Annotated in this window: 107 protein-coding genes and 2 tRNA genes (1 of these 109 running past the window's edge); 79 read left to right on the forward strand and 30 right to left on the reverse strand. The window is 61.3% G+C overall.

What is annotated here, in order from left to right; translation table 11 throughout:
- Window positions 1-213 precede the first annotated feature (213 nt).
- The 24 genes from ACEN84_RS12140 (at window position 214) to folD (ending at window position 23,274) form a co-directional block, all read left to right on the forward strand.
- A complete protein-coding gene (locus tag ACEN84_RS12140) occupies window positions 214-1,119 on the forward strand; it encodes a flagellin (RefSeq protein ID WP_112713280.1) in 906 nt (301 codons plus the stop codon).
- 299 nt (window positions 1,120-1,418) lie between these two features.
- Window positions 1,419-2,366, forward strand: a complete 948-nt coding sequence (locus tag ACEN84_RS12145) for a flagellin (RefSeq protein WP_112713278.1) — start codon at window positions 1,419-1,421, stop codon at window positions 2,364-2,366.
- Between the two features lie 167 nt (window positions 2,367-2,533).
- The gene (locus tag ACEN84_RS12150; RefSeq protein ID WP_130279053.1) at window positions 2,534-3,172 is read left to right on the forward strand and encodes a hypothetical protein; all 639 of its coding nucleotides are present in this window, start codon (window positions 2,534-2,536) and stop codon (window positions 3,170-3,172) included.
- A complete protein-coding gene (locus ACEN84_RS12155) occupies window positions 3,169-4,467 on the forward strand; it encodes a MotB family protein (protein ID WP_413710987.1) in 1,299 nt (432 codons plus the stop codon). Before ACEN84_RS12150 ends, ACEN84_RS12155 begins: the two co-directional genes overlap by 4 nt.
- A gap of 3 nt (window positions 4,468-4,470) precedes the next feature.
- A complete protein-coding gene (gene motC, locus ACEN84_RS12160) occupies window positions 4,471-5,784 on the forward strand; it encodes a chemotaxis protein MotC (RefSeq protein ID WP_413710988.1) in 1,314 nt (437 codons plus the stop codon).
- Window position 5,785: 1 nt separating this feature from the next.
- Entirely contained in the window at window positions 5,786-7,195 is a 1,410-nt protein-coding gene (locus tag ACEN84_RS12165; protein WP_413711297.1) for a flagellar hook-length control protein FliK, read from the forward strand.
- Entirely contained in the window at window positions 7,116-7,700 is a 585-nt protein-coding gene (locus ACEN84_RS12170) for a transglycosylase SLT domain-containing protein (protein WP_203429578.1), read from the forward strand. Before ACEN84_RS12165 ends, ACEN84_RS12170 begins: the two co-directional genes overlap by 80 nt.
- A 281-nt stretch (window positions 7,701-7,981) precedes the next feature.
- Entirely contained in the window at window positions 7,982-8,653 is a 672-nt protein-coding gene (gene rem / locus ACEN84_RS12175) for a transcriptional activator Rem (RefSeq protein ID WP_112713268.1), read from the forward strand.
- A gap of 126 nt (window positions 8,654-8,779) precedes the next feature.
- Complete coding sequence (locus ACEN84_RS12180; protein ID WP_413710989.1) at window positions 8,780-10,105, forward strand: flagellar hook protein FlgE; 1,326 nt, start codon at window positions 8,780-8,782, stop codon at window positions 10,103-10,105.
- A gap of 20 nt (window positions 10,106-10,125) precedes the next feature.
- Window positions 10,126-11,670 carry a flagellar hook-associated protein FlgK gene (gene flgK, locus ACEN84_RS12185; RefSeq protein ID WP_199626189.1) on the forward strand — a complete coding sequence of 515 codons (1,545 nt, stop codon included), beginning with the start codon at window positions 10,126-10,128 and terminating at the stop codon, window positions 11,668-11,670.
- 2 nt (window positions 11,671-11,672) lie between these two features.
- Window positions 11,673-12,797 carry a flagellar hook-associated family protein gene (locus tag ACEN84_RS12190; protein ID WP_199626190.1) on the forward strand — a complete coding sequence of 375 codons (1,125 nt, stop codon included), beginning with the start codon at window positions 11,673-11,675 and terminating at the stop codon, window positions 12,795-12,797.
- Between the two features lie 29 nt (window positions 12,798-12,826).
- Window positions 12,827-13,174: a flagellar biosynthesis regulator FlaF gene (gene flaF, locus ACEN84_RS12195; RefSeq protein WP_112713260.1), complete on the forward strand. Its 348-nt coding sequence runs from the start codon at window positions 12,827-12,829 to the stop codon at window positions 13,172-13,174.
- Window positions 13,171-13,620 (forward strand): flagellar biosynthesis repressor FlbT, encoded by a 450-nt coding sequence (gene flbT / locus ACEN84_RS12200; RefSeq protein WP_112713258.1) that lies wholly within the window; start codon window positions 13,171-13,173, stop codon window positions 13,618-13,620. The genes flaF and flbT overlap by 4 nt, the downstream gene beginning before the upstream one ends.
- Complete coding sequence (gene flgD, locus ACEN84_RS12205) at window positions 13,611-14,096, forward strand: flagellar hook assembly protein FlgD (RefSeq protein WP_199626191.1); 486 nt, start codon at window positions 13,611-13,613, stop codon at window positions 14,094-14,096. The genes flbT and flgD overlap by 10 nt, the downstream gene beginning before the upstream one ends.
- 48 nt (window positions 14,097-14,144) lie before the next feature.
- Entirely contained in the window at window positions 14,145-14,411 is a 267-nt protein-coding gene (fliQ, locus tag ACEN84_RS12210) for a flagellar biosynthesis protein FliQ (RefSeq protein ID WP_112713254.1), read from the forward strand.
- Window positions 14,412-14,503: 92 nt separating this feature from the next.
- The gene (flhA, locus tag ACEN84_RS12215) at window positions 14,504-16,591 is read left to right on the forward strand and encodes a flagellar biosynthesis protein FlhA (RefSeq protein WP_413710990.1); all 2,088 of its coding nucleotides are present in this window, start codon (window positions 14,504-14,506) and stop codon (window positions 16,589-16,591) included.
- The gene (locus ACEN84_RS12220; protein ID WP_413710991.1) at window positions 16,588-17,340 is read left to right on the forward strand and encodes a flagellar biosynthetic protein FliR; all 753 of its coding nucleotides are present in this window, start codon (window positions 16,588-16,590) and stop codon (window positions 17,338-17,340) included. Before flhA ends, ACEN84_RS12220 begins: the two co-directional genes overlap by 4 nt.
- A 4-nt stretch (window positions 17,341-17,344) precedes the next feature.
- Entirely contained in the window at window positions 17,345-17,755 is a 411-nt protein-coding gene (locus ACEN84_RS12225; RefSeq protein WP_112713248.1) for a hypothetical protein, read from the forward strand.
- A 35-nt stretch (window positions 17,756-17,790) separates the two neighbouring features.
- Window positions 17,791-18,351 carry a rod-binding protein gene (locus tag ACEN84_RS12230; protein WP_112713246.1) on the forward strand — a complete coding sequence of 187 codons (561 nt, stop codon included), beginning with the start codon at window positions 17,791-17,793 and terminating at the stop codon, window positions 18,349-18,351.
- 12 nt (window positions 18,352-18,363) lie between these two features.
- Window positions 18,364-18,729, forward strand: coding sequence for a hypothetical protein (locus tag ACEN84_RS12235; RefSeq protein WP_112713244.1), 366 nt, complete (start codon window positions 18,364-18,366; stop codon window positions 18,727-18,729).
- Window positions 18,729-19,271, forward strand: a complete 543-nt coding sequence (locus ACEN84_RS12240) for a hypothetical protein (RefSeq protein WP_130279049.1) — start codon at window positions 18,729-18,731, stop codon at window positions 19,269-19,271. Before ACEN84_RS12235 ends, ACEN84_RS12240 begins: the two co-directional genes overlap by 1 nt.
- A gap of 289 nt (window positions 19,272-19,560) precedes the next feature.
- Window positions 19,561-20,400: a WecB/TagA/CpsF family glycosyltransferase gene (locus ACEN84_RS12245; protein ID WP_199626193.1), complete on the forward strand. Its 840-nt coding sequence runs from the start codon at window positions 19,561-19,563 to the stop codon at window positions 20,398-20,400.
- Between the two features lie 114 nt (window positions 20,401-20,514).
- Window positions 20,515-22,239 (forward strand): succinoglycan biosynthesis protein exop, encoded by a 1,725-nt coding sequence (locus ACEN84_RS12250; protein ID WP_413710992.1) that lies wholly within the window; start codon window positions 20,515-20,517, stop codon window positions 22,237-22,239.
- A 135-nt stretch (window positions 22,240-22,374) separates the two neighbouring features.
- Window positions 22,375-23,274, forward strand: coding sequence for a bifunctional methylenetetrahydrofolate dehydrogenase/methenyltetrahydrofolate cyclohydrolase FolD (gene folD, locus ACEN84_RS12255; RefSeq protein WP_112713236.1), 900 nt, complete (start codon window positions 22,375-22,377; stop codon window positions 23,272-23,274).
- On the opposite strand, the gene ACEN84_RS12260 is transcribed toward folD, so the two are convergent.
- On the reverse strand, window positions 23,275-24,300 hold the full coding sequence (locus tag ACEN84_RS12260; RefSeq protein ID WP_112713234.1) for a LacI family DNA-binding transcriptional regulator: 1,026 nt from the start codon (window positions 24,298-24,300) through the stop codon (window positions 23,275-23,277). It abuts the gene before it with no gap.
- Window positions 24,301-24,584: 284 nt separating this feature from the next.
- Here ACEN84_RS12260 and ACEN84_RS12265 point away from each other — a divergent pair, with 284 nt between their 5' ends.
- From ACEN84_RS12265 to ACEN84_RS12290, 6 genes are all read left to right on the forward strand, one after another.
- Entirely contained in the window at window positions 24,585-25,946 is a 1,362-nt protein-coding gene (locus tag ACEN84_RS12265; protein ID WP_112713232.1) for an ABC transporter substrate-binding protein, read from the forward strand.
- 163 nt (window positions 25,947-26,109) lie between these two features.
- On the forward strand, window positions 26,110-27,123 hold the full coding sequence (locus tag ACEN84_RS12270; protein ID WP_130279045.1) for a carbohydrate ABC transporter permease: 1,014 nt from the start codon (window positions 26,110-26,112) through the stop codon (window positions 27,121-27,123).
- Window position 27,124: 1 nt separating this feature from the next.
- Window positions 27,125-28,288: a carbohydrate ABC transporter permease gene (locus ACEN84_RS12275; RefSeq protein WP_413710993.1), complete on the forward strand. Its 1,164-nt coding sequence runs from the start codon at window positions 27,125-27,127 to the stop codon at window positions 28,286-28,288.
- Between the two features lie 35 nt (window positions 28,289-28,323).
- On the forward strand, window positions 28,324-29,976 hold the full coding sequence (locus ACEN84_RS12280) for an alpha-glucosidase (RefSeq protein WP_413710994.1): 1,653 nt from the start codon (window positions 28,324-28,326) through the stop codon (window positions 29,974-29,976).
- A gap of 20 nt (window positions 29,977-29,996) precedes the next feature.
- Window positions 29,997-31,085, forward strand: coding sequence for an ABC transporter ATP-binding protein (locus ACEN84_RS12285; RefSeq protein WP_112713224.1), 1,089 nt, complete (start codon window positions 29,997-29,999; stop codon window positions 31,083-31,085).
- Between the two features lie 175 nt (window positions 31,086-31,260).
- Window positions 31,261-31,614 carry a hypothetical protein gene (locus tag ACEN84_RS12290; protein WP_112713222.1) on the forward strand — a complete coding sequence of 118 codons (354 nt, stop codon included), beginning with the start codon at window positions 31,261-31,263 and terminating at the stop codon, window positions 31,612-31,614.
- A 56-nt stretch (window positions 31,615-31,670) separates the two neighbouring features.
- On the opposite strand, the gene edd is transcribed toward ACEN84_RS12290, so the two are convergent.
- The 5 genes from edd to ACEN84_RS12315 form a co-directional block, all read right to left on the reverse strand.
- A complete protein-coding gene (gene edd, locus ACEN84_RS12295; RefSeq protein ID WP_112713220.1) occupies window positions 31,671-33,491 on the reverse strand; it encodes a phosphogluconate dehydratase in 1,821 nt (606 codons plus the stop codon).
- A 65-nt stretch (window positions 33,492-33,556) separates the two neighbouring features.
- Window positions 33,557-34,255: a 6-phosphogluconolactonase gene (gene pgl / locus ACEN84_RS12300; protein ID WP_413710995.1), complete on the reverse strand. Its 699-nt coding sequence runs from the start codon at window positions 34,253-34,255 to the stop codon at window positions 33,557-33,559.
- 11 nt (window positions 34,256-34,266) lie between these two features.
- On the reverse strand, window positions 34,267-35,742 hold the full coding sequence (gene zwf, locus ACEN84_RS12305; protein WP_413710996.1) for a glucose-6-phosphate dehydrogenase: 1,476 nt from the start codon (window positions 35,740-35,742) through the stop codon (window positions 34,267-34,269).
- Window positions 35,743-35,877: 135 nt separating this feature from the next.
- Complete coding sequence (locus ACEN84_RS12310; RefSeq protein WP_413710997.1) at window positions 35,878-37,176, reverse strand: NAD(P)/FAD-dependent oxidoreductase; 1,299 nt, start codon at window positions 37,174-37,176, stop codon at window positions 35,878-35,880.
- A 13-nt stretch (window positions 37,177-37,189) separates the two neighbouring features.
- On the reverse strand, window positions 37,190-38,626 hold the full coding sequence (locus ACEN84_RS12315) for a glutamine synthetase family protein (RefSeq protein WP_413710998.1): 1,437 nt from the start codon (window positions 38,624-38,626) through the stop codon (window positions 37,190-37,192).
- Between the two features lie 126 nt (window positions 38,627-38,752).
- Between ACEN84_RS12315 and ACEN84_RS12320 the strand changes: the two genes are divergently transcribed.
- The 3 genes from ACEN84_RS12320 to ACEN84_RS12330 all read left to right on the forward strand — a co-directional run bounded on the left by ACEN84_RS12320 (window position 38,753) and on the right by ACEN84_RS12330 (window position 45,140).
- On the forward strand, window positions 38,753-39,934 hold the full coding sequence (locus tag ACEN84_RS12320; RefSeq protein WP_413710999.1) for an NAD(P)/FAD-dependent oxidoreductase: 1,182 nt from the start codon (window positions 38,753-38,755) through the stop codon (window positions 39,932-39,934).
- A 581-nt stretch (window positions 39,935-40,515) separates the two neighbouring features.
- Window positions 40,516-43,044 (forward strand): methyl-accepting chemotaxis protein, encoded by a 2,529-nt coding sequence (locus ACEN84_RS12325; RefSeq protein ID WP_413711000.1) that lies wholly within the window; start codon window positions 40,516-40,518, stop codon window positions 43,042-43,044.
- A 251-nt stretch (window positions 43,045-43,295) separates the two neighbouring features.
- The gene (locus ACEN84_RS12330) at window positions 43,296-45,140 is read left to right on the forward strand and encodes a methyl-accepting chemotaxis protein (RefSeq protein WP_203429567.1); all 1,845 of its coding nucleotides are present in this window, start codon (window positions 43,296-43,298) and stop codon (window positions 45,138-45,140) included.
- Here ACEN84_RS12330 and ACEN84_RS12335 read toward each other — a convergent pair.
- Window positions 45,113-45,346 (reverse strand): hypothetical protein, encoded by a 234-nt coding sequence (locus tag ACEN84_RS12335; protein WP_413711001.1) that lies wholly within the window; start codon window positions 45,344-45,346, stop codon window positions 45,113-45,115. The genes ACEN84_RS12330 and ACEN84_RS12335 overlap by 28 nt on opposite strands.
- Before the next feature lie 89 nt (window positions 45,347-45,435).
- On the opposite strand from ACEN84_RS12335, the gene ACEN84_RS12340 reads away from it, so the two are divergent.
- The gene (locus ACEN84_RS12340) at window positions 45,436-46,305 is read left to right on the forward strand and encodes a LysR family transcriptional regulator (protein WP_413711002.1); all 870 of its coding nucleotides are present in this window, start codon (window positions 45,436-45,438) and stop codon (window positions 46,303-46,305) included.
- 1 nt (window position 46,306) lies between these two features.
- Here ACEN84_RS12340 and ACEN84_RS12345 read toward each other — a convergent pair whose 3' ends face one another.
- The 3 genes from ACEN84_RS12345 to aceA all read right to left on the reverse strand — a co-directional run bounded on the left by ACEN84_RS12345 (window position 46,307) and on the right by aceA (window position 49,038).
- Window positions 46,307-47,341: a helix-turn-helix transcriptional regulator gene (locus ACEN84_RS12345; protein ID WP_413711003.1), complete on the reverse strand. Its 1,035-nt coding sequence runs from the start codon at window positions 47,339-47,341 to the stop codon at window positions 46,307-46,309.
- A 147-nt stretch (window positions 47,342-47,488) separates the two neighbouring features.
- Window positions 47,489-47,725, reverse strand: a complete 237-nt coding sequence (locus ACEN84_RS12350) for a hypothetical protein (RefSeq protein ID WP_112713198.1) — start codon at window positions 47,723-47,725, stop codon at window positions 47,489-47,491.
- A 23-nt stretch (window positions 47,726-47,748) separates the two neighbouring features.
- Window positions 47,749-49,038, reverse strand: a complete 1,290-nt coding sequence (gene aceA / locus ACEN84_RS12355) for an isocitrate lyase (RefSeq protein WP_112713196.1) — start codon at window positions 49,036-49,038, stop codon at window positions 47,749-47,751.
- A 159-nt stretch (window positions 49,039-49,197) separates the two neighbouring features.
- Here aceA and ACEN84_RS12360 point away from each other — a divergent pair, with 159 nt between their 5' ends.
- From ACEN84_RS12360 to ACEN84_RS12380, 5 genes are all read left to right on the forward strand, one after another.
- Window positions 49,198-50,607 carry a helix-turn-helix domain-containing protein gene (locus ACEN84_RS12360; protein WP_413711004.1) on the forward strand — a complete coding sequence of 470 codons (1,410 nt, stop codon included), beginning with the start codon at window positions 49,198-49,200 and terminating at the stop codon, window positions 50,605-50,607.
- 133 nt (window positions 50,608-50,740) lie between these two features.
- Window positions 50,741-51,838: a polyamine ABC transporter substrate-binding protein gene (locus ACEN84_RS12365; protein ID WP_413711005.1), complete on the forward strand. Its 1,098-nt coding sequence runs from the start codon at window positions 50,741-50,743 to the stop codon at window positions 51,836-51,838.
- 97 nt (window positions 51,839-51,935) lie between these two features.
- Window positions 51,936-53,078, forward strand: a complete 1,143-nt coding sequence (locus tag ACEN84_RS12370; RefSeq protein ID WP_413711006.1) for an ABC transporter ATP-binding protein — start codon at window positions 51,936-51,938, stop codon at window positions 53,076-53,078.
- Window positions 53,079-53,080: 2 nt separating this feature from the next.
- Complete coding sequence (locus tag ACEN84_RS12375; protein ID WP_413711007.1) at window positions 53,081-53,992, forward strand: ABC transporter permease subunit; 912 nt, start codon at window positions 53,081-53,083, stop codon at window positions 53,990-53,992.
- Between the two features lie 3 nt (window positions 53,993-53,995).
- Window positions 53,996-54,814, forward strand: a complete 819-nt coding sequence (locus tag ACEN84_RS12380; RefSeq protein ID WP_112713186.1) for an ABC transporter permease — start codon at window positions 53,996-53,998, stop codon at window positions 54,812-54,814.
- On the opposite strand, the gene ACEN84_RS12385 is transcribed toward ACEN84_RS12380, so the two are convergent.
- Complete coding sequence (locus ACEN84_RS12385) at window positions 54,815-56,704, reverse strand: AsmA family protein (RefSeq protein WP_413711008.1); 1,890 nt, start codon at window positions 56,702-56,704, stop codon at window positions 54,815-54,817.
- Between the two features lie 163 nt (window positions 56,705-56,867).
- On the opposite strand from ACEN84_RS12385, the gene ACEN84_RS12390 reads away from it, so the two are divergent.
- Complete coding sequence (locus ACEN84_RS12390) at window positions 56,868-58,820, forward strand: acetoacetate--CoA ligase (RefSeq protein ID WP_413711009.1); 1,953 nt, start codon at window positions 56,868-56,870, stop codon at window positions 58,818-58,820.
- A 226-nt stretch (window positions 58,821-59,046) separates the two neighbouring features.
- Here the strand turns inward: ACEN84_RS12390 and ACEN84_RS12395 are convergent, their stop codons facing one another.
- Window positions 59,047-62,697 (reverse strand): ATP-binding protein, encoded by a 3,651-nt coding sequence (locus ACEN84_RS12395; protein WP_413711010.1) that lies wholly within the window; start codon window positions 62,695-62,697, stop codon window positions 59,047-59,049.
- A 212-nt stretch (window positions 62,698-62,909) separates the two neighbouring features.
- On the opposite strand from ACEN84_RS12395, the gene ACEN84_RS12400 reads away from it, so the two are divergent.
- The 5 genes from ACEN84_RS12400 to ACEN84_RS12420 all read left to right on the forward strand — a co-directional run bounded on the left by ACEN84_RS12400 (window position 62,910) and on the right by ACEN84_RS12420 (window position 64,767).
- Window positions 62,910-63,359 carry a phasin gene (locus ACEN84_RS12400; RefSeq protein ID WP_112713178.1) on the forward strand — a complete coding sequence of 150 codons (450 nt, stop codon included), beginning with the start codon at window positions 62,910-62,912 and terminating at the stop codon, window positions 63,357-63,359.
- A 129-nt stretch (window positions 63,360-63,488) separates the two neighbouring features.
- Window positions 63,489-63,565, forward strand: a tRNA-His gene (locus ACEN84_RS12405).
- A 199-nt stretch (window positions 63,566-63,764) separates the two neighbouring features.
- Window positions 63,765-64,010 carry a helix-turn-helix domain-containing protein gene (locus ACEN84_RS12410; RefSeq protein ID WP_112713176.1) on the forward strand — a complete coding sequence of 82 codons (246 nt, stop codon included), beginning with the start codon at window positions 63,765-63,767 and terminating at the stop codon, window positions 64,008-64,010.
- A gap of 128 nt (window positions 64,011-64,138) precedes the next feature.
- Window positions 64,139-64,576, forward strand: a complete 438-nt coding sequence (locus ACEN84_RS12415; protein WP_413711011.1) for a DUF4174 domain-containing protein — start codon at window positions 64,139-64,141, stop codon at window positions 64,574-64,576.
- A 29-nt stretch (window positions 64,577-64,605) separates the two neighbouring features.
- Window positions 64,606-64,767, forward strand: a complete 162-nt coding sequence (locus ACEN84_RS12420; RefSeq protein WP_165402627.1) for a hypothetical protein — start codon at window positions 64,606-64,608, stop codon at window positions 64,765-64,767.
- Here ACEN84_RS12420 and ACEN84_RS12425 read toward each other — a convergent pair.
- On the reverse strand, window positions 64,762-65,643 hold the full coding sequence (locus tag ACEN84_RS12425) for a LysR family transcriptional regulator (protein ID WP_413711012.1): 882 nt from the start codon (window positions 65,641-65,643) through the stop codon (window positions 64,762-64,764). The genes ACEN84_RS12420 and ACEN84_RS12425 overlap by 6 nt on opposite strands.
- The gene (locus ACEN84_RS12430) at window positions 65,640-65,954 is read right to left on the reverse strand and encodes a putative quinol monooxygenase (protein ID WP_130279026.1); all 315 of its coding nucleotides are present in this window, start codon (window positions 65,952-65,954) and stop codon (window positions 65,640-65,642) included. The genes ACEN84_RS12425 and ACEN84_RS12430 overlap by 4 nt, the downstream gene beginning before the upstream one ends.
- 170 nt (window positions 65,955-66,124) lie before the next feature.
- Between ACEN84_RS12430 and ACEN84_RS12435 the strand changes: the two genes are divergently transcribed.
- The 8 genes from ACEN84_RS12435 to ACEN84_RS12470 all read left to right on the forward strand — a co-directional run bounded on the left by ACEN84_RS12435 (window position 66,125) and on the right by ACEN84_RS12470 (window position 74,444).
- A complete protein-coding gene (locus ACEN84_RS12435; RefSeq protein ID WP_112713168.1) occupies window positions 66,125-67,621 on the forward strand; it encodes a CoA-acylating methylmalonate-semialdehyde dehydrogenase in 1,497 nt (498 codons plus the stop codon).
- 173 nt (window positions 67,622-67,794) lie between these two features.
- Window positions 67,795-68,274, forward strand: a complete 480-nt coding sequence (rirA, locus tag ACEN84_RS12440) for an iron-responsive transcriptional regulator RirA (protein ID WP_413711013.1) — start codon at window positions 67,795-67,797, stop codon at window positions 68,272-68,274.
- 347 nt (window positions 68,275-68,621) lie between these two features.
- The gene (locus tag ACEN84_RS12445; protein WP_112713164.1) at window positions 68,622-70,217 is read left to right on the forward strand and encodes an ABC transporter substrate-binding protein; all 1,596 of its coding nucleotides are present in this window, start codon (window positions 68,622-68,624) and stop codon (window positions 70,215-70,217) included.
- 87 nt (window positions 70,218-70,304) lie between these two features.
- The gene (locus ACEN84_RS12450; protein ID WP_112713162.1) at window positions 70,305-71,309 is read left to right on the forward strand and encodes an ABC transporter permease subunit; all 1,005 of its coding nucleotides are present in this window, start codon (window positions 70,305-70,307) and stop codon (window positions 71,307-71,309) included.
- Window positions 71,310-71,318: 9 nt separating this feature from the next.
- Window positions 71,319-72,209 (forward strand): ABC transporter permease subunit, encoded by an 891-nt coding sequence (locus tag ACEN84_RS12455; protein WP_112713160.1) that lies wholly within the window; start codon window positions 71,319-71,321, stop codon window positions 72,207-72,209.
- A gap of 1 nt (window position 72,210) precedes the next feature.
- Complete coding sequence (locus tag ACEN84_RS12460) at window positions 72,211-73,050, forward strand: ABC transporter ATP-binding protein (protein WP_203429556.1); 840 nt, start codon at window positions 72,211-72,213, stop codon at window positions 73,048-73,050.
- The gene (locus tag ACEN84_RS12465; RefSeq protein WP_413711014.1) at window positions 73,047-73,880 is read left to right on the forward strand and encodes a dipeptide ABC transporter ATP-binding protein; all 834 of its coding nucleotides are present in this window, start codon (window positions 73,047-73,049) and stop codon (window positions 73,878-73,880) included. Before ACEN84_RS12460 ends, ACEN84_RS12465 begins: the two co-directional genes overlap by 4 nt.
- A 30-nt stretch (window positions 73,881-73,910) precedes the next feature.
- Window positions 73,911-74,444 (forward strand): gluconokinase, encoded by a 534-nt coding sequence (locus tag ACEN84_RS12470; RefSeq protein WP_199626212.1) that lies wholly within the window; start codon window positions 73,911-73,913, stop codon window positions 74,442-74,444.
- Here the strand turns inward: ACEN84_RS12470 and ACEN84_RS12475 are convergent.
- The 4 genes from ACEN84_RS12475 to ACEN84_RS12490 all read right to left on the reverse strand — a co-directional run bounded on the left by ACEN84_RS12475 (window position 74,441) and on the right by ACEN84_RS12490 (window position 78,662).
- Complete coding sequence (locus tag ACEN84_RS12475; protein WP_413711015.1) at window positions 74,441-75,661, reverse strand: YeeE/YedE family protein; 1,221 nt, start codon at window positions 75,659-75,661, stop codon at window positions 74,441-74,443. The genes ACEN84_RS12470 and ACEN84_RS12475 overlap by 4 nt on opposite strands.
- Window positions 75,662-75,785: 124 nt before the next feature.
- Window positions 75,786-77,033, reverse strand: coding sequence for an NAD(P)/FAD-dependent oxidoreductase (locus ACEN84_RS12480; protein WP_112713150.1), 1,248 nt, complete (start codon window positions 77,031-77,033; stop codon window positions 75,786-75,788).
- A gap of 88 nt (window positions 77,034-77,121) precedes the next feature.
- On the reverse strand, window positions 77,122-77,613 hold the full coding sequence (locus tag ACEN84_RS12485; protein WP_413711016.1) for an isoprenylcysteine carboxyl methyltransferase family protein: 492 nt from the start codon (window positions 77,611-77,613) through the stop codon (window positions 77,122-77,124).
- Complete coding sequence (locus ACEN84_RS12490; RefSeq protein ID WP_413711017.1) at window positions 77,610-78,662, reverse strand: type III polyketide synthase; 1,053 nt, start codon at window positions 78,660-78,662, stop codon at window positions 77,610-77,612. The genes ACEN84_RS12485 and ACEN84_RS12490 overlap by 4 nt, the downstream gene beginning before the upstream one ends.
- A 167-nt stretch (window positions 78,663-78,829) precedes the next feature.
- On the opposite strand from ACEN84_RS12490, the gene ACEN84_RS12495 reads away from it, so the two are divergent.
- From ACEN84_RS12495 to ACEN84_RS12550, 12 genes are all read left to right on the forward strand, one after another.
- Window positions 78,830-79,366 (forward strand): tetratricopeptide repeat protein, encoded by a 537-nt coding sequence (locus ACEN84_RS12495; protein ID WP_112713146.1) that lies wholly within the window; start codon window positions 78,830-78,832, stop codon window positions 79,364-79,366.
- Window positions 79,367-79,408: 42 nt separating this feature from the next.
- The gene (locus tag ACEN84_RS12500) at window positions 79,409-80,014 is read left to right on the forward strand and encodes an RNA polymerase sigma factor (protein ID WP_413711018.1); all 606 of its coding nucleotides are present in this window, start codon (window positions 79,409-79,411) and stop codon (window positions 80,012-80,014) included.
- Entirely contained in the window at window positions 80,011-80,808 is a 798-nt protein-coding gene (locus ACEN84_RS12505) for an anti-sigma factor family protein (protein WP_413711019.1), read from the forward strand. The genes ACEN84_RS12500 and ACEN84_RS12505 overlap by 4 nt, the downstream gene beginning before the upstream one ends.
- Before the next feature lie 54 nt (window positions 80,809-80,862).
- Window positions 80,863-81,402 (forward strand): hypothetical protein, encoded by a 540-nt coding sequence (locus tag ACEN84_RS12510; protein WP_413711020.1) that lies wholly within the window; start codon window positions 80,863-80,865, stop codon window positions 81,400-81,402.
- A gap of 94 nt (window positions 81,403-81,496) precedes the next feature.
- On the forward strand, window positions 81,497-81,658 hold the full coding sequence (locus ACEN84_RS12515; protein WP_112387679.1) for a DUF1328 domain-containing protein: 162 nt from the start codon (window positions 81,497-81,499) through the stop codon (window positions 81,656-81,658).
- 219 nt (window positions 81,659-81,877) lie between these two features.
- Entirely contained in the window at window positions 81,878-82,930 is a 1,053-nt protein-coding gene (locus tag ACEN84_RS12520; RefSeq protein WP_413711021.1) for a GH25 family lysozyme, read from the forward strand.
- A 185-nt stretch (window positions 82,931-83,115) separates the two neighbouring features.
- On the forward strand, window positions 83,116-83,526 hold the full coding sequence (locus ACEN84_RS12525; RefSeq protein ID WP_413711022.1) for a sugar 3,4-ketoisomerase: 411 nt from the start codon (window positions 83,116-83,118) through the stop codon (window positions 83,524-83,526).
- A complete protein-coding gene (locus ACEN84_RS12530; RefSeq protein WP_413711023.1) occupies window positions 83,523-84,635 on the forward strand; it encodes a DegT/DnrJ/EryC1/StrS family aminotransferase in 1,113 nt (370 codons plus the stop codon). The genes ACEN84_RS12525 and ACEN84_RS12530 overlap by 4 nt, the downstream gene beginning before the upstream one ends.
- A complete protein-coding gene (locus ACEN84_RS12535; RefSeq protein WP_413711024.1) occupies window positions 84,632-85,621 on the forward strand; it encodes a glycosyltransferase family A protein in 990 nt (329 codons plus the stop codon). Before ACEN84_RS12530 ends, ACEN84_RS12535 begins: the two co-directional genes overlap by 4 nt.
- A 63-nt stretch (window positions 85,622-85,684) precedes the next feature.
- Window positions 85,685-86,359 carry an acetyltransferase gene (locus ACEN84_RS12540; RefSeq protein WP_413711025.1) on the forward strand — a complete coding sequence of 225 codons (675 nt, stop codon included), beginning with the start codon at window positions 85,685-85,687 and terminating at the stop codon, window positions 86,357-86,359.
- A gap of 1 nt (window position 86,360) precedes the next feature.
- Window positions 86,361-87,290, forward strand: coding sequence for a hypothetical protein (locus ACEN84_RS12545; RefSeq protein ID WP_413711026.1), 930 nt, complete (start codon window positions 86,361-86,363; stop codon window positions 87,288-87,290).
- A complete protein-coding gene (locus ACEN84_RS12550; protein WP_413711027.1) occupies window positions 87,283-88,224 on the forward strand; it encodes a GNAT family N-acetyltransferase in 942 nt (313 codons plus the stop codon). Before ACEN84_RS12545 ends, ACEN84_RS12550 begins: the two co-directional genes overlap by 8 nt.
- Window positions 88,225-88,320: 96 nt before the next feature.
- On the opposite strand, the gene ACEN84_RS12555 is transcribed toward ACEN84_RS12550, so the two are convergent.
- Window positions 88,321-88,394 (reverse strand) — tRNA-Gln (locus ACEN84_RS12555).
- A gap of 246 nt (window positions 88,395-88,640) precedes the next feature.
- On the opposite strand from ACEN84_RS12555, the gene ACEN84_RS12560 reads away from it, so the two are divergent.
- The 3 genes from ACEN84_RS12560 to ACEN84_RS12570 are packed head-to-tail and all read left to right on the forward strand — an operon-like array spanning window position 88,641 to window position 91,353.
- Window positions 88,641-90,185, forward strand: coding sequence for an exopolyphosphatase (locus ACEN84_RS12560; protein ID WP_413711028.1), 1,545 nt, complete (start codon window positions 88,641-88,643; stop codon window positions 90,183-90,185).
- Window positions 90,186-90,192: 7 nt separating this feature from the next.
- The gene (locus ACEN84_RS12565) at window positions 90,193-90,912 is read left to right on the forward strand and encodes an RlmE family RNA methyltransferase (RefSeq protein ID WP_112713132.1); all 720 of its coding nucleotides are present in this window, start codon (window positions 90,193-90,195) and stop codon (window positions 90,910-90,912) included.
- A gap of 57 nt (window positions 90,913-90,969) precedes the next feature.
- Window positions 90,970-91,353, forward strand: coding sequence for a VOC family protein (locus ACEN84_RS12570; RefSeq protein ID WP_112713130.1), 384 nt, complete (start codon window positions 90,970-90,972; stop codon window positions 91,351-91,353).
- A gap of 1 nt (window position 91,354) precedes the next feature.
- Here ACEN84_RS12570 and ACEN84_RS12575 read toward each other — a convergent pair whose 3' ends face one another.
- Entirely contained in the window at window positions 91,355-92,779 is a 1,425-nt protein-coding gene (locus tag ACEN84_RS12575) for a DHA2 family efflux MFS transporter permease subunit (protein WP_413711029.1), read from the reverse strand.
- Window positions 92,780-93,015: 236 nt separating this feature from the next.
- Here ACEN84_RS12575 and ACEN84_RS12580 point away from each other — a divergent pair, with 236 nt between their 5' ends.
- Window positions 93,016-94,005 (forward strand): MBL fold metallo-hydrolase, encoded by a 990-nt coding sequence (locus ACEN84_RS12580; protein WP_199626224.1) that lies wholly within the window; start codon window positions 93,016-93,018, stop codon window positions 94,003-94,005.
- A 39-nt stretch (window positions 94,006-94,044) separates the two neighbouring features.
- On the opposite strand, the gene ACEN84_RS12585 is transcribed toward ACEN84_RS12580, so the two are convergent.
- Entirely contained in the window at window positions 94,045-94,656 is a 612-nt protein-coding gene (locus tag ACEN84_RS12585; RefSeq protein WP_130279007.1) for an SAM-dependent methyltransferase, read from the reverse strand.
- A gap of 292 nt (window positions 94,657-94,948) precedes the next feature.
- Between ACEN84_RS12585 and guaB the strand changes: the two genes are divergently transcribed.
- Both guaB and ACEN84_RS12595 read left to right on the forward strand, forming a co-directional pair.
- The gene (gene guaB, locus ACEN84_RS12590; protein ID WP_112713122.1) at window positions 94,949-96,433 is read left to right on the forward strand and encodes an IMP dehydrogenase; all 1,485 of its coding nucleotides are present in this window, start codon (window positions 94,949-94,951) and stop codon (window positions 96,431-96,433) included.
- 2 nt (window positions 96,434-96,435) lie between these two features.
- Complete coding sequence (locus tag ACEN84_RS12595) at window positions 96,436-96,987, forward strand: hypothetical protein (RefSeq protein ID WP_413711030.1); 552 nt, start codon at window positions 96,436-96,438, stop codon at window positions 96,985-96,987.
- Here ACEN84_RS12595 and ACEN84_RS12600 read toward each other — a convergent pair whose 3' ends face one another.
- Window positions 96,988-97,902: a LysR family transcriptional regulator gene (locus ACEN84_RS12600; protein ID WP_112713118.1), complete on the reverse strand. Its 915-nt coding sequence runs from the start codon at window positions 97,900-97,902 to the stop codon at window positions 96,988-96,990. It lies immediately after the preceding gene.
- Window positions 97,903-98,000: 98 nt separating this feature from the next.
- On the opposite strand from ACEN84_RS12600, the gene ACEN84_RS12605 reads away from it, so the two are divergent.
- The 4 genes from ACEN84_RS12605 (at window position 98,001) to ACEN84_RS12620 (ending at window position 101,066) form a co-directional block, all read left to right on the forward strand.
- Window positions 98,001-98,756 carry an SDR family oxidoreductase gene (locus ACEN84_RS12605; RefSeq protein ID WP_413711031.1) on the forward strand — a complete coding sequence of 252 codons (756 nt, stop codon included), beginning with the start codon at window positions 98,001-98,003 and terminating at the stop codon, window positions 98,754-98,756.
- Window positions 98,757-98,864: 108 nt separating this feature from the next.
- The gene (locus ACEN84_RS12610) at window positions 98,865-99,284 is read left to right on the forward strand and encodes an MAPEG family protein (protein WP_112713114.1); all 420 of its coding nucleotides are present in this window, start codon (window positions 98,865-98,867) and stop codon (window positions 99,282-99,284) included.
- An 81-nt stretch (window positions 99,285-99,365) separates the two neighbouring features.
- A complete protein-coding gene (locus tag ACEN84_RS12615) occupies window positions 99,366-100,241 on the forward strand; it encodes a dienelactone hydrolase family protein (RefSeq protein ID WP_413711032.1) in 876 nt (291 codons plus the stop codon).
- A 195-nt stretch (window positions 100,242-100,436) separates the two neighbouring features.
- Window positions 100,437-101,066, forward strand: a complete 630-nt coding sequence (locus ACEN84_RS12620) for a TetR/AcrR family transcriptional regulator (RefSeq protein WP_413711033.1) — start codon at window positions 100,437-100,439, stop codon at window positions 101,064-101,066.
- Window positions 101,067-101,069: 3 nt separating this feature from the next.
- Here the strand turns inward: ACEN84_RS12620 and ACEN84_RS12625 are convergent, their stop codons facing one another.
- Window positions 101,070-102,026 (reverse strand): LysR substrate-binding domain-containing protein, encoded by a 957-nt coding sequence (locus ACEN84_RS12625; RefSeq protein WP_112713108.1) that lies wholly within the window; start codon window positions 102,024-102,026, stop codon window positions 101,070-101,072.
- 203 nt (window positions 102,027-102,229) lie between these two features.
- Here ACEN84_RS12625 and ACEN84_RS12630 point away from each other — a divergent pair, with 203 nt between their 5' ends.
- Window positions 102,230-102,526: a DUF1127 domain-containing protein gene (locus tag ACEN84_RS12630; protein ID WP_112713106.1), complete on the forward strand. Its 297-nt coding sequence runs from the start codon at window positions 102,230-102,232 to the stop codon at window positions 102,524-102,526.
- Window positions 102,527-102,612: 86 nt separating this feature from the next.
- On the opposite strand, the gene ACEN84_RS12635 is transcribed toward ACEN84_RS12630, so the two are convergent.
- From ACEN84_RS12635 to ACEN84_RS12655, 5 genes are all read right to left on the reverse strand, one after another.
- The gene (locus ACEN84_RS12635; RefSeq protein WP_413711034.1) at window positions 102,613-103,473 is read right to left on the reverse strand and encodes a DUF937 domain-containing protein; all 861 of its coding nucleotides are present in this window, start codon (window positions 103,471-103,473) and stop codon (window positions 102,613-102,615) included.
- Between the two features lie 71 nt (window positions 103,474-103,544).
- Window positions 103,545-104,918 carry a glutamate--cysteine ligase gene (locus ACEN84_RS12640; RefSeq protein WP_130278999.1) on the reverse strand — a complete coding sequence of 458 codons (1,374 nt, stop codon included), beginning with the start codon at window positions 104,916-104,918 and terminating at the stop codon, window positions 103,545-103,547.
- Between the two features lie 151 nt (window positions 104,919-105,069).
- Window positions 105,070-105,807, reverse strand: coding sequence for a 16S rRNA (uracil(1498)-N(3))-methyltransferase (locus tag ACEN84_RS12645; RefSeq protein ID WP_413711035.1), 738 nt, complete (start codon window positions 105,805-105,807; stop codon window positions 105,070-105,072).
- A gap of 14 nt (window positions 105,808-105,821) precedes the next feature.
- Window positions 105,822-107,321 carry an inorganic phosphate transporter gene (locus ACEN84_RS12650; protein ID WP_413711036.1) on the reverse strand — a complete coding sequence of 500 codons (1,500 nt, stop codon included), beginning with the start codon at window positions 107,319-107,321 and terminating at the stop codon, window positions 105,822-105,824.
- 63 nt (window positions 107,322-107,384) lie between these two features.
- Window positions 107,385-107,897, reverse strand: a complete 513-nt coding sequence (locus ACEN84_RS12655; protein ID WP_413711298.1) for an NUDIX hydrolase — start codon at window positions 107,895-107,897, stop codon at window positions 107,385-107,387.
- A 260-nt stretch (window positions 107,898-108,157) separates the two neighbouring features.
- On the opposite strand from ACEN84_RS12655, the gene ACEN84_RS12660 reads away from it, so the two are divergent.
- Window positions 108,158-109,039 carry a LysR substrate-binding domain-containing protein gene (locus ACEN84_RS12660; protein WP_413711037.1) on the forward strand — a complete coding sequence of 294 codons (882 nt, stop codon included), beginning with the start codon at window positions 108,158-108,160 and terminating at the stop codon, window positions 109,037-109,039.
- Between the two features lie 35 nt (window positions 109,040-109,074).
- The gene (locus tag ACEN84_RS12665; RefSeq protein ID WP_413711038.1) at window positions 109,075-110,286 is read left to right on the forward strand and encodes an adenosylhomocysteinase; all 1,212 of its coding nucleotides are present in this window, start codon (window positions 109,075-109,077) and stop codon (window positions 110,284-110,286) included.
- A 9-nt stretch (window positions 110,287-110,295) separates the two neighbouring features.
- Here the strand turns inward: ACEN84_RS12665 and ACEN84_RS12670 are convergent, their stop codons facing one another.
- Both ACEN84_RS12670 and ACEN84_RS12675 read right to left on the reverse strand, forming a co-directional pair.
- Window positions 110,296-111,207, reverse strand: coding sequence for an agmatinase (locus ACEN84_RS12670; RefSeq protein WP_413711039.1), 912 nt, complete (start codon window positions 111,205-111,207; stop codon window positions 110,296-110,298).
- A 45-nt stretch (window positions 111,208-111,252) separates the two neighbouring features.
- Entirely contained in the window at window positions 111,253-112,149 is an 897-nt protein-coding gene (locus ACEN84_RS12675; protein WP_203429529.1) for a LysR family transcriptional regulator, read from the reverse strand.
- Between the two features lie 133 nt (window positions 112,150-112,282).
- On the opposite strand from ACEN84_RS12675, the gene ACEN84_RS12680 reads away from it, so the two are divergent.
- Window positions 112,283-113,674: the 5' portion of an FAD-linked oxidase C-terminal domain-containing protein gene (locus tag ACEN84_RS12680; RefSeq protein WP_413711040.1), read on the forward strand. The gene runs 48 nt beyond the window's last position; 1,392 of the gene's 1,440 nt are visible here — the first part of the coding sequence; the start codon lies at window positions 112,283-112,285; its stop codon lies beyond the right edge, outside the window.

Below are 113,674 nucleotides of genomic sequence, written 5' to 3' on the forward strand. Positions count from 1 at the left end.
GGCGGGCACTGAAAAGAAGCCGCGCCTTAACAGGTGCGGCTTTTTGTCGTTGGCGTTAACGATTTGTTAACCATTTTGCCGTCTTCTGCGCTCAACGTAACGGTGAGTTAACCGAGATTAATCGCAGGTTAACAGGCATGAGCGCTGCTTCCCGTTCCCGGTAGGCCGGAATGTCCCTTCTCGACGTTTTTGCCAATAAGGGGCGCATTTTTCATGACGAGCATTTTGACGAACGTCGCAGCCATGGCTGCACTTCAGACACTTCGTAGCATTAATAATAATCTTGAAACGACACAGAACCATGTTTCCTCGGGTTACCGTGTCTCCAAGGCTGCAGATAACGCAGCCTACTGGTCGATTGCGACCACCATGCGCTCCGACAACAAGGCCCTGTCCGCAGTCTCCGACGCACTGGGTCTTGGCGCCGCAAAGGTAGACACCGCCTACTCTGCGATGGACAACGCCATCGACGTCGTCACCGAAATCAAGGCCAAGATCGTCGCCGCAACCGAAAAGGGCGTCGATCGCACCAAGATCCAGGAAGAAGTGAAGCAGCTGCAGTCGCAGCTCCTCAGCATTGCCCAATCGGCATCCTTCTCCGGCGAAAACTGGGTCGCAGGCAACGAAACGAAGAGCGTCGTCTCCTCCTTCGTCCGCGACGGCAACGGCGAAACCTCGGTTACGACCACCGAATACGTCCTCAATTCGGCCTCTAACGGCAACGTCCTGTTCGGCACCAGCAACGGCGCGATCGATACATCCACCGGTATCATCGGCTCGACCAACGGCACTGTCGGCTCGATCTTCTCGCTCGACATCTCCAACATGTCGGACGGCGATATCACACTCGCGTTGAACGTCGTCGAGCAGGGTCTGGAATCGATGACAAAGGCTGCCTCGCAGCTCGGCTCGATCTCGACGCGAATTCAGCTGCAGGAGAATTTCGTCTCGTCATTGAGCGACTCGATCGACTCCGGTGTCGGCCGTCTCGTCGATGCGAACATGGAAGAGGAATCGTCCAAACTGACGGCGTTGCAGACACAGCAGCAGCTTGCCATCCAGTCGCTGTCGATCGCAAATTCGAGCGCACAGAACGTTCTCACGCTCTTCCAGCGCTAAGCCGGAAAATTGAAGCTGGATCGAATCTTGCGTCGCGATTTTCAACCGGCAGAAAAGATCTCGAAATCGCGCTCAAAGGGCGCGATTTCTCATTTAAAAACAATTTGTTACAGCGATCGTGAAGTTTCCGCCCGCCGGACCGCTCCAAGCCTTGAAAGCATGCTTAAGTTCGGGTTAATTTCACCGGCGAGTTGATTTGTTTACAGCGACGCACCGGCCAATTGCCGGGGGCATGAGGCCATAATCTGTCGCTACCGGTTTCCGGTCTGTCCCTTTCCATTCATACAAGAGATCGACAGATGGCTTATTCCATTCAGGACCCTGCTGCGCTGACCGCACTGAACGTTATGCGCGGCCTCGGCAAGGATAACGACAAGATCCAGCAGCAGATCTCGTCCGAGCTGCGCATCCAGTCCGCGGCCGATGACGCCACCTACTGGTCCTACGCCCAGACGCTGCGCACCGACGGCAATTCGCTGAAGACCATCGACGACGCTCTCGGCCTCGGCGCTGCCAAGGTCGATACGACCTACACGTCGATGAACTCGCTGATCGACCTCGTCACCAACATCAAGTCGACGCTCGTCTCGGCTGCCGACCCGGCAAACGATCGCGACAAGCTGAACACCACGCTTCAGCAGCTGAAGGGCCAGCTCCAGTCCGCCGTCACCGGCACCAGCTTCTCCGGCGAAAACTGGCTCTACAACAACAGCTCCGCCATGCCCGACACCCGCTCGGTGATCGGTGGCTATACGCGCGGTCCGAACGGCCAGTTCTACCCCGAGAATATCAGCATTCCCTCGTCGAACCTGGTGATGATCGATTCCCGCGACGCGTCGAAGGGTCTGCTGACGAAGGCGATCGATCCCGGCAATGGCACCGGTAGCCAGTTCTACCTGCTCAACGCCAACTCCAGCACGCCGGCCGGCGGCACCGAGATTGCGCTTTCGGACAGCACATCGAGCCAGGACCTTGCCGACATGCAGTCCGCGGTCGAGAAGATCCTCTCGAGCCTGAACACGACGGCATCCGGTCTCGGCATCATGCAGAACCAGATCGACGCCCGTTCCGATTACATCAGCAAGATGATGGATTCGCTGGACACCACGGTTGGCGCGCTCGTCGACACCGACATGGACGAAGCCTCCACGCGCCAGACGGCCATCGGGACGCAGCTTAACGTTGCCACCGAAGCGATGAACATCCTCAACACGTCGGCCGGCAACATCCTGATCCTTCTCGAGTAGCATTCCCGTCCAGATGGCGGGCGTTTGCGCCCGCCATTCATCCTCGCGCAAGTTTGGCTTTCTAGGTTTCAGGCAAGGATGGCGCATCAGGTTTTGGGCGGCCGTCGGAATTGGTTTGAACGGGGCGCAGGCATGCCGCATCTTTTCGCAGATAACGGGTCGACACGATGAGCGCGATGCTTTCCCGCTATCTCAAGGATTTCAGTGACATCAAGCCCGTCGCCCCGGCTCCGGAGCCGATGGAGTTTGCCGACGATACCTTTGGCGGCTTCGCCGATATCGCCGAAGAGCCGGTTGTCGATCTGGAAGCCGAGAAGCGCGGCGCCTATGCCGAGGGCCATGCGGCCGCGACGGCGGAGCTCAGCGAAAAGCATGCCGTCGAAATGCAGACCCTCGAACTCATTCACCAGCGTGAATTCGAGGAGCTGAAGGCCAAGTATGAGGAAGAGCTGGCGGCGCTGATTGCCGCGCGTCTTTCCAATATCGCATTCGATGTCGCCGATCTCGTCAGCGCCGCAGCCGTCAAGGCGGTTGCGCCTGTCGTGACAGAGGCAGTCGCCGAGGATGCCGTCAAAAGTCTCGCCGCCCTGTTGCGCGAGGCGATCCTGGATGGCGCTGCCGGCCCTGTTGTCGTCAAGGGACCGGCGAAACTCTTTGCCCTGCTGGAAAAGGCACTCGGCGAGAAGCCCGGTCTGCTGCGTCATCTCGAAACCGATGATGTGGATCTTGCAGTTGAGGTTGATGGTTCCGTTCTCGTGACGCGCATCTCGGCCTGGTCGGCCAGCCTGAAGAAAGTTCTGGAATGAGCGAGAGCGAAAATCACCACCACGGCAAGAACGAAGTCATCATCGTCAAGAAACATGGCGGTGGCGACCACGATGGCGCCCATGGTGGCGCCTGGAAGATTGCCTATGCCGACTTCATGACGGCGCTGATGGCCTTCTTTCTCGTCATGTGGCTGGTCAACGCCGCCAACGAGGAAACCAAGGCCTCGGTCGCGACCTACTTCAATCCGATCAAGCTCGCCGATGAAAAGCCGACCGAAAAGGGCCTGAAGAAGCCTGTCGATACGGCTGACGGCGAGGAGACGAAGGACAAGTCCAAGCAGAAGGAAGAGCAGCAGACGCAGGGCGCATCGGCTGCAAGCGGCGACGACCAGACATCGACCTCTGGCGACCAGACCAACTATTCCGAAGCCGACTTCTTCGAGAACCCATACTCCGTGCTGGCCGAGATCGCCCAGGAAGTCGGGCAGCAGGCCAATGTCAGCGCCAAGGGGGAGGGCGGTGCGGCCGATTCCGGCCCCGCGACCGGCGCCGATGGCGGTCAAGCCTATCGCGATCCCTTCGATCCGGATTTCTGGACGAAGCAGGTCGAGGTGACGCGCGCCGACAATCCCGGCAAGACGCCGGCGACCAAGGACGCCAAGGAACAGCCTGACGCGACCGAGCTGGCAAAACTGGAAGCCGAGAAGCCGGACACCGACACCGCGGACGCCAAGCCCGCCGACCAGCATGGAAAGCCGGCCGACAAACAGCATGACAAGACCGCAGACGGCAAGGCTGATGATCAGAAGCCTGACGATGCCGCAAAGACCGAAGAAGAAAAGTCCGATCCGGTCAAGCAGGCTGAGGAAGAGAAGAAGGCCGACGAACTGAAGCAGGAGATCGCCAAGCAGATCACCGGCGTCGCCGGCAAGCTTGCCGAAGGTCTCACCGTCGTTCCGGCGGAAGGCGGGCTGCTGGTCAGTCTGTCGGACCAGGCGAACGACTCCATGTTCAATGTCGGCTCGGCCGTTCCCCGCAAGGAAATGGTTCTGGCGATGGAGAAGATCGGCGAAGTGCTGAAGGCCCGCCAGGGTGCGGTCGTCATCCGCGGCCACACCGACGCGCGCCAGTACAAGGGCGCCGATAACGAGAACTGGCGCCTGTCCATGGACCGCGCCCAGGCTGCCTACTACATGCTGGTTCGCGGCGGTCTCGGAGAGGGGCGTGTCTCGCAGGTCTCCGGCTTTGCCGATCGCAAGCTGAAGCTGCCCGATGATCCGCTCAATGCCGCAAACCGCCGTATCGAAATCCTCGTCCAGGGGGATCAGGGGTAAGCCATGGCGCGCCGCAAGCACCATCGTCTTCTGTCGATCGCACTCGGGCTGGCGCTTGCAGCGCCTGCGGCCGCGCGCGCCGACGAGCAGGAAGATCTGGCGCCTTACAAGATGCTGCGCTCGCTGCAGTTCGTGCAGGATTCCGTTGTCTCAGGCGATCACTCCGCCGCGGAAATGCAGCGCTTCATGCTGGGCACGATCGATCAGCGCTTACGCACCGTCGATCCCGCCGTCTTTGATGACGATCGCAACGTCGATGCGGCGCTTGTCTATGCGATGAGCGGCGGTAACCCCGCCACGCTCGAATATCTCGTCTCCCGCGACGTCAACGGCTATTTCGACAATCGCGTCACCGATGTGTTGCGCAAGTATTTGAGCGGCAAGGGCCTGCTCGTCGCCAAGACGCTGGTCGAAACCGCAAACGAATATCGCGACAAGAAGATCGGCCCCTATCTCTCGCTGGTCGGCGGCAACGTCATGGTTGCCCGCAGCCCGCTCGAGGCGCTGAAGCTCTACGATCAGGCGCGCCTGTCGGCGCCCGGTACTATCGTCGAGGAGGCGGCGTTGCGCCGCTCTGTGGCGATCAGCGTCGAGGCCGGGCTTGTCGACAAGGGCATGGCCTATTCGCAGCGCTATGTCCGCCGCTTCCTGCACTCTCCCTATGCCAGCCAGTTCGCCGATCTCTTCGTCAAGCTGATCGTCGATCATGAGCATGACGTGAAGACCGAGGACGTCGTCAGCATCCTGAGTTTCATGGATGATGCGCGTCAGCGCGAAGTCTATCTGCGCATCGCGCGCGCGGCCGGCATCGCCGGCAAGGTCGAGCTCTCCAAGACTGCTGCCGAACACGCGCAGACCCTGTCGGGCGGCGAAACCGATCCGCTCGGCGCGCTGGCGAGCTTCTATGGCAATATGGCGTCGGTCTCGACGCCGGACGTCGATTCGGCGGCCCAGCATATCGGCAAGGTCGCCGATGGCGATCTCTCGGATCGCGACAAGGCGCTGCGGGCCGCTGCCCGCTCCGTGGCGGAACAAGTATTGAAGGCGCCTGACCCTGCAAGCTTGACGCAAGCAAGCGATTCTACTTCTTCTAATGAAGAGAATACTTCAGAACAGGCCGCTGTTACTACGGACGCCGAATCGCAATCGCCCACCGCTCCCCCATCGGAACCGGTTGACGACGGAGCGGCACCGGCGCTCCCGGCAGACAGCAGCCAGGACCAGCAGAATGCTGATCCTGCCTACAAATCCTTTATGGCTGCGAACCGGTCCAAGCTTGACGATATCGACAAGTTGCTGGGCGAAGAGGGCAATTGAGATCATGGATATCAGCGTTTCGGGGGGAACGGCACCGGTTGAGGCGCCGTCAGCGAAATCCAATCGCCCTGTCGGCAAGGACGATGATGGCGGCAAGGGCGGCTTTTCGGACGTCCTGCAGAAAGCCGGCGATAACGGCCAGGGGGCGAACGACGCGCAGGCCGCTGACGGCTCGCAACCCGCTGACACCCAGGCCGACGCCAATGTCATCGCCCGGTCGCGCCAGCATCCGAAGCCGATCATCGACCTCAGCGACACCTCGCTGAAGCAGCAGGCCGAAACCAAGCCGGAAACGGTCTCGGTCGGCAAGACGCTGAAGGAACAGTTGCAGGAAGCCGCTGCGCTGCCGAAGGAAAAGAATACCAAGGACAAGTCCGACAAGCTCGACGAAGACACCCTGCCGCAGGCCGCCAAGGGTGCCAAGCCGGCAAAGGGCGAAGAAACCAAGAAGTCTTCCAAGGGCGAGACCGAGGATGCAGCAAGCGATGCGCTCGATCTCCTGAAGAAAGACGTCCCGCAGCAGCCTGCCGTGATCACCACGGTCATGCAGGGCACCGCCGTGAAGGCGAAGGACGACACCGCGCCTGGCAAGGACAAGAAGGACGATAAGGTCGAGGCAACCGGCAAGGCGGAAACGCATGCCACGGACGCGCTGGCGGCGATCAGCGGCCCGAAGGCTGCCGAGGTTCCCGTGCCCGGCGCTGAGGGCTCCGAGGCTGCCGATGGCAAGATCTTCCGTTTGAGCCGCGCCGATGGCCGCGGTGAATCGATGGATATTCATATCGGCGCCGAAAATGCCGGAGAGACCGGCGCCAAGGCCAAGACGGATGTCGAGAACGTCACCGTGCTCGAATCGCGCCGCTATATCGGCCTCGCGCAGAACTCCGCTTCGGTCACCGCTGCCATCAGCGGCGACAAGGAATGGGCGCAGGCCATGCAGCCTGGCTCGGCGCTGTCGAACGCCGCCGAGTGGACGAGCACCGGCAAGGTCGTCAATACGCTGAAGATCCAGATGACGCCGATCGATCTCGGTCTCGTCACGGCGACGATGCGCCTGTCCGGCGATGCCCTCAACGTCGATCTGAAGGTCGAGACGGGTGCGGCCTACCGTCAGCTCAAGGAAGATCACAGCAAGATCCTCGAATCGCTGCGCAGCCAGGGCTACACGGTCGACAACGTTACCATCAGCATGGCGCCGGTCGAAAAGACCGACACCAGCGCGCAGGCGAACGCACAGGGCCAGTCCGGCCAGCAATCCCTGCAGCAGGGACAGGGCGGCGAGGCGCGTGAGCGCCAGTCGCAGACCGCACAGCGAGGGAATGGAGGCTTTGATGGCGCAGCTGAGACCGGCGTGGAAGGCGCTGCTTCTGGCTCCGATCGCAGCAGCGGTTCTGGCGGCGTTTACCTCTGAGGCAGCCGCCTCTAACGGGGCCTGCGAGAAGGAAATCCAGTCGGCCGCTGCCAAGTACGGCATCCCCGAAGGCATCCTTTACTCGGTCGGTTTGACGGAGACGGGACGCAAGGGATCGTTGTATCCCTTCGCGCTCAATATTGAGGGAAAGGCGGTCTTTCCACCCTCCGAAGCAGATGCGATGCGCCAGTTCGATACGGCGACCCGCGCCGGCGCGAAACTGATCGACATCGGCTGCATGCAGATCAACCATTACTTTCATGGCGAGAACTTCCGCTCCGCCGAGGAGATGTTTGACCCGCACACCAATGTGGAATATGCGGCGAAGTTCCTGCGCAACCTCCACGACCGTCACGAAACCTGGACGATGGCGGTAGCGAGATACCACGCAGGACCCAACAACGACCCCGCGCAGAAGCAGTATGTCTGCCGGGTGATCGCCAATCTGGTCGCCACTGGCTACGGCAAGTGGACTCCTAATGCGAGTAACTTCTGTCAGAATTGATGCAATCAAAGATGGCAAAAAGAGAACAAAGCGGAATCGTGTCGAAATGTGGCAGGAATCCGCCAGAATCTGGCCACGCAAGGCCTAATTTACCAGGTGTTAACTTTTCCACGAAATTTTTGTGTGCATAAGTCCGATGACCTACTATATGTAGAGCAAATCGGGACGCAAAGGTTAAGCAACTATTAATTCCTGCCATTAACTTCCAACACCTTGTTCCAGATTCGTACGATTCGTACCCATAGATCATCGAAGTGCCACACTGATTCGGAGGCGGACGAATGATCGTCGTGGTTGATGAGCGCGAGCTCGTTAAGGATGGATATACATCTCTATTTGGCCGGGAAGGCATTCCTTCGACAGGCTTTGATCCAAACGAATTTGGCGAATGGGTGCAGACGGCGGCGGACTCGGATATCGCTGCTGTTGAAGCATTCCTGATCGGCCAGGGCCAGCAGACCTTTGAGCTGCCGCGGGCAATCCGCGATCGCTCCCAGGCACCTGTTATCGCGGTCAGTGATCAGCCCTCGCTCGAAACGACGCTTGCACTTTTTGATTGCGGTGTCGACGACGTGGTCCGCAAGCCGGTCCACCCCCGTGAAATCCTCGCTCGCGCTGCGGCCATCCGCCGCCGCCTGAAAGCGATTGCAAGCCACACCGATATCGGCGCCATCCGCGTCTTCTCGGACGGCCGCGATCCCGAGATCCACGGCGAAGTTTTTGCGCTGCCGCGCCGCGAGCGCCGCATCCTCGAATATTTGATTGCCAACCGTGGACGCCGCGTCACGAAGACCCAGATCTTCAACGCCATTTACGGCATCTTCGACGAGGAAGTCGAAGAGAACGTCGTCGAAAGCCATATCTCCAAGCTGCGCAAGAAGCTGCGCAAGAAGCTCGGTTTCGACCCGGTCGATTCGAAGCGCTTCCTTGGCTACTGCATCGACTGGAACTGATTTCAGTGCTGGGCCCTGCTGCGCGGGCGCCCGTTCAACATTTCGAACGGTCCGCTCGCCACCAGACAGCTTCACGCAAGGCCCGCCAAATACTCTCCAAGCTATCAAGGAAAACGAGGTTTTCAGATGAGCATTTTTGGCAGCATGAAGACGGCAGTGTCCGGCATGAATGCCCAGGCAAACCGCCTGAGCACCGTCGCCGACAACATCGCGAACGCAAACACCACGGGCTACAAGTCGGTGTCGACGGCATTTTCGTCGCTCGTCCTGCCGTCCTCGGCCGGCAACTACAACTCCGGTGGTGTTCAGACGTCCGTCCGCCAGTCCGTGACTTCCCAGGGTGATCTCTCCTACACGACCTCGGGCACCGACCTCGCCATTTCGGGCGATGGCTTCTTCATCGTCCAGAGCCCGGACGGAACCTCGGTTCTGACCCGCGCCGGCGATTTCACCAAGGACAAGAACGGCAACCTGGTCAACGCCGCCGGCTTCACGCTGATGGGCTACCCCTACACGGCAGGTCCGCCGGCAGTCGTCGTCAACGGCTTCGATGGCCTCGTTCCCGTCAACGTCAACCAGTCCGGCCTGACCGCGATCGAATCGACGAGCGCGACGTTCTCCGGCAACTTGAACTCCGACATGCCCGTTGTGCCGGCTGCCGACTTGCCGAGCGCAAACGTCGACCCGGGCGTCAGCGCGGCCGGCACGCCCAACACCTACAAGACGTCGATGGTTGTCTTCGACAAGCTTGGTGGCAAGGTTCAGTACGATTTCTACTTCACGAAATCAGCCGCAGCCACTGCGACGACGTCCGGTGAATGGGACGTGGCAATCTACCGCAAGGATGCAGCGGCAACGTCGGGCACGAGCTCGTTCCCGTACAGCCCGGCTACTCCGGTTGCCAGCGGCACGATGGTCTTCGACAAGAGCGGCAATCTGATTACCGACCCGGCCGATGCGGACGCTGGTTCGATTACCGGAAACGTCACCATTGCAGATACGACGAGCGATCTCAGCATCGATCTCGATCTTTCGAAGTACACGCAGAAGGCTTCCGCCAACAGCGGCACGGGTTCGCCGAACGGTCAGCCGGCCAGTGAAGTCACCGGCGTCACCATCGACAAGGATGGCACGGTTTACGCCAACTACAAGGAAGGCGATCCGAAGCCGGTCTTCCGCATTCCTCTGGCGACTGTTGCCAGCCCGGACGAGCTGACGCTTCTCAGCGGCAACGTCTATCAGGCAAACGGCCGATCGGGCGTTACGGTCACCGGCTACCCCCAGACCAACGGTTTCGGCTCTATCCAGGCCGGCGCACTCGAAGGCTCGAACGTCGACCTCGCAGGTGAGCTGACCGAGATGATCGAATCTCAGCGCAGCTACACCGCCAATTCCAAGGTCTTCCAGACGGGTTCGGACATCATGGACGTCCTCGTCAACCTCAAGCGATAATCTAGGGTAACCGGTAAGCCATGTCGCTCACGTCAGCACTTAACACGGCTCAAAGCATCTTCAACAACACGGGCACGCAGAGCGCGATCGTGTCGGGGAATATCGCCAATGCCGGCAACAAGGACTATGTGCGCCGGCAGGCGATGATCAGCACGTCGCTGGATGGCGCATCGGTAGTCAAGATTGACCGTGCGCAGGAGGATGCTCTCCTGCGCCAGTACCTTGCAAGCAACTCGCAGGACAGTGCACAGCAGACGCTGTTGAACGGCCTTGAAGACGTCAAGAGCATTCTCGGCGGTAACGATTATGAGACGTCCCCGTCCTCATACCTCGCCGCCTTCCAGCAAAAGCTCGGCGCATTCCAGACATCCCCGAACAACGCCGTTGCCGCACAAGGCGCGATCAGCGCAGCGCAAGACCTTGCAAACTCGCTGAACAATGCGACGGCATCGGTTCAAAACACCCGAGCGGCCGCAGACAAGTCGATCGCGACCCAGGTTGACACGTTGAACTCGTTGCTCTCGCAGTTCGAGACGGCCAACAACGCCGTCAAGAATGCGGTCAACACCAACTCCGACCCGTCGGATGCATTGGACCAGCGCGACAAGCTGCTGAAGCAGATCTCCAGCATCGTCAGCGTCAATCCGGTGTCGCGCAGCGGCAACGACATGGCGCTTTACACCGCCGATGGCGTCGTACTCTTCGACACCGTTCCGCGCTCGGTTCAATTCACGCCGACGCCGACCTACCAGGCGAGCGACAAGGGCAACGGTGTCTATATTGACGGCGTGGCTCTCGCCATGGGGCAGGGCGGCACGACCTCCGGCCAGGGAAGCCTTCAGGCGCTTCTGCAGATTCGCGATGACGTCGCGCCGAAGTTCCAGAACCAGCTGGACGAAATCGCCAAGGGCCTCATCAACATGTTCGCGGAGACCAACTCCGACGGCAGTTCGACGAAGCCAGGCTTGTTCACATGGACGGATTCGACCGGCGCTGTCGGCGGAATGCCGCCGATCGATACGACCACGAACCCGGCAACCAGCCCGATCATCTCAGGCTTGGCAGGTTCGATCAAGGTAAGCTCTGCGGTCATCACCTCGCAAGGTGGCGACCCCATGAAGCTTCGTGACGGTTCGATCAACGATCCGGTACCTGCCCCGACGACGCCGCCCTATTTCAATACGAATCCTACGGGCAATGGCGGTTACACGGCGCAGCTCGACAAATACTACAATGCCATGAGCGCGAAGGTCGATTTCGACCCGGGCACCGGCGTAGTCGGTTTCAACACCGGCTCCGGCATCGATTCCAACGTCAGCATCATGGACTTTGCCGCCAACTCTGTCGGTTGGCTCGAACAGTACCGCAGCAGCGCCAGCGATGCCTCTGAGAACACGTCGGCTGCTCTGTCGCGCTCGGACCAGGCCTATTCAAATGAGACTGGCGTCAACCTCGACGAGGAGCTGACGCTGATGCTCGATATCGAGCAGTCCTACAAGGCGGCGACGAAGATTTTGAACGCCGTCGATGAAATGCTGAAGTCATTGCTGGATATTGCGAGTTAACGATGAAAAGCTCATTCATTTCTAGTTCAGCCATTCAGAACGCCATGCGGTTGACGATCCGTCAGTCGCAGAACCAGATGGTTCAGTCGGCAGTCGAGGCCAGCACCAAGATGTACGCCGACGTCGGCGTAGCGCTCGGTGTGAACACGGCAAAGAGCATCGACTTCAACCGCGAAATCGACCGTATCAAGTCGATCAAGGACAGCAATTCCGTCGTCAACCTTCGCCTGGAAATGTCGCAGAACGGTCTCGGTGACCTGAACAGCTCTGCCGACGATCTGATGGCCAAGCTAACGGCGCTTAAGGGCAGCGAAAGCGCGACGACGATCAGCGTTACACTGCAGCAGGCATCCAGCGCGTTCTCGACGCTGATGGGGACTGCGAACTCGTCTGCCAACGGCGAATACCTCTTCTCCGGCGTCAACACCGATGTGCCGCCGCTGACCGATCAGAGCTCTGCAGCAATCAGCGCCATGCAGACCAATCTGCAGGCCTATGCCAGCGGCCTGACCAATCCCGTCACCGGCAATCCCAAGACGGTTGCCGATCTCGATGAAACCGACATGAAGAATTTCATGACGACGTTCGTCGAGCCGATGTTCACTGGTGATACGTTGCCGGCAGGCTATCCGGTCGGCGCACCGGTGCCGACGTCAGGCGCATACGTCACGAACCCGCCGGCCTGGGGCGATTGGTCTTCTGCATCGAACCAGAACATGACCAGCCGCATCAGCAATTCGGAAGTCGTCACGTCTTCGACCAACGCCAATTCGGACGGCATGCGCTATTTCGCCATGGCGACGATCATGACGCAGGCCCTGGCTGGCCAAGGTCTCGGAACGGCCGGCATGGCAGGTCTGTCGGACGGCGCAATTGACTATGCAGGCCGGGCCGTTGACGGTCTGACGGGCCAGCAGAGCCAGCTTGGTCTCTCGCAGGAGCGTGTGACGAAGTCCAACGACGCACTGGATGCGCAGTCGACTATTCTGCAGGGCAAACTCATCGATCTCACGGGCGTGGATCCGGTCGAGGCGACCACGATCGTCAAGAACATGGAAACCCAGCTTCAGACCTCTTACACGATCATCTCGAAGATCCAGCAGTTGAGCCTCGTAAACTACCTTTGATGATCAAAGGTACCTAGAAGGATGCATGAATGTATCAGTTCTCTTATGCCGAGGTCATGCAAGACTCGGTGGCCGATGCAAAAGAAAGGGAACGACAAGTTCTCGATCGGTCTATCGAAATGCTTGCCGCGGCGCGCGACAAGGGAAAATACGGCCGGGAAGCCATCGAGGCGCTGTTTTACACCCGCCGCGTTTGGGTCAGCTTCGTGGAGGACTTGAAGCACCCGGACAATCAGCTTGAGATTGAGCTCCGCGCCAATCTGATTTCGATCGCAATCTGGATTTTGAAGGAATGCGACAGGATCAGACGGCGGCAATCGGACAACTACCAGGGCATTATCGACATTACCACCATCATCAGGGATGGACTTAAATGAAAAGTACACTTCGCATTTCGCTTAAAGCCGGGGAAAGAATCTTCATCAACGGCGCGGTTTTGCGCGTTGACCGCAAGGTCGCGCTGGAATTCCTGAATGATGTGACGTTCCTTCTCGAAAATCACGTCCTGCAGCCGGAAGATGCCACGACGCCTCTGCGCCAGCTTTACTTCATCGCGCAGATGATCCTCATCAACCCGGAAGGCAAGGAACAGTCGACGGCGATGTTCCGCAAGTCGATCACCATGCTGCTGACCTGCTTCCGCAACGAGGAAGTTCTCGCCGAACTGAAGCGCATCGACGGTCTGGTTTCGACCGGCCGCGCCTTCGATGCTCTCAAGGCGATCCGCTCGCTCTACGCCATTGAGGACAACATCCTCAACACGCAGGAAATGGCGCCGGCGATGGTCGAACAGATCCGCAAGGAGATCGCACCATGGCGGTAAGCGGCGTCGGAGCGACGGACACTTCGTCCTCGTCGAGCAGCACGTCTTCTGCCCAGCAGAAGGCGACGCTGAACTACGATAACTTCCTTCAGCTGCTGATCGCGCAGATGAAGAACCAGGATCCGACCGATCCCGTAGATGCCAGCGAGCAGATGTCTCAGCTCGCCAGCTTCTCGCAGGTCGAACAGACGATCCAGACGAATACCAAGCTCGACACGCTGCTTTCCAGCTCCAGCCTCACTCAGGCCGGCAGCTATATCGGCAAGTACATGGAAAGCGCGGACGGTAGCGTCAAAGGCGTCATCTCCTCGGTCAAGGTTTATTCCGACGGCATCATTGCAACGACGAAGGATGGCGGTAAAATTCTCGTCCAGACTGGCGTCACGATCTCTGATTCGGCGCCGGCGACGACCCCGACGGACGGCTCGACCACGACAGGCGATAACAGCAGCTCTGGTAGCTCGTCCAGCACCTAAGTCCGGCTCGCGCCGGACTTTTCTCCCAGGGCGATATGAGGTTGCCTGATGAATGAAGCTGATGCACTCGATCTGTTCCAGGCAGCCATCTGGACCGTGCTTGTCGCGGCGGGCCCCGCGGTTGCTGCGGCCATGGTCGTCGGTCTGATCATCGCGCTCATTCAGGCACTTACGCAGATCCAGGAAGCGACGCTGACCTTCGTTCCGAAGATCGTTGCCGTCCTGATCACCGTCGGCATCTCGGCGCCCTTCGTCGGCTCGCAGATTTCGATCTTCACGGACATGGTTTTTTCGCGCATTCAGTCCGGCTTCTGAGCCATCTTCGCGCAAGCTTCGCCATTTAACTGTCGATCCGAATAGGGCGGGTCCCGGTATCCGCCTCCTCTCATGAAGAGACGGAACCAGTTATGGCGCAACCACCTGCACTACCGCTTCCCAAATCCGCACCGAGTTTGCGCGATATCGGCTTTGCCTTCGGCATCATCGTTATCATCTGCATTCTCTTCCTGCCGATTCCGCCATTTCTGATCGACCTCGGCCTGGCATTCTCGATCGCTTTCTCGGTGCTGATCCTCATGGTCGCGCTGTGGATCAAGAAGCCGCTGGAATTCTCGTCCTTCCCGACCATTCTTCTGATCGCGACCATGACGCGATTGGCGCTGAACATCGCCACGACGCGCGTCATCCTTTCGCACGGCAACGAAGGTCATGATGCGGCCGGTGGCGTTATCGCCGGCTTTGCAAGCCTCGTCATGTCCGGCGACTTCGTGATCGGTCTGATCGTCTTCCTGATCCTGATCACCATCAACTTCATCGTCATCACCAAGGGTGCGACGCGTATCGCGGAAGTCGGCGCGCGTTTCACCTTGGACGCCATTCCCGGTAAGCAGATGTCGATCGACGCCGACCTTTCTGCCGGTATCATCGACGAGAAGGAAGCCCAGCGCCGCCGTAAGGAACTTGAAGAAGAAAGCTCCTTCTTCGGTGCCATGGACGGTGCGTCCAAGTTCGTCCGCGGTGACGCTGTCGCCGGCCTTCTGATCACCGGCATCAACGTCTTCGGCGGCATCATCATCGGCTATTTCCGCCACGGCATGCCGATCGGCGAAGCGGCTGACGTCTTCGTCAAGCTGTCTGTCGGCGACGGTCTCGTGTCGCAGATGCCGGCTCTCATCGTTTCGCTCGCTGCAGGCCTCCTGGTTTCGCGCGGTGGCAATGTCGGCTCCACCGACGAAGCGGTTATCGGTCAGCTCTCCGGCTATCCGCGCGCGCTCTCGGTCTCGGCCGCCCTCATGGCCATCCTCGGCCTGATGCCCGGTCTGCCGACCGTCCCCTTCATGCTGCTCGGCGGCCTGATGGCTTTCGGCGCCTGGTTCATCCCGCGCCAGATCGAGGCGGAGAACAAGATCCGCCGCGAACAGGAAGAAAAGAAGGTCGTCCAGAGCAAGGAGCTCGAGAAGGACTCGGTCAAGTCTGTCCTGCGTACCTCGGAAATCGAGCTCGCACTCGGCAAGATGGTCTCGACCCGCCTGCTCGGCGCACATCAGGAACTCGCCTTCCGCGTCGGCAAGATGCGCAAGAAGTTCGCGACGCAATACGGTTTCGTCGTTCCCGAAATCAAGGTCACCGACGATATCGCGATCGCCGAAAAATCCTACCAGATCCGCATCCACGGCACGACCGTCGCATCGAACCAGCTGCGTGTCGGCGAAGTGCTGGTCGTCACCGGTTCCGGCCGCAAGCCGCGTATTCCGGGAGACGAAATCCGCGAACCCGCTTTCGGCATGCCGGCGGTTTCGGTTCTCGAAGCCTTTACCGAAGATCTGAAGCGCGAAGGCTTCCAGCCGATCGACAACGTCTCCGTCGTCCTGACGCATATGAGCGAAGTTATCCGCAACAACCTGCCGCAGCTCCTGTCCTATAAGGACGTCAAGGTGCTGATCGACCGGCTCGATCCGGAATACAAGAAGCTGGCGGACGAAATCTGCACCTCGCACATGTCCTATTCGGGCCTGCAGGCGGTGCTGAAGCTGCTGCTCGCCGAGCGCGTCTCGATCCGCAACCTGCACCTGATCCTCGAAGCCGTCGCCGAGCTCGCGCCGCATGTCCGCAATACCGAGCAGATCGTCGAACACGTCCGCATCCGCATGGCGCAGCAGATTTGCGGCGACCTTGCCGACAACGGCGTGCTCCGCGTCCTGCGACTCGGCAGCAAGTGGGATCTCGCCTTCCACCAGGCTCTGAAGCGCGACAACAAGGGCGAAGTTGTCGAATTCGACATCGATCCGCGTGCTCTCGAAGAGTTCAGCGAGCAGGCGACGAAGGTTATCCGTGAATTCATGGATCGCGGCCTGCCTTTCTGCCTTGTCACGTCGCCGGAAACGCGCTCCTATGTGCGCATGATCATCGAACGCTTGTTCGCGACGCTTCCGGTTCTGTCCCACGTCGAGTTGGCGAAGGGCATCGAGATAAAGATTTTGGGCTCGGTTTCATGATAACAGACCCGCAGGGCACCATCCTTGCGCTCTTTCTGATCTTTTGCAGGGTTGGTGGTTGCGTCTTGGCGATGCCGGGGTTTTCCTCGGCACGCGTGCCTGAAATCCTGCGGGTTTTCGTTGCCGCCGGTCTGTCTCTCGCCTTGCTGCCGATGATGTGGGATACGGTCTATCCCGCGGTCAGCGGCACCAGCGCCACCTATATCGGCCTGATCTTCACCGAATCGCTGATCGGCGTCATGTACGGCCTGCTCGCCCGCGTCTACACGATGGGCTTCCAGTTTGCAGCAACGATCATCGCCATGATGGTCGGCTACACCTCGCCGGCCGGTAACGACGTCGTCGAAGATTCGCAGGAAACCAGCCTGTCCGGTTTCATCACCTTCGCCGGCATCATGGTTCTCTTCCTGATGGACTTCCATCACATCGTCTTCAAGGCGCTGGTCGATTCCTACACGACCATGCCCTTCGGCGGCCCCGGCGACATGCGCGCCAACCTGATCTCGCTCACCGATACGCTGGTCTCGACCACCTACATCATGCTCCGGCTCTCGAGCCCGTTCCTGATCTACAGCATGATGTTCAACGTCTCGATCGGCTTCATCAACAAGCTGGCGCCGCAGATCCCGGTCTACTTCATCTCGACGCCTTATCTGCTGCTCGGTGGGCTCTTCCTGTTCTATTTCTCGGTTGCGGCGCTGATCAGCCAGTTTGCGCAGTCCTTCCCCACCGTCTTCATAGGGCTCTAGAGCAATGGCGGAACAGACCCGGTCTCAGAAGCTGAAGCGCCTGGTCGCGGTGCAGCGTCATCTCGAGCAGATGGCCGAATACGACCTGGCCGAAACGGCGCGCCAGCGTGTCGAGGTCAATCAGTCGATGGACAATGTCATCGATGCGTTGGGCTCCGTCGATCCGATTCACCGCGCCTTCTCGCAGAGCTATGCCGACCGCTTCGAGCGACTCAGCACCAAGGACAAACAGCTGACGGGCATCCAGCAGCTGCACGAAATGCGCCTGCAGCGCGAGCGTGCAAAGGGCGACAGGCTGGAGGAGGGGATGAAAGAAGCCCTGGAATCCGAGCGCCGCGAGGCCGATGACAATGCGGTCTACGATATCATCGACCAGAAATTTGCAACGCCAGCCTCCAGCAAGCTTCAAAAATAATAATCGCCACAACCTTACATTAGAGGATTGTGACGTTGGCTATCTCGCCCCCCAGTGATCTTGTCCTGGACGTTGTCAAAGCTGCCGACCCGACCGAGGTCGCGGCCGCCCAGGAGAAACTGAAGGCAGCCCGTGCTGCGTTCCGGGCAACCAGCCTTGCCGAAAACGGCAATGGCTTCTCCTCGAAGATCGAAGGTCTCGAAAGCACGGCGAAAACCGGCCTCGACGACGTCAAGAATCGCGAAAAGACCGAACAGATTCCGGAAACCTACCGGAAGTTCGAATCGATGGTTCTGCAGAACTTCATCAAGAACATGCTGCCGAGCGACAGCGAGCAGGTCTACGGCAAGGGCGCCACCGGCGACATCTGGAAGGGCATGATGGCCGAGCAGCTCGGTAACGTCATCTCCAAGGGTGACGGCATCGGCATCGCCAAGCAGCTCTATCACGATGCCCTTCGCAAGAAGGAAGGCGGCATCGTCAACGCCACTGCCGACCAGGATGACCGCAAGGTCGCCTTCAGCATGATCGACGAATTCCAGCGCAAGACATTTGGCACGCCGACGGCGGAGACCAAGTCCAGTAAAGAAGCATAGCCGAGGATAAAAATGGAAATAATCTCGAACGAATATCGTATCAAATCGGTCCTCGGCCGCCTGGAAATGATCATCGATAACGAGAATACGCGCATCGGTGCCGATCCGCAGTTCGACCTCAAGGTATCGAACGCGCACAAGAGCCGTTGCCTGTATGAGCTGTCGATGCTGTTCCGCGATACCGATCCGGCTGAACTTGCCGCTTCGCATCTCGACCAGCTGCATGGTCTGAAGAAGAAGCTGACGCTCAACGCGCGCCGCGTCGAGGCTCACCTCGAAGCCGTCCGTGCTGTGGCCGATCTCCTGAAGAGCGCCGTGCAGGATGCGGATGCCGATGGCACCTATTCCCAGGAACAATTCGTCGCGCGTGATAACTGATGCTTAAACTCGTCTTTACAGGCATCTGGGTCTGCGTGATCACGCTGGCTTCGGTCTATTTCTCGGTGAAGATGGCCACCGCGCCAGCGCCGCCGCCGGACGATTCCAAGCAGGCGCAGCTCGAGCTTGTCAAAGGCGAGACCGTCACCATTCCGATCATCGGCGATGGTGCGGTAACCGGCTATTTCATCGGCCAGCTGAACTTCATGATGAACAAGGATGTCGTGAAGGGAGCCACGCTGCCGCTGACGGAAATGACGACGGATCAGCTGTTCACGCTGCTCGTCGGCAACAAGATGGTCGATATCAGCAAGGTCAAGTCCTTCGATCCGCAGGCATTCCGCGATGCGGTCAAGAAGGGCATGAACGAGCGGTTGGGCGGCGACTACATCGCCGACGTCATGCTGCAGCAGCTCGATTATCTCTCGAAGGAAGATCAGAAGGCCGCCACCTCCGGCCAGCAGCCGAAGATGGGCAAGCCGGTCAAGATCGTTGAAGCTGCACCTGCAGAGGATGCGGCAGCAGCCCCGGCCGCGCACTGATCGTATTCATCGTCCAGATCGAGATGGCGCCCCACGGGCGCCATCTGCGTTTTCGGGCGGCTATGGTTAACCGTTCCTTTTCCCGGTTCCCGCAATGCGACGGGTTTTCCTAAAGGTTGTTTGAAATTGAGCTGATATACCCTTGGTTCAGGCCTGTCATGGCTCTGCATCCGGGATAGCGGCTGCAGGCTTTGCCAGCCACGCTCCCCGCCATCACCGGCAGGAGTGCCGTCTGTCGCTTGTTTTCCGGGATGCTGGGCGCATGAAGCACCCCCTGCAGGAGGTTGGGATGAATCTGATCGCGAATTTCGCGGTTATGGCCTCGCGCCGTACGATCTTCGACGTGCCGGTCTGCGATCTCGGATGGGACGACGCGCTCGTCTTCATCAACGAACTGGCGTCGCTGCCGGTCGGCCAGACGGTCATCTCCTTCGTCAATGCCCACAACATGCTGATGACGCTGCGCGATCCCGAATATCGCGACATCCTTGAGCAGAACCTGGTCCTGCCCGATGGTATCGGCCTCAACATCGCCTCGCAGGTGTCGCATGGCGGCCCGTTCCCGGCCAACCTCAACGGCACCGATTTCGTCCCCGCACTGCTGACCTTCATGGAGACGCCGCGCCGCGTCGGCCTGATCGGCGGCAAGCGCGCCGTCGTCGAGCGCGCTGCGGCGAATTTCGCCAAGCATGCGCCGTGGCACGAATTCGTCGTCATTTCCGATGGTTATTTCGACAAGGACAATCCCGTCGATGTCATCGCCGAGCTCGACGCCCAGAAGGTCGACATGCTGATCATCGGTATGGGCACGCCGCTGCAGGAAAAGTGGGCGCATCGCCATGTCCGTCCGGAGCATGCCCGTCTCGTGCTGACGGTCGGCGCGCTCTTCGATTTCGTCTCAGGCGAGATTCCGCGCGCGCCGGAAACGGTGCGGATGATGCGGCTCGAATGGGCCTACCGATTGGTCCAGGAGCCATCCCGCCTCTGGCGCCGTTATGTCGTCGGCATTCCGGTCTTCCTGTTTCATGTTCTGCAATACCGGTTCAGCCGGCGCGAGCGGATGTTGAAGCTTGATGGTGATCGCGGCAATTCTCTGCCGCCGCAGAAGCGCAGCGGCACGCATCAATAGCGGCCTCCTGAACCGTTCATTAACCATTTCTTTGCCATGATTGTTTAGGCTCGATTAATACTCGCTGAGCCGCGGGTAATGGCCGGACCATCACGTGCGTGAGAAGTGGCATCCATGTATGACAACAAGGCATTGAACGGCAGACGGACAGGCGCCCCGCTCGGCGCGCGGGAAGCATCGCGCGGCGGTCATGCGCCTGCGGTTCGTCCCTCCGAAGCCGAATTGCTGCGTGTCATCGAAAAGGCGCTCGAGGAGCAGCGCCAGGCGCGGGCGAGGGCAGAGGCTCCGCTGACAAGCCGTATCGAAGCCATTCTCGCTCCGCAGTTCGCGCCCGCCAATGACGCGCCACCGCAGCCGGCGAAAGCAGAAAAGCCCGCGGTCCAGCCTGCCGCCATTCCGCAGCTGCCGGAACCGGTGTTCGTCCCCGCCAATACCAACGACATCCCCGCAGCCGTCGACGACGAGCCGCTCCATCTTCCCGTGAAGCCGATTGCGTTTGCGCTTGTTGGCCTGATGCTCGGCGCGGCCTTTCCGCTCATGATGCCGCAGGCGCCCGTCCGCTATGCCGCCGCCACCGTGCTGCATGTCGGCGGCGATACGGCGACCCGTCCGGCGCTGACGCAGGCGGCCGCGAAGAAGCTGGTCTCCGCCCCGATGATCGCCACGGCCGTGGCGTCGCTGAAGCTCGACCGCGATCCTGAATTCGCTGGCGAGAAGCCCAACGCCGTCGGCATCGCCCTCGATCTTTTGTCCGGCAACGGGGCGGCAGCAGACGCCGCGTCCCGCGCCGAGGCGTCTCTGGCAGCAGCCGTCGAAGCCGTGCCGGATGGCGCCACTGGGCTGGTCAGGCTCAATGTCTCCACCGCAAGCGCCGAGAAATCCCGCCAGATCGCCGCGCGCCTGTCAGGCATGCTGCTCGCGTCGCCGGCAGGCAGCGCTGCCGGATCGGACGGCACGTTGAAGAAGGCCTATGAGCAGGCCCGCGCCGAACTAGACGCCTTCACGGCCAAGACCGGTGAAGGCAACGTCAAGGTCGCCATCGACCTTCAGCAGAGGATCAACCAGCTGGATGCCGATCTCAAGGTTGCCGAACAGCGTATTACCCTCTCGAAGGAGCGCGCCGATCGCCTGAAGGCGGCCAAACCGGCCGATGTCGTCGATGGCGTGCTGCCCACCGATATGATGTCGCCCGTGCTGCTGGACGCGCGTGACAGATATGCCGCCGAGAAGGCAACGCTTTCGCAGCTCTCGATCGATCTCGGCCCGCGTCACCCGAAGCTTCTTGCCCAGCAGGGGATCGTCGATGGTCTTCGCGACAAGCTCTCCCGCGAACTCCTGGTGCAGGCGAAGGATGCTGCCGTCGACGCTAAATCCGCCGTCGACGCGCGCCGCAAGCTCAGCGACGAACGCAACGGCCTGATCGCCCAGAGCCGCGATACCGGCGTCGATCTCGCCAAGCTGACCGAATTGCGCGACAAGGCGGATGCAGCCAAGTCGCGGCTCGATACGACCCTGCCTCAGGCTGGCATGGGCGACGGCAATATCTCCATGCAGGCTGCTCCGCAGGTCTTCGCGATCGCGACCGGCTACAGCACGCCCCTTCGCTCCGCGATCGGCGGTGGCATCGGCCTGATCCTCGGTCTTGCCGCCTCGATGCTGTCAGGCCTGTTTCGCAAGCGACAGGAAGACCCGCTCGATCTCCTGGATATCCCGGTGATCGTTGAGCCGCCCGCCGTCCAGCAGCCGGAGCCGGAGCAGCCGGACGATCTCACGGCGTTGCGGGCCGAACTGGCAGAGTTGCGCAGCCGCTTCCAGAGCTATGCGGCAACTGGCCGCTAACCGCGATTTCTCCTCGCGCGGCGGCATCATTGCCCTTGCATTTGCCGCTTTTAAACAGGATAGGGCGTTCTGAGGCAAACGGCGTGGCGGGCGAAGGCCTAGCTTCGCACGCGATGGCACAGGCGGGAGAGACGCGTGACGACAGTGATCGATGGCAAGCAGGTAGCCGCTTCGGTGATCGAAACCGTGAAGGCGGCGACGGCATCGCTCGAAAAGCAGAGCGGCGTGAAGGCGGGTCTTGCAGTGGTGATCGTCGGCGATGATCCGGCAAGCCATGCCTATGTCAATTCCAAGAGCAAGATGGCGAAGGAATGCGGCTTCAAGTCGGTGCAGTACACGCTGCCGGCCGAAACGAAGCAGGAAGAGCTTGCCGCTCTCGTCGCATCGTTGAACGATGATGCATCCATCCACGGCATTCTCGTGCAGCTGCCGCTGCCGAAGCCGCTGAACAGCGAGCCGATCATCCAGTCGATCCTGCCGGAAAAGGACGTCGACGGCCTGCACGTTGTCAACGCCGGCAAGCTCGCCACCGGCGATCTCGAAACCGGTCTTGTCTCCTGCACGCCGGCCGGCGCCATGGTCTTCGTTCGCCGCACGCATGGTGAAGACCTCTCCGGTCTGAACGCCGTCGTCATCGGCCGCTCGAACCTCTTCGGCAAGCCGATGGCGCAGCTGCTGCTGAACGCCAATGCAACCGTCACCATCGCGCACTCGCGCACCAAGGATCTGCCGGCCGTCTGCCGCAATGCCGATATTCTGGTTGCAGCCGTCGGCCGTCCCGAGATGGTCAAGGCCGATTGGGTGAAGCCCGGCGCAACCGTCATCGATGTCGGTATCAACCGCGTTCCGGCACCGGAAAAGGGTGAGGGCAAGACCCGCCTCGTCGGCGACGTCGCCTTTGCCGAGGCGGAAAAGGTCGCCGCCGTCATCACTCCGGTTCCGGGTGGAGTCGGCCCGATGACGATCGCCATGCTGATGGCCAATACCGTGATCGCCGCTCACCGCACCGCTGGCCAGAAGCCGCCGCAGTTCTGATCAGCTGCGCGGGGCAGGGCCTGTCGATCCCCTGACGATCAGTTCCGCCTTCCAGAGTTCCTGCTCGGGGAAGGCGGCGGTCTGCTTGACCGTTCCGATCAGGCGCTGCGCGATGCGGGCGCCCGCGGCGCGCAGCGACGAGCGCGTCGTCGTCAGCGGCACCGAGAAATTCTCAGGCTTCAGAAGCGGCAGCACGTCGTCATGGGCGATCAGCGAGATGTCTTCACCGAGCTTCAGTCCCGCCTGGTTGACGGCGCGGATGGCGCCGAGCGCCAGCACCGTACTTGAACAGAGGATCGCCGTCGGCCGCTCCGGCAGCTGCAGGAACTGCTCCATCGCCACCATCCCCTGTTCGTCCGTCATCAGCGAGTGGCTCATGCAGTCTTCGTTGAGATGCAGCCCGCGCTCGCCAAGTGCCGCCTCGACGCCTTCTCTCCGCCGGATCGCGAAATCCAGATGCGCCGGGCCGTTCATCAGCCCGAAGCGCGTATGCCCGAGCTGCAGCAGGAGCTTCGTCGCATCGTAGAAGGCGGCTTCGTTGTCGATGTCGAGATAGGGGTAGTCGGGCTCCGTTCCATGCGACCGGCCGTGGACGACAAACGGCGTCGAAAGCGATTTCAGCATCGCAAGCCGGGGATCGTGGCCGCGCATATAGGCGACGAACAGCGCATCCACATTGCCGCTGATCGCCAGCCGCCGCAGTGCGCCAACCTCGTCGTCGGGGTCCGATGGCATGATCACGAAATGGAAGTCGTGACGCAGCGCTTCCTCGCCAAGCCCCGCCAGGAATTCGCCGAAATGCACGTCGGACTGGTGGCCGGGAGCGGTCGGCATCACGAGGCCGATCGAGCCCGCCTTGCCGGTCGCCAGGCGCTGGGCCGCCTTGTTCGGGCGATAGCCGGTTTCCTTGACAGCCTGGAGCACACGCTCGCGCGTCGCCTCATTGACTTCGGGGTAGCCATTGAGGGCGCGGCTGACGGTCGTCTGGGAAAGACCGAGCAATTCCGATAGCTGTTTGAGATTCACGTGCTATGCTTCCTCCGCCGGTTTCTGCACGCAACGGTTTCTCCCGGACCGTTCAAAGCGCTTTTAAATTATGTAGCATTTGGTCCGCTTGACTCAAGAAAAATCGCTCCATATTCCCGTGTAAGCGTTGCTGCAACGCGAAATTTGCCAGTGTTTGCGCGGCATTCGCGAATTAGCTTGACTCCGTTCGGAGGAAAGTGGAATGACTTTGTTGTCAAAGCGCTTTGAAAGGCTCCGGTGAGAGGCTGAAAGTGCGGTTGGGATTGTGATGGGAGGTTGATCACATGAAAAAGATTTTTCTGATGGGCGTCGCTGCGGCGGCGCTTTTTGCAGGTAGCGTCTCTGCTGCCGATCTCAAGTTTCCTCCGGGGCAGGACGCCAAGTTCAACTGGAAGAGCTACGACGAATTCAAGGCATCGCATGCCGACCTCAAGGGTCAGCCGCTGACGATCTTCGGACCGTGGCGCGGCGAAGACGAAGCCTTCTTCCGCAGCATTCTTGCTTATTTCACCGAAGCGACCGGCATCGAAGCCACCTACTCGTCCTCGGAAAACTACGAGCAGCAGATCGTCATCGACACCCAGGCCGGTTCACCGCCGAACGTCGCGATCCTGCCGCAGCCGGGCCTTCTTGCTGACCTCGCCAGCAAGGGCTTCCTGACGCCGCTCGGCGACGATACCTCGAAGTGGGTCAAGGACAACTACGGCGCCGGCGACAGCTGGGTCGGTTACGGCACCTACAAGGGCAAGGACGGCAAGGAAGGCTTTTACGCATTCCCTTACAAGGCCGACGTGAAGTCGCTGGTCTGGTATGTGCCTGAAAACTTCAAGGAAGCGGGCTACAAGGTCCCGACGACCATGGAAGAGCTCTTCGCTCTCACCGACCAGATCGTCAAGGACGGCGGCGTTCCGTGGTGCATCGGTCTCGGTTCTGGCGGCGCAACCGGCTGGCCGGCGACCGACTGGATCGAAGACATCATGCTGCGCACGCAGAAGCCTGACGTCTACGACAAGTGGACGACGAACGAAGTGAAGTTCACCGATCCGGCTGTCGTTGCCGCGATCGAGGAATTCGGCAAGTTCGCCAAGAACGAGAAGTATGTCGATGGCGGCGTTGCAGCCGTGGCTTCGACCGACTTCCGCGACAGCCCGAAGGGCCTCTTCGCCGTTCCGCCGAAGTGCTACCTGCATCATCAGGCCTCGTTCATCCCGTCCTTCTTCCCTGAAGGCACGAAGCTCGGCCAGGACGCCGACTTCTTCTACATGCCGACCTATGCCTCGCACGCCGATCTCGGCAAGCCGGTTCTCGGTGCAGGCACGCTGGTCTCGATCGCAAAGGACTCGAAGACGGCCCGCGCCTTCGTCGACTTCCTGAAGACCCCGATCGCCCATGAAGTCTGGATGGCTCAGTCGAGCTTCCTGACGCCGTACAAGGGTGTCAGCACCGCGGCTTACGCCAACGAGCAGATGAAGCGCGAAGGCGAAATCCTGACCACGGCCACGACCTTCCGCTTCGACGGTTCGGATCTGATGCCGGGCAAGATCGGTGCCGGCGCCTTCTGGACCGGCATGGTCGATTTCGTCGGTGGCAAGTCTGCCGAAGATACCGGCAAGGAAATCCAGGCTGCCTGGGACGCCATCAAGTAATCATCGTTGTCAGATGCCGCGGCTCGGCCGCGGCATCGCTGCATGCAGGGCCGGATCCTCAAAGGGGTTCGGCCGGCGCCAGCACTGTGGTCAAACGCGTAGAGAAGTTGACGCAGGCCGGCGTAAGCCCTTCAGATAGACAGGGGTAGCAGGGGAGGGACGAATGCTATCGCAGATAGTTTCCGCTTTGGGCGTGGTGGTCGTGGCGGTTTTCGCCTGCTCGGCCTACTTTTATTTCTCGAACAAGATCTTGGATCTGGCGCTGCCGGTGAAGGATGGCGACATCCGCGCCGCATCGCGCAATCTCAATCGCCGCGGCTTGATCCGCCCCTGGCTGTTCATCGGCCCGGCGCTGCTTCTGCTCGTCGTCTATCTCGTCTATCCCGTCGTCGCGACGCTGATCCTGTCGTTCTACGATCGCTCGGGCGTCAATTTCGTCGGCTTCGCCAACTATCAGTGGGCGCTGGGCGATCGCGAATTCCGCCAGTCGATCTTCAACAACATCCTCTGGCTTGCCGTTGTGCCCGCCGCCTGCACCTTCTTCGGTCTCGTCATCGCCGTGATGACCGACCGCATCTGGTGGGGCAACATCGCCAAGAGCATCGTCTTCATGCCGATGGCGATTTCCTTCGTCGGCGCCTCCGTCATCTGGAAGTTCATCTACGAATATCGCGGCGGCAACGACGTCCAGATCGGCCTGCTGAACGCTATCGTCCAGCTCTTCGGCGGCACGCCGGAAGTCTGGATCTCGGTTCCCTTCTGGAACAATTTCTTCCTGATGGTCATCCTCATCTGGATCCAGACCGGCTTCGCCATGGTCATCCTCTCGGCTGCCCTTCGCGGCATTCCCGAGGAAACCATCGAGGCCGCCGTTATCGACGGTGCCAATGGCTGGCAGATCTTCTGGCGCATCATGGTGCCGCAGGTCTGGGGCACGATCGCCGTCGTCTGGACGACCATCACCATTCTCGTCCTCAAGGTCTTCGACATCGTTCTGACGATGACCAACGGCCAGTGGCAGACCATGGTGCTCGCCAACCTGATGTTCGACTGGATGTTCCGCGGAGGCGGGGATTCCGGCCGAAGCGCCGTCATCGCGCTGATCATCATGCTGGCCGTGACGCCGATCATGGTCTGGAACGTCCGCCGCGCCAACCGCGAACTCGGAGGCCACTGAGATGACTGCGACTGCAAGCTTCTTCAAGATCGGCCCCGCCCGTCTGTTCGTTCACGCCTGCGTTCTCCTGATCGTCATCATCTGGCTGATCCCGACGCTCGGCATCTTCGTCAGCGCGCTGCGCGACAAGGACCAGATCGTCGTCTCCGGCTGGTGGACCTCCTTTGCCGGCTCGACCCGCACGGTCGCTGCCCGCGTCGGCGGCGTCGACCAGCAGAAACAGGAAGGCGCGACCTATGTGATCGCGGGCAACCTGCTGCGGGGCCAGGAAGGTCATTCGCTGACCGCCTTCGGCACCCGCGTCCAGCAGCCCTCCGCCTACAAGGCCGGCGAAACCGCCGATCTCGGCGAGGGCCTGTCGCTGCAGGTCAATGCCGACGGCAGCTACCGCTATTCGAAGCCGGCGGCCTTCACCGATGACGATGCCGGCCGCCGCGTCTATGTCGCGGTCTCGACGCCGCCGGAATTCACCCTCGATAATTACCGCACCGTTTTGACGGGCGAGGGGATCGGCCAGTCCTTCATCAATTCGCTGACGGTGACCATCCCGGCAACCATCATCCCGATCCTGATTGCGGCTTTCGCGGCCTATGCGCTGAGCTGGATGGAATTCCCCGGCCGCGCGCTGCTGATCGCGCTGGTCGTCGGCCTCATCGTCGTGCCGCTGCAGATGTCGCTGATCCCGCTTCTGCGGCTCTACAATCAGGTCGGCATGCTGCTCGACGCGCCGTCCAAGACCTATCCCGGCATCTGGCTGGCGCACACCGCCTTCGGTATGCCGCTCGCCATCTATCTGCTCCGCGCCTATATCGCGGGGCTGCCCAAGGAGATCATCGAGTCCGCCCGCGTCGACGGCGCCAGCGATTTCGAGATTTTCGTGAAAATCGTTTTGCCCTTGTCCTTCCCCGCGCTCGCGTCCTTCGCGATCTTCCAGTTCCTGTGGGTGTGGAACGACCTGCTCGTCGCCATGGTCTTCCTCGGCACCGACAGGCAACACCTCGTGCTTACAGGTGCGCTGAATGCGCTCCTCGGTTCGCGCGGCGGCAACTGGGAAATCCTGACGGCCTCGGCCTTCGTCACCATCATCGTGCCGCTCTGCGTCTTCTTCGCGCTGCAACGGTATCTGGTGCGCGGCCTGCTGGCGGGCTCGGTCAAGGGCGGTTGATCAATCCCAAGACCTGACTTCGCATAGGAAAGCACATGAGCGTGGCATCTCAACCCCAACTGGCTGACGACAAGGACTGGTGGCGTGGCGCGGTGATCTATCAGATCTATCCGCGCTCCTACCAGGACTCCAACGGCGACGGCATCGGCGACCTCAAGGGCATCACCGCCCGGTTGCCGCATGTCGCAAGCCTCGGCGCCGACGCCATCTGGATCTCGCCCTTCTTCACCTCACCGATGCGCGACTTCGGTTACGACGTGTCGGATTACGAGAATGTCGATGCGATCTTCGGCACGCTCGTCGATTTCGACACGCTGATCGCCGAGGCCCATCGCCTCGGCATCAAGGTCATGATCGATCTGGTCATCTCGCACTCGTCGGACCAGCATCCCTGGTTCGTCGAGAGCCGCTCCAGCCGCACCAATGCCAAGGCCGACTGGTATGTCTGGGCGGATGCGAAGCCGGATGGCACGCCGCCGAACAACTGGCTGTCGATCTTCGGCGGCTCCGCATGGGCGTGGGATCCGACGCGCATGCAATATTACATGCACAACTTCCTGACCTCCCAGCCGGACATGAACCTTCATAATCCGGAGGTGCAGAACCGCCTGCTCGATGTCGTGCGCTTCTGGCTGAAGCGCGGCGTCGATGGCTTCCGCCTGGATACGATCAACTTCTACTTCCACGACAAGCAGCTGCGCGACAACCCGGCGCTGGCGCCTGAGCGCCGCAACGCCTCCACTGCGCCTGCCGTGAACCCCTATAATTTCCAGGAGCATATCTACGACAAGAACCGGCCTGAAAATCTCGAGTTCCTGAAGCGCTTCCGCGCCGTGCTCGAAGAGTTTCCGGCGATCGCCGCCGTCGGCGAAGTCGGCGACAGCCAGCGTGGCCTGGAGATCGTCGGTGAATACACGTCCGGAAACGACAAGATGCATATGTGTTATGCCTTCGAGTTCCTGGCGCCCGATCCGCTCTCTCCCGATCGCGTCGAAGAGGTGATGAAGGATTTCGGCCGTGCCGCTCCGGATGGCTGGGCCTGCTGGGCCTTCTCCAACCACGACGTCATGCGCCATGTCAGCCGCTGGGGCTCGCTGGTCTCCGATCACGATGCCTTCGCCAAGCAATATGCATCGCTCTTGATGACGCTGCGCGGTTCGGTCTGCCTCTATCAGGGCGAAGAGCTCGGCCTCACCGAAGCCGACCTCGCCTATCAGGATCTGCAGGATCCTTACGGCATTCAGTTCTGGCCGGAGTTCAAGGGCCGCGACGGCTGCCGGACGCCGATGGTCTGGGATAGCCAGGTCGCCCAGGGCGGCTTCTCCACGGTCAAGCCGTGGCTGCCGGTTCCGGTCGAACACATCCTGCGTGCCGTCAGCGTTCAGCAGGGCGACGAGAACTCGGTGCTGGAGCACTACCGCCGCTTCCTCGCCTTCCGCAAGCAGTTCCCGGCCTTCGCCAAGGGCGAGATCGCCTTTGCCGATCCGCAGGACGACGCGCTGATTTTCATGCGCGAATATGGAAACGAGAAGCTGCTTTGCGTTTTCAATATGGGCGCTGCCGAAACCGCCGTGGCGCTGCCCGAGGGCAACTGGCAGGCGTTGACGGGTCACGGCTTCACCAGCAATAACTACGGTGGGAAGATAGATATTCCGGCGTGGGGCGCATATTTCGCCCGGCTCGCCTAAGAAATCAGAGGGAGGCACTGATGACAGGACTGTCGCTTAAGGAAATTCGCAAGTCATACGGTTCCGTGGACGTGCTCCACGGCATCGACCTTGAGATCAATCAGGGCGAGTTCATCGTTTTCGTCGGTCCTTCTGGCTGCGGTAAATCCACGCTGCTGCGCATGATTGCCGGCCTGGAGAACATCACTGGCGGCGACATGTACATCGACGGCCAGCACGTCAACGACGTGCCGCCGTCGAAGCGCGGCATCGCCATGGTCTTCCAGTCCTACGCGCTCTACCCGCACATGACGGTCTTCGATAACATGGCCTTCGGCATGAAGATTGCCGGTGAGAGCAAGCAGGAAATCGACCGTCGCGTCCGCGCCGCTGCCGAGAGCCTGCAGCTCACCAAGTATCTCGACCGCCTCCCGAAGGCGCTCTCCGGTGGTCAGCGCCAGCGCGTCGCCATCGGCCGTGCCATCTGCCGCAACCCGAAGGTCTTCCTCTTCGACGAGCCGCTGTCGAACCTCGACGCGGCCCTTCGCGTCGCAACCCGTATCGAGATCGCCCGTCTGAACGAGCAGATGGCCGATACGACGATGATCTACGTCACCCACGACCAGGTCGAGGCGATGACGCTGGCGGACCGCATCGTCGTTCTCTCCGCCGGCCATATCGAACAGGTCGGCGCCCCGCTCGAACTCTACGAGCGCCCGGCAAACCTCTTCGTCGCCAAGTTCATCGGCTCGCCGGCCATGAATATTATCCCGGCTGTCGTTGCCGAGGCTGGTAGCGCCACGACGGTGACGCTCACCGGCGGCAAGTCGGTCACGCTCGATATCGCAACGGCGGCGTCGGAGAAGGGCAAGTCGGCAAGCTTCGGCGTGCGCCCCGAGGATCTGATCATCGCCTCGGGCGACGACTACCTGTTCGAGGGCGAAGTCTCGATCGTCGAAGCGCTCGGCGAAGTCACGCTGCTTTATATCGAGGGCCTCGTTCAGGGCGAACCGATCATCGTCAAGCTGCCGGGCACCATCGACATCAAGAAGGGTCAGAAGATGCGGTTCTCCGCCGATCGCCAGAAGCTGCATCTCTTCGATGCCGAAGGCCGCACCTATCGCCGCTGAGGATGTCGCGGCCAAATTTGGGGGCTTTGAAAACAAGCCCCCAAACGTGTCTCTCCAATACCTTCTGTTAAGTCCCGGCTGCTAGCATTCCCCCATTGTATTGAGTGGGGTTAAGGTCTTGGGTATTGCCAATCCATCGCCATCTGGGCATTTTTTGAATAAGGAAGAATCCTTCATGTACGACCGCGAACAGCGGTTCAAAATGGAGGACACGATGAACGCGGCGCGTCTCGAATATACCGAGAAGGGCGTCATGCACATGGCCTCGCGCCGTTGCGACATCATCCGCATTTCCATGAGCTCGGCGGTTCTCGCCATCCTGACGCAGTTCAATCTGCCGAAGCAGTTCTATCTGGATATTCCGGACGCCCGCATCACCAAGGTCGGCTGCATGCTGATGCGGGTGAATGCCAACAACACGGTCGAAGTCCGCTTCCTGCGCCTGCTGACGCAGAAGGAGCTGAACAAGATCTTTGTCTACAGCACGCATCCCGCCCATCGCGATTACGTCCTCGACGTTCGCGGCTGATCGGCTGCAAGGCACAAAAGAAAAAGCCCGCGATCGTCTCGCGGGCTTTTTTCGTTTCAGTGGAAGAGAACACTCGCCCCGTGGTCGGAAGCACCGACCGCCCGGCGGAAGGGCGCGAAGAGCTCGCGGCCCATGCCGTATTCGTTCTCGGAGAGATCGGCCGTCACCGGCTCGCGCTCGGCCATCGTCGCGGCATCGACGAGCACTTCCAGCGTGCCGCGGATCGCGTCGAGGCGGATGATATCGCCATCCTTGATGCGCGCGATCGGGCCGCCCTCGACAGCCTCGGGGGTGACGTGGATCGCAGCCGGAACCTTGCCCGACGCGCCGGACATGCGCCCGTCGGTCAGCAGCGCCACGCGGAAGCCGCGGTCCTGCAGCACGCCGAGCGGCGGCGTCAGCTTGTGCAGCTCAGGCATGCCGTTTGCCTTCGGACCCTGGAAGCGCACGACGGCGACGAAATCGCGGTTGAGCTTGCCTTCCTTGAAGGCGTCCTGCAGCTCCTGCTGGCTGTGGAAGACGATCGCCGGTGCCTCGATGATGTGGCGCTCCGGCTTGACGGCGGAGATCTTGATGACCGCCTTGCCGAGATTGCCGCGCAACATCTTCAGGCCGCCATTCGCCTGGAACGGCGTCTCGATGCTGGCGAGCACCTTCGGATCGTGGCTCTTCTCAGGGGAGGGCTCGCGCACGACAGTGTTGTTCTCGCCGAGGCGGGCGTCGATCGTATAGGCTTCAAGGCCCTGACCGGCGACGGTGCGCACGTCGTCATGCAGCATGCCCTGCTTCAGCAGTTCCTTGATCAGGAAGCCCATGCCGCCTGCCGCGTGGAAATGGTTCACGTCGGCAAGACCGTTCGGATAGACGCGCGCCAGCAGCGGGATCTCCTCGGAGAGCTCGGCGATATCCTGCCAGGTCAGCTGAATGCCGGCGGCACGCGCCATCGCCACGAGATGCAGCGTATGGTTCGTCGAGCCGCCCGTCGCATGCAGGCCGACGACGCCGTTGACGACAGAGCGTTCGTCGATCATCTCGCCGGCAGGCGTGAATTCGTTGCCGAGGGCGGTGATCGCCAGCGCGCGCTTGGCGGCTTCGCGCGTCAGCGCTTCGCGCAGTGGCGTGCCGGGATTGATGAAGGACGAACCCGGCAAATGGAAACCCATGATCTCCATCAGCATCTGGTTGGAATTGGCGGTGCCGTAGAAGGTGCAGGTGCCCGGGCCGTGATAGGACTTGGATTCTGCTTCCAGCAGCTCGGCGCGCCCGACCTTGCCTTCGGCATAGAGCTGGCGCACGCGCGACTTCTCGTCGTTCGGCAAGCCTGTCGTCATCGGGCCCGCGGGCACGAAGATCGACGGCAGGTGGCCGAAGGAGAGGGCGGCGATGACGAGGCCCGGAACGATCTTGTCGCAGACGCCGAGGAACAGCGCCGCATCGAACATGTTGTGCGACAGGCCGACGCCTGCCGACATGGCGATCAGGTCGCGCGAGAAGAGCGAGAGCTCCATGCCCGGCTGGCCCTGGGTAACGCCGTCGCACATAGCAGGCACACCGCCCGCGACCTGGGCGATACCACCGGCTTCGGCGGCAGCTTGCCGAATGATCGCCGGATAGGTCTCGAACGGCTGGTGGGCCGAGAGCATGTCGTTATAAGCGGTGATGATGCCGAGGTTTGGAACGCGGTCGCCGGCGAGCGCGTCCTTTTCGGCGGGGGAACAGACCGCGAAGCCGTGCGCAAGGTTGGCGCAGCCGAGGATAGACCGGACGGCACCCTTCGATGCCGCGCCGCGCAGGCGCTCCAGATATCGCTCGCGCGTCGGTTTTGATCTCTCGACAATGCGGGACGTGATCGCAGAAATGCGTGCGTTAGCGGACATGGGAGTTATCCTGCCTTGGTTGCTGTTCAAATTGTATGTTCGCGGCTCGGCCCGAAGGCTTGGTGTTACGGAGCCCAGTAGATATCGACAGGCGTCGCCGCCCGCCGCAGCACGGCCCGGATCGGCATCTCTGCCTCGTCTCCGGCGCCTTCAGCCTTCGTCAGCACGTCCTTCTTGCCCTGGCCTTCGATATGAAGCACCAGGAGCTTGGCGTCCTGAAGGCTGGAGAAAGTGAAGGTCAGGCGCGGTTCGCCCGCATCCTGTGCTTCCATGGTGATGATGCCGCGCGGCGTCTTCGGATCCAGCGCAACGGCCAGGTTGTTGCCGCCCGGGAAGAACGAGGCGGTATGTCCGTCGCCGCCCATGCCGAGGATGACGATATCGAACGGATTGCCGATCGATGCCGTCTCCGCGGCGGCAAGCTTCGCGGCCGTTTCCGCGGAGCCCGTGTCGTGGAACAGCGGCAGGAACCGCGCCGCTTTTGCCTTGTTCTGCAGCAGGTTGCTGGCAACCAGCAGATGGTTGGAGCGGTCGCTGGTCGCAGGCACGAAACGCTCGTCGACGAGCGTGATCGTCACCTTCGGCCAGTCGAGGTCCCGCGTCGAAAGCGCCTGGAAGAAGGCCTTCGGCGTGGAGCCGCCGGAAACGGCGATAGTGGCCGTTCCCTTCGCTGCGATCGCCTTGGAAAGCGCGTCCGCTACCTTGTCTGCAAGGTTGGCGGCCAGTTCCGCGGCATTGGCAAAAGCATGCATGGTCGCTGCCATCGCTGTTGATCCTAGATGTTGTCGTGCCAGGTGCGGCCGTCGCGCTCGATCAGCGCGATAGCCTGGCTCGGGCCCCAGGTGCCGGCGGTGTAACCCTGAACCAGCTGGCCAGTGGATTCCCAGCCTTTCAGGATCGGGTCGACCCAGTCCCATGCCGCCTCGACTTCGTCGCGGCGCATGAACAGCGTCTGGTTGGAGCGGATGACGTCCATCAGCAGGCGCTCGTAAGCATCCGGGTTACGGACATGGAACGCTTCCGCAAAGCTCATGTCGAGCGAAACGTTGCGCAGGCGCATGCCGCCCGGACCCGGGTCCTTGATCATCAGCGACTGCTTGACGCCTTCGTCCGGCTGCAGGCGGATGATCAGCTGGTTCTGGCTGATGCGGCCGGCAGACTGGTCGAAGACCGAGTGCGGGATCGACTTGAAGGTGATGACGATTTCCGACATGCGGCCGGCAAGACGTTTGCCGGTGCGGATGAAGAAGGGAACGCCGGCCCAGCGCCAGTTGTTGATCTCGGCCTTGATGGCGACGAAGGTTTCCGTGTTGGAAACGCCGCCTTCCAGCTCTTCGAGATAGCCCTTGACCGGACCGCTCGCCGAAGCGCCGGCGCGGTACTGGCCGCGAACGGTGAACTGCTCGACATTCGAGGCGTCGATCGGCTTCAGGGCGCGCAGCACCTTGAGCTTCTCGTCGCGAACGGCTTCGGAATCCATCGAGGAGGGAACTTCCATCGCCGTCAGGCAGAGCAGCTGCAGAATGTGGTTCTGCACCATGTCGCGCAGCGCGCCAGCCGTGTCGTAATAGCCGGCGCGGCCTTCGAGGCCAACGGCTTCAGCCACGGTGATCTGTACGTGGTCGATATAGTTGGCGTTCCACAGCGGCTCGTAGAGAGCGTTGGCAAAGCGCAGCGCCATCAGGTTCTGCACGGTTTCCTTGCCGAGATAGTGGTCGATGCGGAAGATCTGCTCTTCTTTGAAGGCCTTGCCGATGCTGTCGTTCAACGACAGTGCCGAGGCGAGGTCGCGGCCGATCGGCTTCTCGACGACGATGCGCGTCGACTTGGTGATCAGCTTGTGCTCGTGGATCTTCTGCGAGATATCGCCGAAAATGCCCGGGGCAACGGCGAGATAGAAGGCGCGAACGCGATCCTTGCCGTCGTCGAGCAGCTTCTTCAGCTTGTCCCAGCCGCCGTCGGAGCGGGCGTCGACCGATACATAGTGCAGGCGCTTGCAGAACTTTTCGACTTCAGCCTCGTCATACTCGCCCTTCTTCAGGTGCTCCTTGAGAGCCTCCTGGGCGAATTTGCGGTATTCCTCGTCGGTCAGCGGGCTGCGCGAAGCGCCGATGATGCGGGTCGGCTCGGTGAACTGGCCCTCGATCTGGCGGTGATAGAGCGCCGGCAGAAGCTTGCGCTCGGCGAGATCGCCACTGCCGCCGAAGACGACATAGTCAAAGGGTTCAACGGGAATGATTTGGCTGCTCATGAGCTTTTCTCTCAATCAGTCTGGTTGGCGGCCGTTTTAATCTAATCGATTTAAAAAAGCCAGTGTGCGATGCAATGAATCTCTCGGGTCCCGGTTTTAAAGCGAATTGACCCGAGAGGAAATCCCGCAATCGCCCTAAAACTTGTCGCGCAGCGCGAACCAGGACAAGGCTAGAAACAGCAGTGGGGCACGCATGGCCGCACCGCCGGGAAAAGCCGGGATATCGAGCCCCTTGAAGAGATCTAGATCGGCGGATTTTCCAAGCACTGTTTCTGCATAAAGTTTGCCGCAGTAATTTGACAGCATGACGCCATGGCCGGAATAACCGCCGATCGATGTGACATTTGGCATCACTTCGCGCACGAACGGCTGCCGCGGCATCGTGATCCCGACGGAGCCGCCCCAGGCATGGGTGATCTCGACATCCTTGAGAGCCGGATAGATCTCGGTGATCTGCCGGCGGATATGATCGGAAATGTCGCGCGGATTATCCGCCGTATAGGCCTCGCGCCCGCCAAACAGCAGCCGGCCATCCCGGGATTTACGGAAGTAGCGCACCACGAAGCGCGAGTCTGCCACCGCCTCGCTGCCTGGAATTACCGAGGGAAAGCTGTCGAGCGGTGCCGTCGCGCCGATGAAGGAGCGGATCGGCATCACATGGCTTGCGGTGACCGGTTCCAGATTGCCGATATAGCCGTTGCAGGCAATCAGCGCCTTGTCCGCGGTGATCGTCCCCTTCGGCGTATCGATCCTCACCTTGCCGCCGTCGTTGCGAACAGCAGTTGCCGGCGTCATCTCGTAGATCTGGGCGCCCGCGTTGGCCGCTACCCGGGCAAGCCCGATCAGAAGCTTCAGCGGGTGGATATGCCCGGTGCCGGTGTCGCGCACGCCGCAGTGATAACGCTTCGAACCCAGCCGTTCCTGCGTCTCCTGCCTGTCCATGAACTGGACATGCGGATAGCCGTAGCGTGAGGCAGCGATCTCCGCGTTTTCGATATAGGAGCGCTTGTAGCTCTCCTTATGCGCCACGTTGATCTGCCCGGGCATGAACTCGATGTCGATCTGGTGTTCGCTGGCGAAATCGAGAAGATACTTCTTTGCCCCTTCCGCCAGATCGAACAGCGCCTTGGAGCGCTCGTAGCCGATCTTCTCTTCGAGTTCTTCCGGCCACCAGCGCTGGCCGGTGCCGAGCTGGCCGCCATTGCGGCCGGATGCGCCGTCGCCGAAGCGGTTGGCGTCGATCAATACGACCGAGACCCCCGCCTTGGCGAGATTATAGGCTGCCTGCAGCCCGGTATAGCCGCCGCCGACGATGGCGACGTCACATGTCTTCGATCCGTCAAGCTCCGGATAGGTCGCCCGCTCGCCCGCCGTCGCCTGATACCAGGAAACGCCGGGCGCGATGGGGCTCTGCCAGTCTTGCTTCACAGCCATGAGGAACGCCTCCTCACACGTTGAGCAACAGGAACTCGCGCTCCCAGGGGCTGATCACTTCCATGAAGGTCTCGAACTCGCCGCGCTTGACGCCGGCGTAGATCCCGATGAACTCCTCGCCGAACACTTCTTCGAAGGCCGGTTCATCTTCCATCAGCGCGATCGCTTCCAGCAGGCCGCGCGGCAGGTCGATCGACCCCTCGTTGGCGGAATCTTCGGTCGGGGCTGTCGGCTCGATCTGCTTGGTGATGCCGAGCAGGCCCGATGCCAGCGATGCGGCGAGCGCCAGATACGGATTGGCATCCGAGCTCGGCAGCCGGTTCTCGACGCGCCGCGCCTGCGGATCCGAAACCGGAACGCGGAAGGCGGTCGTGCGGTTGTCGTAGCCCCAGGCGTTGTTGACAGGGCAGGACATGTTCGGTGCCAGGCGGCGGTAGGAATTCACGTAGGGCGCCAGCATCGCCAGCGCGCTCGGCACGTATTTCTGCATGCCGCCGATGAAGTGGAAGAACTCCTTCGACGGCGAACCATCCGGATTGGAGAAGATGTTCTTGCCGGTTCCCTCATGCACGACCGACTGGTGGATATGCATCGCCGAACCCGGCTGGCCCTGCATCGGCTTGGCCATGAAGGTGGCGTAGATGCCGTGCTTCAGCGCCGCCTCGCGGATCGTGCGCTTGAACATGAACACCTGGTCGGCAAGCTCGATCGGGTTGCCGTGGCGCAGGTTGATTTCCAGCTGCGCCGGACCCTCTTCATGGATCAGCGTGTCGATCTCGAGACCCTGCTTTTCCGAGAAGTGATAGATGTCGTCGATCAGTTCGTCGAACTCGTTGATCCCGGCGATCGAATAGCCCTGACCGCCGAGGATCGAACGGCCGGAGCGGCCTTTCGGCGGATGCAGCGGATAGTCTGGGTCGTCGTTGGTGGCGACCAGATAGAACTCGATTTCGGGCGCGACGACCGGCTTCCAGCCGCGGGCGCTGTAGAGGCCCATGATGCGCTTCAAGACGTTGCGCGGCGTGTAGGACACCTCGGCGCCGTCGGAATTGACGATATCGCAGATCACCTGCGCCGTCGGATCGGTTTCCCACGGCACCACCGAAAGTGTCGAAAGGTCGGGCACCAGCTTCAGGTCGCTGTCGCGCGGCTCGTAGCGGAAGCTTTCCGTCTCCTCGGGATAGGCGCCCGAGATCGTGTGGCGGTAGATCGCCGAAGGCAGTGCGAGCGAAGTGTTGGACGTGAATTTCGATGTCGGCATCATCTTGCCGCGCGGAACGCCGGCAAGGTCCGGCGTGATGCATTCGATGTCTTCGATGCCGCGTGCCCGTAGCCACTGTGCCGCTTCCTTCCAATTCGCTACGCCGCGCGACGACCCGGGGTCAGGGGGAGTCTTGATCGTGGGGCGGACGTTCTTGGCAGGCTTAAGCGTCGTCTTTTTTGGAGACATGACACACCGGTTACGTTGATCGGAAGGCCATCATAACCAGAGTTTGGCAATTGGCGAGGGGGGTAGAGACGTTGACTTTCGCCATTTGATAGAAAAAGAAGACGCCATTCAGAGAAGGATCGGGGCGTGGCAGAAAAAAGCGATGTGATCGTCATCGGCGCGGGCGCGGCCGGTATGATGTGCGCCATCCGCGCGGGGCAGCGCGGCCATTCGGTGCTCGTCCTCGATCACGCCAAGACGCCTGGCGAGAAGATCCGCATTTCCGGCGGCGGCCGCTGCAACTTCACCAATATCCATGCCGGTCCGAAGAATTTCCTCTCGGCCAATCCGCATTTCTGCAAGTCGGCGCTCGCCCGCTTCACCCCGGCCGATTTCGTCGCCATGGTGGATCGCCACAAGATCGCCTGGCACGAGAAGACCCTCGGCCAGCTGTTCTGCGACGACAGCGCCAAGGACATCATCCATATGCTGCTCGACGAGATGCGGTCGGCCGGTGCCGAATGGCAGCTGCGCACCGAGATTACCGGCATCGAGAAGACCGATGGCGGCTTTCGCGTCAGCACATCGGAAGGCACCTACGATTGCGCCTCGCTTGTCATCGCCACCGGCGGCAAGTCGATCCCGAAAATGGGCGCCACCGGCTTTGCCTATCGCATCGCCGAGCAGTTCGGTCTCGCCATGACCGAAACCCGCCCGGGGCTCGTGCCGCTGACGCTCGATCCCGTCCTGCTGGAAGCGATCGCACCGCTCTCGGGTATCGCCGCCCCGGCAGAAATCCGTCACGGCAAGACGGCATTCCGGGAAGCGCTGCTTTTCACCCATCGCGGCCTCAGCGGTCCGGCCATCCTGCAGATTTCGTCTTACTGGCGCGAAGGCGAGGGGATCACCGTCGATATCGAACCCGATGTCGATCTGCTCCAGCATCTGAAGAAAGCCAAGCAGACGAACGGCCGCCAGTCGGCGCAGACGGCGCTGGCGGAAATCCTGCCGAAGCGTCTCGCCCAGTATCTGACCGAGCGCGAAGGCATCTCCGGCAACATGGCCGATCTCTCCGACAAGGCGCTTTCAAGGCTTGCCGATGCCGCGCAGAACTGGACCGTCAAACCTTCGGGTTCCGAAGGATACCGAACGGCGGAAGTGACGCTCGGCGGCATCGACACATCGGTGCTTGACTCCAAGACGATGGAAGCGAAGGCCGTTCCCGGTCTCTATTTTATCGGCGAATGCGTCGACGTTACCGGCTGGCTCGGCGGCTATAACTTCCAATGGGCCTGGGCCTCGGGCTTTGCGGCAGGTGAATCCTTATAGGGTCGAATCCGGATCAATAGATTCAAGACTTCTTAAGCCGGGTGCGCCATCGTGTCCCAATGGCGTCCATGGAACAAGCTGCCCATTTAAAGCTTTACCGGACAGCCATTTTGATGGATTGTTACAGTATTGAGAAAGTGAGGTCCTTTACATGAATAGGAACACACGCCGCGCTCGCGCCATCGCAATCGCCCAGGCAAAGCCTGACACAAAGCTTGCGACGCTCCGCTTTCTCATGTTGGCCACTGGTGCAACTGCCGCGATTATCGCACTTCTGATCGCCCACACCATCTGACCATTCCCGCAATTGTCATATAAATAGCGGCTAGCCCTTTCGTGCCAGCCGCTTACGGGCGGCCATAAGTACGATTTCAAACGATTTGGCTTATCCGAAAATTAATATCTCTTCTGTCACACTTGCTGAAACTATGGGCATCCCGTTCGCGCGGCGATGACTTGGCAATGACTGCCGCCTGAGCCCTCGGGTTTCCCATTATTCCAAAAAAGTCAGCTCGATGCACTCGGCCGGCGCCGCAACAGCAGCCGGTGGGAGGAGTGGTGTATGGAAGGCCGGTATAGCCATGTTCATTGATAAGATCCTGTCGCGCTTCAAGATCAAGACGAAGGTGTTGATCTTCGTTCTGCCTTTCGTCGTCGCCATCTCGGCCGTCGGCCTTACCGGGCTTTATGCCTCGGGCATGCTGCAAGGGCGCATGGAGATTTCGAACAGCATCCTGCAGTCGCTCAGCGGCTTCAAGGATCTCTACGGTTCGATGGACGACTTCCTGCAGAACACCAATGAGCAGGCTCGCGACAAGCTCTATACGGATATCAAGACGCAGGGCCAGACGCTGAATTCCACGCTGTCGCAGATCGGCGAGAATGCCGGCCGCGAGAACCTGCAGGCCGCGATCGATGGCACCAGCGCCATCTCGGGCACTGTCGGCAAGCTCTGGACGCTGCATGAGCAGGAAGTCACGCTGCGCCAGCAGATCGAAGACTCCCAGAAGGTGATGATCACCAACCGCTTCAACGTCAGCTATGATGCCCGCCAGCTCGAAGAGAGCGTGCGCACCGACGAAGGCAATGCGACCGCAACGCTCCGCGCCGCCGACCGTTTGCTCAAGGGTGGCGACACGCTGGCGACGGCCATGAACGATTTCAGCAAGGCGCAGCTTCCTGCCGACAAGCTGAAGGTGGTGACCACGGCGCTGCCGTCGATCATCAAGGCCCAGCGCATGATCGAAATCTCGGTTCCGCAGAACCAGAAGAGCATGACGCAGTCGATGGCCCAGACCATCAGCGACCTGAAGACCCAGGCTGCCGCACCCGATGCCGGCACCGACGACGGTGTCGCCAATCTCGGCCGCCTCGTCTCGCGCTTCCGCCAGATGTCGACCTACACGCAGCTGACGGCAACGCAGATGATGCGCGAAGCCACCACCACCTTCGTCCAGCTCGACAGCCGCATTGCCCAGACCAACTCGGTTCTGGAAGACACCCGCCGTCTCGAGACCTCGATCTATTCGCTCCAGCTCGTTCTGGCCGATTTCAGCGCCAAGCCGAGCAAGGAAAATCGCGTTCGCCTGAACCAGGAAATCGCCACCCTCAACACCATGCTGAACACCCTGCAGGCCAGCGCCAAGGGCATGGATTTCGCCAGCGACATCATCGCTGCGATCAATCCGGCACTGGTCTCGATGGACAAGGACGCACAGAGCCTCGTCGACGTCATCAACCAGCGCGTTGCCGATTATGCCGCTGCCCGCCAGGAGCTCGACAGTGTCTGGGGCCAGCTGACGAGCTTCGCCGAACTGCAGAAGCAGACGGCCGGCGCCGAGCGCGATCAGGCCAACAGCATCTCCGTCGGCACCACCGGCCTCGGCATCCTGGTCTCGATCATCGGCGGTATCGCCCTGGTTCTGACCCTGCAGCGCCCGATCGGCCAGATCACCGCCGCAATGCGCCGCATCGCAGACGGCGCGCTCGACACCAGCATTTCCGGTGAGCAGCGCTTCGACGAAATCGGCGACATGGCCCGTGCACTGGGCATCTTCAAGGAAAACGCCATCTCCAAGATCCGTATCGAGGAGCAGAGCGACGAGGAGCGTCAGGCCGCCGAACACGAGCGCCAGCGCAACGATGCCGAAAAGCGCGAGATGGACCGCCAGATCGAATTCGCGGTCAACGAGCTCGCCGCCGGTCTCGAGCGCATGTCGCAGGGCGATATCTCGACCACCATCGACACGCCTTTCATCGGCCGCCTTGAGCAGCTGCGTGAAGACTTCAACGGTTCGATGCTTCGCCTCCAGGCGACCATGAGCCAGATCCGCGACAACGTCCAGATGATCCAGGGCAACGGCAACCAGATGGCCCAGTCGGCCGAAGATCTTGCCAAGCGTACGGAACAGCAGGCCGCTTCTCTCGAAGAAACTGCCGCTGCCGTCGACGAGATCACCGTCACCGTCCGTTCGTCTGCCGAACGCGCCAAGGATGCCGACCAGATCGTCCGCCAGGCCAAGCGCAGCGCCGATGACTCGGCGACTGTCGTCGGCAAGGCGATCGACGCCATGGGCCGTATCGAGGATGCATCGCGCCAGATCGAGCAGATCATCGGCGTCATCGACGAGATCGCCTTCCAGACCAACCTGCTCGCCCTCAACGCTGGTATCGAAGCCGCGCGTGCCGGTGAAGCGGGCAAGGGCTTTGCTGTCGTCGCCATGGAAGTCCGTGAACTCGCCCAGCGCTCCGCCGCTGCCGCGCAGGAGATCAAGAGCCTGATCAACAAGTCGACCACCGAAGTCAGCTCCGGTTCGCAGTCGGTCCAGGAAACCGGCACGGTGCTCGCGAAGATCAGCGCCCAGATCGTCACCATCAGCCAGCATGTCGAAATGATCGCCCGCGCCAGCCACGATCAGTCCGGCGCCCTGCAGGAAGTCAACTCGACCGTCAACTCGATGGACCAGATGACCCAGCAGAACGCTGCGATGGTGGAAGAAACGACCGCCGCCAGCCGCGAGCTCGCCTCGCAGGCCGACAGCCTGCTGGCCCTCGTGCAGCAGTTCAAGATCGACGGCGAAACGCACGCGACCTACTATCGCGCCGCCTGAGATCAGCGAAAATGCAGACTATGAGAACGGCGCCGGAAGGCGCCGTTTTTGTTTGTGCGGAATGTCTGAAATATGGACGCAAAGGTTGTGTTTCGATCGCGACGCCGCTGATTTTCTACCGATGTTCGAAAAGATGCTGACGAATAGTCATATTTATACAAGTTATTACAGCGTTTTCAGATAATTAGCGGATAATTTTCCTTAACGTTTAACGCATAGGATAGCTGCAATTCGTATTGCAGAGGATTGCTATGCTGCGCTTTTTCTCGACATCCATCGTCCGCCAGGCGGTTGCCATCACACTCGGCTTGCTTGTGGTCAGCACCGGCGCGATCGTTGCCGTGACCTATTATGATCTGAGCCGCTATGTCATGGACAATGCGGTGGCCGACGCCAAAGATGCCAGCCGCACGATGGCGATCCTCTACGGCGCGGCCGACGACAGCGCGAAGATCGCCGTCAAGGATGCGCAGCTCTCTACGGTCACCGAAGAAAAGATCCCCGCATTCACCGATCACTCGCTGGTGGATCGCACGGCTGAATCCATTGCCGGTGTCGCGACGATCTTCGACAAGCAGGGCAGCGATTACGTCCGCGTCTCCACCAATGTGAAGAAGGAAGACGGTAGCCGCGCCGTTGGCACCAACCTTGCCGCCGATCACCCGGCGCAGACCGCGCTCGCCAAAGGCGACGCCTATTACGGTCCGGCAGTGCTGTTCGGAAAGAACTACATGACCGGCTATTTCCCGGTGAAGAATGCCGCTGGCGCCAATACCGGCATCCTCTTCATCGGCATTCCGATGGAAGTCTATTTTGCCCGTCTCCAGCATCTGCAGATCCTCGTGATCGGCGCCGGTGCCGCCGTCATGCTGGTTGTCAGCCTGCTCGCCTTCTTCGCGATCCGCCGCACCGTCAGCCCGCTCCAGGCGCTGACCAAGACCGTGCATTCGATCTCCGCCGGCAATCTCTCCGGCGCGATCCCCTGCGTCGACAAGCCGAACGAATTCGGCGAGATCGGCCGGGCGCTGTCGGCCTTCCGCGATAGTGCCAAGGCGCGCCTGGATCTCGAAACGCAGGCCGCCGAGCAGCGCGCGCTGACCGAAGCCGAGCGCACCCGCAACGATGCCGAAAAGCGCACGCTCGACGGCCAGATCGATTTTGCCGTCAACCAGCTCGCAGCCGGTCTCGGCCGTCTGGCGCAGGGCGATGTCTCCGAAACCATCGAGACGCCCTTCGTCGGCCGACTCGAGCAGCTGCGCGTCGATTTCAACAGTTCGCTGCTGCGCCTGCAGGACACGCTGACCCGCATCCGCGACAATGCCAACGCCATCCAGCGCAACAGCGGCGCGATGTTGGCCTCTGCCGGTGAGCTCTCGAAGCGCACCGAAGCCCAGGCCGCCAGCCTCGAAGAAACCGCCGCTGCGGTCGAGGAGATCACAGTCACCGTGCGCTCGTCCGCCGATCGCGCCCGCGAAGCCAACAACACGGTGGCTCTCACCAAGAAGACCGCCGACAGCTCCGGCGCCGTCGTCGGCGATGCCGTTGCCGCCATGGGCCGCATCGAGGAAGCCTCACAGCAGATCGAGCAGATCATCGAGGTCATCGACGACATCGCCTTCCAGACCAACCTTCTGGCACTGAACGCCGGTATCGAAGCTGCGCGTGCGGGTGAAGCCGGCAAGGGCTTTGCGGTCGTCGCCCAGGAAGTCCGCGAACTGGCGCAGCGTTCCGCCGATGCCGCCCGCGAGATCAAGGGCCTGATCGAAAAGTCGAGCCGCGAAGTGACGGCGGGTTCCGAGCTGGTGCAGAAGACCGGCAACGTTCTGGCCTCGATCAGCCAGGAAATTATCGTCATCAGCAAGCATGTCGATACGATTGCGACCGCCAGCCAGGATCAGTCGGCGGCCCTTCAGGAAGTCAACGGCTCCGTCAACGCAATGGATCAGATGACCCAGAAGAACGCCTCGATGGTCGAGGAGACGACGCAGGCGAGCCGCCAGCTTGCCGACGAGGCCGATGCCTTGATGGGCCTGCTTCAGCAGTTCCGCATCGGCAACGGTGCGGCCGCTCACCGTCCGGCAAGGCAGGCTGCCTGATCCACGCGCTTTACACGAGTATCCTTGGGCCGCGCCTCGACAGCGCGGCCTTTGCTTTTCAGGCCTATGTCGGTGAGCCATGCGACGGCGCGGATGATGCGCGAGCCGCCATATTGCTCGTAGAATTCCTCTTCGGATGTCTGGCAGGCAATCCGGCCGCCCCGTGAGAAGCCGAGCATGCTGGCGATGGCGATCTGGTCGATCATGGTGATGTCCTCCGTTTCAAAGACATCACTTCAGATACACATCAAAAATCGCTTCTTAAACAGCTGAAATCGGCATACGATTTTCACCAATGAAAAACACGGCTTGGGATTCCTATCAGCTTTTCCTGCAGGTCGCCCGTCTCGGCGGCCTCACCGGCGCGAGCGGCACCAGCGGCCTCAGCCCGGCAACGGTCGGCCGCCGCATGCTGGAGCTGGAGCAAGAGACCGGCCGCACGCTCTTCGTCCGCAGCCAGACCGGTTACCGCCTGACGCCGGATGGCCAGGCATTGCTCGATCACCTGCAGGAGATGGAGGCCGCCGCCCGCAAGGTCGATGCCTGGCGCCAGTCGGGCGAGGGCGGAGTGACGGTAAGGGTTGCGGCGGGAACCTGGGTTGCCTGGCTGCTGACCGAGAATTTCTCTGCGATCCGCATGCCCGGCGACGGCTTTGCCCTCTCGCTGACGATCGGCGAAACCCGCGCCAATCTTTCCTACCGGGAGAGCGATATCGGCATCCGCGCCTTCGAACCCGACGAGGCAAACCTTGCCGCCCGTCTGCTCGGCGAAGTCGCCTATGCGGTCTATGTCAGGCGCAACGCTGCCGAGGCTGCGGAGCAATGGGTGGCTGTTGCCGAGGACGAGGCGATCTCCGGCTATCTGCGCTGGCCCTATCGCAATGCGTCCGGCTCGATCGCCGCCACCGTTAACCGGCCGCGGTCGCTGCCGGATCTGGTGCGCGCCGGGGCGGGTAGGGCGGTGCTTCCGTGTTTCGTCGGCGATCTCGATCCGGAGCTTCAGCGGCTCGGCGGCGAGATCCCGGAGCTCAAGCATCGCCAGTGGATCGTCATGAACAACGAAGACCGCCACCGGCCGGAAATCCGCGCCGTTGCCGATCGCATGACCAAATTGCTGAAAAGCTATTCCGATCTCTTCGCCGGCAAGCGCGCCAGCCGCAGCTAGCTCAGGGTATCAGTCTTCGTACCAAGGCCACCTGGCTGTTGACGCCGAGCTTGGAGAAGATGTTCTTCAGGTGCGATCGCGCCGTCTCGTAGCTGATGTCGTTCAGCTTGGCGGTATCGCGCAGCGACAGCCCGCTGGCGATCGACGAGGCGATGCGCAGTTCGGCGGCTGTCAGGTGCTCGTTGCCGCTCAGCCTGTCGTTCAGATGGGCGCAGATGCCGCCGGAGCGCTCAATGATCAGCGCCGAGGTCGGCTCTTGTAGGAACTCGCTCATGAAATCGGACTGCAGCCGTACCAGCGTGTATTTGATGTTGCCGATGCGCCCGCTGCAAACCGGCTGCAGCGGCTCGCGGGAGCGGCCGGTGGCACGCAGCTGCTCGTTGACATTGGCATCGTTGACATTCAGCCGCCCGGTCGGGGTCACGCTGATGCCGCATCCCTCGGTCAGTATCATCTGCGCCGCGGTGTTCATCGAGCGCACCTTGCGCTCCTCGCCGAGATAGATCAGCCCGACGCCGATCGCATCGAGCAGCGGCTTGCCGCCTGCCTCGTTGCTTCGCTCGCGGCGCAGGTAATCGAAGGCCCGACGCAGATGCGGCGCGAGTTCGGTCAGCACCTGGGCGTTGGCGCGGTTATAGCCGGCGTCGGTGCTCGATGTCAGCGTTGAGAGATTGAAGGACCGCCCCTTCTCCCGCATGATCGTCACACCGATGCTGCTGCGGCAGCCGATGCTGCGCAGGTAGTCGTGATAGAATTCGGTTTTCAGCAGCTCTTCATGCGGCAGCATCTGATCGGCGATGACACCGAGCCCGACGGGGCGCACGGCGGCCTTCGCCATCCACGGGTTCACGGTGCTGAAATGGGTGTTGTAAGCTTTCGCGGCAGCGTCTTCGAGGCCGGATGAAAGCGACAGTCCGCCGGAGCCGAGAACCGCATCATGAAAAAAGAGCGTCGACTTTCCATCCGGCATGCGCGTGTTCAGCGTATCCAGAAAATCCTGCCAGCTGGTTTCCCCGAGCAGTGCCCCATAGACCATATCGGTCAGGGGTGCACGTCCGCGCGTATTGTTGCAGGCATATGACGTCCCATAAGAGCTTGATGATATTATGCTCGCCTTTGCTGGGACTGACAATTGCGTCAAATGACGCAGAAGGCGCCGGTTTTGCCGGCGCCTTCTGCGTCTTTAGGTGCGGTTGGCAACGACAACCGGGATCATCAGATCGCCCCAGTTGCCGTCGCCGCCGTGATGGCGGGCGGACCGGACAAGCTCTACCGAAATACCGGATTCAACCGCCTTCATGACAGACTGATTGAGCCGGTGCAGATCGTTGGCGAGCATGCGGATCATGCTCTGCTGGTCCGGCGTCATCGTCGAGGACTGCTCTTCCGCGCGTTCGCGGACACGTGAGATGGAAGCCATGGTCTTCTCCTCCTGTTGCGCGGTCATTCCGCTGCGGGCTTGAACTGTGCGTGTTCGGTGGATTCCCTCATCGCGGTCGTCGAGGACAGGCCGCCGGTGATGGCAAGCGATACGGCATCGAAATAGCCGGTGCCGACTTCGCGCTGATGCTTGGTCGCGGTGTAGCCGTTGACCTCGGCGGCAAACTCCGCCTGCTGCAGCTCGGAATAGGCGGCCATCTGCCGGCTCTTGTAGCCGCGCGCCAGCTCGAACATGCCGAAGTTCAGCTGATGGAAGCCGGCAAGCGTGATGAACTGGAACTTGTAGCCCATGGCGCCGAGTTCGCGCTGGAACCTGGCGATCGTCGCTTCGTCCAGGTTCTTGCGCCAGTTGAAGGACGGCGAGCAGTTGTAGGCAAGCAGCTTGCCCGGATGCACCTTGTGCACGCCTTCGGCAAAGCGCCGCGCCTGATCGAGATCGGGCTTCGACGTCTCGCACCAGATCAGATCGCAATAGGGCGCATAGGCGACCGCGCGGGCAATGCAGGGCTCTAGCCCGTTGCGGACCTGATAGAAGCCCTCGACGGTGCGCCCGGCATCGTAATCGACGAAGGGCTGGTCGCGCTCGTCGATATCGGAAGTCAGAAGCTTTGCGGCCTCCGCATCCGTGCGCGCAATCACCAGCGTCGAGACACCCATGACATCGGCTGCCAGACGCGCGGCATTGAGGTTGCGGATATGCGCCGCCGTCGGGATCAGAACCTTGCCGCCGAGATGGCCGCACTTCTTTTCCGATGCCAGCTGATCCTCGAAATGGACGCCGGCAACGCCCGCCTCGATATAGGCCTTCATGATCTCGAAGGCGTTCAGCGGCCCGCCGAAACCGGCCTCGGCATCGGCAACGATCGGCGCAAACCAGTTTTCGACAGAGAGGCCCTTGCCTTCAGAGGTCTCGATCTGGTCGGCGCGCTGGAGCGTGCGGTTGATGCGCTTGGCAAGCTCCGGCCCGGCATTGGCGGGATAGAGCGACTGGTCCGGATACATCGCCGAGGCGGTATTGGCGTCTGCCGCGACCTGCCAGCCGGAGAGGTAGATCGCCTTCAGACCGGCACGGACCATCTGCATGGCCTGATTGCCGGACAGAGCGCCAAGCGCATTGACGAAATCGTCGCGGCGCAGGAGTTCCCAGAGCCTCGCAGCACCCATTTCCGCCAGCGAGTGGCTGATCTCCACGGAACCGCGCAGCCGCCTGACGTCCTCTGCGGAATAGGGACGCTCGATACCGTCGAAACGGCCAGCCGGTGCGTTGCGGATCAGCTTGTCAAACTCAGTCACAATATCCTCCTTCAGCTCGATTGCTTGTGTGACAGAATTTACAAGGTCGCCGTCAAAAGCTAGAAAAGACTTGCTTAAGTGCCTGAGAAAGAGGTTATATTGGCGCGAGATTTACAAGCTGACTTTGTCAATTTGTAAAATTTTGTAAAAGGCATCGATATGGAACGGAAAATCTTTGCCGGACCGAAAGTCAGGCGCATCCGCAATGGCCTCGGCGTCACGCAGACGGCGATGGCCGAAGCCCTCGGCATTTCGCCGTCCTATCTGAACCTGATCGAGCGTAACCAACGGCCGCTCACCGTTCAGCTGCTGTTGAAGCTCGCCTCGGTCTACAAGGTCGATCTCGATGAGCTCCAGAGCGAGCCGGGCAATAACCTCGCCGAACTGCGCGAAGTCTTCGCCGACCCGCTGCTGTCGGGTGAGCTTCCCGGCGATCAGGAGCTGGTGGAGATATCGGACGCTGCGCCCAATGCGGCGAGCGGCATGGTGAAGCTCTATCGGGCCTACCGCGAACAGGCCGCCCGGCTGTCGGATCTCGGCGCGCTGATGGCTGACGGTGCGCAGGTCCCCGCTGCCGGTGCGCGCCTTCCGGCCGACGAGGTGCGCGACGCGCTGGAGCGGCGCCCGGCCTATCTCGCCGTCATCGAAGAGGCCGCCGAGCAGTTCTTCATGACGCTTCCCTCTGGCGATCTGCAGCAGGTGCTTCGGGATTGGCTGCACAAGGAGCGCGGCATTACCGTGCGCGTCCTGCCTGTCCATGTCATGCCGGATCTGCGCCGCCGCTTCGATCGCCACTCCATGCGGCTTTTCCTCTCCGAACGCCTGTCGCCGCAGGACCAGCTGCAGGAGATCGCCATCGAGGCCGCAACGCTCGCCCTGAAGGCGGCGATCGGCAAGGAGCTGGAAGGGCTCGCCCTGTCGACGTCGGAAGCCCAGCGCATCGCCCGCTTCGAGCTTGCCCGCGCTGCCGCGCTGGCGCTGATGATGCCTTACGAGGCCTTCCTGACGGCGGCGAAATCCGTGCGCTACGACATCGATCTCCTGCGCAGCCGCTTCGGCTGTTCCTTCGGCCAGGCGGCGGCCCGGCTCACCATGCTGCAGCGGCCGTCGAACAGTGCCGTGCCATTCTTCCTGATGGAGATCGATGCGGCGGGAAACCGTCTGCGTCGGGCAGGGGCGTCGGGCTTCCCGCAGGCTCGCTTCGGCGGCGGCTGTCCCAAGCTCAATATTCACGCCGCTTTCCTGCAGCCCGGCCAGATCCTGGCGGAAACCGTAGAGACGCCGGATGGCAGCGCCTTCCTGACGATCGCACGAACGCTGGAAGGCCCGGCAGCCCCCTTCGGCGAGAGGGTCAGGCGCACCGCGCTTCTCATTGCCTGCGACGCCCAGTTCAGGGATGCGACCGTCTACGCTCATGCGGCGTCATCTTCGCCACATGCAGTTGCAATTGGCCCGGCCTGCCGCCTTTGTGAGCGAAAGGGCTGCCTTGCCCGCGCCGAGCCGCCGGTCACTCGCCCGCTTGGGCTAGACGAGATGGTGGCCGGTCTCAGCGCCTTTGATTTTCAGTGATAGTTGAAATCATTGAGAGCGCAGGATTTTGCGCTTGTCGGCTCTCAAAATCCTTCTTAGTCTAGCTAAAAATCCAGAGGGAATGGGTGTCCGGGGGCGTGATACCTAATAATTATAAGCCACAGGAGAGATTATGAGGTCAGTCATTGCAAAGCTCGCGGCAACTGTTGCCGTGGCCATTCTTGCCGCCGCGCCGTCCTACGCCCAGGAACGCGTCGTCAATGTCTACAACTGGTCCGATTATATCGACAGCTCGATCCTTGAGGACTTCACCAAGGAAACCGGCATCAAGGTCGTCTACGACACCTTCGATTCCAACGAGACGCTGGAAACCAAGCTGCTGGCAGGCGGCACCGGTTACGACGTCGTCGTTCCGACCGTTTCCTTCATGCAGCGCCAGATCGCTGCCGGCGTCTATCAGAAGCTCGACAAGTCGAAGCTGCCGAACCTGAAGAACATGTGGGACGTCGTTACCAAGGGCGTCGCAACCTTCGACCCCGGCAACGAATACAGCGTCGACTACATGTGGGGCACCACCGGCATCGGCTACAATGTCGACAAAGTGAAGGCCGCGCTCGGCACCGACGAGAAGCCGAACTGGGATGCGCTGTTCGATCCGGCAAAGGCTGAGAAGCTCAAGGATTGCGGCATCTACATGCTGGATTCGCCGACCGACGTCATCCCGTCGGTTCTCGCCTATCTCGGCCTCGACCCGAACAGCAAGAAGCAGGCCGATCTCGACAAGGCGCAGGAAGTGCTGCTCAAGGTTCGTCCCTTCGTGCGCAAGTTCCACTCGTCCGAATATATCAGCGCGCTCGCCAACGGCGATATCTGCATCGCGCTCGGCTATTCCGGCGACATGTTCCAGGCCCGTGACCGCGCTGCCGAAGCCAAGGCCGGCGTGACGATCGACTACTCGGTTCCGAGCCAGGGTGCGCAGATCTTCTTCGACGTATTCGGTATCCCGAAGGATGCTCCGCATGTCGAGGAAGCGCATGAATTCATCAATTACATGATGAAGCCTGAAGTTGCCGCCAAGGCCTCGAACTTCGTCTACTACGCCAACGGCAACAAGGCCTCGCAGGAGTTCCTGGACAAGGAAGTCATCGGCGATACGGCGATCTATCCGACGCCCGAGGTCATGGCCAAGCTCTTCACGGTGCCGCCGCTCGATCCGAAAACGCAGCGCCTCGTGACACGAATCTGGACAAAGGTCGTCACCGGCCAGTAATCGAGACTTCGGCCCGGACGGCAACGCCCGGGCCTTTTATTGACGTGCCGGCCGTCGGGGGAGCGCCGGTTTCAAATTCATAATTTCGGGGAAAACCATGAAGTCTCTTGGCAATATTCGCCGCTCCTTCGCGCCCTGGGCCGATCCCGCCTCAAAACCTTTCATCTCATTCAAGAACGTCACGAAGCGCTTCGGCGATTTCACCGCCGTCAACGATCTCAGCCTGAACATCTACCACCGTGAGTTCTTCGCCCTGCTCGGCGCTTCCGGCTGCGGCAAGTCCACGCTGCTGCGCATGCTGGCCGGCTTCGAGCAGCCGACCGCGGGCGAGGTCATCCTCGACGGCACCGACATGGCCGGCACGCCGCCCTACAAGCGTCCCGTCAACATGATGTTCCAGAGCTACGCGCTCTTCCCGCATATGACCGTCGAGAAGAACATCGCCTTCGGCCTGCGCCAGGACGGCATGGGTAAGGACGAGATCGCCGAGCGCGTGTCGCAGATGCTGAAGATGGTCAAGCTCGAGCAGTTCGCCTCGCGCAAGCCCAACCAGCTTTCCGGCGGCCAGCGCCAGCGCGTGGCGCTTGCCCGTTCGCTTGCCAAGCGCCCGAAGGTGCTGCTGCTCGACGAGCCGCTTGGCGCGCTCGACAAGAAGCTGCGCGAGGAAACCCAGTTCGAACTGATGGACCTGCAGCAGAATCTCGGCCTGACCTTCGTCGTCGTCACCCACGACCAGGAAGAGGCGATGACCATGGCAGACCGCATCGCCGTCATGAGCCACGGTAAGGTTGTGCAGGTCGCAACGCCCGCCGAAATCTACGAAGCGCCGAACTGCCGCTTCGTCGCCGATTTCATCGGTGACGTGAACATCTTCGACGGCAAGGTCGTCTCCGCCGATGGCACGAGTGTCGAGCTCGCCATCGATGCCGGCTTCAGCGTCAAGGTCGCGACACCAGACATGCCCGCCAAGGGCAGCACCGCCGGCTTCGCGATCCGCCCGGAAAAGCTGAAGGTCACCCGCCAGCCGCCGGCCAATCCCAACGTCAACGCCTCCTCGGGCGAGCTCTGGGACATCGCCTATCTCGGCGACATGACCGTTTTCCACGTCAAGCTGAAGAGCGGCCAGGTGGTCAAGGCCTCGCTGCTCAATGCCCAGCGCGCCGTCGACGATCCCTTCACCTACGACCAGGAAGTCTGGGTCACCTTCGCCGAAGATGCCGGCGTGCTCTTGAAGGATTGATCATGGGCAAGCTCGGTTCAGTCATCTACAGCCGCCTGGTGATCATCGTTCCCTATGCCTGGCTGCTGATCTTCTTCCTGGTGCCGTTCTTCATCGTCTTCCGCATCTCGCTGTCGACGACCGCGATCGCCATGCCGCCCTATGAACCGGCCTTCTCGTTCAGCGATGGCTGGGCCGGTTTCATGGAGAAGATTTCAACCTTCTCCTTCGACAATTACAGCTACCTGATCGACGACCCACTCTATTTCAACGCCTATATATCGAGCCTCGTCATCGCCGGCGTCTCGACCTTCCTGACGCTGCTGATCGCCTATCCGATCGCTTACGGCATGGCGCAGGCGCCGCGCAGCATCCGCCCGACGCTGCTGATGCTGGTCATCCTGCCGTTCTGGACGAGCTTCCTGATCCGCGTCTACGCCTGGATCGCGATCCTCAAGCCAGAGGGACTGCTGAACCAGTTGCTGATCGGAACGGGTATCATCGATACGCCGCTGATCATCCTGAACACCAATGTCGCGGTCTATATCGGTATCGTCTATTCCTACCTGCCGTTCATGGTGCTGCCGCTCTATTCCTCTCTCGAGAAGATGGACGGCACGCTGATCGAGGCGGCGCAGGATCTCGGCTGCACGCCGATCCGCGCCTTCTGGCGGGTTACGTTCCCTCTGTCGCTGCCCGGCGTCGTCGCCGGCTGCATGCTGGTCTTCATTCCTGCCGTCGGCGAGTTCGTCATCCCCGACCTGCTCGGCGGGTCGCAGACGCTGATGATCGGCAAGACGCTGTGGAACGAGTTCAATTCGAACCGCGACTGGCCGGTGTCTTCGGCCGTGGCGACCATCCTTCTCTTGATCCTCGTAGTGCCGATCGTGTTCTTCCAGAACGCCCAGGCCAAAGCCGACGAGCAGGGGAGATAAGCGATGCTACGCTGGACACGCTTCAACATCATCTCGGTCACGCTCGGCTTCGCCTTTCTCTATCTGCCGATCGTGCTCCTGGTGATCTTCTCCTTCAACGAGTCGAAACTCGTCACCGTCTGGGGTGGCTTCTCGACCAAGTGGTACGTGTCGTTGATGCACAATGACGCCCTGCTGGATGCGGCCTGGGTCACGGTCCGCGTTGGCGTCCTGTCGGCAACGGCGGCGACCATTCTCGGCACGCTGGCGGCGATCACGCTGGTGCGCCACACGCGCTTCCGCGGCCGCATGCTGTTTTCGGGCATGGTCTATGCACCGCTCGTCATGCCTGAAGTCATCACCGGCCTGTCGCTGCTGCTGCTCTTCGTGGCGATCGGCCTCGACCGCGGCTTCTGGACGATTACGCTGGCGCACACGACGCTGACCATGTGCTTCGTCGCCGTCGTTGTGCAGTCGCGCCTGATGAGCTTCGATCAGTCGATCGAGGAAGCGGCGCAGGATCTCGGCGCCCCGCCGGTGCGCACCTTCTTCGAGGTGACGCTGCCGATCATCGCGCCGGCCGTATTCTCCGGCTGGATCCTCGCCTTCACTCTGTCGCTGGACGATCTGGTTATTGCGAGCTTCACCTCCGGCCCGGGCGCGACGACGCTGCCGATGAGGATCTACAGCCAGGTGCGATTGGGCGTGACGCCGGAGATCAATGCGGTCTGCACCATCCTGATCGCCGTCGTTGCCGTCGGCGTCATCGCGGCATCGGTGATCACCAAGCGCCGTGAAGTCCAGCGCGAACGCGATGAACGCGCTGCCGCCAACGCGCCCTGATTACTGAGCGCTGGGTGCCGGCTGCGTCAGCACCGGCACCGGCGATATCACCGGATTGGGCCAGGAACCGCCGATGAAGAAGGGTAGAAGCGGTAGCTCGGCCGCCCGTGTATCGTCGGTCGCCTGCAGCGAGCCGGAAAGCGCCAGCCCGTTGGATTCGTAGGGGATGATGCCGGAGAGCGTCAGCGTCTCCACCGCGCCCTTGATGCTGACGCCTTCAAGCTCTGCCGAACCAGCCGAGAAATTCGCCGTCAGCTGCGCCTCGGTGAACGGGAACGAATGATCGCCCGCGGCACTCAGCGGGAAGAACTTCTGCTGCGCAGACTGATTGCGGATCGCTTCGACATCGAGATTGGCGATCGAGCCGGTTCCCGCATGGAAGGTGAGCTGACCGGTCACGTCGCCGAGTCCAGCCGTCCAAAGCGGCTTTGTCGTCTTCAGGTTCAAGTCGAGTGACCCGGTCGTCAGCGGCAAGGGCCCTTTGAGCTGCAGCCGTTCGACCAGAGCACCGAAATCCGCACCGCGGATCGACATCTGCAGCTTGCCGCCACCATCGAAATCGCCGCGCGTTGCTTCCAGATGCGCCAGCATCGTGCCGCCCTCGAACTGGCTGTCGCCGATATCGAACTTGGCCTCGTTGCTGGAAACGATGACACTGGCGCCGACATCCGACAGGTTGAAGGGCGCAAGCTGCATCTCCTTGGCGGAGAAGCGCAGATCGAGATCGAGACGCTGCAACGGCCCACCGTCCGGTGTTGCCGTTTCTTCACCGGCCGCAAGGCGCAGCGCGAAGGCGTCGAAGAACGGCTTCAGGTTCATGGTGTCGAAGGCGAGTGTCCCACCGAGCTTCGCCCGGTTGTTGCGCACGCTGGAAATGTCCATCACGCCGGTTGCCGTCGCGCCGTTCAGCCCGAGTGTCACATTGTTGAAGCGCAGGCCATTGGCGGCCGAGAGCACGTCGCTACTGATCGAGAACGACTTGAGGCTCTCGATCCCCGGGATCGACTTGCCCGACCATGCAAGCAGGGCCGGCATGTCGCCGATCGTGGCGCTGATATTGCCGGAGAGGCCGGTCAGGTTGGTGATGCTGCCGAGCCCCGAGAAAGAGGCGGTGACGAGGTTCGAGGCAAGCGATGCCTTCAGCTCGGTGGTCTTGCCGCCGAAGACCAGCAGCGGATTGCGCGAGGAGAAGTCGAGCTTCAGGTCCTGACCGGCGGTCCGCGCAATCAGCACGGCCGACATGCCGCTCGAAAGCCGCGGCCAGTTGATATCGGCCGTCACACCCTCGAAGTGATAGGTCTTGGATGTCGCGAGATCGGTAACATTGAGCGTCCCGTCCTCGACGGTAATGGCGCCGACTTCGGCATCAAGCTTGCGGTTGAGTACCTGCGCATTGCCATCCTGGTGCGCGCCGTCGATCGCCTTGGCGAGTTGGCCGGCATAGGTCCAGTCGATCAGGCCCTGCTGATCACGCGTGAGCGACAGGTTGGGCCGCAGTAGATGGAATTCATGGAAGCTGGCATGGCCGCGCAGCGCCTCGATCAGGCTGAAATCGGCCGAGAGGCTGTCGATCGTGCCGAGCAGCTTGTTGCCGGCATTTGGCGGCTGCCGGATGGCGATCTGGTGCAGCGTGATGCGCGGCGTCGGCCAGAATTCGAGTTCCGGGCTGCCCTTGATCTCGGCCTTGTAGCCGGTCCAGCGCGACAGCGCATCCTCGATGCCGGAGCGCACCATGCCCGTCGAAACCACGAAAGGTGCGGCGACGCGCAGGGCGACAAAGATCACGGCGGAAATAAGCAAGAGCAGGGTTGCGAGACGTGTAATACCCGGAAGCCAGCGGGAAACGGGGGCCATCTTTTTACGCCACTTCGGTTGTCTTGACGTACTCATGAGCTCTGCCAGTATTTTCAGTCGCTTACCCGTTAGGCGCTGATCTTGCCGGATATATGAAATACGCGCCATATGCAATTCGGACGGCCGATCGCAGAGCGCCATGCACACTTTATAATGCAGTGCAGCATGTTATATAGCGAATAAACGGGAGGAAATGGGAATGAACGACACAGTGCCGCTCTGGACGCCGTCGCGGGAGTTCATCGAGAAGAGCCCGATGTATGCCTTCATGCAGCGCTGCAACGAGGCGTTCGGCCTGTCACTTCAAGACTATGCCGGCCTGCATGCCTGGTCGATCGCCGAGCGCGAGCATTTCTGGTCCACCCTCTGGGATTTCTGCGGCGTGCGCGGCGAACGCGGCGAGCGGGTGCTGGCCGATGGCGATCTCATGCTGAAGGCGCGCTTCTTCCCCGATGCCCGGCTGAACTTCGCCGAAAACCTGCTGCGCAATAGCGGCGAGGGCGATGCCCTGATCTTCCGCGGCGAGGACAAGGTGCAGGATCGCTGGTCCTGGAACCGCCTGCATGAAACGGTCTCGAAGTTGCAGCAGGCCTACCGGGCGCTCGGCATCGGCGAGGGCGATCGTATCGCCGCGATGATGCCGAATATGCCGGAGACCATCGCCTGCATGCTGGCCGCAGCCTCGATCGGCGCGATCTGGTCCTCCTGTTCTCCTGATTTCGGCGATCAGGGCGTGCTCGACCGCTTCGGCCAGATTGGCCCGAAGCTGTTCATCGCCTGCGACGCCTATTGGTATAACGGCAAGCTGCAGGATGTCTCCGCCAAGGTCGCCACCGTCGCCGCCAATTTGCAGGCGCCGTCGATGATCGTCCACTATGCCGGCAATGCCGATGCCGTGGCCGCCGCTGTAACGGACGCCAGGACTTTCGATGCGATGATCGCGCCCTATCAGGCAAAGCCGGTCGAATTCGCCCAGCTGCCTTTCGCGCACCCGCTCTACATTCTCTTTTCCTCAGGCACGACCGGCGTGCCGAAATGCATCGTCCATTCGGCCGGCGGCACGCTGCTGCAGCACCTCAAGGAACACCGCCTGCATTGCGGCATCGAGCCGGGCGACAAGCTTTTCTACTTCACCACCTGCGGCTGGATGATGTGGAACTGGCTGGCGAGCGGCCTTGCCGCGGGCGCCACGCTCTGCCTGTTCGACGGCTCGCCTTTCGCTCCCGATGGCAACGTGCTCTTCGACTATGCCGAGGCCGAAAAATTCGCAGTCTTCGGCACCTCGGCCAAATATATCGACGCCGTCCGCAAGAGCGGCCTGACGCCGCGCAGCAGCCATGACCTTTCGAGCCTGCGTCTGATGACCTCGACTGGATCGCCGCTCTCGCCCGAAGGCTTCACCTTCGTCTATGAAGGCATCAAGGAGGACATCCAGCTAGCCTCGATTTCCGGCGGCACCGATATCGTCTCCTGCTTCGTGCTCGGCAATCCGCTGCAGCCGGTCTGGCGCGGCGAGATCCAGGGCGCCGGTCTCGGCCTTGCCGTCGATGTCTGGAACGATGACGCGAAGCCGGTGCGCCAGGAAAAAGGCGAGCTCGTCTGCACCAAGGCATTTCCCTCCATGCCCGTCGGTTTCTGGAACGATGCCGATGGCGCCAAGTATCGCGCCGCCTATTTCGAGCGTTTCGACAATATCTGGTGCCACGGCGATTTCGCCGAATGGACGGAGCATGGCGGCCTCGTCATCCACGGCCGCTCCGATGCGACATTGAACCCGGGCGGCGTGCGCATCGGTACTGCCGAGATCTACAATCAGGTGGAGCAGATGGAAGAGGTCGCCGAGGCGCTCTGCATCGGCCAGGACTGGGATGATGACGTCCGCGTCGTGCTCTTCGTTCGCCTGGCGCCCGGCGTCACGCTCAGCGAGGATCTGGCGAAGGCGATCAAGAACCGCATCCGCACCGGCGCCTCACCGCGCCACGTTCCGGCAAAGATCATCGCCGTCGCAGATATCCCGCGTACCAAGTCGGGAAAGATCGTCGAACTCGCCGTCCGCGAGGTGGTTCACGGCCGTCCCGTTAAGAACAAGGAGGCGCTCGCAAATCCCGAAGCGCTTGAGCTATTTGCGGGATTGGCCGAGTTAAACGTTTAAAGTCGCGTAAAATGCGCCCGAAACTACAAGCTTCCACCCTTCAGAGCTTCCCGGCCCCGGCAACCATTCGTTAACGGAGGTCCGTCAAAGGTGATGGCACTTGGAGCTGTGAATGATAGGCAGCTAGGAGCACTTGGCTCCCGTGACATGACGTTGAGCGACTGAGCCCCTTGTTGAACAGCACCAAACTCCAGGCAGCCTAAACCCCAGGCTGCCTTTTTTTGTTTCAGCCGGCCAGAACCCGCTGCGACGGGAAGGTGATCTCCACAAGCGTGCCTTCATTCGGTGCCGAGTTGATCGCAAAGATCGCCCGGTTGGCATCGACCATCGCCTTGGTCAGCGGCAGGCCGAGACCGGTGCCGTCACCGCGGTGGCGCGATTGCGCCGAGACTTGCCGGAACGGCTTCATCGCCTGGTCGAGCTCGCTGCGCGTCATGCCGATGCCGGTATCGCGGACGCGAAGCACGACGCTGCCATTGCTCTCATAGGAGGTCGAGACGACGATCTGGCCGCCCGACGGCGTAAAGCGGATCGCATTCGACAGGATGTTGAGCGCGATCTGTTTGACGGAGCGCAGGTCGGCAACGACATTCGGAACCGATTGCGACAGCGCCGTGCGGATGATCACCCGCTGCCCGTTCGCCTGCGGCTGCACCAGCGCCACGGCCTCTGACACAGCATCGTTCAGGCCGACCGAAGCGAAATCGAGATCCATCTCGCCCGCCTCGATCTTCGAGATGTCGAGCAGGTCGTTGACGATATCCAGCACATGGCGCCCGGAGCGGCCGATATCGTTTGCATATTCGATATAGCGCGGATGGCCGATCGGTCCGAAACGCTCGCTCGCCATCATGTCGGAGAAGCCGATGATGGCATTCAGCGGCGTGCGGATTTCGTGGCTGATACGCGCCAGGAAATCGGTCTTGTGGGCATTGGCGGTTTCGGCCGCGCCCTTGGCGCTGCGCAACTCGTCTTCCGTCCGCTTCCACTGGGTAATGTCGCGGATCACGGCGCAGTAGCCGCTGGAGGAGGTGAGGCGGCCCATCGTCATGAACAGCGGCACGAAACCGCCGGACGCTTCGCGGCCGATCACTTCGCGCCCATCGTTCAGCACGCTGGCAACGCCGTGGCCCGAGAGGCCGTTCAGATAATCGAGCACGGCCTTCTGGCTTTCATGAGCGAAGAGCATGACGAAGGGTTTGCCGCGCGTTTCCTCTTCGTCGTAGTTGAAGAGCGCGCTTGCCGAGCGGTTCATCGAGCGGATATCGCCCTCGGCGCCGATCACGACGACGCCATCGGTGGCCGTCTCCAGGATCGAGCGCAGTTCCTCGACTTCGACCTGCAGCTTGGCAACCTTCTCGACCATGCGGTCGGAGCGGTTTTCCTGGCGCGGCTCTTCTTCCACCTTCGCGGGCGGCACGTCCTTGGCCTCGACCGGCATCAGCGCCAGCATCAGCGCGCTCGCATCTTCCCAGCGAACGGACTGCAGCCGTGCCGTCACCGGCACCAGGCTGTCATCGGCGGTAACAAGCATCATCGCGCCCGGACGGCCGGTATTTTCTTCCAGCTCCCGGCGCTGTAGCAGCGCATCAAGACCGCCGACCTCGTCGAGCGCCTCGAGCGAGGCATAGCCGGTCAGGCGCATGAATTCCGGATTGGCATGCATCAGCTCGTCACCGGCATGGATCAGCACCGCGACCGGCAGCTGATCGACGGTGGCGGAAGACAGCCCGTCCGTCATCTTCACGCGCGGAGGGATGACGCTGCTCAGCATGTCGAGCGGGCTCACCGACGTTTCCGGCAATCCCTCGGTGGCATCGTCATCGCTATCGTCGGCAACGGTCTCGTCTTCCGCGGCTTCCGCAGAAACATCACCGTTTTCGTTGGCAGCCTCGAAGCTCGCAACGTCTTCGGCGCCCGAAATCTCCTCAGCAGGAGCAGCCGTCTCGATCTCCACCGGAGCCGCATCGTTGGCAGCAGCCGGCGTTTCCGGCTGTACCGGTTCGCCGGCTTCATCTTCGGTATCGCGTACGCCAAACGCTTCGAGGCGCTTGGCGATCTCGCGGAAATTTGCCTGCTCGGCAGCGCTGAGCCCCGGTCCGGCATTGTGCAGCTGCACGATCTTGTCGGTCAGGCGGCGGCTCGGCGTTTCCGCCATGCGCAGCACCGGCGGCTCTTCGCGCGGTAGCGGGATTTCAACAGGTGCCGGAGCTTCCGCTTCTGCGGCGGCAGGCTCCTCGGCAACTTCGGCAATCGGTTCCTCCGGCACGTCGACCGGCTGGTCAAGGCTGGCAGCATCCCGGCCGATGCCATCGGGCCCGAGCGTCAGGCCAAGGGCGAGCGGATCTTCCGCCGCATCCGACAGGCGCACGACGCCGAAGCCGCGGAAACCGTCGAATTCGCGCTGGCGCGTATAGGTCGGTAGGGCCGCGAGATCGACCGGCACGACGAGGCTCGTGCCTTCGATCGGCCAATGGATGGTCTTGCCCGACCAGGTATCGCGGCGCTCCAGCGCCTCGGCGATCTTGCCTTCGGGGTCGAGATTGAAGAGGGCGGAAATATCGCTGAAGGCAACGCCGATGACATTGGCCGCATTCGGGCCGACCGCCTCGGCAAACTCGTTCGACACTTCGCTGAAACAGCCGGCCGAATCGATCTTCCAGACGAAGCGCGTGGCGCGGCTGTTCGGCTGGAACTTGAATCCGGAGGAGGGCGCTGCAGCAACGGCTTCAACCGGAGCCGCTTCGGCCGCGGCAACGCTCTCTTGCTCGGTCTCTTCCGAAACCGCGCTTACCGGCTCTTCTTCCGCGACATCCTCGGCCGGAGCACCCTGAGGCTCCGCATCCAGCACGACATTCGGTTCCGGCTCGATCGCGATGGGGCCGTCGTCTTCGGCAGCGGTTGCCTCCAGCTCGGCAGCCTCGGGAAGCGTCTCTTCTTCCTCGACAGCGCCTTTCGCCAGACCCGCCCGTGCCTCTACGTCTGCAACGAGCTCTTCGACCTCAGGCCCTTCGACCTCAGGCTCTTCGACCTCAGGCTCTTCGGCAACAGGCTCCTCAGCCTCGGCGACGCTCTCCAGAACCTCTTCGACATCCTCGATGCCGGCGACCGCATTGAGCGCCTCGTCGAATTTCGGCGGCTCGATATGGTTAACGGCGGCTGTGGATAAGGCCGGTTCCGGCACTGCAACATCGATCGGGTCGAGGTGGCCGAGCACCGTTTCGACGGCGAAAAGCAGGTTGAGGACCGGTTCGTCGCTGAGCTTGCCGACGGCGGCCGGCAGGTAGCCCTTACCGGTGGCAACAGGGCGCTTCACCAGCCGGTCCGGATGGGCGGCGGCAAGGCCCGTCAGGCTCTTTGCGGTCTGCTGGGTGATTCCGAGAGAGGCATAGCCGGGCGAGGAGGCGATCACTTCGCCCTCGGCGCCGATCACCGCCATATGCGTATCGGGATCGTCGAGACCCTGGATCATCTGCGCCGCCGAAGCGCTGGCCGGCAAGGCCTTGCCCGCAACGGGAACCGAAAACAGGATGGCCCGCTCGCCGGTCGAAAGCGCGATGCGCTCGACCACGGCCTGAACGGGCACGCGCTGAAAGCCCTTGACGATGCGGATCATCAGATTGCGGCTGTCGCCGGTCGATGTCAGCTGCCGAGCCGTCGTCTCCAGCTGGCGGAAGGTGATGTCGCCATTGCCGACGCCCTGGTCGAGCAGGTCATAGACGGCTGAGTGGCCGAAAAGCTCGGCGCCGGTGCCGTTTGCCCAGAGCAGGCGGGTCAGATCGGCGGAGAACAGCACCATGGCTTCCCCGCGCGAAAAGCGCTCCCGCACCCGCTGATGCACGGCAATATCGATGAACGGGTACTGGACAGCGGGCATGGGAAACCTTGCTACCTTCGGCCTCATTTAAATTAACGGTCTATTAATAACGATGCGCCGGAAAGGGGTCCAGCTTGAGGCCGCCTTTTCGGGCGGAAAGGTTAATGCGTTGTGCGTCGCACAATTATGTTGCAATGCACAATAAGATCGTCTATATAAGCTCTATCCAAACTAAAGGGCGTCAAACGCCCGGACTCAAGGAGCTCGCATCCATGGCTACCATAAAGACCGACGACGTTTTTTCAATGGCTGCATTCGATCCGTCCAAGTTCGCAGAATCCTTCCGCGATTTTGCTGAAAAGGGCGCCCAGCAGTCCCGTGATGCCTATTCCAAGATGAAGTCTGCCGGCGAAGAAGCTGGCAAGACCCTGGAAGCCACCGTTCAGACGGCTCAGGCCGGTTCTGTCGAGATCGGCCTCAAGGCGATCGACGCCCTGCGCACCAACGCAGAAAACTCCCTGTCGCACATGGAAGCGCTGCTCGGCGTCAAGTCCATTGCCGAATTCGTCGAGCTGCAGACGGCGTTCGTCCGCAAGCAGGCCGAGCTGACCGTCGAGCAGGCAAAGTCGATGCAGGAAACCTCCAAGCAGGTTGCCGAAAAGCTGGCAAAGCCTTCCAAGGAAGCCGCTGAAAAGGTCATGGCCTCCTTCAAGGTCGCCTGATCCGCTGATCGAAAATCAAAGAAAGGCTGGACCCCTCGTCCAGCCTTTTTGTATATTGAGGGGAGATAGGGCTTGAATTAATTTTCAAGTCCTCGTATGTGACCCCCGTCGCGCCGAGCGCGGCATTGTGCGGTTGTAGCTCAGTTGGTTAGAGCGCAGGTTTGTGGCACCTGAGGTCGGAGGTTCGAGACCCCCCAACCGTACCATTCCTCTCAAAACATCGAAGTGAATGGTGCGTGATCGCCCGATCCGCATGACGACACCCCGGCTATTGCCCTGTGGCGCCGCCCGCCTATCTACCGGCTGCGGCACAAGTAAACTTTCTCTTATATTGCGTTGCAAAATGTGAGCGGGAGTGCCATTTTGTGCCGGGGGTTACTTGAGTGCTTTTAGAAGGAGACTTTAATGTCCATTTCTCTCAAGAATCTGGATCAATCCAAAGCCACCGCCATTTCAGCCATCAATGTCGCCGCTGAGGTCAAGAAGGCCCGCGAAGCTGTTGGGTACAGTGTTGATGATCTGGCGGTAACCTGTGGCCTGGTGGCTGCGGAAATTACTGAAATTGAAAATGGGGAACATGCCGACCCGGCAAAGCTGAAGCGCATCGCCGCTGCCTTGCAGGTTCCGGTTTCTGCTTTCGTCCCGATGTAATTGCCTTCAGGGCGAACCAAAAGAGCCGGTCGATCTGACCGGCTTTTTTCGTTTCAGGACCTCGTTCCCGGCAATCATGGAACTCCCGGTTCCCTCCAGCCGTTCTATCCGTGGACAGGAGAACGGGAATGTCGAAGACGCTTCTATACGGTGCGACCAAGGTGGACGAGACGAATGTCGCCTATGCGGCAATCGCCAGCCTCGAGCAGTTCCAGTGGAAGAACCGCGTCTTCGTGATTTTCTCCGACAGGGATAACAGTCGCGCCGCGCGCCAGGAGAACCAGTTGCTGGCCGACCGGCCGGCACTCGACGAGCGCGACATGATCGTTCTGAAAGTCGCGGGCAACAGCGTCAAGCCGGTCTTCGGTTCCGCCGAACCGATCGCGGCGGAGGCACTGCGCACCGAACTCGACGCACCCGATGCCGGAGATTTCCATGCCGTGCTGATCGGCAAGGACGGAACGGTGAAGCTGAAGGTCAGTGAGCCCGTCAGCAATGGCGAGCTGTTCGCCATCATCGACAGCATGCCGATGCGCGCCGCCGAGGCCGTGAAGCCGGACAACTGAACAATCCAACAAGACGGAAGGAGCAGGATATGTCCGTACCGAACGAACCTATCCCCGATCAGCCGCCGATGCCGGGACCCGGCTGGAAGCCGGAGCCGCCGATCAAGGAGCCGGAGCCCGACAGGCTTCCGGATGAGGCTCCGAACCCCAATCCCGACGAGAACGAGGAGCCGCCGAAGCACCTTCTATAGAAAGATGTGCCTGTCGGCGGCGACGAGCTCCTGCAGGAAATCGGAAACGGTGCGCACGCGCACCAGCTCGCGCGCGCTTTCGTGGAACGTCGTCCAGTAGGCCCGCCGGATCGAGATTTCCGGCAGAATGCGGATCAGCTTGTCGTGCTGGCGGGCGATATAGTCATGCAGGATGCCGATGCCGGCGCCTGAAAGCACAGCTTCGGTCTGCCCGGTGGCCGATGAAATCTCGAAGGCGGCATCCCAGTTGCGCATCACTTCGCCGGTAAAATTCAGCGACTGCGAAAAGAGCAGGTCCTCGACATAGCCGATGCGGCGGTGCTGCTTCAGCGCTTCGGCATCGGCAGGAAGGCCGTTGGCGTCGGCATAGCTTTGCGACGCGTACAGGCCGAGCGTGTAATCGGTGAGCTTTGCGGAAACCAGCCGCCCCTGTTCCGGCCGCTCCAGTGTGATGGCGATATCGGCCTCGCGCTGCGACAGCGAGAAGGAGCGGGGCACCGGCACCAGCTGGATCTTCAGTTCGGGATGGCGCTCGATCAGCCGTCCCATGCGCGGCGCCAGGAACGAGACGCCGAAACCATCGGGAGCGCCGACCCGCACCGTGCCAGCGATCGCCGTGTCGGTGCGGCCGAGGTTGGCCTGTGCCGCCAGCATCTCCGTTTCCATCCGCTCCGCCGAAGCCAGGAAGATCTCGCCCTCGGCGGTCAGCTCGCAGCCATTCGTCCGGCGCACGAAGAGGCGCGTCTTCAGCGCTTCCTCCAGAGAAGTCAGCCGCCGCGACAGCGTCGCATGGTTCAGCCCCAGCCGCTTTGAGGCGGCAAGGATCTGCCCGGTGCGGGCAACGGCGAGGAAGATGCGAACGTCGTCCCAGTTCATGGCTTGCTGCACATGATGATCGGTTCGACATCGAGAAGCGTCAACGATGTGACCATGCCGGCCGTGCCGGTCTTGTATTTCAGGAAGTGCGGCGTCTGCAGATGCGCCTCATAGGCCTCCCGGTTGGCATAGACCTCAAGAATGCGGATCTTCTCCGGAGAACCGACGACGGCCACCGCACTGAGCGACAGCACGCCGTCTTCGAAGGCGACCGATGCCGAAATCTCCTCGGCAAGCAGCGCGCGGTAGGCGTCGAGATGCCTGATATCGATCTCGATTTCCGCCATTCTGACGACACGGTCTTCACTCATCGATGGATCGCCTTATCTTGAGTTTGCCCGCTTGCCCGATCATCGGGCGCTTCGGCCGTATTTCGCATCGCGCTATAATTTATGCACAACGGTTGCTTATCTCAGCTCATTGATTTGTGCAAATTGAAGTGCGATTGTTCGCCATCCAAAAAATAGGAGGAGCACTTCTCATGCGTCAGATCGGACATTTCATCGGCGGCAAGCAGGTTGCAGGCACCAGCGGCCGCACCAGCAACGTCTATAACCCGGCAACCGGCGAAGTTCAGGCAACAGTCGCGCTCGCCAGCGATGCCGAGATGGATGCAGCGGTACAGAGCGCCAAGGCTGCTCAGCCGAAGTGGGCTGCCACCAACCCGCAGCGCCGCGCCCGTGTGTTCATGAAGTTCGTTCAGCTGCTCAATGACAACATGAACGAGCTCGCCGAGCTGCTCTCCAAGGAACATGGCAAGACCATCGAAGACTCCAAGGGCGATATCATTCGCGGCCTAGAAGTCTGCGAATTCGTCATCGGCATTCCGCATCTCGCCAAGAGCGAATTCACCGAAGGCGCAGGTCCGAATATCGACATGTATTCGATCCGCCAGGCCGTCGGCATCGGCGCCGGCATCACGCCGTTCAACTTCCCGGCCATGATCCCGATGTGGATGTTCGCCCCGGCGATCGCCTGCGGCAACGCCTTCATCCTGAAGCCCTCCGAGCGCGATCCGTCCGTTCCGATCCGTCTTGCCGAACTGATGATCGAAGCAGGCCTGCCTGCCGGCATCCTGAACGTCGTCAACGGCGACAAGGGCGCGGTCGACGCGATCCTGACGCATCCGGATATCTCGGCCGTCTCCTTCGTCGGCTCCACGCCGATCGCCCGCTACGTCTATGGCACCGCTGCCCAGAACGGCAAGCGCGCCCAGTGCTTCGGCGGCGCCAAGAACCACATGATCATCATGCCGGATGCCGATCTCGATCAGGCTGCCAACGCGCTGATGGGCGCAGGCTACGGCTCTGCCGGCGAGCGCTGCATGGCGATCTCGGTTGCCGTTCCGGTCGGCGAGGAAACCGCCAACCGCCTGATCGCCAAGCTGACCCCGATGGTCGAGTCGCTGCGCATCGGTCCCTACACCGACGACAAGGCGGACATGGGCCCGGTTGTCACCAAGGAAGCCCAGGCGCGCATCATGGGCCTGATCAACAAGGGTGTCGATGAAGGCGCAAAGCTCGTCGTCGACGGCCGCGACTTCAAGCTCCAGGGTTATGAAGACGGCTATTTCGTCGGCGGCTGCCTGTTCGACAACGTCACGCCCGATATGGACATCTACAAGACCGAAATCTTCGGACCGGTTCTCTCGGTCGTCCGTGCCAAGAACTACGAGGAAGCCCTCGAACTGCCGATGAAGCATGAATATGGCAACGGCGTCGCGATCTATACCCGTGACGGCGATGCGGCCCGCGACTTCGCCTCGCGCATCAACATCGGCATGGTTGGCGTCAACGTTCCGATCCCGGTTCCGCTCGCCTACCACTCCTTCGGCGGCTGGAAGTCCTCGTCCTTCGGCGATCTCAACCAGCACGGCACCGACTCGATCAAGTTCTGGACCCGCACCAAGACCGTGACCAGCCGCTGGCCGTCGGGCATCAAGGATGGCGCCGAGTTCGTCATGCCGACGATGAAGTAAGCGATTCCTCCTGTAGGATCAGGAAAACGGGCTCCCGGCGGGGCCCGTTTTTCGTTTGACGCTATGCGGCGAGGGGCCGCATAAACGTGACTCCGACTTTCATATTTTGGAATTGTTCAAAACTATCAAAGCCACTATATAGGCTTCAGCCCCTATCGAGTCAGGAGAACGGCATGCGATTGACGAAGCAGACCAACTATGCGGTTCGCATGTTGATGTATTGCGCTGCCAATGACGGACATCTGAGCCGGATCCCCGAAATCGCCAAGGCATATGGTGTTTCCGAGCTTTTCCTTTTCAAGATCCTGCAGCCGCTGAACAAGGCGGGTCTCGTCGAAACCGTTCGTGGCCGCAATGGCGGCGTGCGCCTTGGCAAGCCGGCAACCGATATCAGCCTGTTCGATGTCGTGCGCGTCACCGAAGACAGCTTTGCGATGGCAGAGTGCTTTGAAGATGGCGCGGTCGAGTGCCCGCTGGTCGATAGCTGCGGTCTGAACTCGGCACTGCGCAAGGCGCTGAACGCCTTCTTCGACGTGCTGACCGAGTATTCCATCGACGACCTCGTGAAGGCCCGCCCGCAGATCAACTTCCTGCTCGGCCTCACCGGCGACCAGGCTTTTCGCAAGCCTGCGATACCCGCTCCGGCTGCCTAATATTGGAATAGTCGAAAATCGTCATGAAACCGCAGCTACTCCCGGTAGCTGCGGTTTCTCGTTTCCGGTCACGTCTTGTTGATATATCACAGCCTCTTGAAACCGCTTTCAATGCCGTCGAGAGACGCGAAATTATACCAAATGCGACAGAATCGCGGGCGAATGTGCCTCAATCTTGCAAATTTGGGCCTATTTTTGACCGAAAATTTCTAAAGTTGCTTTTACGGAAAAATTTTCTGCGGATGGCGTTGCTTTCAGCAAATAAATGTCGTTCCATCGGCCCGCCGATCGGGATAACTAGCGCCGATCTCCAAAGATCAAAAAGAACAAACCTGGGAAACAACATCATGAAAAAGTTCTCTGTCCTGCTGGCAGCGACAGCCCTGGCTTCGGTCATGGCCACCGCCGCCTACTCCAAGACGCTTGTCTACTGCTCTGAGGGATCGCCGGAAGGCTTCGATCCGAGCCTCTACACCGCAGGCACGACCTTTGACGCTTCCTCGCGTACGGTTTACAGCCGCCTCGTCGAATTCAAGCACGGCGGTACGGAGATCGAGCCCGGCGTTGCCGACAGCTGGACCGTTTCGGACGACGGCAAGGAATACACTTTCAAGCTGCATCCGGGCGTAAAGTTCCAGACGACCGACTTCTTCACGCCGACGCGTGACCTGACGGCCGATGACGTCGTTTTCTCGTTCGAGCGCCAGCTGCGCGCCGACAATCCGTGGAACAAGTATGTTGAAGGCGGTTCTTACGAATACGCTGCCGGCATGGGCTTCCCGGATCTCGTCAAGTCGATCGAAAAGGTTGACGACCTGACGGTCAAGTTCACGCTGAACCGTCCGGAAGCTCCGTTCCTGGCCGACCTCGCCATGGACTTTGCATCGATCGTTTCCAAGGAATATGCCGACAAGCTCGCAGCTGACGGCAAGATGGCTCAGCTGAACCAGCAGCCGCTCGGCACCGGTCCGTTCACCTTCGTTGCCTACCAGCCGGATGCCGTCATCCGCTACAAGGCCAACGAAACCTACTTCAAGGGCAAGGAAAAGATCGACGATCTCGTATTCGCGATCACCACGGACGCTTCGGTCCGCGCCCAGAAGCTGAAGGCTGGCGAATGCCACATCGTTCCTTATCCGAACGCTGCTGACGTTTCCGAGCTGAAGAAGGACGAGAACCTCACCGTTGCCGAACAGCCGGGCCTCAACATCGGCTTCCTCGCCTACAACACGCAGATGGCTCCTTTCGACAAGCCGGAAGTCCGCCGTGCGCTGAACATGGCGATCAACAAGCAGGCTATCGTTGACGCCGTCTTCCAGGGCGCCGCCACCGTTGCCAAGAACCCGATCCCGCCGACAATGTGGTCGTACAATGATGCCGTCGTTGACGACAAGTACGATCCGGAAGGCTCGAAGAAGGCTCTTGAAGCTGCAGGCATCAAGGATCTTTCGATGAAGATCTGGGCAATGCCGGTTTCGCGTCCGTACATGCTGAACGCACGCCGCGCAGCTGAACTGATGCAGGCCGACTTCGCCAAGGTTGGCGTCAAGGTCGAAATCGTTACCCATGAATGGGCCGAATACCTGAAGCTCTCCTCCGACGTGAAGCGCGATGGCGCCGTCATCCTCGGCTGGACCGGCGACAACGGCGACCCGGACAACTTCATGGACACGCTGCTCGGCTGCACGGCTGTTGGCGGTAACAACCGCGCTCAGTGGTGCAACAAGGACTATGACGATCTGATGAAGAAGGCCAAGCAGACGGCCGACGTCGCAGAACGCACCAAGCTCTATGAGCAGGCTCAGCTGATCTTCAAGAAAGAAGCTCCTTGGGCAACGATCGACCACTCGGTCGTCTTCGTTCCGATGAGCAAGAAGGTCACGGGCTTCCACATGGACCCGCTCGGTATCCACCGCTTCGACGGCGTGGACATTTCCGAATAATAGAAAATCTGTAAACTGTCCGGCGAGAGCCGGGCTTGGCCGGCGGTCAGGATCATCCTGACCGCCGGAAACTATTGGACACCTGCCATGTTACGTTTTTTCATCGGCCGCCTTGCGGTGCTGATCCCAACGTTCCTCGGCGTTTCGCTCATCGCCTTTTCGTTCATCCGCCTGCTTCCGGGCGACCCCGTCATGTTGTTGTCGGGCGAACGAGTCATGGCGCCTGAACGTCACGCCCAGATCATGCATGATCTCGGCTTCGACAGGCCGATGTATGTGCAGTATTTCGATTACCTGGGTAAGGTCTTGCACGGCGATCTCGGAACCTCGATCGTCACCAAGCGCCCGGTTCTCGGCGAATTCTTCACGCTCTTCCCGGCCACGCTGGAACTGTCGCTCTGCGCCATCATCCTGGCGGCTCTGCTCGGCATTCCCGCCGGCGTCTTCGCCGCGGTCAAGCGAGGGACCTGGTTCGACCAGAGCGTGATGGGCGTTGCCCTCATCGGCTATTCGATGCCGATCTTCTGGTGGGGCCTGCTGCTCGTCATCTTCTTCTCCGGCTATCTCGGCTGGACGCCCGTTTCGGGCCGCATCTCGCTGATGTATTTCTTCAAGCCGGTCACCGGCTTCATGCTGATCGACAGTCTGCTGTCCGGCCAGGCCGGCGCCTTCAAGTCCGCCGTCAGCTATCTCATCCTGCCGACCATCGTTCTCGCCACCATTCCGCTGGCCGTCATCGCGCGCCAGACGCGCTCGGCGATGCTCGAAGTGCTGGGTGAGGACTATGTGCGCACCGCCCGCTCCAAGGGGCTCAAGCCCCTGCGTGTCGTCGGCGTCCATGCGCTGCGCAACGCCATGATCCCCGTCATCACGACCATCGGTCTGCAGGTCGGCGTGCTTCTCGCAGGCGCGATCCTGACCGAAACGATCTTCTCCTGGCCGGGTATCGGCAAGTGGATGGTCGACGCGGTCTTCAAGCGTGACTACGCGGTCGTCCAGGGTGGTCTTCTGCTGATCGCCGGCATCATCATGCTGGTCAATCTGCTGGTTGACGTCACCTATGGCCTTATCAACCCGCGTATTCGTCACTAGGAGCGGCCCATGAGCACGGTATCTACCAAAACCGGCCAGCCATCCGCCCTCGCGGAGTTCTGGTACTATTTCTCGCGAAACAAGGGCGCCGTCATCGGCCTCTTCATCTTCCTGCTGATCCTCGTCATCGCCATCGGCGCGCCAATTGTCGCCCCGCATGCGCCTGACGAGCAGAACCGCCAGCTTCTGCTGTCGGTGCCGTTCTGGATGGACGGCGGCAGCTTCTCCTATCCGCTCGGCACCGATGCCGTCGGCCGCGATATCCTGTCGCGTCTGATCTATGGCGCGCGCTTCTCGCTGTTCATCGGCGTCGTCGTCGTCACGCTCTCGGTCGTCGCCGGCGTTCTGATCGGTCTCGTCGCCGGTTATTTCCGCGGCCGCGTCGACATCGTCATCATGCGCCTGATGGATATCATCCTGGCCTTCCCGTCGCTGCTGCTCGCCCTGGTGCTGGTCGCGGTTCTCGGCCCGGGCCTGACCAACGCGATGATCGCCATCTCGATCGTCAACCAGCCGCACTTCGTCCGCCTGACGCGCGCTGCCGTCATGAGCGAACGCGAGAAGGAATATGTCGTCGCTTCGCGCGTTGCCGGTGCCGGCACGCTGCGCCTGATGTTCAAGACCATCCTGCCGAACTGCCTGGCCTCGCTGATCGTTCAGGCAACGCTCGCCTTCTCGGCGGCGATCCTTGATGCAGCCGCCCTCGGCTTCCTCGGCATGGGCGCACAGCCGCCGACACCCGAATGGGGCACGATGCTTGCCGAAGCGCGCGAGTTCATCCAGCGCGCCTGGTGGGTGGTCACTTTCCCGGGTCTCGCGATCCTCATCACCGTCGTTGCCATCAACCTGATGGGTGACGGCCTGCGTGATGCGCTCGATCCCAAGCTGAAGAGGTCCTGATATGGCACTTCTCGAAATCGAAAATCTCGTCGTCGAGTTTCAGACATCGACCGGTGCCTTCCGTGCCGTGGACGGCGTCTCCCTGAAGGTCGATCCGGGCGAAGTTCTCGCCATCGTCGGCGAATCCGGTTCAGGCAAGTCGGTCTCGATGCTGGCCGCCATGGGCCTTCTGCCCTGGACCGCCAAGGTCACCGCCGACAAGATGGTCTTCGACGGCCAGAACCTGCTCGGCATGTCCGGTGCTCAGCGCCGCCAGATCATCGGCAAGGACATGTCGATGATCTTCCAGGAACCGATCGCCAGCCTCAATCCGTGCTTCACGGTCGGCTTCCAGATCGAGGAAGTCCTGAAGATCCATCTCGGCCTCGACAAGGCCGCGCGCCGCAAGCGTGCGATCGAACTCTTCGAGGCGGTCGGTATTCCGAACCCGGCCGAGCGGCTCAACCACTTCCCGCACCAGATGTCGGGCGGTCAGTGCCAGCGCGTGATGATCGCCATCGCGATTGCCTGCAATCCGAAGCTGCTGATCGCCGACGAGCCGACCACCGCGCTTGATGTGACGATCCAGAAGCAGATCCTCGATCTCCTGATGCGCCTGCAGACGGAACATCGCATGGGCCTGATCATGATCACCCACAACATGGGCGTGGTCGCGGAAACCGCCGATCGCGTGATCGTTCAGTACAAGGGCAAGAAGATGGAAGAGGCCGACGTCCTGTCGCTCTTCGAAGCGCCGAAGAGCGACTATACGCGCGCTCTGCTCGCAGCTCTTCCCGACAACGCCACCGGTGATCGCCTGCCGACCATCGGCGAGCTTTTCAATCAGGGAGCGGCTCAATGACGCCAGTCCTCGAAGCCAAGAATATCGTCCGCGACTACTATCTGCCGGGCGGCCTCTTCAAGCAGGCAAAGACAGTTCATGCCGTCAAGGGCGTGAGCTTCAAGGTCGAGCAGGGCAAGACGCTGGCAATCGTCGGCGAAAGCGGCTGCGGCAAGTCCACGCTTGCCCGTATCGTCACCATGATCGACCCTGCCACGGCGGGCGAACTGATGATCGACGGCAAGAAGGTGGATATCGCCGCCGGCGACCTGACGCCGGAGATCCGCCGCAAGGTGCAGATCGTCTTCCAGAACCCCTATGGTTCGCTGAACCCGCGCAAGAAGATCGGCGATATCCTGATGGAGCCGCTGATCATCAACACCAATACGCCCGCTGCCGAACGGCGGGAGCTGGCGATGGCGATGCTCAAGAAGGTCGGTCTCCAGGAGATCCACTTCAATCGCTATCCGCACATGTTCTCCGGCGGTCAGCGCCAGCGTATCGCCATTGCGCGCGCCCTGATGCTGAAGCCGCGGCTTCTGGTTCTCGACGAGCCGGTCTCGGCGCTCGACCTCTCGGTGCAGGCACAGGTGCTGAACCTGCTCGCCGACCTGCAGGACGAGCTGAACCTCACCTACGTCTTCATCAGCCACGACCTCTCGGTCGTTCGCTACATGGCCGATGAGGTCATGGTGATGTATTTCGGCGAAGCAGTCGAATACGGTAGCCGCGATCAGGTTTTCAGCGATCCGCAGCACAGCTATACCAAGACGCTGTTTGCGGCGACGCCGCGAGCCGATGTCGACACCATCCGGGCACGTCTGGCCCGCAAGGCGGCTGTTGCTTCCTAAGGGACGATAGCCCGAGAACGAGGATCAGAAATGCCGGAGATCGACCGCAAGCCCCATGCCATCATCGTCATGGGTGTCAGCGGCTCCGGCAAATCCTCGATCGGCGAGAAACTGGCGGAGGCGCTCAGCCTCCGCTTCGTCGAAGGCGACCAGCTGCACCCGCGCGCCAATGTCGAGAAAATGTCGAAGGGCATTCCCTTGACCGACGACGACCGGATGCCCTGGCTCGATCTCATCGGCGAGACGATCAAGGCCGCTCTCGCCAAGGGCGAGGGCGTCATCGTCTCCTGCTCCGCGCTGAAGCGCATCTATCGCGAGCGGCTGCGCAGTGCCGCCGGCGGCAATCTCTTCTTCGTCTATCTGGATGGCTCCAAGGAGCTGCTGACCGACCGCATGGGCCACCGCACCGGCCATTTCATGCCGGCCTCGCTGCTCGAAAGCCAGCTCGCAACCCTCGAAGTTCCGACCGGCGAACCCGGCGTCGTCACCGTCGATATCGACGATACGATCGAGGGAATTGCGGAAGCGGCGCGAAACAAGCTCGCGCCGCTCGGTATCTCCTAACCGTCGATCCGGCGCAGGTTCTTCTTTTCCAGGAAGAAGAACGGGCGGAACTTCACCCCGACGATATTCCCCGCAAAGGCCGAAAACGCCCAGAGGTAGCCATGCAGGCTGCCCGATGCGATGCCGGAGAAATAGGCGCCGATATTGCAGCCATAGGCGATGCGCGCGCCATAGCCGAGCAGCAGGCCGCCGACGACGGCAGCAACGACCGAGCGCAGCGGAATATCCCAGCTCGGTGAGAAACGTCCGGCAAGCGACGACGCGAGCATCGCACCGGCGATGATGCCGAAATCCATGACCGAGGTGATATCGGCAAAGACGCTGTCGGAAAGCGCCTTGGCATTGGCCGGCGTCTGCCAGTAGGCCCAGGCGGTCGGGTCGATGCCGAGCAGCAGCGCGCCCTTCGCACCCCAGAGCGCGAAGGCCGAGGTGATGCCCCAGGGGCGGCCGGCGATCGCCAGCGTCACGAAGTTCAGAAGTGCAAGCGCCAAGGCGCCAAGCACCAGCGGCCAGGGACCGCGCAGGAAGCGCGAAAGGCCCTGGCGGGGCGAGGGGGCCGGCTGCTCGAGCGAACCATGCCAGCGCTTCTCGACGATGACGCTGATCCAGGCAACAGCGGCGAAGATCAAAAGCGAAACGGCGATACCGCCCAGGGCGCCGAAGCTCTGCACGAGCGAAGTCGGCGGCAGCGACGGAAGGCTCACCCACCAGTCGAAATTCACGGTGCCGAGCACCGAGCCGATGATGAAGAACAAGAGCGTGATCAGCATGCGCGCATTGCCGCCACCGGCGGTAAACAGCGTGCCCGAAGCGCACCCGCCGCCAAGCTGCATGCCGATGCCGAACATGAAGGATCCGGCGATGACGCCGAGGCCCGCAGGCGAGACCGAGCCCTTCACCTCATGGCCGAACAGCGTGCCGCTTGCGAGGAACGGGAAGAACAACACCACGGCGATCGCAAGCAGGATCATCTGCACCCGCAAGCCGCGGCCGCGGCCATCGAGAATGAGAACGCGCCAGGCAGAGGTGAAGCCGAAGGCGGCATGATAGAGCGCGATACCGAGCGCCCCGCCGACGAGGAACAGCGCGCCCTGCGCCGGTCCGTAGAAATAGCCGAGCAGCAGCGTGCCGAGAACGAGGACGGCAAGCGAGCCGAGGCCCGGCGTTCCGAGCGATGGTTCTTTCAGCCCGGGAAGACTGGGTGAAGCGATGGACATGGGATTCTCCTGAAATTCTAGCGCAATACTAGAACTTCAGGCTCCACATTTGGAGGAATCCTATTTCCTTCAGGCGGCGCGATGCGGATTCATCTGGTGCCAAAAAGCTAAATTGCGCAAATGCTTAGGCATTGAAGCGCTGCGGCGAATAGGCCGAGATATCGATAAACGGCGTCTCGCCGGTGATGAGCTCCGCCAGCACGCGTCCGGTCACCGGCCCGAGCGTCAGTCCGTGATGCGCATGGCCGAAGGCGAACCACAGGCCGTTGTGCCGCGGCGCCTTTCCGATGATGGGCATCATATCCGGCGTGCAGGGGCGGGCGCCCATCCACGGTTCGGGGTCGAGGCGCTCGCCGAGCGGGAAGATGGTGCGGGCCACCTTCTCGGCGCGATCGAGCTGCACCGGGGTCTTCGGCGCATCGAGCGTTGCGAATTCCGCCCCGGTCGTCAGGCGGATGCCCTTGTTCATCGGCGCCAGGAAATAGCCGCGCTCGGCATCGAGCGTCCAGTTGTTGAGCACGGTATTGCCCTGCGCAGCATAATGCATGTGATAGCCGCGCTTGACGCCGAGCGGGAAGGAATAGCCGAGCCGCTTCGTCGCCACCGCCGCCCAAGGGCCAAGCGCCAGCACCGCGTCATCGGCATCGACCGGCCCTTCGACGGTCGCGATCCTCCAGCCGGAACCGGCCTGTCCTAGCGAGTTCGCGTCGCCGCTGACGAAGCGGCCGCCGATGCTTTCGAAATAGGCGCAATAGGCTGCCGTCAGCGCATGCGGATCCAGCACGGACCACGGATCGCGCCAGCGCAGGCCGCCCTTGAAGGTCTGCGTCAGCCCCGGCTCGATGCCGGCAACATCGGCGGAACCGAGCTTGTCATAGGTGACGCCGAATTCGCGCTCCCAGAGCGCTGCCTCGGCCACCGCCTCGTCGAATTTCTCCTGGGTGCGGAACACCCGCATCCAGCCGTCCTTGCGGATCAGCGCCTCGGCATTTGAGGATTCGATCAGGTCGCGGTGTTCGGAAACCGAGTTCTCGATCAGCGGCGCATAGGCGCGGGTGATCGCCTCGTGGCGGCGCGCATTGGAGTTCCACCAGTAGCGGGCGAGGAACGCCACCTGCTTCGGCAGCGTCTTCAGGTGATAATGGGCGTCGATGCGGTTGTTCAGCGCATAGCGCAGCAACAGGCCGAGCTGCTGCGGAAAGCCGTAGGGCACCACGCCCTCGCGCTGGATGAGGCCGGCATTGCCGAACGACGTTTCGTTGCCCGGTGCCTTGCGATCGACCAGCACCACCTGCCGCCCGCGGCGTTGCAGATGAATGGCAGTCGAAACACCGATGATACCGGCACCGAGAACGATCGCAGTCTTGGTCATTTTTTCTTGCAGCCCACTGAGTTCCAAGACCCGAAAATGCCCTTAGGCTGGCCGCGGTGCAAACGAAAAATCGCCTTTCATTTCAATTTCATTGCCCGCTCAATGCGGCATTTTCAACGCGGATGCGCACCCACAGCATCGCCGCGTTGAGAATGGAGAAAAGCAGGGCGTAGAGGGGGAGGCCAAAGGCGAGCGGCAGCGCCGCGATCTCGCCTGCCACGATCACGTAATTCGGATGCCTGACGAGCCTGTAAGGCCCCGCTGTCACCAGCTGCTCGCCGGGCAGCACGATCACCCGCGTCGTCCATCGCCCTTTCAATGTCATTAGAACCCAGACCCGCAGCGCCTGCAGCAGCAGAAACACCGCCAGCCAGCCAACCTGCACCTGATGCCCAAGCGCCAGCAGCCACAGACCGCCAAGCCAGGCCGCATGCAGTGCGACCATGACAGGATAATGCGCTGCGCCGGCCTCTCGTGCACCGCGGGCCATGAGCGCCCGCGTGTTGCGTCTCGCAATCAGCAATTCGGCCAGCCGCTGTAGTGTCACGAAGCCGAGGAGAAGGAGGGAAGGAAGCATCACCCGATCCTCTTCAGCGTCACGCAGCTTGCCGAAAAGCCGGGTCCCATGGCGATGACGGCGGCGCGCGCCGGCAGGCCGGCGCGGATGGCGCGCCCCAGCACGAAGAGCACTGTCGGCGACGACATGTTGCCGAATTCGGCAAGCACTGCGCGCTCGTGATCGAGACTTCCCGGCTCCAGCTCAAGCGTCGTCTCCATCGCGCCGATTACCTTCGCTCCACCCGGATGGCAGATGAAGCGACCTATATGGCTGCGTTCAAGGCCACTGCGCGAAAGAATGCCATCGATCGCCGGACCGAGTTCACGCTCGGCAAAGGGCGGCAGCGACTGCGCCAGAAGGATGCCGAAGCCGGTATCGTCGATCTTCCAGCCCATGATATCGAGCGTATCCGGAAAGAGATGCTCGCCCGAAGATTCCACCTCGGCGATGCCGCGCTCGCCATTCTGCAGCACACAGGCCGCCGCGCCATCGGCAAACAGCGCGGTGGCAATAATGTTCGGCCGCGTCAGCTCGTCCAGCCGGAATGCCAGCGTGCAGAGCTCGAGCGCCACGAAAAGCACCGTCTTGCCCGGCCGCACCGCCGCGATCCGCGACGCAATCCCGAGACCGGAAACACCGGCCGCGCAGCCGAGCCCGAAGACCGGCACACGCTCGATATCCGCCCTGAACCCCAGCTTTCTGGCAAGACGCGCATCGAGGCTCGGCGTCACGATCCCTGTCGAGGAGACCGTCACCACGCAGTCGATATCGCTTCCGGAGATACCGGCCTGCGCCAGCGCCTTTTCCGCCGCCTCGGCAAAGAGCTGGCTTGCGACTTGCGTATAGGCCTCCATCCGGTCCTGCCAGCCGTGATGCGCCTCGAACCATTCGAGCGGCCGCGCTGCATGCCGCTTCTCGATCCCGGCATTCTCGAACACGCCGGCAAGATGCCGGAAATCCTTGAAGCGATGCGCAAACAGCCGTGCGGAGGCAGCCGCGGCCTCCTCTTGCGTGATGATATCAGTCGGAACGGCGGTCGCGAGACTGAGCAATTTCACCGTTGGGTTCACGGAGTTCTCCTTGTTCTGCCGGCGGGCGGAGAACACCCGGGCACCGGCTTTATTCGGCGCGGGGCCCTCACAAAAAGGTGATCGGAGAAAATCGTCAGCCCCGCCGAATAAAATGCCGGGCAGCGGTGTTCTCGGCGTGCAACGTCATTTTCCCTGGAGATTTTCCCATGACGACCACGACTGTCCGTATCGCTTCTCTCGTCCTCGGCGGCCTGATTGCCGCGTCGGCATTCTCCGTCCCGGTCTTCGCCGCAGGCGACGACAGCGAGACCATGCCGGTCTGCAAGAAGGGCGAGGTCTACGACAAGAAGGCCAAGAAGTGCGTGAAGCAGAGCAGCGCCAACATCACCGACGAGAATCGCACCGATTACGCATACTCGCTGGCAAAGGCCGCCCGCTATGACGAGGCGCTCGCCATGCTCGACACGGTGAAGGACCAGAACAACGCTGAAGTGTTGAATTACCGCGGCTACGCCACCCGCAAGCTCGGCCGCACCGATGAAGGTATTTCCTACTACCTGCAGTCCGTGAAGCTCGATCCGCAATATGCCAAGGTCCGCGAATATCTCGGCGAGGCCTACGTCATCAAGGGCCAGCTCGACATGGCCAAGGACCAGCTGGCAACGATCAAGACGATCTGCGGCACCGGCTGCGAGGAATACCAGGATCTGAACGCCGCGATCATCGATCCCTCGAAGATCTGAGGGCCAGGAAATGGGCGAAGCCGGCTGCAAAGGATTGCTCTGATGGCGGTCGCACACGCCCCGTTTCTTGCCTATAGTCGCGCGAAATCGGAGTCGCCGGTCGAACCGGCGGCGCCGCCGAAAACAGCAGGCGCGGAGGCGGCCATCGCGAGCGAAGCGGATATCAGGAAGGGCCTGACGGAGCATCTCTCCCGTCTTTGGCGCTATGGCCTCGTGCTCTCGCGCAAGCGGGATGTCGCCGAAGATCTCGTGCAGCAGACCTGCGTGCGGGCGCTGGAACGAGCCGCGCAGTTCGAGCCGGGCACCCGGCTGGACCGCTGGCTGTTTTCCATTCTCCATTCCATCTGGCTGAACGAGATCAGGGCCAGCAAGGTGCGGCAGGGCCAAGGCTTCGCCGATGCCGAGGAAGCCCTGGTTTTCGATGGGGCAGGGGCAACGGAAACCCATGTCGCCGCCGCCCAGCTGCTGCGCAAGGTCGATGCCTTGCCGGAGGCCCAGCGCAGTGCCGTATTCCTGGCCTATGTCGAAGGGCTCGCCTATCGTGAGGTCGCAGAAATCTTGAAGATACCGATCGGAACCGTGATGAGCCGCCTTGCCGCCGCCCGCGCCAGGCTCTCCGCCGAAACAGCCGAAGGAGGGCGCCCATGACCAGCGATATCCGCATGCCTTCCGACGAACAGCTGACCGCCTTCCTCGACGGCGAACTGCCGCAGCAGGAGATGGCGCGCATCGAAGCGCTCGCCAATGAAGACGAGGAAGTCGCCGCCCGTATCGAGTTTCTGGCAAACGGCAGCATGCCGTTCCGCGAGGCCTTCGCGCCACTGCTCGATGAAGCTCCGAAAGACCGGCTGGAGGCCATGCTCGCCGCGATCCCGGCGCCCGCTGCCGCTGCCAAAACGGAGCGCTCCACCATCACCCGCCGCGGCCTCTTCGGAGCGCTCGCCGCATCGCTTGCCGTCGGCATCATCGCCGACCGCGCCTATCTCGGGATTGGCCGCAATCTCGGCCGCGACGAGGGCAGCGAATGGCGCAGCGTCGTTGCCGAATATATCGCGCTCTATACGCCGGATACGCTGGCAGGCCCGGTTCCCCCCGCCGACGTCCAAGCCGCCCAGCTTGCCCGCGTCGATGGCAAGCTCGGCCTCAACCTCTCGCCGGAAGCCGTCGCCCTGCCGGGCGTCGATTTCAAGCGCGCCCAGCTTCTCGAATATGACGATCAGCCCCTGGCTCAGATCGCCTATCTCGATCCCGAGACCGGACCGATGGCGCTCTGTATCGTCCGCTCCGGCAAGGGCGCGAAGGAACCCGACATCGAGGGTCGCAAGGGCATGAACGTCATCTACTGGTCGACGGCTACCCATGCCTTCATGCTGATCGGCCATGCGCCGGTCGATCGCATGCGCGAAATTGCCGATGCCGTCAGGCCAAAACTGACCGTTTGAGGCGCTCCGCCATCTTCATGCCGATTTTGCGTGGTTTTGCCTGAGCCTCTCCTAATGAAGGGGCGCATCAGCGTGAACTGGATCAATCGTTATATCGACGAGCCGTTGCTTGACGGCGCGGCGAGCGTGCTCAAGGCATGGCATATCCGCACCGGTCAGGCGCCGGAGCGGCTGGAGCCGGTCTGGAATCTCACTGTTATCTCGCTTCTGACGGCGGGCTGCTGGTATGGTCTCTCGGGCATGCCGCTGGCGCTCAGCATCGCCGCGCTCGTGGCGCTCGCTCTGCCGTCGCTGCGCAAGCTGCTGCGGCTGAAGAAATCCAATGCCTACGATGCCCGCCAATACAAGTCGGCCCGCGCCCGCGCCGTCTCCAAGCGTGAGGCCGAATGGTCGCTGCGCATGACGGTGCTGTCGGTCTCCGGCGGCCTGCCGTTTCTGGCCGGCAGCGACGATCCGGTCGGCCACGCCTTCATGGCCGGCGCCTGCGTCTGGTTCGTGCTGACGGCGCCCGTGAAGTTCTATCTGGATGCCGCCGAGCCGCCCGCACCCGATCAGGGCGACCGCGCCGAGCGCGCCGTTTTCAACTTCGGCTGAGCTTTACCGCCAATCTGTGCCAGATCCGGCCGCCCGATGGAACTAAGTCCTTGGGCGGCCGTTATTATGTCAGTCCAACGCATAGGAGATCGCCATGCTGTATTACGCTCTGGTATTCCTCGTCGTGGCACTGATTGCCGGCGTGCTCGGCTTCGGCGGCATTGCAGGCGCTTCGGCGTCCATAGCGCAGGTTCTTTTCTTCATATTCCTGGTTCTCTTCGTCGTATCGCTCGTCATGCGCTTGATGCGCCGCTGACGGCACGAATGAACAGGATCGCATCTGGACCCGGCGGTGAAACGCCGGGTTTTCTGCGTCTGGATCAGCCCGCCTTCGTGCGGAAATGACACGCCCGTCCGGAAAATTCCGGCGTAAAGATTGGATTCAACATTTCCCAGTAAACTGCCGTTAGCCATTCGTCCGGCCTCGTTCAGGCTGGATGTGTCAGTGTCGTTTTCTGTGTTGTGTACGAGTTCCATGCGTTTTTCGGCTGTACCCGCGATCTTTCTTGCCTGCCTGACCATTTCGGGCTGTGCATCCAGCACGACCCCGGAGGGCCTGGTATCAGGCGTCGTGTCGAAGGAAACGACGAGCTCGGTTTCCGCTTCACCGCCGCCTGCCGCCGTTCCGGCAGCCCCCGTCATGGCCGAAGTCGCCCCGCCCGCCGCCGTTCCGCATCAGGAAGAACTCGCCTGGGCAGGCCGCGTGCCGCAGCCGCAGGCTTTCGAGCCGGTTGACCGCATGGTCGGCGCCCCCGTTCCTGCCGAGCGCCCCGAAGCGTTGATGGCGGCACCGCCATCCGTTGCCGAACCCGCCTTCTCCCCTCGCACCCGCTCGCGCATCTATACCCACCGCTTCCGCGATGCCAAGCCGATCAATTTCGGCCGCGCCTCGCCGCGCAAGCTTGCCGTCCACGGCGTCGACGTCTCGCGCTGGCAGGGCGATATCGACTGGGTGACGCTGCGCAGCCAGGGCGCCAACTTCGCCTATATCAAGTCGACCGACGGCGGCGACCATCTCGACCCGATGTTCCGCACCAACTGGCAGCGCGCCAAGGCCGCCGGCATGAAGCGCGGCGCCTATCACTTCTTCTACTGGTGCCGCACCGCCGGCGAACAGGCCGACTGGTTCATCCGCAACGTCCCGCGCGACCCGGACGCCCTGCCGCCGGTGATCGACGTCGAGTGGAACGGCGAATCGAGCTGCAAGCGCCGCCCGTCACCCGAGCGCGTCGTCGAAAAGATGCAGGTCTTCATGGACAAGCTGGAGCGCCACTACGGCAAGCGCCCGATCATCTACACCGCGCCCGACTTCTACCGCGACAACCTGCGCGGCCAGTTCCAGAACCACCCCTTCTGGCTCCGCTCCGTCGCCGCCCACCCCGCCCAGGTCTACCCCGGCCGCCGCTGGATGCTCTGGCAATATTCCGGTTCGGGGCTTTCTCAGGGTGTGGAAGGGAAGATCGATCTGAACGTGTTCCATGGGTCGGAAGCGGAATGGCATGAGTTTGCTTCGCCGCGGGAGGGGTGAGGGCCTTGGTGAAATGTAATTTCGACTACATTTTGGCCTGACTCAAGAGGCAAACTAACTATCCCGTACTCGCTCAAGCAGTCTATTGGCTTCCTGCGAATTGGATATTGCATCCGAAGTGTCATCTCGTTTAGTTGAGACTGAAAATCTCGGGAAGCGGATGATGACCCGGAGGAGCGAGTTAAATGACGATCGCCGACTGCCGCATATTGCAACTACCTAAGATATCGGATGTCCGGGGCAACCTGACCTTTATCGAGGGTGGCAACCACATTCCGTTCGACATAGCGAGAGTCTATTTCCTTTATGACATACCCGGCGGCGCCGATCGTGGAAGTCATGCCCACAGAAAGCTGCATCAGCTTATGATTTCAACTTCGGGAAGCTTTGACGTTATCCTGGATGATGGGATGGAGAAAAAGCAGTTTCATCTCAACCGATCTTTTCAGGGCTTATATATTTCCCCGATGACTTGGCGCTATCTGGATAATTTTTCGTCCGGAGCAGTCTGTACCGTGCTCGCGTCGGAGGTATATGACGAATCGGATTACATACGCGACTATAATGTCTTCCTCAGCGAGGTTGAGAGCCGATGAAGGTTCCCTTTTTAGATCTAAAACTGGCCTACGAAGAGCTTTCGGATCAACTTGAGCCCGCAGTTCTGCGTGCACTAAGGTCTGGTTGGTACATCGGAGGCCAAGAGGTCGAGGCTTTCGAGTCCGTCTATGCAAAATATTGCGGTGCGTCCCAAGCTGTTGCTGTTGCCAACGGCCTGGAAGCGCTGGAACTGGCTTTGAGGGCTTGTGATATTGGCCCGGGAGACGAGGTTATCGTTCCGTCGAATACCTTCATTGCGACTTGGCTGGCGGTAAGTCGAACTGGTGCAACGATTGTGCCGGTTGAACCTGACGAATACACCTACTGTATTGAGGCGATAGCCGTCAGCAAGGCGATTACCGAACGCACCAAGGCCATCATTCCTGTACATCTTTATGGGCAACCCGTAGATATTGATCCAATCGTAGCGCTTGCGGAGCCGTCAGGAATTTTTGTCATAGAGGATGCCGCCCAGGCACATGGTGCTAGATATCGCGGCCGTCGGATCGGCGGAACGCGTCACGCCACAGCTTGGAGCTTCTATCCCGCGAAAAATTTGGGAGCTTTGGGTGACGCGGGCGCTGTCACGACTGACAGCGCGGAAATCGCGGATCGCCTCAGAATGCTGCGGAACTACGGCTCGAAAGAGAAGTATGTCAACGAGATTGCCGGGTTCAATAGCCGAATGGACCCAGTTCAGGCGGCCGTGCTGGCATTGAAGGTAGGGGTCCTCGACGTTTGGAATTCGCGGAGGCAGTCGATCGCCAACCGATACATTGAAGCGTTCCGTGCTACGCCACTGGTTTTACCAGTTGTCCCAGAGTGGGCTGATCCTGTTTGGCACCTTTTTGTCGTTCGTCATCCTCAACGCGACTGGCTGGCTGATGAATTGTCGAAACGTGGAGTGCAAACGCAGGCGCACTACCCTATACCCCCACACGAGCAGCAGGCATATGCGCATCTGGGCTACGCTTCGGAAGCTTTTCCGCTTGCGGGGCTTCTTGCACGGGAAGTCTTAAGCCTTCCTATAGGGCCTCAGATGAGTACAGCGGAGGTGGATTGGGTAATCGAATCTGTCCTGGACGTCTTGGGGCGCCCGAACGAATGAACGAGCTAGTCGATATCGCTGACGGAGAAAAGAAGCTCTGCTCGATAGTCTGCACGACTTATAATCATGCAAGATATTCGACTGCCGCAATTGAGTCCATCGCGCAACAGGACTACCCTAACCTCGAAATCATAGTCGTCGATGACGGATCGACTGACGGAAACGACCGTGTCTTGCGGGATGCGCTGGAGGCAAGTGGAAGGCCTTTCAAGCTCATTCTGCAGCAAAATACCGGCAACGTTCCCATGAATGTTAATCGCGGGCTAGCGGTAGCCACCGGAGCTTATGTTTCGCTATTTTCGTTGGACGACATCCTTTATCCGGATTGCATCTCATCCAAGATGAAGTCACTTGCAGCTGATCCGGACTTGGTATTTGTCGCTAACAGCTCCAATGTTGAGATTGACGCCGAGGGCACAGTCGTCAAATCGATGCGATCGCGTGGCGGGCTGGCTCGGAGAGAGATTCGCTCTGTTAAAGAGCTATTAGAGCATGAGTTCTCGTTTTTGGGCTCTTTTTACGTTCAGGGCGCTGTCGTTAGGTTTGATATCGTTAAGGCCTTCGGTGGCTACGACGAAGATATGGCCGGTGACGATTTGATATTTAGGACCAAGTTGCTGCAACATATGTTGTCGCATCCGAATATGAAGTTCAGCTTCATTGAGGCCGCCGGGATGGCTTATCGCAAACATCAAACGAACCTTCATCGCAATCTTTGGCGGCAGGTTCGTACGGTCGTGCAGTGGAAAAATCGCTACTTTCCAGAGCGGACTCTCCCAGAACGTGGAGAAAAATTGATAAAGCGCTTTCTGAAGAATGGTGTATTGCAAGGTCGTAAAGATGAAATTCGAGATGCTATTGAGTTCGACCCCCGAATTCGTGAGATATTCTGCAGCTATAGCAACACATTTTCTTATAAGACGCATGTGTCTCAGGCAGCTTTAAGAGGCATATTTAAGCGCATATATCCGATTTCGGCAAAGTAGCTGCGGTTTTCAAAGAAAGCCGTACAACGTATCGCTGTAACGTTCCAACGAGGTCAGAAACAAATGAAGAAGCCGCTTTTGATCATTGGTGCGGGTGAATTCGCCGATATTGCCCATGAATATTTCTCTCAGGACTCCGACTACGAAGTCGTTGGTTTTGCAGTCGAGAGAGCTTTTCTCGATGGATCAGAGCATCGTGGGCTGCCTTTGGTAGCTTTTGAGGATGCAGAGAGCCGTTTCGACCCGAAGACGGTGGCGGCTCATGTCGCGGTGACGAATACGCAGTTAAATCGTGTGCGAGAGCGGCTGATCGTAACAGCAAAGGCAAAAGGTTATGAGCTGGCGAATTATGTGAGTTCTAGGGCGTTCGTTTGGCGTACGGCGACGCTCGGCGAGAATGTATTCGTCTTTGAAAACAACGTTATTCAGCATGGTGCGAAAGTCGGCTCCGGTGTGGTGCTATGGAGCGGTAACCACATCGGTCATCAAACCGTACTTGGCGACTACACCTTCGTTTCGTCCCACTGTGTTATCTCAGGCTATTGCAGGATAGGGCGTCGCAGTTTTCTGGGGGTGAATGCAGCCTTCGCTGATCAAGTGGAAATTGGCGAAGACTGCTTCGTCGCGCTTGCCGCAGTCATAAATAAATCATTTCCCGAGCCCGGGTTGATTATCACCGGTCACCCCGCTGCCGTATCGAAAGTAAGCAGCTACAGATACTTCAAACTGGAAAATTGATATGAGTTGGGAGAAGCTCGGGCAAGTCTATTGCCCTGACGGAAGACAGGGCTGGGATCTGCATTCCTTTATGACGCCTGTCCCCCTGCAGATTTCAGACAAGGTCATTCGTGTCTATGGGGGTGTACGCGATCAAAATGGGATATCGCGAATTGCTTGGATAGACGTCGATCGAACTAATCCAATGCGCGTGCTGCAAGTGGCGTCCAAGCCGGTCCTTGATGTCGGGAAGCCCGGTATGTTTGACGACAACGGGGTAATATTGGGCGATCTTGTCTGGGCATCACCGCAGGAACTCCGTATGTACTATGTCGGTTTTCAGTTGGTTCAGAAGGTCAAATTTCTCGCGTTTACCGGGCTTGCTATTAGTCTGGATCGTGGGGAGACGTTCAACAGAGTTAAGAGCACGCCAGTCATTGATAGAGCATTGCAAGCACCATTTATCGCTGCGCTGCATAGCATTGAGAGGCAAGATTCCGGCTACCGAGCTTGGATATCATGCGGCCAGCGGTGGCAAAATATAGATGGTACGGATTACCCGCAGTACAATTGTTGGGCCGTCGATAGTGCGGATGGAATAGCATTTGATATGCAACGTGCCGTCAAGATACTAGATGTGGCCGAGAACGAGTACCGCATAGGTCGTCCAAGAGTTAACCGCACTAAAGCTGGTTATGAGCTTCGAGTTACGTCCGATACTCTTGATAAAGAGTATGCCTGCTTTTTGGCATTGTCACATGACGGCATTCGGTTCGATCGTACCATGATTTCAGAGCTACCCGTGGGGACGAAGGGAGCTTGGGACGACGAAATGACGTGCTATCCCGCCAGAATAGATACCCCGCAAGGCGAAAGCTATCTATTTTACAACGGGAATGGAATGGGACGAACAGGGCTAGGCGTGGCTCGCTGGATTGAGTCGAATGAGTGACATTACCGTTCATGCGTACAGGGCCGACGATGCGAGTGAATGGAACGCCTGGATTGCAGCATCTAAAAGCGGCACATTCCTTCATGATCGCCGTTTCATGGACTATCATGCAGACCGCTTTGATGACGCGTCTATGATCGTAAGATCGGCCGGAAAGCTGATAGCCCTATTTCCCGCAAATAGAAGCGCAGATACCATTATTTCCCACGGGGGGCTGACGTATGGAGGGATGATTGTCGATCAAAAGATGCGGACAGCGACGTGCCTTGATGTCTTTTCGGCAATATTGAGCTACGCCCGAGCTGCTGGAGCTGACAAGTTGCTCTACAAGCCCGTGCCCCACATCTATCATCGACAGCCTGCGGAAGAAGACTTGTATGCCGTCTTTCGGTCGGGCGGACGACTCGTTCGGTGTGATGCATCGGCAGCTATACCGTTACGCGATCGTCCAAAGGCTTCGAAGTCGCGTCTTCACGCCGCCAGGGCGGCTCAAAAAGCGGGTGTCGTGGTGCTTGAAACCGGCGATTGGCCCGCTTTTTGGGCCATACTGACCGATGTCTTGTCGCAGCGTCATGATGCAAGCCCGACGCACTCATTGGGCGAAATAGAGTTACTGGCATCTCGCTTCCCTGAACGCATTCGACTGTTCGGTGCTTTTCATGAAGGGAGGATGATCGCTGGACTTGTCACATTCGACTGCGGGCCGGCGATTCATGTTCAGTATATCGCGGCGTCACCCAAAGGACGTGATCTCGGCGGTGTGGATGTCGTCGTTGCACATCTTACAGATACGGTATTCGTCAACCGGGACTGGTTTGATTTCGGCATCTCCACGACGAATCGTGGTCTTCAGTTGAACGAAGGTCTGGCTCAGCAGAAAGAGATGTTTGGCGGCCGTTGTGTTGTCTATCAGCAATTTGAAATAGACCTTTAGCTAAAACCGGCATGCAGCGTTATCTCCCGAGAGAACACGGCGAGGATAATAGTTTTTCCTCGACTGGAAATCCAAGAAGGGGAAGAAAAGAAAATTTGGCTGGGGAACCTGGACTCGAACCAAGATTAACGGAGTCAGAGTCCGTCGTTCTACCATTGAACTATTCCCCAGCAGGAGCGGCGCGTCGGCCGCTTCGCTGTCGTGCGGGGCTTATAACCAAAAGACGGCGGAATGCAAATACCTGTTTTGAAAAAAATCGAGAGAGCTGTGGAAGGGGCGTTTCAGGGCCTTCTAAAACTGATTTCAAAAAGAATTTGGTGATTTTCGCATGCGCTGGTATTCTTGCGGCAACGCAAAAATCTAATGAGCGCCAGCAGCATACCGGTCAGGCCTTGCGCGGCGCGTGGAAAAAGAACGTGGAAGACCCCGAAGGCGGCGCCAAGCCGCAATTTGACGGGGCGCCAGCGGCAGGACGCAAGGACGGTAAAAAGTCCCGGCGCCGCAAGGGAAAACGTAGCGGTCAATCCCGCAACGCACCCCAGGCCGCTTCGCAGACCGCCTCCGGCACCCCCGGAGACGCTGCGCGCCCGACGGAAAACGCAGCAGGGAATCCGTCCCGCAAACGCAAGCGCCGCCGCCGTGGCGGTGGTCATGCCGCAGGACAGGCCGATTCCGGGGCTCCCGCACACAATCATCCGCAAAAGGCGCCCGAAGCAGCCGCATCGAGCACTGGTGATTCGGAGCATCCCTCGCGCCGCAACCGGCGCAAGCATCGCGGCAAGCGCGGCCTGCAGGGCCGTCCGCTGACGCCGGGCAAGGCGGCCGTCCAGCCGTCTGCCGTTGCTGCCCCCGCTTCGGCGCGCGCCAATGGTGCCGCCCAGCCGCGCGGCAACGAGCTGCAGCGTCCGCCGCGGCTTCCCGAGCGCGAACATCACGCCCACGAGCATCCCTGGCCGGACGAGCTCTATGCCGCGCTCGACCTCGGCACCAACAATTGCCGCCTGCTGATCGCCCAGCCGACCCGTCCTGGCCAGTTCCGCGTCGTCGATGCCTTTTCGCGCATTGTCAGGCTTGGAGAGGGGCTGGCGGCGAGCGGCCGTCTCTCCGACGAGGCGATGGACCGCGCCGTCGATGCGCTGCGCGTCTGCGCCGGCAAGTTGAAGAACCGCGAGATCCGCCGCATGCGGCTGATCGCCACCGAAGCCTGCCGTCAGGCGTCGAATGGCGAAGACTTCCTGAAGCGCGTCGTTGCCGAAACCGGCCTCGAGCTTGAGATCATCGACCGCGAAACCGAAGCGCGCCTTGCCGTCTCCGGCTGCTCGTCGCTGGTCGGGCGCGAGACGCGCTCGGTCGTGCTCTTCGATATCGGCGGCGGCTCGTCCGAAATCGCGGTCATCCGCATCGGCGAAAACCGCTTCAGCCGGCTTGCCAATCACATCACCCACTGGACCTCGCTGCCCGTCGGCGTCGTCACGCTCTCGGAGCGGCATGGCGGGCGCGATGTGACGCCCGACGTTTTCGAGGGCATGGTCTCCGAAGTGGCCGGCATGCTGTCGAATTTCATTTGCCCGGAGATCGAGGTGGTGGAATCGACCGATTTCCATCTGATCGGCACTTCGGGTACGGTCACGACGCTGGCCGGCGTGCATCTCGATCTGCCGCGTTACGATCGCCGCAAGGTGGATGGCATCTGGCTCTCGGATGACGAAGTTTCGGCCATGCAGGCAAAGCTGCTCTCATGGGATTTTGCAAGCCGCGCCGCCAATCCGTGCATCGGGCCTGACCGGGCCGATCTGGTTCTGGCGGGCTGCGCCATTCTGGAGGCGATCCGCCGCCGCTGGCCGAGCCCGCGCATGCGCGTTGCCGATCGCGGCTTGAGAGAAGGCCTGCTGACGGACATGATGGCGGATGACGGCGTCTGGCGCCGCCATCGCAATCGCCGCGGCCAGCGTGGAAGGTAGGGGAAGAATGACCAAGGCACCCATCGCGGGCAACCGCACCGGCCGCAAGCTCGGCCAGCGCGTCAAGAACAAGAAGATGAAGGCGTCCTCGCGCCAGTGGCTGAACCGCCATATCAACGATCCCTATGTGCAGCGCGCGCAGCTGGAAGGCTATCGCGCCCGCGCCGCCTTCAAGCTGCTGGAGATCGACGAGAAGCACGGCATCCTCAAGGGTGCGCGCCGCATCATCGACCTCGGTGCCGCGCCGGGCAGCTGGTCGCAGATCGCCGCCAAGGTCACCGATTCCACCGACGAGGACATCCGCGTCGCCGCGATCGACTTCCTGGAAATGGCGCCGCTGCCGGGTGTCAAGATCCTGCAGCTCGACTTCCTCGATCCGGAAGCGCCTGCCAGGCTGATCGAAGCCGTCGGCGGCACGCCCGATCTCGTCATTTCCGATATGGCGGCGCCGACGACCGGCCATCACCGCACCGATCACCTGCGCACCATGCATCTCTGCGAGGTCGCGGCGCATTTCGCGATCGAAGTGCTGGGCGAGGGCGGCCACTTCCTGGCCAAGACCTTCCAGGGCGGCACCGAGCGCGAACTCCTGACCATGCTGAAACAGCATTTCAAGCAGGTCGTGCACGTCAAGCCGGCGTCCTCGCGGGCGGAATCCGTGGAGATGTTCCTGCTTGCCAAGAGCTTCAAGGGCCGCCAGGCGCAAACTGACGTTACGGAAGCTTGATCTTTCCAGGGATCTCGGGCGATTATGACAGTCCCAAGACAGGACTGCCATCGACCTATGCTTCTCTATGTGACCCTCGGAACCAATGACGTCGAGCGGGCCCGGCGTTTCTATGACGCCGTGCTGCCGCTGCTCGGCTATCGCTGCCAGCGCTATTCGGAAGAAGAAATCGGCTATTCGGCGGATGGCGATAGCCGCTGCCGCCTGTGGATCGTCACGCCCTTCAACCGCCGCCGTGGCTCGGCAGGCAACGGCACCATGGTGGCGTTGTCGGCAGCATCGAGGGCCGATGTCGATGCCTTCTATGCCGCGGCGATCGCCGCTGGCGGTGCCGATGAGGGCAAGCCGGGCCTTCGCCCGTTCCATGCTGATTTCTACGCCGCCTATGTCCGCGATCAGGACGGCAACAAGCTGAGCGCCGTCTGCGAACAGCCGGAGTGAGCTATTTCACCGCCGGCTGCTCGGCTTCCATGACGGCAGGCGCCACGCGCTTGCCGCGATGGCCGGAGACGAGCGCGCCAGCATTCTTGTCCATGCGGATGAACGGGATCATGGCGATGATCGTCAGCGCGGCGATCACGTAGAAGGCCATATGGAAATCCGCCACCTGCAGCGCCTCGCCGCGGAAATAGATGCAGGTCTCCAGGATCATGGCGGCGACGGAAACGCCGAGCGCCAGGCTGATCTGCTGCAGCACCGAGCTCATCGAGGTCGCCTGGCTGGCTTCCGAGTCTTTGATGTCGGCGAAAGCCAGCGCATTGATGCCGGTGAAGATGAAGGAGCGCGAGAAGCCGCCGATCAGCAGGATCATGACGATCGCCAGATGCGGGGTCTCGGGCGTGAAGAAGCCGGTAGCGGCGGTGACGACGGTGGTCACGCAGGCAGCGGTCAGCAGCGTCGAGCGGAAGCCGACGGCGGCAAAGACGCGCCGCGCCATGAACTTGGTGGTGATCGCGCCGATCGCGCCCGAGAAGGTGATGAGACCGGACTGGAACGGCGTCAGGCCGAAGCCGAGCTGCAGCATCAGCGGCGTCAGGAAGGGCATGGCACCGACGCAGATGCGAAACAGCGTGCCACCCGTCGTCGAGGCGCGGAACGTTGCGTTCTTGAAGAGATCGAGATTGAGGATCGGCGCCGGATGGCTCCTGGCATGGCGGACGTAGAGCCAGCCGCAGATGAGGCCGACGACGGTGGCGGCAATGCCGATGATCGGCGGCAGCGCCGGCAGGCTGACGACCGACAGGCCGAAGACCACGCCGGCGGCCGAAACCGAAGTCAGGATGAAGCCTATGAAATCGAGTTTCGGTGGCCTCGTCGCCTCCACATGCGGCAGGAAGATCGTCGCCAGCCAAACGCCGGCAAAGCCGACCGGCACGTTGATCAGGAAGATCCAGTGCCAGCTGAAATAGGTGGTGATGAAGCCGCCGAGCGGCGGCCCGGCAAGAGGCCCCACCAGCGCCGGGATCGTCAGCAGCGCCATGGCCGATACGAGGTCGCTTCGCTGCGTCGTCCTGACGAGAACCAGGCGCCCGACCGGGGTCATCATCGAGCCGCCCATGCCTTGCAGGAAGCGGGCGAAGACGAATTCGACGAGGTTCGAAGAGAAGGCGCAGAAGATCGAGCCGACGACGAAAACGCAGATGGCGAGGCGGAAGATGTTCTTGGCGCCGAACCTGTCGGCCATCCAGCCGCTGATCGGAATGAAGACGGCGAGCGACACCATGTAGGATGTCAGCGCCAGCTTCAGGGTAATGGGGTTGACGTGGAGGTCATTGGCGATCGCTGGGAGGGCGGTGGCGATGACGGTCGAGTCCATCTGCTCCATGAACAGAGCGACGGCGAGGATCAGCGGAACAATGCGGTTCATAGGCGAAAGCCTTGAATGGTGGTCTTGGGGGCGGGTGCTGTTTAGTCCTGGTCTAGGTCTCTGCCAATCCCGGAAACGCCGAAGTTTACACATCTGCTTCACGTCTGCGTGAGACGGCTTGTTCGGCAACTTCTCCTTTCAAGATTGACATATGCTTACGCCGCCGGGGCTAGAAATCCCGGCGAATTCACAAGGGATGGGTGCGAAAAGATCGCACATTGCCGGAGGATCCATATATGGCAGTTTCATTGGGGATGAAGCGGCGCACACTTTTTGCCGCAGGCCTTGGCCTGCTGGCAGCGCCGGCCATTTTAAGAACGACGGCCCAGGCGGCCGCGACTGGAGATACAGGTAAGATGACGACGGCATTGCCAGAGATCAATCAATTCAAGCTCGGCTCGTTCAAGATCACCGCCATCCGCGATGGCAGCAACGTGCTGGAAAAGCCCTTCGAGACCTTCGGCACCAATCAGGATCCGGAAACGGTCAAGAAGCTGCTGACCGACAATTTCCTGCCGGGCGACAAGTTCGTGAACAGCTATTCGCCCGCCATCATCGATACCGGATCGGATGTGATCCTCGTCGATACCGGCTTCGGCGCCGGTGCCCGTGAGCGCGGCATGGGCAAGCTGCAGGATGGCCTGAAGGCGGCCGGCTACTCGGCCGATGACGTCACCGTCGTGGCGCTCACCCATATGCACGGCGACCATATCGGCGGCATGATGGAGAACGGTGCCCCCGCCTTCAAGAATGCCCGCTATGTCGCCGGACAGGCGGAATACGATTTCTGGACGGACAAGGCCCGCGAAGGCACGCCGGCCGAAGGCGGCCACAAGGCGGTTCTCGCCAATGTCGTTCCCTTTGCCGAAAAGACCACCTTCATCAAGGAAGGCGATTCCGTCGTCAGCGGCATCACCGCCATGCTGGCGCCCGGTCACACGCCTGGCCACATGGTCTTCCATGCGCAGTCGGATAACAAGCAGATGGTCTTCACCGGCGATACCGCAAACCACTACATCCTGTCGCTGCTGCATCCCGAATGGGAAGTGCGCTTCGACATGAACAAGGCGGAAGCCGCGGCATCCCGAAAGAAGGTGTTCGACCTGATCGCCACCGACAAGATCGCCTTCCTCGGCTATCACATGCCGTTCCCGGCTGTCGGTTTCGTCGAGAAGCAGGGCGCGGGCTACCGCTTCGTGCCGAAGAGCTATCAGTTCGATATCTGATGACGAAAGCGGGAGCGGCTCTCACCGCTCCCGCCCATTTCAATCCGCGTTGCGCTGCCAGAAGGCCAGCGGGTTGCGCCGGGAAATGCGATAGACCGCAGCCGGCGGAAAGTTCTGGATCGTTCGCCCGACGAGCACGGCCTTTAGGCCCAGCCGGTCGAGTATCGGCCGCGGCACCGGGCATCGCGGGCCGTAGGTGAACTGGTAGAATTTGCCCTGATTGCCGAGATGCCTGAAGGCGCCGGCAAGAATGCTCATCACCTGGCGCGGCGGCATCGAGAGAAGCGGCAGTCCGCTGACGACGGCGCCTGCCGGACCGCCAAGTTCAAGCTGGCCAATCTTCGCCGCATCGCTTTCCACGATCGCTGCCTGCGGAAACCGCTCTGCCAGCATGCCGGTAAATTCCCGGCCTTTTTCGATCAGCACCAGATCGCTCTCGGCAACGCCGCGGCCGATGAGGGCGCGGGTGAAGACGCCGGTGCCGGGTCCGAGCTCGATCACCCGGCCGCATGCCGGATCGATCTCCTGGGTGATCAGCTGGCCGAGCGAGCGGCCCGAGGGAATGGCGGAGGCAACCCGCAGCGGATTGCGCAGCCAGGCGCGCAGGAAGACGAACGTATCTGACGATGTGCAGGTGCAGGTGGTGTTCACGGCGTGCAGGCTCCGTTGAAAGGTGGGAAGTATGACGTCTTGAAGAAAATGCAGTCCAGCCCGTGGACACATGGGAAAGCAGGGTGCGCCAAACAAGGCTGCCGGACGTCAGAATACACTGTTCCGTCCTATTCTCTGGACGCGCGGCTGGCATTCGCGTTTTGCTATTCCCATCCTGTCATAGACGTGTTACCAGCCCTCGCCAACTTCCAAAGCAACCCTTGCACACCGCCGGTGCGGACGATTCGTTCCGGGTGGGGTCGCATTTTTTCTTAATTGAAGGAAATTGGCCATGGCTCGCATCATTGAAACGCCAACCGGATTGGACGCACTCACCTTCGATGACGTGCTGCTGCAGCCCGGTCATTCCGAGGTTCTGCCGGGCCAGACCAGCGTTGCCACCCGCCTCGCTCCCGACTTCGAACTGAACATCCCGATCATCTCCGCCGCCATGGACACGGTCACCGAAGCCCGCCTGGCAATTGCCATGGCCCAGGCCGGCGGTCTCGGCGTCATCCACAAGAACCTGACCCCGGCTGAACAGGCCGAACAGGTCCGCCAGGTCAAGAAGTTCGAAAGCGGCATGGTCGTCAATCCGGTGACGATCGGCCCCGATGCGACGCTGGCCGATGCGCTGGCGCTGATGAAGATGTACTCGATCTCCGGCATCCCGGTTGTCGAAAAGTCTGGCCGCCTCGTTGGCATCCTCACCAACCGCGACGTCCGCTTCGCCTCCGATCCGAGCCAGAAGATCTACGAACTGATGACCCGCGAGAACCTCGTAACGGTCAAGGAAAGCGTCGATCAGCAGGAAGCCAAGCGCCTGCTGCACGCACACCGCATCGAGAAGCTGCTGGTCGTCGACGGCGAAGGCCGCTGCGTCGGTCTGATCACCGTCAAGGACATCGAAAAGGCACAGCTCAACCCGAACGCCGCCAAGGATGCACAGGGCCGTCTTCGTGCTGCCGCTGCCGTCGGCGTTGGTGAAGATGGTTTCGAGCGCGCCGAGCGCCTGATCGATGCCGGTGTCGACCTGCTGGTCGTCGATACCGCCCACGGCCACTCGGCCCGTGTTCTGGAAGCCGTCGGCCGCGTCAAGAAGCTCTCCAATTCCGTCCGCGTCATGGCGGGTAACGTCGCGACATCGGAAGGCACCAAGGCGCTGATCGATGCCGGTGCGGACGCCGTCAAGGTCGGTATCGGCCCGGGCTCGATCTGCACCACGCGCGTCGTTGCCGGCGTCGGCGTTCCGCAGCTCGCCGCCATCATGCTGGCCGTCGAAGCCGCGCAGGCGCAGAACATTCCGGTTATCGCCGATGGCGGCATCAAGTTCTCCGGCGACGTTGCCAAGGCGATTGCCTCCGGCGCCTCCGCCGTCATGATCGGCTCGCTGCTCGCAGGCACCGATGAAAGCCCGGGCGAAGTCTATCTCTACCAGGGCCGTTCCTTCAAAGCCTATCGCGGCATGGGCTCCGTCGGTGCCATGGCGCGCGGCTCGGCAGACCGCTACTTCCAGGCCGAAGTGCGCGACACCCTGAAGCTCGTCCCGGAAGGCATCGAGGGACAGGTTCCCTACAAGGGTCCGGTTTCCGGCGTCGTCCACCAGCTCGCAGGCGGCCTGAAGGCAGCCATGGGCTATGTCGGCGGCAAGGACATCAAGGAGTTCCAGGAGCGCGCCACCTTCGTGCGCATCTCCGGCGCCGGTCTTCGCGAAAGCCATCCGCATGACGTGACGATCACCCGCGAAAGCCCGAATTATCCGGGCTCCGGCGTCTGATCATGGAAGCAGGCAGCCGGATACCCGCCTGGATCATCTGGCTGCTCGCCATCCTCAGCCTTGCCGCCTTCGGCTGGGCTGTCTTCGGTTTCGTGCTGCCGTTTGAGCACGAAACCGGCCGCGCCATGCTCGACACCTATGTCGCGGGTTATGACGACGCCACTGTTGCCGCCATGCAGGTTCTGCTCAACGGCAATCCGGTGGCGCACGATATGCTCCGCGCCATGTATCTCGGCCCGGAACTGGTGCTTCCGGCGTTGCTCGCGATGCTGCTCCTCACCGTCATCCTCAAGCTCGACACCGGCAGCCGCTATTTCGGCCGTCCGGTTCATCCGGCCCTGGTCAAGGCTGTCTGCGCCTTGCCGATCCTCTATGCGCTGGCCGACTACGGCGAGAACTTCGCAAGCCTGACGGCCTTCAGCGACAGCGCATCGGCCGCCATCGCCGCAGCAGCACTTCCCTGGCTCACCAAGCTCAAATTCGCCGCACTCGCCGTCACGCTGATCGCCATTGTCCGCTTCGTGCTGATCCGCATCGGCCCGAAGGCGGAGTAATCAGCGCGGCCAGCGCCAGGGTGGGTTTGTCAGCCGCGCCGCGCAGAATTCCGCAAGTACCTCGATCTTCGCCGGCCGCGACCGCGCCGAGGGCGTGACGAAATAGAGCGCACCGCTCGGCAGCGTCCAGTCGGTCAGGATCGCCTTCAACCGCCCGTCCGCCAGATATTCGCTCACCATGAACTCGGGAAGCTCGCAGATGCCGAGACCGCGCAGCGCCATCGGAATGAGCGCTTCGGAATTCGTCGCCCGCAACGGCCCGTTCGGGGTGATGGAAATCTCTTCTCCCTCCCGGCTCTTCAGCCGCCAGATGTCCTGGCGCGGACGATAGGCATAGCCCATCAGGTGGTGCGCCTCGAGATCGCGCGGATGCTGTGGGCAGCCGTATCGCTCGAGATATGAGGGCGCGGCGACGATGAAGGGCGCCACCGGCGCCAGCCGCCGCGCCACCAGCGAGGAATCCGGAAGCACGGCAATCCGCAGCGCCGCATCGAAGCCTTCGCCGACGAGATCCGTGCTCGCATCGCTCATATGCAGATCGATGCTGATATCGGGATATTGCTCGAAGAAATCCGGCAGGATCGGCGCCAGCCAGCGCACGCCGAAGGACATCGGCGCCGCTAGCCGGATCAGCCCGCGCGGGCGGCTGGAGAGTTCGCGCGCCGCGTTTTCGATCTCCTCTGCCTCGGAGAAGATCCGCGATGCCCGGTCGGCAAGGCGGGAGCCGAATTCTGTGAGCGACAGCTGCCGCGATGTCCGGTTGAAGAGCCGGGCTCCCAGCCGCTCCTCCAGCCGGCTGACGCCGCGCGACACCGTCGCCGTCGATACGCCGAGCGCCTTGGCGGCCCGCGCAAAGGAGCGCTCCTCGGCCACCTTGGCGAACATCGCAAAGCCTTCAAAGTCCGGCAGTTTCATCGTTTCATTTCTGCAATGATGGATTACTTTTCTTTCTATTCCGAAACGATCTTGCCGTCCATATCTTCTGTTCAGTCGCACAAAGGAGACGACACACCATGACACAGAGACTGAATGGAAAGATCGCAGTCATCACCGGCGCCACCTCGGGCATCGGCCTTGCCACCGCCAAGCGGTTTGCCGCGGAAGGCGCGCGCCTCTTCATCACCGGCCGCCGCGCCGATGTTCTGGAAAAGGCCGTTGCCGAAATCGGCGGCGATGTCACCGGCATCCAGGCCGATTCCTCGAAGCTTTCCGACCTCGACCGCCTCTATGCCGAGGTGAAGGAAAAGGCCGGCCGCATCGACGTGCTCTTCGTCAATGCCGGCGGCGGCTCCTTCGCGCCGATCGGCGAGATCACCGAGGAGCAGTATGACGATACCTTTGGCCGCAACGTGAAGGGCGTGCTGTTTACCGTGCAGAAGGCGCTGCCGCTGCTCGCCAAAGGATCCTCGGTCATCCTCACCGGCTCGACTGCAGGCTCGACGGGCACCGCGGCCTTCAGCGTCTATGCCGCTTCGAAGGCCGCGATCCGCAACTTCTCGCGCAACTGGATCCTCGATCTGAAGGGTCGCGGCATCCGCATCAACACGCTGAGCCCGGGCCCGACCGAAACCACCGGCCTCGTCGAGCTCGCCGGTCCCGGCAAGGCCGAGCAGCAGGGCTTGCTCGATTACCTGAGCTCGCAGGTCCCGATGGGCCGCGTCGGCCATGCGGATGAAATCGCCGCTGCAGCACTCTTTCTCGCCTCCGACGATTCCAGCTTCGTCACCGGCGCAGAACTCTTCGCCGACGGCGGCATCGCCCAGGTCTGACGTCGTTTGCCCGCTGCGGCTTTTCGCGGCGGGCGTTCGTCTGGCAACGCTGGACGTTTTCCTTTACTGCTTTGAAAAATTTGGAAGAAGCGGAAAGGAAATGCCCACATGACCGGTTTCGAGATGTTCTGGCCTATCGTCGCCCATGTCGCGCTGGTCTTCATCCTCTACGGTCTGCTCGGCTATCGCCGCCGCCAGATGGTGAAGCAGGGCAAGGTCAGGATATCCGAATACCGCGAAAACCGGGTCGAGCCGCAGGAAAGCCTGTTCGTCAAGAACTGCATCGCCAACCAGTTCGAGCTGCCGATCCTCTTCTATGTCTGCTGCATCCTTCTCTATATCACTGAGGCTGACAACATCCCGGCGGATGTCGCCGCCTGGGTCTTCGTCGCGCTGCGCTATGCGCATGCCTATGTCCACGTCACCAGCAACCGCCTGCGCATTCGCAGCCCGCTGTTCGCTGCCGGCTTCGTCGTGCTGATCGGCATGTGGGGATGGCTGGTCGGCTGGATGGCCTTCAGCGGGTAACGCACATGTGTTCTCCGCGCGTTGTGCGGTGACCTATCTTCCTCAGCGGGCAAAACCCCGGGTAGGGAAGAGGAGAACCACATGGACAAGCCGGAAATCACCCAGGCGATGATCAACGCCTATGACGAATACACGCATCTGACGCTGGATCGACGCGGCTTCATGGACAAGCTGTCGAAGCTCGCAGGCTCGGCGGGGGCCGCAGCCGTGATCGCGCCGATGCTGGCCGCCAACAAGGCGGTCGCCGAAGTTATCTCCGCCGATGACGCCAGGCTGAAGGCCGCCGATGTCACCTATCCCGGCGCCGCCGGGGAAATGAAGGGCTATCTCGTTCAGCCCAAGGATGCATCCGGCAAGCTCGGCAGCGTCATCGTCATTCACGAGAACCGCGGCCTCAATCCGCATATCCGCGATGTTGCCCGCCGCATGGCGCTCGAAGGCTTCATCGCGCTGGCACCGGATTTCCTCTCGCCGCTCGGCGGCACGCCGGAGAATGAGGATCAGGCCCGCGAGATGTTCGGCAAGCTGGATGCAACCGCCACTGCGGCCAATGCCGAAGCCAGCCTCAAATACCTGCAGAGCCTGCCCGACGCCAACGGCAATGTCGGCGCCATCGGCTTCTGCTGGGGCGGCGGCACCGTCAACACCTTCGCCACCAAGTCACCGGAGCTCAAGGCCGGTGTCGCCTATTACGGCGCCCAGCCGAAGGCCGATCAGGTGCCCGCCATCAAAGCGGCGCTGATGCTGCACTATGCTGGCCTCGACGACCGCATCAATGCCGGCATCGACGATTACAAGAAGGCGCTCGAGGCTAACGGCAAGAGTTTCCAGATCTTCGTCTATGACGGCGTCAATCACGCGTTCAACAATGATACGTCCTCTGCGCGATATGACAAGAAGGCCGCCGACCTGGCCTGGAGTCGTACGGTCGAATTCCTGAAGAAGAACCTCGCCTGATCTTGCGATCGACTGGAAATCCACAGGGATAAACATGAAAATCGGGGCCGCGCGCCCCGATTTTTGTGGAGTTTGACAGTTCGTTAAAATGCGATGCTTTCCATTTACGGCGCATGAAGGGCTGCATGCCATATCGCTCGCATGCGCCGGTTTGAAACAGACACCGCCGCTCATTCATAAAAATACGGGGGTGAAATGAGCGTAGACAGTGTGGATCGCATCGGCCTTCGCCGAAAGCCCAAGCAGGAACGCAGCATTCAGCGTTTCGATCTCATCCTGTCAGCCGCTGCCGAGATCATCGCCGAAAAGGGCGTCAGCGCCATGCGCATGACCGAGCTTGCGGTCGCCGCCAAGGTGCCGATCGGCTCGGTCTACCAGTATTTCCCGGAAAAGGCGGCAATCGTCAAAGCGCTCTTCGACCGTCATGCGAGCGAGGTGCAGGCCAAGACCGCCAAGATGTTTGCCGGCGTCCAGTCGCTCGAGGAGTCTCTGACCCTGATCGAGGGAATGATCGACTGGTATTACAATGCATATCGCAACAACCCGACCTATCTCGGCGTCTGGATGGGCACGGAAACCGACCAGGATCTGTTGCGGCTGAACATCGAACACAGCAACCGCGTCGCCGATATCTTTCTCGATGCCGTGAGGCGCGTCGCGCCGGAGCTGGAAGCGGTCGACATGCAGGCGCGCACCTATCTCTTCAGCCACCTGATCGGCGCCTCGATCCGCCTCGCGGTCAAGAGCGAGGAAGCGCTCGCCGAGCGCATGCTGGAAGAATGGAAGCGCGTCATCCGCGCTTGCCTGTTCGCAGAGGTAAGCTGAGGCTTACCAGCTCGGCACCATGTTGGCGGCCTTCAGGCGCGGGAAGTTCCGCGCGTAAGCACTCTTCACATCGGCCTCCAGATTGTCGTCGACGACGGCAGGCGTGATGTTGTCGAGGCAGGCGGTGATATGCGCCGTGATCGCATTCATCAGCGAGATCGAAACGCCAGGACGCTTCATGATGCCGATCTGCACCGGGGGCAGGGCAGGGAAGCCGTCTGCCTGGCTCAGCACCTTCATGCCCGTGCGCAACGCCGATTCCGGCATGACGGAGACGGCCATGCCGGCAAGCACTGCGGCCGCAACCACGGTGCAGGACCAGCTGGTGAACAGGATCTGGTGCTCGCGGCCGACGGCATCGAGCGCCGAGCAGGCAAGCTGGCGCCACTGGCAATCACGGCGGCCGACAGCAAGCGGAACCGGCGCATCGTCGCGGATCGGATGGTTGGCAGAGCCCACCCAGCAGAGCGGCTCGGTTCTGACCACATCCGACATGCGCTCGCGCGGGTTATGCGTCACCAGCGCGATATCGAGCTCGCCCTTGTGCATCCGCTCGGCCAGATCGACCGAGGGTTCGCAGACGATGTAGAGCTCGACATTCGGATGCGTCTTGGCAAAGCGGCCGATGATCTCCGGCATGTAGCGGTCGGCATAGTCGTCGGGCGTGCCGATGCGCAGCGTGCCCTCGAGACGGTTGTCGTCGAAGGCCGCGATCGCCTCGTTGTTCAGCCGGATGATGCGGCGCGCGTAGTTCAGGAGCTTCTCGCCCTCGACCGTCAGGCGGTTGCCGCGGCCGTCCTTGATGAAAAGTTGCTTGCCGATCCGCTCTTCCAGACGCCGCATCTGCATCGAGACGGCAGACTGCGTCTTGTAGACGCGATCGGCGGCCTTGGTGAAGCTGCCGGAGTCGACGATGGCGATGAAAGTCTGCAACTGGTCAATATCAAGAGGCGCTGACATGGGCTCACCTATAACGATCTCTGATAATAACCATTAGAAACATTCGTTGGACTGATCAATAGGGCTTTGGCATCTTCTGGCTGCAAATCAAGCAAAGTGAAGGACAGAGACCGCTCTGTCCGACTTGAGTTTCGATCCACACACCGTCCCGCTCGACCTCGCGGGGCGGGTGGATCGTTGCGCCCGAAAGAAAGGAGAGTTCGATGCGCATGATTGACCAGACTTTAGAACTCGACTGTGCCAAGCAGCCGGCAACGTCCACACGTCTCGTGGGCATCATGGCTCCGCTGGCCGCTCTCTTTCGCGCCTACCGCAATCGCAGAGCGATCAACGGCCTCCATGAACTGGACGATTATCAGTTGAGGGATATCGGCCTCACCCGCGCCGATATCGCCGCCGCCCTTCTGACGTCGTCGTTCTTCGAGGATCCGTCGGCCCACCTGACGACCTCGGCCCGCCGCCGCTGGCGCCTGTCGATCTTCCGCTCCTACATAGACTAGGAGCGGACCGTTTCCCCGCAGGGTGATAGCCAATAGCCCTGCCTCTTAACCCGGTGACCGGCTTTCCCAGCCGTCTCCGGGTTTTTTTATGGCTTGGAGGAGGGCGGGCTCTTCGGACGATAGGCGTCGAAGATGGTTTCCAGGCTCTTCTGGTAGCTCTTCTGCACTTCGAGGCCGCTGTCGAACATGGTGTTGAGCATGTCCATGTAGCTTTCGGACGGCTCCTGGGCCTCTTCCTTCGGTGGCTCCGGGGCCTTGGCGGCCTGCTGCGGCTGGCTCATGCCGGCCATCATTTCCTGGAAGGCCTTGGCGAAGGGATTGTCGAGGAACGGGTTGGCCACCGTCTTTTCCGGCTCGGGCTTCGGCACGCTGAACATCAGCTGCATGGCCTGCGTGAAGGGATTGTCGAAGATGCTGGGCTCGGGCGCCGCCTTCTGCTTCGGCGCAAAGCCGGTGCTTTCGAGCCAGGCCTGGATGGTTTCGCCCATCGCCGTGTTGACGAAGGGATTGACCGGCGAGGACATCTGCCCGGTCGACTGCTTGAACAGCCCGCCCATCAGCGTGCCGGCCATGACGGGCAGCATCTGCTTGTAGATTTCCTGGCCGATGCCGGTCATCTGGGCTGCCTGCGCGGCAACGGCGCGGGAGACTTCCTTGGAGCCGAAGAGCTGGGACAGGATATTATTGCCGTCATTGATGCCCTGCGGCGTGAAGGCCTTGCTCATATCCTCGAAATACTTGCCGTAATTGCCGGATGCCACCGATTGCATCAGCCCCATGAAGTCATAGGGATTGGCGGTGCTGCGCTTCAGCCCGGCGGAGAAGGCGGGCATCAGCGCCGCCATCGCCTTGGTCGCCTGTTCCTGCGCGAGGTTGAACTGCTTGGCGATGGCATCCATCGCCGCGCCATTCTGCGCCTGCATCATCATGTCGAAGAGTGGCAGCATGGGCAGTCCTTCCGCTCTCTAGTGCGTTTGAATCGCTACTATAAACGGAAATGGGAATGCGCAAACGGCTTTTAGTACTGATATTCTTCGAAGACAGGTTCGACGGAACCGTTCCAGCGGCCGTTGAAGCGGGCGAGCAGGTCTTCTGCAAGCGTCGCCTTCTTGGCCATGACTTCGTCGAGCGGCGACAGGAAGATCGTCTCGTCCTGGCCTTCCTTGTTCAGCCGGTTGCGCGACTTGAGACCCGCCTTGGAAATGGCGAGCACATCCTTTGCCGTGTCGAACAGCTGATGACCGCGGAATGAAGCCTTCAGGCCCTCGGCCGGGACGGCATTGCGCAGCGCGACGACCTCCTCGAAGCTCCAGTCCTTGGTGAACTGGTCGGCGGCCTCGAGCGCGGCTTCATCATAGAGCAGGCCGACCCAGAAGGCGGGCAGGGCGCAGATGCGGCGCCACGGACCACCATCGGCGCCGCGCATTTCAAGGAAGCGCTTCAGGCGAACGTCAGGGAAGAGCGTCGAGAGATGGTTGGTCCAGTCGCCCATCGTTGGTTCCCAGTCCTTGATCTCGCTTTTCAGCGCGCCGTTCATGAACTGGCGGAAGGTGACGTGGGTACAGTCCTTGTAGCGGCCGTCGCGCACGATGAAGTACATCGGCACGTCGAGCGCCCATTCGGCATAGTCCTTGAAGCCGAAATCGTCGCGGAAGGTGAAGTCGAGCGGGCCGGAGCGGCGGTTGTCGGTATCGGTCCAGATGTCGCCGCGCCAGGAGAGCAGGCCGTTCGGCTTGCCTTCGGTGAAGGGCGAGGAGGCAAACAGCGCGGTCGCCAGCGACTGCAGCTTCATCGAGACGCGCATCTTCTTGCGCATGTCGGCTTCCGAGGAGAAGTCGAGGTTCACCTGGATCGTGCAGGTGCGGTACATCATGTCGAGACCCTTGGAGCCGACCTTCGGCATGTAGCGGGTCATGATGTCGTAGCGGGATTTCGGCATGCGCGGCGTTTCCGCCAGCGTCCATTTCGGGCTGCCGCCGATGCCGAGGAAGCGGATGCCCATCGGCTCGGCGATCTCGCGCAGAACGGCGAGGTGCTGGTTGGATTCCTTGCAGGTCTCGTGGATCGTCTCGAGCGGCGCGCCCGACAGCTCGAACTGGCCGCCCGGCTCGATGGAGATCGCGCCCATGCCATGCTGCTCGCCAAGGCCGATGATGTTCTCGCCGTCCATGATCGGCTCCCAGCCGGAACGCTCCTGCAGCCCCTTCAGGAGCGCGGAAATGCTGGCGTCGCCGGCATAGGGAACGGGGCTGTTGTCGGCGCGGAAGAAGGCGAACTTCTCATGCTCGGTGCCGATGCGGAATTTCTCGGCCGGCTTGTTCCCCGCAGCGAGATAATCGGTCAGCTCCTGAACCGAAGAGAGCGGGGTCTGGTCGGTGGTGTCGCGAGCCATGCAAATCTAACCTGTATTCTGGGGGAACGCCTTGTGGGGCGCGGCAATTGGAAGGGTGATTAGGACCGCTCTCAGGTATGTTGCAAGTGAAATTCTTTCAACGCCGGTTCAAAAAAATAGCATGCTGTTTCTTGAGTGGATATGGCGAGGGTTAATTCCAGTCGCCGATCGCCGCCTGGATTACGGCCATCGCAGCAACCGCAGCCGTATCTGCACGCAGGATTCTCGGGCCGAGCGGGATGGCGGTGACGAAATCGAGGCTGCGCAGCCGGGCGCGTTCCTCTTCCGAAAATCCGCCTTCCGGGCCGACCAGAAGGGCGAGCTTTTTCTCGCCAATCGCCGAAAGCAGCGGCAGCGGGTTCTGCCCGGCATCGCCTTCGTCGCAATAGATGATCCGGCGATGACCGGACCAGCCGTCCAGGAGATCGAAAAGCTTCACGGGTTCGGCAACATCGGGAATGCCGAGAATGCCACACTGCTCGGCCGCCTCGATGACGTTCGCCTTCAGTTTGTCGAGATTGGTGATCTTGCCCTGCACATGCTGGGTCATGACCGGCTGCAGAAGACCGGCGCCCATCTCTACCGCCTTCTGCACCAGATAATCGAGCCGTCCGACTTTCAGCGGCGCGAAGAGATAGTGAAGGTCCGAGGGGGCAGGCTGCGGCCGCGTCTGTTCGATCGGTGTCAGCAGGATGCGCTTGCGGGTCGGAAAGGCGAGCGTGGCTTTCCATTCGCCATCCCGGCCGTTGAAAACGAGGATCTCCGCGCCGTCGCTCATCCGCAGCACGTTGGCCAGGTAATTATACTGGTCGGAATCGGCTTCCACGGCTGCATTGGCTGAAAGCGGTGCATCGATGAACAGCCGCTGCATGCGGAAATTGGCGCGCATTCGATCTTTCCCGGTCAAACGAAGAGGGCGAACATAACCCAATAGAGAAGCGCCGCAAGCGCGCCCGATGCCGGCACGGTGATCACCCAGGCGGCAATGATCGTCATGAAATGCGAGCGGCGCACCAGATAGCGGCGGCGGGTTTCATGCACGTTCGGATCAACAGGTTCGTCGATCGCCCAGCTCTCGGCCTTGTGGCGCATATAGGCGATGCGGCGCTTCGAGTTGCGGGTGTACCATTCGCGGAAGAAGCCGACGCCGAAGACGGACCCCACGGCAATATGCGTCGTGCTGACCGGCAGCCCGAACCAGGAGGCGACGATGACGGTGAAGGCCGTCGACAGCGCCACGCAATAGGCGCGCATCGGATTGAGCTTGGTGATCTGCTCGCCGACGAGGCGGATCAGGCGCGGTCCGAACAGCAGCAGACCGATCGAAATACCAAAGGCACCGATCAGCATAACCCAGAGCGGCGGCGCGACATCGCCATGCACGGGCAGAACCGTCGTCGAGCGGACGATCGCCGACAGCGGCCCGACGGCATTCGAGACATCGTTGGCGCCGTGGGCGAAGGAGAGCAGGACGGCCGAGCCGATCAGCGGATATTTGAAGAGGATGCGCAGAGAGCTGTTGCGGTTTTCCAGCCCTTCCGCCTGACGCCGGACGATCGGGCGGGCGATCAGCCAGGAGACCACCGTCGCCGCCAGGCCGTAAGCGAGGACCGTCATGGCCGGGAAGCGATCGGGTGTCGTCAGCTGCAGGATCATGTAGGCGGTAAAGCCACCAGTCATGATCGCGATCAGCACCGGGACCCAGCGTCTTGCGGCGGCAATCTTGTCGTCACGGTAGATGACGAATGTCTTGACAAGAAACAGCAGCCCGGCGGCGATTACCCCGCCGATCAGCGGCGACGTTACCCAACTCGACGAGATCTCCACCATCACCCGCCAGTTCACCGGCTCCGGCCCGACGGCCGCAATGCCCGCGCCGATCACGGCGCCGACGATCGCATGCGTGGTGGAAACCGGCGCATTCAGCCATGTCGCGAGATTGATCCAGAGAGCGGCAGCCATCAGCGCCGCCATCATGATCCAGGCCAGCAGTCCCTCGGGAACGCTCACGGCATCGACGATGCTGGAGGAAATGGTCTTCACCACTTCGCCACCGGCGATCGTCGCCCCCAGCACTTCGAAGATCGCGGCGATCACCAGCGCCTGCGCCATCGTCATCGCACGCGCGCCGACGGCAGCGCCGACATTGTTGGTCACGTCGTTCGCGCCGATATTCATCGCCATGTAGGCCGCAAGCGCGGCAGCGGCGATGACGAGAACGGCGCCCGGCCGGTCGAAGACGTAGACGCCTGCAAACAGCATCGCGAGACCGAGGAACACCAGGCCGATGCCCGGTGCGATCAGTTTTCGCGCGACGAACTTCGAGGCATCCTCGACATGGCTATATTTGTCGAGGTCCTTGTCGAGCGTTCGTTTTGTAAGGACGGGTGTCTTCTCGGCCATTCTCTTTCCTGGAAAGAATCCCGCTTTAACGCTGTCATTCCTAACAGCGCAAGATGGCAGGAATCATTCAGCCGGAATCTGCTTGGCGCGGCTTGCCTGAAGATGTTCGTTGATACGGCGTTTGAACTGCAGGAAGAGATCGCGAAGCTCCGGCTCGCGAACCCGCTTGCAGGCCTCGTCGCAGGAAACCCACTCGATCGTGCGTTCGCCCTTTTCCTTGAAGTTCTTGGCGAGATCGGTGACCTCGAGAGCGTAGACCTGCACCTTGCAGGTCACCTTCAGCCCGTCTTTCAGGACCTTCGGATAGCTGTAGGCGCCGAGCGTCTCGTGCTCGACGGCGCCGCGCACGCCCGCTTCCTCGTAGGCCTCGCGGGCGGCGACCTCATAGGAACACTTGCCGTTCATCGGCCAGCCCTTGGGGATTACCCAGCGGCCGGTGTCGCGGCTCGTCATCAGGAGAACCTCGACCTCGTTGCCCCTCTTCTTTACCCGGTAGCAGAGCGCTGCATACTGCTGTCGCGGCGGGCGCCGGAACATCAGCTGCACATCAGAGGCTAAACGGGCGAGAAGCGTCAACGGTCGGGTCACCTTTTGAGTCGTTCCAAGGAATCACTAATATTAGCATGTGCTGGAAAGCTTGCGCGATCCATGCGCCATTTAACGGTGCATAACGCGGCTTTGGTTTTTAATACGGAAATATCACGCCGCAGCGGGTCGCAATTCCGTCAAATCCTGTTCCGTTTCCGTCTTTGCACAGGTGTTCAATATGGGGCCTTCTTGCCTTTCATTCAATGCCCATATCAATCTGGGGGTATCGTTTCCTGTTGATGACCGCCATGCGCCTTCCGCCACTCAATGCAATCAGAGCTTTCGAAGCCGTCTGCCGCCAGGGTAGTGTTCTGCGGGCTGCCCAGGAGCTCGGCGTCGTGCGCGGCGCGGTGCGCCTGCAGATCGCGGCACTGGAGAATTATTTCGGCGAGAAGCTCTTCACCCGTGAGGGTCGCCGCCTCGTGCCGACCGACCGGGCCAAGGCCTTTGCGGAAGCGGCGACGGCCGCCTTCTCCTTGCTGCAGCATGCCGCCGGGGACCTTCAGAAAGACGACAGCCGCAAGCTGCGCCTCGGCGTTCCCTCGGCCTTCGGCATCTGGTGGCTGATGCCGCGCATCGGCAGCCTGCAGCGGGCGCTTGGCGATGGCGAGATCGATATCGTGCCGATGGCGGTTGCCGAGCCGCTGTTGCAGCACCCGGAACTCGATGCCGTCATCATGGGTGGCGAATACCGCCCCTCGGCCGGTGTCGCCGCCATCCGCTTCATGGAAGACGAGTTTGGCCCGGTGGCCGCTCCTCAGCTCGCCGCCGCTTTCGGCACCGATCCCGCGGGCATGTCCTCGGCGGCCATGCTTGTCAGCCGCAGGGTGCCGAAGCTCTGGGACGAGTGGTTCGCCGAAAGCGGCACGCCCCCCGTCAGCTTTGGCCGCCGCCAGGAGTTCGAGGATTTGCTGCTGGCGCTCGGTGCTGCCCGGTCCGGCCTCGGCGTCGCACTCGCGCCCCGCGCCTCGATCGAGGACGACCTGGCGCGCAACATCCTAACGGCCCCCTTCGGCTTCATCCGCCGCCCGGCAGGCTACAGCCTCTGCTGCCGCACCACCGATCTCCGCAAGCCGCATTTCACCGCGCTGCGCGACTGGCTGGTCAAGGCAGGCGAGGGGGTCGAATAGGGCAGATTTTCTGCCGTATTGGCAGTGGAATATCCATGCCGCGCGGTCGTCATGGGCGTTATGACGGCCTATCGCGACAGGAGAACATCATGGAAAACACCGCCACCCGCATCGACTGGATCGGAAATAGCTGCCGCCTGCTGAAGGCAACCGCCGCCGAATTCGAGCGCACACGTCCCTTCGAAGGATTGACGATCGGCACCGGTATCCATCTGGAGCCGAAGACGGTCGCCCTGCTGACGACGCTGCGCGCCGGCGGCGCCGACCTCGTCTGCACCGGCAACCTCAACAGCACCCAGCCCGCAACGGTCGATTATCTGCGCTCCCAGGGCATCACCGTCTTCGCAACGCAGACGACCGATCCCGCCGAGCATCACCGCAGCCTCGAAGCCGTGGTCGATGCCAAGCCCGACCTGCTGCTCGACAATGGCGGCGACCTCTTCGCCATCGCCGCCGAGCGTCCCTATGCCAATCTCCTCGGCGGCACCGAGGAGACGACGTCGGGCCGCACCCGTCTGCTGCCGATGCGCGACAGACTGAACATGCCGATCCTTGTGATCAACGACAGTCCGATCAAGCAATTCGCCGAAAACAAGCATGCCGTCGGCCAGAGCCTGTTCGAAAGCTACATGCGCTTCACCAACCGCTCCACCAACGGCAAGCGCGTCACCGTTTTCGGCTACGGCGCTTGCGGCAAGGGCACGGCAGCAAGCTTCCGCAACGCCTTCTCGACCGTGAGCGTCGTTGATATCGATCCGGTCACAGCGCTCGAAGCCCATCTCGACGGCTTCGTGACGCCGTTGCGCGCAGACGCGATCCGCGCCGCGGACGTCATCGTCACGGTCACCGGTTTTCCCGGCATCGTCACCGTCGCCGATCTGCCACTGATCAAGGACGGCGCGATCCTGATGAATGGCGGCCACTTCCCGCTGGAGATCGACGTTGCAGGCTTCCGTGCGCATCCCGATGTCGTCTCGATCGATCGTTATCAGACCGATGTCATGGAGACGCTGCATCTGAAGGATGGCCGCTCGATCCATATCCTCGGCGGCGGCCATATGGCGAACCTCGCCGGCCCGCGCCCACTCGGCAATTCCGTCGAATCCATGGATCTCGGCTTCACCCTGCAGGCCCGCTGCCTGGAGCGCGTTGCCAAGCCCGGCGTCGGCGCCGAATCCTGCATCGTGCCGGTGCCCGCGGATATCGATGCCATGGTCGCAAGCGCCTATCTCGACCTTGCGCGATAACCGGAAAACTCAGCCCTGCCGGACGATCGTCCCGATCGCGTTGACGAGAAGGCGAGCAGCCGTCAGGGCCGAGATACCGTCGATATCGGCGGGTGGATAGAGCTCGACGAGATCGAAGCCGGCGATCCTGCCGCGGCGGCCGGCGCCTGCAATCAGGTCGATCACCTGCGTATAGCTGAGGCCACCCGGCGTGCGGGCCGCGACCCCGGGCATGATGCTGGGGTCGAGCCCGTCGCAATCGAGCGTGATCACCACCTGCGCGCCCTCCGGAATATGCCGTAGTGCCGCCTCGACGCCCTGGGCATGAACCTCACGCGCCGTCACGAGATGGCTGCCATAGGAGCGCGCCGCCTCGATCTCCGAGATACGGGCGCTGCCGACGCCGCGCATGCCGACCTGCACCATCCCGGCGATGTGGCTCATCTCGCTCGCCCGGCGCATCGGGTTCGAATAGCCGTAGCGCTCCCCAAGCAGTTCATCGCGCCAATCGATATGCGCGTCGATCTGCAGGATCCAGACCGGCCCGCGATCGGCAAAACCGGCGAAAAACGGAATGGGCACGGAATCGTCTCCGCCGAGCAGGATCGGCACGGCCCCGCCCGCCAGAATGTCGCGCGTCTTCGCCTCGATCATTGTCCTGTTCCCGGCATTGTCATGCATCACTGTCGGCAGATCGCCGGCATCGATGCAGCAGACGAGGCCTTCATTGAAGAGCGGTCCGCCGAGATCGAAATCCCAATGCTCGATAAGTGCGGCGTCCTCCTGGCTTGCGGCACGAATGGCGTTTGCCGCACCGGCATAGCCGCTGCTGTCCTTGCCGGGATAGGTTGTGCCGTGCCCGGCGCCGAAGATCACCATGCCCGGCGCGCGGCCGTCATCGAGGCGGTCGGGAAGGCCGAGAAAGGAAGGCGAAGCAGTCATGTCGAGGCTCCAGAGAATGGTCTACGGGGTCCGGCGGAAGGGCGACTACAGCTCCCAATAGGGAACCGGCCCATAAAGCTCCGCCAGATAATCGATGAACAGCCGCACCTTGGCCGGCAGGAACTGGCGGCTCGGATAGACGGCCGAAAGCGCGACGCTGCGCGACCCCTCATAGGCGGGCAGCACCTGCACCAGCTTGCCGCTCTTCAGCTCCTCGCCGATATCCCAGGTCGAGCGCAGCGCGATGCCGAGACCTGATATCACCGTCTCGCGGATCACCTCGCTGGAATTGGTGATCAGCATGCCCTCCGGCCGCAGCGTCATCGCCCCATCAGGTCCTTCGAGCCGCCAGACGTCATTGTTGTGCGCAGGCAGGCAGCGATGGTTCCTGAGGTCCTCGATGCCAGTGGGCATCCCATGGCTGTCGAGATAGGAAGGGGCGGCGCAGAGCAGACGCCGCACCGGCGCCAACCGCCGTGCGACAAGGCTGGAATCGGTCAGTTCGGCAATGCGGATCGCCAGATCGAAACCGGCGCCGACGATGTCGCTGAACTCGTCCGTCAGCACCAGATTGATCGCCAGCTCCGGATGCGCCTCCATGAAGCGCTTGAGATGCGGAGCGATATGCATGCGCCCGAACGAGGTCGGCGCCGAGATCTTCAGCGTGCCGTGCATCTGCGCCGAGCGGCCGGAAATATAATACTCGGCCTCCTCCAGCCCGGCGAGAATGCCGAGCACCCGGTCGTAGAAACCCTGGCCCGCCTCGGTCAGCGAAATCTGCCGCGTCGTGCGCTGCAGCAGGCGCGTGCCGAGCCGGTCTTCCAGCCGCTTGATACGCTTGGAAACGACCGCCGGGGAAAAGCCGAGCGCCCGTCCGGCCAGCGACATGCTGCCGGTCGAAACCACCTTGGCAAATATCTCGAGATCACCCAGATTGGTCATTGTACGGCACTATTTCCCCTTTTGACATAAGTGCTTAGCATTTGCGCCGGTTTCGGGAAAGTGCTAAGCCGGGCTAAACCGGCTGCCATGGAGGACGAGCCGGTCCTGCCGTCATGTCCGAAGGAAGCGCGCCATGTCCGACGCCATTTCGTTTCTTGCTCCGCGCGCCGACGTGCTCGCCCGCCGCAGCCAGATCGTCGGTGATCTCATCGATCTCCTGCCGCCGGAATGCCTGGTGCATGAGCCGCGCGAACTGGTGCCTTTCGAGACCGATGCCTTCGTCTCCTACCGCCGCCTGCCGCTCTCCGTCGCCCTGCCGCGCTCGACCGCCGAGGTCGCCGCCGTGATGAAATACTGCCATCGCTACGGCATTCCGGTCGTGCCGCGCGGCGCCGGTACATCGCTCTCGGGCGGCGCCATTCCGCAGGAAGATGCCGTCGTCATCGGTCTCTCGAAGATGAACAGCATCCTCGAGATCGACCTCGCCAATCGCGTCGCCGTCGTCCAGGCGGGTGTTACCAATCTCAATATCTCGGAATCCGTCTCTGCAGACGGTTTCTTCTACGCGCCTGATCCGAGCTCGCAGCTTGCCTGCACCATCGGCGGCAATATCGGCATGAATTCCGGCGGCGCCCACTGCCTGAAATACGGCGTGACGACCAACAACCTGCTCGGCGTCAAGATGGTGCTGACCGACGGAACGGTGATCGAACTCGGCGGCAAGGCGCTGGATGCCGGCGGCTATGACCTGCTCGGCCTCGTCTGCGGCCACGAGGGGCAGCTCGGCATCGTCACCGAAGCGACCGTCCGCCTGATCGCCAAGCCGGAGGGCGCACGGCCCGTCCTGTTCGGCTTCGATACGTCGGAAGATGCCGGTTCCTGCGTTGCCGATGTCATCGCCTCCGGCATCATCCCCGTCGCCATCGAGTTCATGGACAAGCCGGCGATCGAAATCTGCGAAGCCTTCGCCCATGCCGGCTATCCGCTCGATGTCGGCGCGCTCTTGATCGTCGAGGTCGAGGGTTCTGAAGCCGAGATGGACGACATGCTGAAAAGCATCGTCGAGATCGCCCGCAAGCATCGGGTCAAGACCGTGCGCGAATGCCAGTCGGCAACGGAAGCCGCGCTCATCTGGAAAGGCCGCAAGTCGGCCTTCGGCGCCACCGGCCGCATCGCCGATTACATCTGCATGGATGGCACGGTACCGCTCAGCCAGCTCTCCTATGTCCTGAAGAAGACTTCAGAGATCGTCGATCACTACGGCCTGCGCGTCGCCAACGTCTTCCATGCCGGTGATGGCAACATGCACCCGCTGATCCTCTTCAATGCCAACGACCCCGAAGATGCTGCCCGCGCCGAGGCGGCCGGCAACGACATCCTAAAACTCTGCGTCGATGCCGGCGGCTGCCTCACGGGCGAGCACGGCGTCGGCATTGAGAAACGGGACCTGATGCGCCATCAATATTCCGAAACCGATCTGGCGCAGCAGATGTCCGCACGCGCCGCCTTCGATCCCGGCTGGATC

It is taken from the genome of Rhizobium sp. Rhizsp82 (assembly GCF_047325115.1).
Lineage (GTDB): Bacteria > Pseudomonadota > Alphaproteobacteria > Rhizobiales > Rhizobiaceae > Rhizobium.

Coding starts and splice junctions, on each gene's coding strand:
- ACEN84_RS12140 (WP_112713280.1), top strand. CDS start 214: ATGACGAGCATTTTGACGAACGTCGCAGCCATGGCTGCACTTCAGACA.
- ACEN84_RS12145 (WP_112713278.1), top strand. CDS start 1,419: ATGGCTTATTCCATTCAGGACCCTGCTGCGCTGACCGCACTGAACGTT.
- ACEN84_RS12150 (WP_130279053.1), top strand. CDS start 2,534: ATGAGCGCGATGCTTTCCCGCTATCTCAAGGATTTCAGTGACATCAAG.
- ACEN84_RS12155 (WP_413710987.1), top strand. CDS start 3,169: ATGAGCGAGAGCGAAAATCACCACCACGGCAAGAACGAAGTCATCATC.
- motC (WP_413710988.1), top strand. CDS start 4,471: ATGGCGCGCCGCAAGCACCATCGTCTTCTGTCGATCGCACTCGGGCTG.
- ACEN84_RS12170 (WP_203429578.1), top strand. CDS start 7,116: ATGGCGCAGCTGAGACCGGCGTGGAAGGCGCTGCTTCTGGCTCCGATC.
- rem (WP_112713268.1), top strand. CDS start 7,982: ATGATCGTCGTGGTTGATGAGCGCGAGCTCGTTAAGGATGGATATACA.
- ACEN84_RS12180 (WP_413710989.1), top strand. CDS start 8,780: ATGAGCATTTTTGGCAGCATGAAGACGGCAGTGTCCGGCATGAATGCC.
- flgK (WP_199626189.1), top strand. CDS start 10,126: ATGTCGCTCACGTCAGCACTTAACACGGCTCAAAGCATCTTCAACAAC.
- ACEN84_RS12190 (WP_199626190.1), top strand. CDS start 11,673: ATGAAAAGCTCATTCATTTCTAGTTCAGCCATTCAGAACGCCATGCGG.
- flaF (WP_112713260.1), top strand. CDS start 12,827: ATGTATCAGTTCTCTTATGCCGAGGTCATGCAAGACTCGGTGGCCGAT.
- flbT (WP_112713258.1), top strand. CDS start 13,171: ATGAAAAGTACACTTCGCATTTCGCTTAAAGCCGGGGAAAGAATCTTC.
- flgD (WP_199626191.1), top strand. CDS start 13,611: ATGGCGGTAAGCGGCGTCGGAGCGACGGACACTTCGTCCTCGTCGAGC.
- fliQ (WP_112713254.1), top strand. CDS start 14,145: ATGAATGAAGCTGATGCACTCGATCTGTTCCAGGCAGCCATCTGGACC.
- flhA (WP_413710990.1), top strand. CDS start 14,504: ATGGCGCAACCACCTGCACTACCGCTTCCCAAATCCGCACCGAGTTTG.
- ACEN84_RS12220 (WP_413710991.1), top strand. CDS start 16,588: ATGATAACAGACCCGCAGGGCACCATCCTTGCGCTCTTTCTGATCTTT.
- ACEN84_RS12225 (WP_112713248.1), top strand. CDS start 17,345: ATGGCGGAACAGACCCGGTCTCAGAAGCTGAAGCGCCTGGTCGCGGTG.
- ACEN84_RS12235 (WP_112713244.1), top strand. CDS start 18,364: ATGGAAATAATCTCGAACGAATATCGTATCAAATCGGTCCTCGGCCGC.
- ACEN84_RS12240 (WP_130279049.1), top strand. CDS start 18,729: ATGCTTAAACTCGTCTTTACAGGCATCTGGGTCTGCGTGATCACGCTG.
- ACEN84_RS12245 (WP_199626193.1), top strand. CDS start 19,561: ATGAATCTGATCGCGAATTTCGCGGTTATGGCCTCGCGCCGTACGATC.
- ACEN84_RS12250 (WP_413710992.1), top strand. CDS start 20,515: ATGTATGACAACAAGGCATTGAACGGCAGACGGACAGGCGCCCCGCTC.
- ACEN84_RS12265 (WP_112713232.1), top strand. CDS start 24,585: ATGAAAAAGATTTTTCTGATGGGCGTCGCTGCGGCGGCGCTTTTTGCA.
- ACEN84_RS12270 (WP_130279045.1), top strand. CDS start 26,110: ATGCTATCGCAGATAGTTTCCGCTTTGGGCGTGGTGGTCGTGGCGGTT.
- ACEN84_RS12275 (WP_413710993.1), top strand. CDS start 27,125: ATGACTGCGACTGCAAGCTTCTTCAAGATCGGCCCCGCCCGTCTGTTC.
- ACEN84_RS12280 (WP_413710994.1), top strand. CDS start 28,324: ATGAGCGTGGCATCTCAACCCCAACTGGCTGACGACAAGGACTGGTGG.
- ACEN84_RS12285 (WP_112713224.1), top strand. CDS start 29,997: ATGACAGGACTGTCGCTTAAGGAAATTCGCAAGTCATACGGTTCCGTG.
- ACEN84_RS12290 (WP_112713222.1), top strand. CDS start 31,261: ATGTACGACCGCGAACAGCGGTTCAAAATGGAGGACACGATGAACGCG.
- edd (WP_112713220.1), bottom strand. CDS start 33,491: ATGTCCGCTAACGCACGCATTTCTGCGATCACGTCCCGCATTGTCGAG.
- pgl (WP_413710995.1), bottom strand. CDS start 34,255: ATGGCAGCGACCATGCATGCTTTTGCCAATGCCGCGGAACTGGCCGCC.
- zwf (WP_413710996.1), bottom strand. CDS start 35,742: ATGAGCAGCCAAATCATTCCCGTTGAACCCTTTGACTATGTCGTCTTC.
- ACEN84_RS12310 (WP_413710997.1), bottom strand. CDS start 37,176: ATGGCTGTGAAGCAAGACTGGCAGAGCCCCATCGCGCCCGGCGTTTCC.
- ACEN84_RS12315 (WP_413710998.1), bottom strand. CDS start 38,626: ATGTCTCCAAAAAAGACGACGCTTAAGCCTGCCAAGAACGTCCGCCCC.
- ACEN84_RS12325 (WP_413711000.1), top strand. CDS start 40,516: ATGTTCATTGATAAGATCCTGTCGCGCTTCAAGATCAAGACGAAGGTG.
- ACEN84_RS12330 (WP_203429567.1), top strand. CDS start 43,296: ATGCTGCGCTTTTTCTCGACATCCATCGTCCGCCAGGCGGTTGCCATC.
- ACEN84_RS12335 (WP_413711001.1), bottom strand. CDS start 45,346: ATGATCGACCAGATCGCCATCGCCAGCATGCTCGGCTTCTCACGGGGC.
- ACEN84_RS12340 (WP_413711002.1), top strand. CDS start 45,436: ATGAAAAACACGGCTTGGGATTCCTATCAGCTTTTCCTGCAGGTCGCC.
- ACEN84_RS12345 (WP_413711003.1), bottom strand. CDS start 47,341: ATGGTCTATGGGGCACTGCTCGGGGAAACCAGCTGGCAGGATTTTCTG.
- ACEN84_RS12350 (WP_112713198.1), bottom strand. CDS start 47,725: ATGGCTTCCATCTCACGTGTCCGCGAACGCGCGGAAGAGCAGTCCTCG.
- ACEN84_RS12360 (WP_413711004.1), top strand. CDS start 49,198: ATGGAACGGAAAATCTTTGCCGGACCGAAAGTCAGGCGCATCCGCAAT.
- ACEN84_RS12365 (WP_413711005.1), top strand. CDS start 50,741: ATGAGGTCAGTCATTGCAAAGCTCGCGGCAACTGTTGCCGTGGCCATT.
- ACEN84_RS12370 (WP_413711006.1), top strand. CDS start 51,936: ATGAAGTCTCTTGGCAATATTCGCCGCTCCTTCGCGCCCTGGGCCGAT.
- ACEN84_RS12375 (WP_413711007.1), top strand. CDS start 53,081: ATGGGCAAGCTCGGTTCAGTCATCTACAGCCGCCTGGTGATCATCGTT.
- ACEN84_RS12380 (WP_112713186.1), top strand. CDS start 53,996: ATGCTACGCTGGACACGCTTCAACATCATCTCGGTCACGCTCGGCTTC.
- ACEN84_RS12385 (WP_413711008.1), bottom strand. CDS start 56,704: ATGAGTACGTCAAGACAACCGAAGTGGCGTAAAAAGATGGCCCCCGTT.
- ACEN84_RS12390 (WP_413711009.1), top strand. CDS start 56,868: ATGAACGACACAGTGCCGCTCTGGACGCCGTCGCGGGAGTTCATCGAG.
- ACEN84_RS12395 (WP_413711010.1), bottom strand. CDS start 62,697: ATGCCCGCTGTCCAGTACCCGTTCATCGATATTGCCGTGCATCAGCGG.
- ACEN84_RS12400 (WP_112713178.1), top strand. CDS start 62,910: ATGGCTACCATAAAGACCGACGACGTTTTTTCAATGGCTGCATTCGAT.
- ACEN84_RS12410 (WP_112713176.1), top strand. CDS start 63,765: ATGTCCATTTCTCTCAAGAATCTGGATCAATCCAAAGCCACCGCCATT.
- ACEN84_RS12415 (WP_413711011.1), top strand. CDS start 64,139: ATGTCGAAGACGCTTCTATACGGTGCGACCAAGGTGGACGAGACGAAT.
- ACEN84_RS12420 (WP_165402627.1), top strand. CDS start 64,606: ATGTCCGTACCGAACGAACCTATCCCCGATCAGCCGCCGATGCCGGGA.
- ACEN84_RS12425 (WP_413711012.1), bottom strand. CDS start 65,643: ATGAACTGGGACGACGTTCGCATCTTCCTCGCCGTTGCCCGCACCGGG.
- ACEN84_RS12430 (WP_130279026.1), bottom strand. CDS start 65,954: ATGAGTGAAGACCGTGTCGTCAGAATGGCGGAAATCGAGATCGATATC.
- ACEN84_RS12435 (WP_112713168.1), top strand. CDS start 66,125: ATGCGTCAGATCGGACATTTCATCGGCGGCAAGCAGGTTGCAGGCACC.
- rirA (WP_413711013.1), top strand. CDS start 67,795: ATGCGATTGACGAAGCAGACCAACTATGCGGTTCGCATGTTGATGTAT.
- ACEN84_RS12445 (WP_112713164.1), top strand. CDS start 68,622: ATGAAAAAGTTCTCTGTCCTGCTGGCAGCGACAGCCCTGGCTTCGGTC.
- ACEN84_RS12450 (WP_112713162.1), top strand. CDS start 70,305: ATGTTACGTTTTTTCATCGGCCGCCTTGCGGTGCTGATCCCAACGTTC.
- ACEN84_RS12455 (WP_112713160.1), top strand. CDS start 71,319: ATGAGCACGGTATCTACCAAAACCGGCCAGCCATCCGCCCTCGCGGAG.
- ACEN84_RS12460 (WP_203429556.1), top strand. CDS start 72,211: ATGGCACTTCTCGAAATCGAAAATCTCGTCGTCGAGTTTCAGACATCG.
- ACEN84_RS12465 (WP_413711014.1), top strand. CDS start 73,047: ATGACGCCAGTCCTCGAAGCCAAGAATATCGTCCGCGACTACTATCTG.
- ACEN84_RS12470 (WP_199626212.1), top strand. CDS start 73,911: ATGCCGGAGATCGACCGCAAGCCCCATGCCATCATCGTCATGGGTGTC.
- ACEN84_RS12475 (WP_413711015.1), bottom strand. CDS start 75,661: ATGTCCATCGCTTCACCCAGTCTTCCCGGGCTGAAAGAACCATCGCTC.
- ACEN84_RS12480 (WP_112713150.1), bottom strand. CDS start 77,033: ATGACCAAGACTGCGATCGTTCTCGGTGCCGGTATCATCGGTGTTTCG.
- ACEN84_RS12495 (WP_112713146.1), top strand. CDS start 78,830: ATGACGACCACGACTGTCCGTATCGCTTCTCTCGTCCTCGGCGGCCTG.
- ACEN84_RS12500 (WP_413711018.1), top strand. CDS start 79,409: ATGGCGGTCGCACACGCCCCGTTTCTTGCCTATAGTCGCGCGAAATCG.
- ACEN84_RS12505 (WP_413711019.1), top strand. CDS start 80,011: ATGACCAGCGATATCCGCATGCCTTCCGACGAACAGCTGACCGCCTTC.
- ACEN84_RS12510 (WP_413711020.1), top strand. CDS start 80,863: ATGAAGGGGCGCATCAGCGTGAACTGGATCAATCGTTATATCGACGAG.
- ACEN84_RS12515 (WP_112387679.1), top strand. CDS start 81,497: ATGCTGTATTACGCTCTGGTATTCCTCGTCGTGGCACTGATTGCCGGC.
- ACEN84_RS12520 (WP_413711021.1), top strand. CDS start 81,878: ATGCGTTTTTCGGCTGTACCCGCGATCTTTCTTGCCTGCCTGACCATT.
- ACEN84_RS12525 (WP_413711022.1), top strand. CDS start 83,116: ATGACGATCGCCGACTGCCGCATATTGCAACTACCTAAGATATCGGAT.
- ACEN84_RS12530 (WP_413711023.1), top strand. CDS start 83,523: ATGAAGGTTCCCTTTTTAGATCTAAAACTGGCCTACGAAGAGCTTTCG.
- ACEN84_RS12535 (WP_413711024.1), top strand. CDS start 84,632: ATGAACGAGCTAGTCGATATCGCTGACGGAGAAAAGAAGCTCTGCTCG.
- ACEN84_RS12540 (WP_413711025.1), top strand. CDS start 85,685: ATGAAGAAGCCGCTTTTGATCATTGGTGCGGGTGAATTCGCCGATATT.
- ACEN84_RS12545 (WP_413711026.1), top strand. CDS start 86,361: ATGAGTTGGGAGAAGCTCGGGCAAGTCTATTGCCCTGACGGAAGACAG.
- ACEN84_RS12550 (WP_413711027.1), top strand. CDS start 87,283: ATGAGTGACATTACCGTTCATGCGTACAGGGCCGACGATGCGAGTGAA.
- ACEN84_RS12565 (WP_112713132.1), top strand. CDS start 90,193: ATGACCAAGGCACCCATCGCGGGCAACCGCACCGGCCGCAAGCTCGGC.
- ACEN84_RS12570 (WP_112713130.1), top strand. CDS start 90,970: ATGCTTCTCTATGTGACCCTCGGAACCAATGACGTCGAGCGGGCCCGG.
- ACEN84_RS12575 (WP_413711029.1), bottom strand. CDS start 92,779: ATGAACCGCATTGTTCCGCTGATCCTCGCCGTCGCTCTGTTCATGGAG.
- ACEN84_RS12580 (WP_199626224.1), top strand. CDS start 93,016: ATGGCAGTTTCATTGGGGATGAAGCGGCGCACACTTTTTGCCGCAGGC.
- guaB (WP_112713122.1), top strand. CDS start 94,949: ATGGCTCGCATCATTGAAACGCCAACCGGATTGGACGCACTCACCTTC.
- ACEN84_RS12595 (WP_413711030.1), top strand. CDS start 96,436: ATGGAAGCAGGCAGCCGGATACCCGCCTGGATCATCTGGCTGCTCGCC.
- ACEN84_RS12600 (WP_112713118.1), bottom strand. CDS start 97,902: ATGAAACTGCCGGACTTTGAAGGCTTTGCGATGTTCGCCAAGGTGGCC.
- ACEN84_RS12605 (WP_413711031.1), top strand. CDS start 98,001: ATGACACAGAGACTGAATGGAAAGATCGCAGTCATCACCGGCGCCACC.
- ACEN84_RS12610 (WP_112713114.1), top strand. CDS start 98,865: ATGACCGGTTTCGAGATGTTCTGGCCTATCGTCGCCCATGTCGCGCTG.
- ACEN84_RS12615 (WP_413711032.1), top strand. CDS start 99,366: ATGGACAAGCCGGAAATCACCCAGGCGATGATCAACGCCTATGACGAA.
- ACEN84_RS12620 (WP_413711033.1), top strand. CDS start 100,437: ATGAGCGTAGACAGTGTGGATCGCATCGGCCTTCGCCGAAAGCCCAAG.
- ACEN84_RS12625 (WP_112713108.1), bottom strand. CDS start 102,026: ATGTCAGCGCCTCTTGATATTGACCAGTTGCAGACTTTCATCGCCATC.
- ACEN84_RS12630 (WP_112713106.1), top strand. CDS start 102,230: ATGCGCATGATTGACCAGACTTTAGAACTCGACTGTGCCAAGCAGCCG.
- ACEN84_RS12635 (WP_413711034.1), bottom strand. CDS start 103,473: ATGCTGCCACTCTTCGACATGATGATGCAGGCGCAGAATGGCGCGGCG.
- ACEN84_RS12640 (WP_130278999.1), bottom strand. CDS start 104,918: ATGGCTCGCGACACCACCGACCAGACCCCGCTCTCTTCGGTTCAGGAG.
- ACEN84_RS12645 (WP_413711035.1), bottom strand. CDS start 105,807: ATGCGCGCCAATTTCCGCATGCAGCGGCTGTTCATCGATGCACCGCTT.
- ACEN84_RS12650 (WP_413711036.1), bottom strand. CDS start 107,321: ATGGCCGAGAAGACACCCGTCCTTACAAAACGAACGCTCGACAAGGAC.
- ACEN84_RS12660 (WP_413711037.1), top strand. CDS start 108,158: ATGCGCCTTCCGCCACTCAATGCAATCAGAGCTTTCGAAGCCGTCTGC.
- ACEN84_RS12665 (WP_413711038.1), top strand. CDS start 109,075: ATGCCGCGCGGTCGTCATGGGCGTTATGACGGCCTATCGCGACAGGAG.
- ACEN84_RS12670 (WP_413711039.1), bottom strand. CDS start 111,207: ATGACTGCTTCGCCTTCCTTTCTCGGCCTTCCCGACCGCCTCGATGAC.
- ACEN84_RS12675 (WP_203429529.1), bottom strand. CDS start 112,149: ATGACCAATCTGGGTGATCTCGAGATATTTGCCAAGGTGGTTTCGACC.